The following is a 114,171-nucleotide window of genomic DNA, read 5'->3' on the forward strand; positions in this document are numbered from 1 at the left end:
CTGCGACCTCCCACGGAGACATCCACTGCTGCTGCGCGAGCTCGTCGTACACCTCGCCGGTGCGGTGTTGCAGGCCGGCATCGCGCTCGTAGGCGTCGCGATCGCGGTCGGCCTCGGTCGCGGCGCGGTTACGGGCACGCTCCGCGGCGAGGGCGACCGGAACGCGGAGAAGCACCTGCAGATCGGGCACCGGGAGCCCGAACCGTTCGAACTCGAGACGGCGGATCCACTCCACCGCCGGGCCGGTCGCGCCCTGGTTCCGGCGCGCCGCGGTGTACGCGGCGTTGGACGCGACGTACCGGTCGAGCAGCACGATGTCGTTGTCGGCGAGCAGCTTCCGCAGCTCGTCGGCAGCATCGCGTCGGTCGAGCGCCCACAGCAACGCCATCGCCTCGACGCTCGAGGCGGTGTCGCCGTGCTGCCCGCGCAACGCCTCCGCGCCCAGATCGGCGTGGATCGACTGCCCGTACCGCGGGAAGGCCAGCGTCGCGACCTTCCGTCCGGCCTCGCGCCAGGTCTCGACGAGACCGGCGGACAACGTCCGCTTGCCGGCCCCGTCGAGACCCTCGACGACGATCAGATCACCCATGTGCCCTGTGATTCCCGTCGAATCAACGGGATCAGTACCGGTAGTGCTCGGGCTTGTACGGGCCCTCGACGTCGACGCCGATGTACTCGGCCTGCTCCTTGGTCAGCTTCGTGATCTGTCCGCCGAGTGCCTCGACGTGGATCTTCGCGACCTTCTCGTCGAGGTGCTTGGGCAGGCGGTAGACCTCGTTGTCGTACTGGTCGGGCTTGGTCCACAGCTCGATCTGGGCGATCACCTGGTTGGCGAACGAGTTGCTCATCACGAAGGAGGGGTGGCCCGTGGCGTTGCCCAGGTTGAGCAGGCGGCCCTCCGACAGGACGATGATCGAATGGCCGTCGGCGAAGGTGAACTCGTCGACCTGCGGCTTGATGTTGATCCGCGTGACGTCGGCGGCCCGCTCGAGGCCGGCCATGTCGATCTCGTTGTCGAAGTGGCCGATGTTGCCGAGGATGGCCTGGTGCTTCATCGCCTTCATGTGCTCGAAGGTGATGATGTCCTTGTTGCCCGTGGCGGTGATGACGATGTCGGCCTGGCCGATGAAGTCCTCGACCGTCACGACGTCGTAGCCGTCCATCATGGCCTGCAGGGCGTTGATCGGGTCGACCTCGGTGACCGAGACGCGTGCGCCCTGGCCGCGCAGGGCCTCGGCGCAGCCCTTGCCGACGTCGCCGTAACCGCACACGAGCGCGGCCTTGCCGCCGATGAGGACGTCGGTGCCGCGGTTGATGCCGTCGAGCAGCGAGTGCCGGGTGCCGTACTTGTTGTCGAACTTGCTCTTGGTGACCGAGTCGTTGACGTTGATCGCGGGGAACGCGAGCTCGCCGGCCGCGGAGAGCTGGTACAGGCGCAGGACGCCCGTGGTGGTCTCCTCCGTGACGCCCTTGACGGACTCGGCGACGGTGGTCCACTTCTTCGAGTCGGCCGCGAGCGAGCGGCGCAGCAGCTCGAGGAAGACCTTGTACTCTGCGGAGTCCTGCTCTTCGTCGCTCGGCGGGACGACGCCGGCCTTCTCGAACTGGGCGCCCTTGAGCACGAGCATCGTGGCGTCGCCGCCGTCGTCGAGGATCATGTTGGCGGGTTCGCCGGGCCAGGTGAGCATCTGCTCGGCCGCCCACCAGTACTCTTCGAGGGTCTCGCCCTTCCAGGCGAACACCGGGACGCCCTTGGGCTCCTCGGGGGTGCCGTGCGGGCCGACGACGACGGCCGCGGCGGCGTGGTCCTGGGTGGAGAAGATGTTGCACGACGCCCAGCGCACCTGCGCGCCGAGGGAGACGAGCGTTTCGATGAGCACAGCGGTCTGGACCGTCATGTGCAGCGAGCCGGAGATCCGTGCGCCCTTCAGCGGCTGCACCTCCGCGTACTCGCGACGCAGCGCCATCAGGCCCGGCATCTCGTGTTCGGCGAGCCGGATCTCCTTGCGCCCGAACTCGGCGAGGGACAGATCGGCGACCTTGAAATCGAGACCGTTGACCCGGTCGGCTACGAGCGTGGTGTCAGACACGTGCAGATGCCTCTTCCTGTCGGCAGACGATGTTGGTTCCAGGCTATACAACCTGCGCAAGAAGAGGCCCGGCAGATCGTCCCCCGACGGGATCCGTCCGCCGCACCTTCCTGTACGACGCCCGGACGTCAACCGCGTATGGCGGCCCGTTCGACGAACGGCACGAGCAGATCGGCGAGGTCGGCGGCGACATCACGCCCCGAGGCCGGGGGCATCGAGACGAAGCTCAGCGCGACCCGCACGACAGCGCGCGCGAGGATCCCCGCGTCGGATTCGGACGCCGCGATCCAGCTGTGGTGGAAGGTCTCCGTGAGGCGACCCGCGCCCCGCTCGAGGATGGGGGCGGCGTCGGTGGTGATCAACCGCAGCAGGTCGGGTTTGGCCTCCCCGCTCAGCAGCGACTGCACCAGGGGGTCGGCGGCGGACGCCTCGAAGAAGAAGGTGAATCCGTCCACGAGCGCGGCCCGCGCGTCGCCGACGTGGGCGTACACCGAATCGGCCACCGCATCGACGAACTCGTCGACCAGACGCAGCGCATATCCCTGGGCGAGCCCCTGCCGGGAGGAGAACTCCTTGTACAGGGTCTGCCGGCTGATACCGGCGGCTCGGGCGACGTCGCTCATGGTGACGGCCGACCAGTCGCGTTCGTGTAGCAGCTCGCGCATGGCGTCGAGGATCGTCGAGCGCAGCAGCACCCGACTTGCCTCGTGGAAGGGAACCCGCGCGTTCGGCATGGTGGGAACGCTCTCACGCACGGATGTGCTCGTCAAAGCAAGACGGGTAGTGATCCCCCGTGCAGCGGTTCACCGGCGGACGATCTCGACCATCTCGAAGTCGGCCTTGGCGGCGCCGCAGTCCGGGCACGACCAGTCGTCGGGGATGTCCTCCCACCGGGTGCCGGGTCCGATGCCCTCGTCGGGCCACCCTTGGGCCTCGTCGTATTCGAATCCGCAGACGAGACAACGGAACAGACGGTAGTCGGCACTCACTGAGTGTACTCCTCGAAATCGGTCTTCTCCCGGACTCCGCAGTCGGGACACGGCCAGTCGTCGGGCACGTCGGACCACGGGGTGCCGGCCGGAAAGCCCTCACGGGGAACGCCGGCGGTCTCGTCGTACACGAACTCACAGACGGGACAGCGGTAGGACGCCACGATCACTCCCCTTCCGCAGTAGTGGGATCCGATGCTCCGTAGCGGGTCAGGATCTTCTCGCGTCGACGCGGTTCGATGTTGACGCGGGTGATGTCGCCGTCGTAGTGGTCGAGCACGCGGTGGTCCATGACCTTGCGCCACAGCGGCGGGATGTAGGCGAGGGTGATCATCGTCGCGTAACCCGCGGGCAGTTGCGGTGAGATCTCCATGCTGCGCAGGGTCTGGTAGCGCCGCGTGGGGTTGGCGTGATGGTCGCTGTGCCGCTGCAGGTGGTACAGGAAGATGTTCGTCACCAGGTGGTCACTGTTCCAGCTGTGCGCGGGCGAGCAGCGCTCGTAGCGCCCCTTCGCGGTCTTCTGCCGCAGCAGACCGTAGTGCTCGAGATAGTTCACGGCCTCGAGCAACGAGAACCCGAACACCGCCTGGATCACGAGATACGGCGCGATCGACAGACCGAAGACACCGAGGAGCACCGCGTACAGCGCGACGGAGATCGCCCACGCGTTGAGGACGTCGTTGTGCACGCTCCACACCGGCTTGTCGAGCCGTTCGAGGCGGGCCCGTTCGAGGCGCCACGCCGACCGCAGGCTGCCGACGACGCTGCGGGGCAGGAATCGCCAGAAGCTCTCCCCGAACCGGGCAGAGGCCGGATCCTCCGGGGTGGCGACCCGCACGTGGTGGCCGCGATTGTGCTCGATGTAGAAGTGCCCGTAGAACGACGGGGCGAGCGCCCACTTCGACAGTCGCCGTTCGAATTCGATCTTCTTGTGGCCGAGTTCGTGTGCCGTGTTGATACCGATGCCCGCGACCACGCCGACCGAGATCGCGAGTCCGATCTTCGACATCACGCCGAGCCCGCCGTCGATGCCGAGCCAGGACAGGTCGCCGGCCGACCAGAGGTAGCAGGCGAAGACCAGCGACGCGAACTGGAAGGGCAAGTAGAGGTAGGTGCAGTAGCGGTAGAAGCGGTCGTTCTCGAGTTGCTCGAACAACTCGTCGGGTGGGTTCTCGCCGTCGGGGCCGACGAACAGGTCGAGCAGCGGGACGAGGACGTAGACCAGCAGGGGGCCTATCCACCACAGGACCGGGGTGACGCTCTGCAGACCGAGTTCGTTACCGCCCCACACCAGGGCGGCGGCGACGAACAGCGCCGTCGGGGGCACCAGCCCCAGAAGCCACAGATGGCGTTTCCGGTCGCGCCACTGAAGGTCGGGTCGATCCACCGAATCCGCGGATGCCGTACTCATGTCGGGTCTCCTTCATCACCGTTGATGGCGCCGGGCACGCCACCGCACGGTGACGCACACCACTCATATCTTGACTCTAGGCCACTGTTCGTCCTAGGTCTAGACATATAGCCGATTTTGTAAATCTCACGAAGATGCATCCGGAAACGACGAAGGCGAGCCCGTGCGGGCTCGCCTTCGGTTCGATTCCGTCCCTACCGGGACTCTGCTTCAGGACTCGTCGGTCGCCGATCCCGGTATCTCCCCGAGCCGGGCCCGGAAGACCTGGGTGTCCGCGGCACAACCGTGGACGGTCGGATTCCGGTCGCACGCCGACAACCACGCCGAGTCGCCGGGCCTCAGCGTCACCGACTCGCCGTCGCACTCGACGCGGGCATCGCCTGCGGTGCACAGCAGGATCTGTGGTCCGTCGGCACCGACCCCGAGGGCGTCGCCCGCGCCGAGATCGATGCGGGACAACGCGAACTCCGGTGCCGGGGTGCGGTAGCGGCGTTCGATCGGACTCTGCCCCGACCCGGTCTCCGCCGAGGCCTCCGGCACGGCTTCGAGAATCGGCACCGAGGCCGCACCGAAGTCGAGCACCCGCAGCAGTTCGGGCACGTCCACGTGCTTCGGGGTGAGACCACCGCGCAGCACGTTGTCGGAGTTCGCCATGACCTCGACACCCATGCCGTGCAGGTAGGCGTGCAGATTTCCCGCGTCGAGGTACAGGCCCTCGCCCGGCTGCAGGGTGATGCGGTTGAGCAGCAGCGAGGCGAGCACTCCGGCGTCGCCGGGATAGAAGTCCGCCAGCTGCAGGGCCGTGCGTACCTCCGGAACGAAATCGCGTTCGCCGTCCCGTCCGGCCGCGAGATAGGTGACGCAACCGTCGAGCACACGCGGCAGCAACGCTGCGAGAGCGGGCGGGGGCAACGTGATCCAGGTGGTGAACAGCGCCCGCAGACCGCTCGAATCGGGTTGGCCCGCGAGCAGTCCCACATAGGGGTCGAGTTCCGGCACGGCCAGCGCCTCGAACAGCTCCACGGTCCGTTTCGGGTCACGGAAGCCGGCCAGGGCCTCGAACCGGGTCAGCGCCACCACGAGTTCGGGCTTGTGGCTGGCGTCCTTGTAGTTGCGGACGGGCGAGTCGATCGGGATGCCGAGTGCTTCCTCACGAGCGAAGCCCTCGGCCGCCTGGCCGGCGCTGGGATGCGCCTGCAGCGACAGCGGCTCCTCCGCCGCCAGTAGCTTGAGCAGGAAGGGCAGGCGGGGACCGAACGCCCCCACCGTGCGATCACCGAGGTGTCGCTGCGGATCGGCCGACAACACGTCGAGCAGCGAGTGCTCGTCGCCGTCCGGATCCACCAGCCTGGCGGGATCGGCCGGGTGCGCACCGAGCCACAACTCGGCCTCGGGATGATGGGACGGCACATTGCGGCCACGCAGGGTGGCGATCGCGGTCCGCGATCCCCAGGCGTACGAGCGCACCGCACCTTCGAGTCGGTGCACTATCTCCCCCCTGCCAATCCGAGATATGCGGCCGCCATCTCTGTGCGGACGGTCAACACTGCCACCTGTTCCAGCACGGTCGGAACCGTGCTCGATTCGAATTCTCCGATCACGGACATCAATTCCACATCCGGAAGTGCCGCCGTCCTGCGCTGCGCCGCCGAGCGGTCGGGGTCGGTGCTGAGCACGAACACCCGTGCCGGTGCGATCGGCGCCGGTCCGTCCAGTTCCTCGTCGTGGAAGAACGGGTCGTAGTTCTCACCGCTCGCGGTGACCACATTCGTGAGCCGGTCGCGCGCGACCAGCACGTCGCTCAGTGCCGCAGCGCCGGCGACCACACCCGCCTCCTGGAGCAGGGCCTCCGACGCGTGCCGTGCGAGCACCGTCGTCGCGGCGGAGTCTCCCGCGAACGCCACGCGACGCGACTGCATGCGCACCGCGAGCGACTTTGCGGGATTGTGGAAGACCTCGTTCGCCGGATGATTGCGCGCCGCTTCCTCGTCGGCCGTGTCGGCGACCTCGGCGAGCGGCGGGACACCGGTGATCCGGACGGCGCGCTGCAACACGCCGAGCACCGCACAGAACACCGCGACGTGCCGGGCGAGCACGTACCGGGTCTGGACCCGGACGCGCGGCGGCAACAACATCGCGCGACCGGCCGAGACCGCCCGCACCGGACCTTCGTCGGGGGCGTCGACGACGACCTCAGCGCTGCGACGCAGTCCGGCGTCGATGCTGCGCGCCAACTCTGGATCGCCGGCGTCGTTTCCCGAGACCACCACGACATCGAGCGCGCCGACCCACGGCGGTGTGGTCGGCGCGGAGATCAGCGGTACACCGGCCTGCCCACCGAACATCGCGACGACCAGTTCCGCGGCCGAGCGGGCGCGGGCGTCGGTGCCGACGAAGACCACACTGCGGGGGTGCATGTCGGTGAGCCGGCCGAGCAGACCTTCGTCGACCGCCGCGGCGACCGCGCGGATCTGGGCGCCGCCGAGGGCCGCGCTCCTGAGGATGCCGTCGACATCGGCGGCGAGAACACCGCCCGCATCGTCGAAGTCGAACAGCGGTGAGGGTGCCGTCACGACCGCATCACCTTCCTTCCGCCGCCGCGACCTCGGCGAGCCGGCTGACAGGGCCCGGTGGGGCCACCGACCCGAGATCGGTGCTCCGCCGAACCGACACCGGCACGACCTGTCCCGGCACTTCGATTATTCCCGTTGTCCCTCCGCCTACGCACGAACGACGGAAAGGATCTCCTTCACCAATGCCTCGACCTCACCGTCCGTGCGGGCCTCCACGTTGAGCCGCAGCAACGGCTCGGTGTTGGACGCACGCAGGTTGAACCATGCGTTGTCGGGCAGGTCGACGGTGACACCGTCGAGCCGGTCGATCGATACCGCGCGGTCCTCGAACGCCGCGACGACGGCCTCGGTGCGCTCGGCAGCATCGGCGACCGTCGAGTTGATCTCGCCCGACGCCGCGTACCGGTTGTAGGAGCTCATCAACTCGGAGAGCGGACCGTCCTGCGAGGCGAGTGCGGCGAGGACGTGCAGCGCCGCGAGCATGCCGGAGTCGGCACCCCAGAAGTCGCGGAAGTAGTAGTGCGCCGAGTGTTCCCCGCCGAAGACGGCACCGGTCTCGGCCATCTGCTGCTTGATGAACGAATGCCCGACCCGGGTGCGCACCGGCTTGCCGCCCTGCTCGGCGACGAGTTCGGGCACCACGCGCGAGGTGATGAGGTTGTGGATGATCGTCGAGCCGGGTTCCTTGGCGAGTTCGCGGGCGGCGACGAGCGCCGTGACCGCGGACGGGGTGACCGGCTCGCCGCGCTCGTCGACGACGAAGCAGCGGTCGGCGTCGCCGTCGAAGGCCAGGCCCACGTCGGCACCGGACTCGACGACCAGACGCTGGAGGTCGACGAGGTTGGCGGGGTCGAGGGGGTTGGCCTCGTGGTTCGGGAAGGTGCCGTCGAGTTCGAAGTACAGCGGCACGAGATCGACGGGCAGGGCACCGAAGACGGCGGGGACGGTGTGGCCTCCCATGCCGTTGCCGGCGTCGACCGCCACCTTCAGCGGACGCATCTCCGCGAGATCGACCAGGCCGCGGACGAACGAGGCGTAGTCCTCGAGGACGTCCTGCTCGGTGATGTTGCCGCGCTCGCCGTCGTAGGCGGGCACCCCCTCGACGAGGTCGGCGGAGATCTGCGCCAGACCGGTGTCCTGACCGACGGGCTTGGCACCGGCACGGCAGAGCTTGATGCCGTTGTACTTCGCGGGATTGTGGCTGGCCGTGAACATCGCGCCGGGTGCGTCGAGCAGGCCCGACGCGAAGTAGAGCTGGTCGGTGGATGCGAGGCCGATCAGCACCACGTCGAGTCCCTGGGCGGTGACCCCGTCGGCGAAGGCCTGCGAGAGCGAGGGGGACGAGGCGCGCATGTCGTGCCCGATCACCACACGGTCCGCGCTGCCCTCACTGCGCAACAGGCGTGCGAACGACGCTCCGACCTCGCGGACGAACTCTTCGTCGATCTGCTCTCCGACGACACCCCGTACGTCGTAGGCCTTGATGACTGCTGACACCGACTCGGCAGCTCTCGCCACTGTATTAGCTCCTGAACTCGACTCGTGCGATACCGTCCTCCGCGACATCGCACTCGCTCAGCCTAGTGCGAACGGCTCAGGACGTGGGATCGGGAAGAACACGCAGGTGACCGCGTCGGCCGGTGCGTGCGGTGGGAGGCACGACGGCCCGTTGGGGTTGCTCGGCGTCGTCGTCGCTCGCGTCGGAACGGGAACGCTCCCCCAGGCCGGCCTCGCGTACGGCCTCGGCGAGGGCGGTCAGATCGTCCTCGTCGGGGGTGGCCGACGAGAACGCTCCCTCGTATCGGACGAGTTCCCAGCCCTTGGGTGCCGTGATGCGCGAACCGTGCATCTCGCAGAGATCCCACGAGTGCGGTTCCGCGACGGTCGCCAGGGGACCGACAACGGCAGTGGAGTCCGAGTACACGTAGGTCAGCGTCGCAACAGCAGGGTTCTTGCACCCAGGCCGGCAGCATCGACGCAGTGTTCTCACGACTGGGAGCGTAGCGCGCCGGACGCGCCAGGACTATTCGGACACACCGAAAGGGTGGAGCGATTTTCGTGTCGTAGTGTCCATGGCATGGTCCGCGCACGACGTTCCCGCCCTGTGTCGTCCCGTGCCGTGGCACGCCGCGGCAGGGGAATCCGCGGTCCCCTGTTCCCGCAGAGCCTGCCGGCGTGGAAGACACGCGCAGAGAAATTCGACCTGCTCGTATTGGGGGCGTTCGCGCCGATCGACGCGCGCTGGCACGACCGCCTCACCAAACTCGACATCGCCGTCGACGAGGTCCCGAAGATCCGGGCACGCGACCCCGACTCGGTCAACTGGCCGGACGAGGTGGTTGCCGACGGGCCGGTGCCGCTGTCCCGGCTCGTGCCGGCGGGGATCGATCGACGAGGCGCTGCCACCCGGGCGCGGATCGTGTTGTTCCGCCGACCTCTCGAGGTGCGCGCGAAGGATCCGGACGATCTGACGGATCTGGTGCACGACGTCCTCGTGCACCAGGTGGCCACCTATCTCGGCGTCGAACCGGAAGTGGTGGATCCGACACTCGACGAGGACGACGAGGACTGAGAAACGTTCCGGATACATGACGAAGGCCGGGTTGCTCGTCCCCCACGGCCGCAACCCGGCCTTCGTCATCCGATTCGGTGTTTCACTCGGTCCCGCACTCCCCGTACCGGGCCGAACTCCTCGTCAGACTATTCCGCGCTTGAGGCGACGGCGTTCCCTCTCGGAGAGCCCGCCCCAGATACCGAACCGCTCGTCGTGAGCGAGAGCGTATTCGAGACACTCGTCCCGGACCTCACACCCCATGCAGATGCGCTTGGCCTCTCTGGTGGAGCCACCCTTCTCGGGGAAGAATGCCTCCGGATCGGTCTGCGCACAGAGCGCACGCTCCTGCCACTGCTCCTCGCCGTCCGCTGGGTCACCGAATCCCGAGATCAAACTCAGGACGGGCACCCCGACGTCCGGGTAGTCACAGACAGCCTCGACTGCAGTATCGCTTCGAGTGAGCTCGAAGCTGTCGCGCTCGCCGGCCATTGTCCCTCCTCACCTGCAGCGCCGAATCATGACCGGGGATCAACCCGCTGCCATCCTTCGAATACTCGTTCGAATGCGGGTTCACCGCAAGGGATCTCGAATTCGATTATCGAATGACATGTATGTGATTAGACACTTCGGGTGTGTCGCGGTCAAGCGGAGCGGCGTTGTTCACATATCATCGGCCGCTTTGCCGAAACGCGTTTCGGACGGTGCGCGACCGGGTAGGCGACGCACCGCTTAGGCTTGGGCCGTGAATGTGACTGTATTGGTCGGAGGTGTCGGTGGGGCGCGTTTTCTCTCAGGTTTGCGCCGGCTTCTCGATATTTCTCCGGGCGTGGAGCCGAATCCGGACGCGGCACACCGCATCACCGCGATCGTCAACGTCGGCGACGACGTGTGGATGCACGGCCTGAGGATCTGTCCGGATCTCGACACCTGCATGTACACCCTCGGCGGTGGGATCGACACCGAACGCGGCTGGGGCCGCGCCGGTGAGACCTGGAACGCCAAGGAGGAACTCGCCGCCTACGGGGCGATCCCCGACTGGTTCGGTCTCGGCGACCGCGACATCGCCACCCACCTCATCCGGACGCAGATGCTGCGGACCGGCTATCCGCTCTCCGCGATCACCGAAGCACTGTGCACGCGGTGGAAGCCGGGTGTGACCCTGCTGCCGGTCTCCGACGACCGCAGCGAGACCCACGTCGTCATCACCGATCCTGAGGACGGTGAACAGCGGGCCGTGCACTTCGAGGAATGGTGGGTCCGCCACCGCGCCCAGGTGCCCACCCACAGCTTCGCCCACATCGGCGCGGAAGAGGCAGAGCCCGCTCCCGGTGTGCTCGAGGCGATCGAGAACGCCGATGCCGTCGTTCTGGCCCCGTCGAACCCCGTCGTGAGCGTCGGAGCGATCCTCGCGATCCCCGGTATCCGTGGGGCGCTGCGCACCACGTCGGCGAAGGTCGTCGGCCTGTCCCCCGTCATCGACGGCAAGCCCCTGCGCGGCATGGCCGATGCGTGCCTGGACGTCATCGGAGTGGAGACCACCGCCGAGGCGGTCGGCCGGTACTACGGCGCCCGCTCGGGCACAGGCATTCTCGACGGCTGGCTCGTGCACTCGACCGACAACGCCGAGGTGCCAGGCGTCGAGGTCCGATCCGTTCCCCTGCTCATGACCGACACCGACGCGACGGCCGAGATGGCCCGCGCCGCCCTCGACCTCGCCGGAGTGACCCTGTGATGCCGGACGCCGTCGCCGACCCTGCAGTGCGCGACCACGCGCCGGGCGGCCCGATCGAGATCCTGCCCGTCGCCGGGCTTCCCGAATTCCGGCCCGGCGACGACCTGGCCGCAGCCGTCGCGCAGGCCGCACCGTGGCTGGCCGACGGGGACGTCCTCGTCGTCACCAGCAAAGTGGTCTCGAAGGTCGAGGGACGGATCGTGGCCGCGCCCACCGATCCCGACGCCCGCGACGCGCTCCGCCGGCGCCTGGTGAACCAGGAAGCGGTGCGCGTGCTGGCACGCAAGGGCCGCACCCTCATCACCGAGAACAAGCTCGGCATCGTGCAGGCAGCCTCCGGCATCGACGGATCCAATGTCGACAGCGCCGAACTCGCGCTGCTGCCCGAGAACCCCGATGCGAGCGCAGCGGCGCTCCGCGAACGGATCGGTGCGCTGCTCGGCGTCCGGGTCGCCGTGGTGGTCACCGACACCATGGGCCGCGCCTGGCGCAACGGCCAGACCGACGCCGCGATCGGCTCGTCCGGGCTTCCAGTCCTGCACGGCTACGCCGGCTCCCACGACTCGCAGGGCAACGAACTGCAGGTGACGTCCGTGGCGGTCGCCGACGAGATCGCCGCCGCAGGCGATCTGGTCAAGGGCAAGCTCGGCGGTGTGCCCGTCGCCGTGGTGCGCGGACTCGACCTGCCCGACGACGGATCCACCGCCCGCGCCCTGATCCGCAGCGGCGAGGACGACCTGTTCTGGCTCGGCACCGAGGAGGCTCTCGAACGCGGTCGGCGCGAGGCGCTGCTGCTGCGCCGGTCGGTGCGGCAGTTCGCCTCCGAGCCCGTCGATCCCGAGGATCTGCGCGAGGCGGTCGCCGAGGCCCTCACCGCACCCGCACCTCATCACACCCGTCCGGTCCGGTTCGTGTGGGTGCGCACCGAGCAGGTGCGCCGCCGGCTCCTCGACCGCATGCGCGACAGGTGGGCCGAGGATCTCCACGGCGACGGACTCGACCCGGTGGCCGTCGAACGCCGGATCTCCCGCGGCGCGATCCTCTACGACGCACCCGAGGTGATCGTCCCCTTCTGGGTGCCCGACGGCGCACACCACTATCCGGATGCCCGTCGCACCGCGGCCGAGGCGACGATGTTCACCGTCGCCGCCGGCGCCGCGGTGCAGGGCCTGCTCGTGTCCCTGGCCACCCGCGGGCTCGGCAGCTGCTGGATCGGTTCGACGATCTTCGCTCCCGAGGTGGTCCGCGAGGAACTCGGTCTTCCCGCCGAGTGGTCGCCGCTCGGGGCGGTCGCCGTCGGTTACCCGCTCACCGAACCGGAACCGCGCGAACCCGCGGACCCGGGCGACGCCCTCGTGGAGCTGTAGTCGTGTCGGCGCGTTCCCTGCACGCCTCGGCGATCGACCGGCTCACCGCCTGGCGCACCGACTCGGAAGACGCCGAATCGCTGCGGCACACGATGCTGGCGTTCCTCGATTCAGCGCCCGACGGGTGCCTGCGCGAACACGTGCCTGGCCACATCACGGCGTCGTCGATCGTGCTCGACGCCGACCACCGCAACGTGTTGCTCACCCTGCATCCGCGGGTGGGGCGGTGGATCCAGCTCGGCGGTCACTGCGAGCCGTCGGACGACACGGTCGTCGACGCGGCCCTGCGCGAGGCCACCGAGGAATCCGGCATCGCCGATCTGGTGATCGATCCGGAACTGCTGTCGGCGCACACGCATCCGATCACGTGCTCCCTCGGCGTGCCCACCCGTCACCTCGACCTGCGGTTCCTGGTGACCGCACCCGTCGGTGCCCGGCCGGTGCGCAGCGACGAATCCACCGACCTGCAGTGGTGGCCCGTCGACGCGCTTCCGCCGGAGGCCGAGCACGAGACCATCGCGCACATGGTCCGGCTCGCCGCGGCCCGACGGGCCTGAGACGACGCGGCCCGACGGGCCTGAGACGACCACGCTCGTCCCGGTGGGTTGCCGGGACGAGCGTGAGGTCGGAACCGGGCCGTGAGGTCAGAACCGGACAGGGCCGAGGTCGGGGTATTTCGGGGTGATGCCGTCGCCGGAGGATACTCCGCGCAGCCGCCGGCCCACCCAGGGGACGAGGAACTCGCGCATCCACGCGCGGTCCGCGGCGCGTTCCTGGGCCCGTGTGAGGACGGGTGCCTCGTCGAACTCCACCGGTCCGAGACCGTGTGCGACGCCCAGCAGATCGAGCACGCGGATCGCCATGTTGTGGTGGCCGGCCGCGGACATATGCAGCCGGTCGAAGTCCCACATGCGCAGATCGCGGTACTCGTCGAACCGCCAGAAGTCGACGATGGTCGCCCCGTGTCGATCGGCGATCGCCCGGACGAGTTCGTTGTACACGGCCCAGCGGCCGCGCAGCATCCCGAAGACCGGCGCCCAGCTGCCGTCGTAGGCCGTCCACATCAGGATGCGGGCGCCGGTCGCGGCGAGCTTGCCGATCGCCTCGTCGTATTCCGCCGCAAGCGTGTCGAGGTCGAGCTTCGGACGCATGAGGTCGTTGCCGCCGGCATAGATCGTCACGAGATCGGGACGCATCGCCACGGCGGTCTCGAGCTGCTCGTCGATGATCGGTCGCAGCAACCGGCCCCGGATGGCGAGGTTCGCGTACGCGAAGCTCTCCGAGTGCCGCGCCAGCTCACCGGCGACGAGATCGGCCCAACCGCGCAGCCCGTTGGCACGCGCCGGATCCGGGTCGCCGACTCCCTCGGTGAACGAATCACCGAGGGCCACGTATCTTTCGAAACCCACTTCGACCTCTCGACTCACACGTCGGTACTGAACCGGATACCGCCGTCGGGGATCTTCACTCCCGGCCACACCCGGGCACCGCGCAGCAGCTCGCATCGCGCACCGATATCGGCGCCGTCACCGATCACACCGTCGCGGATCAAGGCCCGCGGACCGACCCGTACACCGAAACCGATGATGCTCCGTTCGACCACCGCACCGGCCTCGACCCGCGCACCGTCGAAGATCACCGCGCCGTCCAGGCGGGCACCCGCACCGATCTCGGCGCCGCGGCCGACGACCGTGCCCCCGATGAGCAGGGCGCCCGGGGCCACGGAGGCACCCGGATGCACGAGCGACTCGCCGCGCTGCGGCGGGAGCGCCGGGGACGGAGCGATACCGCGGACCAGATCGGCCGAGCCGCGGACGAAATCCTCCGGGGTGCCCATGTCGCGCCAATAGGCCGCGTCGACGTGCCCGAACACCTTCTTGCCCTCGGTCAGCAGCGCCGGGAACACCTCGCGCTCCACCGACACCGGACGGCCTTCGGGGATCTGCTCGATGATCTCGCGGCGGAAGACGTAGCAACCGGCGTTGATCTGATCGGTCGGCGGATCCTGAGTCTTCTCGAGGAAGGCGGTCACCCGGCCGTCCTCGTCGGTCGGCACACAGCCGAAGGCACGCGGATCGCTCACCCGCACCAGGTGCAGGGTCACGTCCGCCTCGGTCCGCACGTGGGTGTCGAGCACCGCACCGAGATCGGTGCCACCGAGCACGTCGCCGTTGAAGACCATCACGTTGTCGGCGCGCAGCCTCGGCAGCACGTTGCGGATACCGCCGCCGGTGCCGAGCGGCTCGGTCTCGGTGACGTACTCGATCTCGAGACCGAAGTCGGAACCGTCGGCGAAGTGCTGCTCGAAGACCTCGGCCTTGAACGAGGTGCCGAGGACGACGTGTTTGATGCCTGCCTCACGGATCCGCGCGAGCAGATGGGTGAGGAAAGGCACCCCCGCGGTGGGCAGCATCGGCTTGGGTGCCGACAGCGTCAACGGGCGTAGCCGCGTGCCCTGTCCGCCGACCAGAATCACCGCATCGGTGTGCGGTGCCGACTCACTCGTCATCGTCTCCCCTGTTCACTGTCGTGCCGACCCGAATGTTCCGGTCGGTCCTCCCGTTCCGACGCTCCCGCACGGCCGCTGCGACCGCCACTCGCGATCGCACCGCGAGCCCGGCCCGCAGAGCCCACCGCAGCGGTGCCTGCCACCCGTGGGGGTGACGGTCCGCCTGGAAGCGGTAGGCACTCTCATGATGTGCCGGAAGCATCAGTTCGGGGTGCCGTCCGGCCGCGTGGCCCTTGGCGTGCGTGACCACCGCGGACGGCACGTACACGTTGAGCCAGCCCGCTCGTCCGAGCCGGTCGCCCAGGTCCACGTCCTCCATGTACATGAAGTACCGCGAATCGAAGCCGTCGATCGAATCGAAGGCCGCTCGCCGTAGCAGCAGGCACGATCCGGACAGCCAGCCCACGGGGCGTTCGCTGATCTCCTCGTTCTCCTGCCGGTAGCGACGCGTCCACGGATTGGCCGGCCAGACGGTGCCGAGCAGCGCGTGACCGGCACCGGAGGCGAGGGTGGGGACGGTGCGTGCCGAGGGGTAGACGCTTCCGTCGGGTTCGTGGATCAGCGGCCCGAGCGAGCCGGCTCGCGGCCAGCGACGCGCCGCCTCGAGCAGTTCGTCGATCGAACCGGGGTGCCACCGGACGTCCGGGTTCGCGACGATCACGAACTCCGCGGACGGGTCGATCTCGGCGACCGCGCGATTGATCGCCCCGCCGTATCCGATGTTTCCCCCGGTCCGGAGCAGTCGCACGTTCTCGTGTGCCGCCTCGGCGGCCTCGGGAGCACCGTCGATCGAACCGTTGTCGGCCAGGATCACCTGCGTCGGCAGAACGGTCGCGGAGGTGAGCGAGGTGAGAAAGTTCTCGAGGTGCTCACCGGGCGAATAGGTCACCGTCACCACGGCCAGCGTCGAATCCACGCCGGTCACCTTAGCGACCTCGACGGTGTGCGACACCTCACGGGCCGTTTCCTCACACGTCATCGCGCGGGCGGCACGGTTCCGCTACCGGCGATCGCCTCGTGCAGTGCCTCCCGCCACGGACGGAAGCGCGTCAGGCCGGCACCGATCCAGGCACTGTCGTCGAGCACCGAATAGGCCGGCCGCGGCGCGGGGCGGACGAACTCGTCGCTGCCACAGGGCTGCACCCGCTCCGGGTCGGCGCCGATCTCCTCGAAGACCGCCCGGGCGAGGTCGAACCACGTCGCTTCTCCGGCGTTCGTGGCATGCAGAATCCCACCGGGGATCCGGTCACCGTGCTCGGCGAGTTCGATCAGTCCGTCGGCCAGGTCGCGCGCGTAGGTGGGGCAACCGCGTTGGTCGTCGACGACGGGCAGGGTCTCCCGCTCGCCCTCGAGTCGCCGCATGGTCGCGACGAAGTCGTTGCCGTCGCCGGTGTACACCCAGGCGGTGCGCACGACGTGCGCGGTGGGCAGCACCTCCAGCACCGCCCGTTCACCGGCGAGTTTGGTGCGGCCGTAGGCCGTGCGCGGGCCGGTCGGCGCGTCCACGCAGTAGGGCTCGGTCGCGTCGCCGGCGAAGACGTAGTCGGTGGAGACATGGACGAGACGGGCACCTTTGTCGGCACAGACGGCGGCCAACACGCCCGGGCCCGTGCCGTTCACCACAGCGGCCCGGTCCTCGTCGGTCTCGGCCGCGTCGACGGCGGTGTACGCGGCGGCGTTGATCACGACGGATCCCGGTTCGACCGCGGCGGCCACGGCCTGCGGATCGGTGATGTCCACCTCGGACGATCCGACACCGCGGATCGGTATCCCCGCCGCGGTGCCGCGGTTCACGAGATGACGGCCGAGCTGGCCACGGGCTCCGGTGACGAGAACGCTACGCACTCGGAGAAGTCTGGCACGCCGGAGTGGTGCGCGCCGGGCGAGCGTCCCCACCAGTAGCCTTCAACCGAGAGCTACATCCACAGACCCCGTACCACCCACAGGAGGAGTACCAGGTGCCGCCAGAGCCGCGTCGCCGCACCGGCCGACGTCCCGCCCCCACGGGACGTCGCACCCGCGCGGGCGATCCGACAGCTGCCGACGGCAGGTACGGGTCGGATCCCGGTCCCCGGCAGTCCCGGCGTTCCGCGCGTCGCGAGCCGCCCTCACGCAGCCCCGGAGCACCGGCGGAGGCACGGGTGTACAGCGGAAGGCCGTGGCAGATCGCCGTCGCGATCGCGGCGTGCCTCGTGCTGGTCGTCACCGGTGCGGCGTGGCGCAGCGTCGACGCGCTGCAGTCGTCGCTGGCCTCGGTCCGCGGCCTGGCCCTCGGCGACGGCGAGGACGGCGCCGTCGACATCCTGCTGGTGGGCACGGACAGCCGCACCGACGCGCACGGCAATCCTCTCTCCCAGCGCGAGCTCGACGCGTTGCGCGCCGGCGAAGAAGTAGCGAACAACACCGACACGATCATCCTGATCCGCGTGCCGAACGACGGCCGGTCGGCCACTGCGATGTCGATCCCCCGCGACACCTACGTCGAGGTGCCCGAGATCGGGATGTCGAAGATCAACGCGGCCTACGGCGCCACGAAGGCGAACCGGCGCGCCGAGCTCGTCGAAGCGGACGCCGACGCGACCGAGGCCGAACTCGAGAAGGAATCGACCCAGGCAGGCCGGGAGGCGCTCATCGAGTCGGTCGCCGACCTGACGGGTGTGACGGTGGACCACTACGCCGAGGTCGGACTCCTCGGCTTCGTGCTGCTCACCGACGCCGTCGGCGGTGTCGAGGTGTGCCTGAACGCACCGGTCGACGAGCCGCTGTCGGGTGCCCGTTTCGATGCCGGTGAGCAGACCCTGCAGGGCTCGGACGCACTGAGCTTCGTCCGCCAGCGTCACGACCTGCCGCGCGGCGATCTCGACCGGATCGTGCGGCAGCAGGTGTTCATGGCGTCGCTGGCACAGAAGGTGCTCAGCGCCAAGACGTTGTCCAACCCGTCGAAGGTGAGTCAGCTGACCGCCGCAGTGCAGCGCTCGGTGGTGCTCGACTCCGATTGGGACATCATGGCGCTGGCGACCCAGCTGCAGGGCCTCGCCGGTGGCGACGTGACCTTCTCGACGATCCCGGTGCAGGACATCAACGCGATGACCGACTACGGCGAGTCGGTCGTGCAGGTCGATCCGGACGAGGTGCGCTCCTTCGTCGCCGAGTTGATCGGCCGCGAACCGGACGGCAGCGAGACCACCTCGACCCCGGTGCCCGCTCCCGACATCGACGCGTCGACCGTTACGGTCGACGTCGCGAACGCCGGATCCGTGTCCGGCCTGGCCTCCCAGGTCTCCACGGCTCTGTCCGAGGAGGGCTACGTCGAGGGCGAGGTGGGCAACTACACCGGTTCCGGTGTGGGCACGTCGACGGTCTTCGGTGCCGACGAGGACTCCGACGAGACCCGCGCGGTGGCCGCGGCGCTCGGTGGTCTCGCCACCGAGTCCGATCCCTCGCTCCCGGCCGGCACCGTGCGGGTCGTGCTCGCCGGCGACTACACCGGCCCCGGCTCGTCGTCGTACTCCGGTTCGTCCACCGCCGCATCCGCCTCCGACATCGGCGTGAGCCCGGCCGGTGGCACCGCCACCCCGGCTCCCGCCGCACCGCCCATCGATGCGGGCTCCGACGGCCCGCGCTGCGTGAACTGACACCTGTGTGAACCGACAGTCGCGCGAACAGAATCCGAGAAGAAGGACATCGTGACCACCCTGACCGACGCACTGCTCGACCCGATCCTCGCCGAAGATCCGGCGGGTCCGCGGATCACCTGGTACGACGACGCGACCGGCGCGCGGATCGAACTGTCGGCGCTCACCCTCGCCAACTGGGCTGCCAAGACGGCCAATATGATTCGCGACCAGTTCGGAGTCCTTCCGGGAGGTCGGGTGGCGGTGCTGCTTCCCGCCCACTGGCAGAGCGCCGCGGTCCTGCTGGGCGTGTGGTGGGCAGGGGCCGAGGTCGTCCTCGACGCCGACCCGGATGCCGATCTCGCTCTCGTCACCCCCGACCGGTTGGACGAGGTCGACACGGTTGCCGAGGTCGCGGCGTTGTCGCTCGACGCCTTCGGTGCCCCCGTGCGCGACCTGCCGCCAGGGATCACGGACTATGCGACGGACGTGCGGATGCACGGCGACCAGTTCCGATCCTCCGGTGCGGGCGACGCGGTGCTCGCCGGACGTTCGCAGTCGGACGTGCTCGCTGCCGCCACGGAGTCGGCGTCGGCGGCGGGTATCGGCAGCGGCGACCGCGTGTTGTCGTCCCGGTCCTGGTCGCAGCCCGACGCTCTCGTCGCCGGACTGCTCGCGGTGCTCGCGGCCCGGGCGTCGCTGGTACAGGTGAGCAATCCCGACCCGGAGGCCACCGAACGCCGCGTCGCGAGCGAGAAGATCACGGTTCGTCTGGACGGGTGATCCCGCGCGCCGCGCGGTAGCCGCCATCGGCGAGTCCCGCCTCGATCTCGAACCTGTTGCGGGACCCCGGGTTGCGGAGTTCCTCCCACAGATAACGCACCGCGAAGCCGATGCCGTAACGGGCCCACTGGTCCGCGTGCACGGATTCGTGGCGCAGCAGCGCCCGCGTCGGTGGCCTACGGGTGAGGAAGACACCGCCGACGGTGGTGCCGCCGCGCGCGAAGCCACCGCGCATACCGCTGCAGACGAACAAGCCGAACTCGTCGTCGAAGGACACCGAGCCGCCCCAGGCCCTGCCCCACACCGTCGCGAGCGCGGTGACGAACCGCACCGACGGGACCCCGCGCGACACCCGTATCGCCCTGGCACGCTTCCGGTCCCGTCCCGACACGGCTCGAGCCTACGCCGACTCGATCGGTCCGATCCTCTGCCGACTTCGTCGGCCTGATTCTCTGCCGACTTCGTCGGCCTAGTTCTCGGCCGGTCGTCTCGAACCGCCGATTCGACGACGAACGCCCCCGAGCCGCGGAAGGACTCGGGCGCGTTCCGGTCGACCGGGAGTACCGTCGGGCGGAGGACCGACCGTCACCCCGCCATCGCCGCGACCGGCGACACCCGGCTCGCGCGCTGGGCGGGGACGAGCGAGGCGACGACGCCCGCCACACCGCCCACCAGGACGATCGCCGCGAGCTGCCACCACGGCACCGAACCTGGTGCGATGTGGCCCGGGCCGATTACCGAGGCCGTGCCGGCCGCCCCGAGCAGCAGGCCGAGCACCACGCCGAGCAGCGACGCCACGCCGGCTATAATCGACGCCTCCCGCACGAGCAGACTCCGCACACCGGCCCGCGAGAGACCCACCGAGCGCAGCATCGCGGTCTCCCGTCGCCGCTCAAGCACGGACAACGCCATCGTGTTGCCCACGCCGATCAGGGCGATCACCACGGCCACGGACAGCAGCCCCCCGACGATCAGCAGCATCGTGTCGAGGATCTTCTCGAGCATCTGCCGCATCTGCACCGCACCGACCACCTCGCTGCCCGGAACCTCGGCCGCGGCGACCCGAGACAGGTCGTCGGAAACGGCGACGAGGTCCTCGTCCGACATTCCTCGATCGAGTTTCAGCCACACGGTGTCCGCCGTGACGGGGCCGGCGACGGCGGTCAGGTCGCTCCACTCGATCATGTCGGGCATCCCCGGCTCGGTCGTGGCGACGGTCAGCTCGCGGGTGCCCACCGGGCCGCCGACGGTGATGACGGCTCCGTCGTCCACGCCCACCGACCTCGCCAGAGAGCGTTCGAGCACGATCGTCCCGGCCTCGGGCAGGCGCACGTCGGTCCGGACGGTCGAGGCCATCGCCGCGGGATCGACGCCGAGGACCGACGCCTCCGTGCCGCCGATCGTGAGGTCGACCGCCGCGAGTTCGGCGCCGCTGCTCACCCGGTCGACCGCCGTCAGCCGCTCGGTCACCTCCGGTGCGAGCCCGTCGCGTTCGGGCGCGGTCACGGCCATGTCGACGGGGAACTGCTCGTCGATCACGTCCGGCGCCCCGGCCTCGAGCGTGCCGATCCCCACGACGAGGGTCGAGGTCAACGTCACGCCGATGAACAGCGCGGTGGCCGTCGACGCGGTGCGGCGCGGATTGCGCCGGGCGTTGCCGGCGGCGAGCACCGCGAGCGGGCCACCGGCACGGGCGAGCACGTCCCCCACCGCACCGACCGCGGCGGGCACGAGACGGCGGGAGGCGAGCACCACACCGACGAACAGCAGCAGTCCACCCGGGCACGCGACGAGCACGTTCACCATGACGACCCCGAGACCGAGCAGGGCCGTGCCCCCGACGATCGCCAGCGCGGCACAGATGCGGCGCACCCACGAATCGCGCACCGGTTCGGGGCGGGTCTCGAGGGGCTGCAGAGCCGCGAGCGCCCGCACGCGGGTCGCCGCCCGCGCGGCACCGTTCGCGGCGACCACCGTCATGCCCGTTCCCACGATCAGACCCGCGATCACCGTGGTGGCCGTCACCGAGACCGACGTGAGCGGGATCGGGGCGTCCACGGCCCGCGCCGCGGACACCACGGCCGCGGCGAGTCCGGACCCGCCGAGCACGCCGAGGACGGCCGCGACGAGGCCGACGACGAACGCCTCGCCGCGGACACTGCGGCGGACCTGGGTGGACGTCACGCCCACGCAGCGCATCAGGGCCAGTTCGCGGGTGCGCGCGGCGAGCAGGACGGAGAAGGTGTTGGCGATGACCAGGCCGGCCACGACCACCGAGATCGCCGCGAAGCACAACAGGACGTTGCGCAGCAGGGCGACGTCCCCGACGTAGTGGTCGGCGACCGCCGTGGCGCGATCGGCACCCGGCACGACGTCGACGCCCGACACCGGCGCGAGTGCCGCTCGCACGGCGTCGGCGTCACCGACTGCACGGACCTCCCAGTCCGTCGTGTCCCCGGACCACGACCGCACCTGCGCGGCGTCGCCGAAGACCGATCCCGGGCTCAGGGCGAGCGGTGATCCGTCGAGATCGACGACACCGACGACCTCCACGGTGGTCGGGGGGACGGAACCCGTCGGGCCGGCGACGGTGATCTCGTCACCGATCGCCCGGCCGGACGACGAGCCGACGGCGACCTCACCCGGGTTCGACGGCCAGCGTCCGTCCCCGAGCTGCTGCCACCGCAGGGCGCCCTCGGGTGCGATGCTCGTCGCGGTGCCGTTCGAGGACGACCCGTCGGCTCCGATCAGCCGGACGGGACCGCTGACGTCGAGCGCCGCCGCCTCGACGCCCGGTGTCGTGGCGACCAGCGTGAGCACCTCGTCGGGTGCGACGGTGGAGTCGGCGGGAAGAGCGACTGCCGCGACCCCCTCATACCGGGCCGCCATGGATTTCGAGACCGACGCACTCACCGTGTCGCCGAGCACGAGGGTGGTGACGACGAACGCGACCGCGACGAAGACCGCCAGCACGGACGCGACGTACCGCCCCCGATGGGCGCGGGCCTGGGCCAGGACGAGATGCCTCATCGGACCGGCACCACCGTTCGGGAGGTGCGCAGGTCGCGCATCGCATCGATCACCGAATCCGCTGTGGGTTGCGCGATCTCACCGGCGAGCCGGCCGTCGGCGAGCAGCACCACCCGATCGGAGTAGGAGGCCGCGACCGGATCGTGCGTCACCATCACCACGGTCTGACCGGTCTCCCGCACGCTCGACCGGAGCATCGAGAGCACCTCCCCGCCGGACTGCGAGTCGAGGTTTCCGGTGGGTTCGTCGGCGAAGATCACGTCGGGCTGCGGCAGGAGCGCCCGCGCGACGGCGACGCGTTGCTGCTGACCGCCGGACATCTCGTGGGGAAGGTGGTCGAGCCGGTCGGTCAGACCGAGCCGGCCGGTCACCTCGTCGAACCACTCGGGCGTCGGGCGCGAGCCGGCCAGCCGCATCGGCAGCAGGATGTTGTCGCGGGCGGTGAGCACGGGCAGCAGATTGAACGCTTGGAAGACGAATCCGATGCGGTCGCGGCGCAGTTCGGTGAGCACCGCATCGGGGGCGGTGCTGATCTCGACGTCGGCGCGGCGGCCGTCGCCGTGGAGGATCACGCGCCCGGAATCGACACCGTCGAGACCGGCGAGGGTGTGCATGAGTGTCGACTTGCCGGATCCGGACGGTCCCATGATCGCGGTGAAGCGTCCCCGCGCGAAGGCGACGGACACCCCGTCGAGGGCACGCACCTCGGCGTCGCCGCGCCCGTAGACGCGGGCGACCCCCTGAGCCGAACATGCCGGTACGAAAGAGCTGATCGAAGTCATGCTTCGACGCTAGAAACGATGCGGCGCACGCACATCGACCCGCGAGTCGATCTTCGCCGCCCCGGTGTCCTACCCCGGGAGGACCGGTCGTCTCCGGGATGGCACCACGGTCCTACTCCTCCGAGCCGAGCAGATCGTCGGGATGCACGAGACCGGCGCGGAAGGCGAACAGCACCGCCTGCACGCGGTCGCGCGATCCCGTCTTCGCCAGCACCCGGCCCACGTGGGTCTTGACGGTCGTCTCGGAGAGCACGAACCGCTCGGCGATCTCCCCGTTGGTCAGGCCGTGTGCCATCGCGACGAGCACCTCGAGTTCGCGTGGAGTCAGATCCTCGGGCACCGCGACCGGCACCGCGCGCCGCTCCGCACCGTCGAGCAACGGCGAGACATGGTGCAGCAGTGAGCGGGTGGCGCGCGGGGCCATCACGGCGTCACCGCGGTGCACCGTCCGTACCGCGGCCAGCAGGTCCTCGGGCGGCGCGTCCTTGAGCAGGAAGCCGCTCGCACCGGCGGCGATCGCCTGGACGATGTAGTCGTCGTTGTCGAAGGTTGTGAGCACCACGACCTTCGGCGCGTCGGCCGAGCGCAGCAACGACCGCGTCGCCGAGATCCCGTCGACCCGCGGCATCTGCACGTCCATCAGCACGACGTCGGCGCGGACCCGTTCGAGTTCGGCGACGGCGGCCTCGCCGTCGGACGCCTCGACGACGACCTCGATGTCCGGCTGCGATTCGAGCACCATGCGGAAACCGGCGCGCACGAGTTGCTGGTCGTCGACGAGCCCGATACGGATGGTCGTGTCGGATCGGGTGTCGCGGGCGGGTTCGGTCACGGACGCCACCCTAGGGGGAGACCGCCGGTGCGGGCAGTTCGGCACGGACCCGGTAGCCGCCACCGTCTCTCGGACCGGCCGCCGCGCGACCGCCGTGCAGCCGGGCCCGCTCCTCGATACCGGTCAGCCCCTGCCCACCCGGGCGGGCCTCGACGAGCGCCGCCGCTCCCCTGCCGTCGTCGACGATCTCGACGACGAGCGTGTCGGGCCGCCAGTCGAGACGGACGTGGGTGCGGGCGCGGGGACCCGCGTGCTTGAGGACATTGGTGAGCGATTCCTGCACGATCCGGTAAACCGACAGCCCCAGTCCCTCGGGCACCTCGCGGCTCTGCCCGTCGACCGAGAACTCGACCTCGACCCCGCTCGTGCGCATCTGCTCGACGAGCGCCGGCACGTCGCCGACGCCTGGTGTGGTGGTGAACTCGCGCGGCGTGTCCTCACGGAGCACCGACAGCAACCCGCGCATGTCGGTCAACGCGCGACGCCCGGTCTCGGCGATGGTGGTCAACGCCCCTGCGGCCGCCTCCGGGTTCGTCGCGGCGGCGTAGCGACCACCGTCGGCCTGCGCGATGATCGCCGTGAGCGAGTGCGCGACGATGTCGTGCATCTCCCGGGCGATGCGGGTGCGCTCCTGGGTGGCGGCCAGTTCGGCCTCCTTGAGGCGTTCGAGTTCGAGCAACCGGTTGCGCTCGGTGAGCGAATCCATCTCGCGCAAACGCAACCCGCGGACCCGGCCGAACGCCCACACACCAGCGAGGAAGACCGCGACGAAGGTGGCCGTCACGAACGCTTCGAGCGCGGTGCGGCCGTCGTAGCCGAAATAGAGCACTCCGGCGAGTGCGCCCCCAACCACCGCGACGGGCAGCGCGGTGTTGGCGGCCCACCGCGGAGCGTAGGCGGCGAGCGCGTACACCGCGATCGGTACCGCGATCGCCGCGATCGGCAGGACCTCCGGCAGGACGAGCAGGTGCGCGTAGGCGGCGAGCGCGACGAGCGAACCCGCCACCACCGGGCGGGTCCTGCGCCAGGCCAGCGGCAGCGTGAGCGCGAGGGTGACGAACAGACCCGCCACCGATCGCGCGTCCGCCACATGCAGGGCGACCCCGAACAGGGCGAGCACCGCGGCCAACGCCCCGTCGATCACTCCGGTGTGCCCGCGGGCCCACCGGTTCCAGCGTTCGAGCAGCGGGGTCGTCTGCACGGCGACGCTCCGTCAGCCGAGCAGCTTCTGCCGCAGCGCCTCGTCCTTCTCGAGCACCATCTGCTCGAGACCCGCCTGGAACTTCTCCATCTGCTCGCGCAGCGCCGGATCGGAGGCACCGAGGATGCGCGCGGCGAGCAGACCCGCGTTGCGGGCGCCGCCGATCGAGACGGTGGCGACGGGGACACCGGCGGGCATCTGCACGATCGACAGGAGCGAGTCCATACCGTCGAGGTACTTCAGCGGCACCGGAACGCCGATCACCGGCAGCGGGGTCGCCGAGGCGACCATGCCGGGTAGGTGGGCGGCGCCGCCGGCGCCCGCGATGATGACCTTGATCCCGCGGCCGGCGGCGTCCTTGGCGTAGTCGAGCATCCGCTGCGGCGTGCGGTGCGCCGAGACGACACCCACCTCGAAGCGGATCCCGAACTCGACCAGCGCCTCGGCCGCGGCCTGCATGGTCGGCCAGTCCGAGTCGCTGCCCATGATCAGGCCGACCTGTGCACCCTGTGCCACGTCACTCACCGATTTCTCCCGTGTGTTCGTTCCAACCGTCGGTCCACACCGCGTGCGAGAGCCAGTGCGCCGCGCGTTCCGCGCGTTCGCGCACGGCGGCGACGTACTCGGGATCGTCGATCGACCCGGACGGCGCGCCGAGCACGTTGACGTGGCCGATCTTGCGGTCCTTGCGCTCACCCTTGCCGTAGAGGTGCACGTGCACGTCGGGCATCCGGGCGAACAGGTGGTGCAGTCGCTCGTCCATGCTCATCGCCGGCGCCTCGGGCGCGCCGAGCACGTTCGCCATCACCGTCACCGGCGCGATCGGGCTCGTGTCGCCGAGCGGGTAGTCGAGCACGGCGCGCAGGTGCTGTTCGAACTGGCCGGTGCGGGCACCGTCCATGCCCCAGTGACCGGAGTTGTGCGGACGCATCGCCAGTTCGTTGACGATCAGCTCACCGGAGCGCGTCTCGAACAGCTCGACCGCCATGACACCGACGACGCCGAGCTCACCGGCGATGCGCAGCGCGAGCTGCTCGGCGGCGGTGGCGACGTCCTCGGGCAGGTTCGGGGCGGGTGCGATGACGACGGCGCACTGGCCGTCGCGCTGGACGGTCTCGACGACCGGCCACGACGCGCCCTGGCCGAACGGGGACCGCGCGACCATCGCCGACAGCTCGCGCGTCCACTCGACCTTCTCCTCGGCGAGGAGCGGGACACCGGCAGCGAGCTGGTCGGCGACGACCCGCTCGAGTTCGGCGTGGTCGTCGAGAATCCACACGCCACGGCCGTCGTAGCCACCGCGTGCGGCCTTGAGCACGTACGGATCGCCGAGCGCGTCGAGGGCGGCGCGGGCATCCTCGACGGAGGTGATCTCCGCGAACTTCGGCATCGGTGCGCCGAGCTCACCGAGCCGCTTGCGCATCGCGATCTTGTCCTGGGCGTAGATCAGGGCCTGCGGGGGCGGCAGCACCGCGACGCCTTCGCGCTGCAGGACCTCGAGATGTTCGGTCGGGACACCCTCGTGATCGAAGGTCAGCGCGTGCGCGCCGGTCGCGGCGCGGCGGAGGGCGTCGAGGTCGTCATGGCTGCCGAGCACCACATTCGGGCTGACCTGCGCGGCGGGTTCGTCGGCGCTCCCGGCGAGGACGCGGAGCGTCTGGCCGAGCGCGATCGCCGCCTGATGGGTCATCCGCGCGAGCTGTCCACCACCGATCATCGTGACGACCGGCATGCCCGTCGTCAGGGTGCGGGGCGTATCGGATCTGGGGGACGATTCAGGTCTGCCTGTCACGGCTGTCCATGGTGTCACAGCATGTCGTGACGTCGTTCCGCTGCTCCCCCGCCGAGCGTCGAGGGACCTTCCACCGGCCCGCCCAGCGGTGTGGGAATGCCGACATGTGCGGTCGGGTTTCGGAAATTCACCTCTTCGTTTCGTACACTTCTCCAAGTGACAATCGTCGATGAAGCGTTGAGCAGAGTTCCCCAGCCTTTCCGGGGGCTGTTGCTCCGGCATCGCGAATTGATCAAATTCGCCATCGTCGGCGGCACCACCTTCGTGATCGACTCGGCGATCTTCTACACGCTCAAGCTCACAGTTCTGTCCGAGAAGCCGGTGACCGCCAAGATCATCGCCGGTGTCGTCGCGGTGATCTGCTCGTACATCCTCAACCGCGAATGGTCTTTCCGTAATCGCGGCGGTCGCGAGCGCGCCCACGAGGCGTTCCTGTTCTTCTTCGTCAGCGGTATCGGCGTCGTGCTCTCGTTCATCCCGCTATGGATCTCGAGTTACGTCTTCGACCTGCGCGTACCCGAGGTGAGCCTCGCGACGGAGAACATCGCCGACTTCGTCAGCGCGTACATCATCGGCAACCTGCTGCAGATGATCTTCCGCTTCTACTGCTTCAAGAAGTTCGTCTTTCCGGAGGAGATGGTCCCGGACGCTCCCCTGGGCGAGCCCAGCGAGCAGCTCGACCGCTCCTGACGGGAAGAAGGTCTAGCGGGGTTCGCGCGTGCCGGTCGGCGTACAGGTGTCCCGATCGCGGGGCGCGCCGAGGAACAGCGCAAACAGTGCCGGCCGGCGTCGCTGCAGTTCGAGTCGACCGCCGTCGGCCTCCGCGAGGGCACGTGCGAGCGCCAGTCCCACCCCGGTCGACCCGCCCCCGGAGAAGCCGCGGTCGAAGACGTACGGCGCGACCTCGTCGCTGACACCCTCTCCCTCGTCGGCCACCTCGACACACACCGTGACGTCGCCGCGGGTCGCGACCTGCCGCACCGAGACCGTGCACGTGCCTCCTCCGTGCACGAGCGCGTTGTCGACCAGCACCGCCACCGCCTCACGCAACCGCGAACCGGTCACCGCCGCCCGCAACGACGGATCGCCGCGCAACACCAGCTCCCGTCCCGCCTCCTCGTAGGGACCGCGCCAGTCGGCGACGACACCGGTGAGTTCGCCGACCACCGAGACGTCGGTGCGCTGGTCGGCACTGCTGTCGCGGGACTGGCGCACGAGACCGTCGATCGCGGTGGTCAGCCGGTCCACCTGTGCCATGGCCGCCTCGGCCTCCTCCACCACGGCAGGATCCTCGTGGGTGGACAACTCGTCGAGCCGCAGCCGGATCGCGGTCATCCGGGAGCGGAGCTGATGCGAGACGTCGCCGACGAGCGCGTGCTCGCGCTGCAGGCGGTGCGAAATCTCGACGGCGGCCGAATCCAGCACGTCGGAGACGCGATCGAGTTCGGGGATACCGTGCCGCCGGACCACCGGGCGGAAGTCGCCCTCGGCGAGACGGGCCGCCCGGTTCGCCACGTCGCGCAGCGGGTCGGCGAGTCTTCGGGCGGTCGCCACCGCGACCAGCGCCCCGGCCGCGACGGACAGCAGCACCAGCAGGCTCACCGCGGCGAGCACCTGCTGCTGCAGAGTTCGCATGCTCTCCGAGGGCACCTCGATGAGCAGCGAGCCGGACGTCCCCATCGACAACGACTCGACGATCGACGCCCCGAGCACCGGCGTGCCGATGTCCAGCCGCGCCGCGACGTTCTCGGGTGTCGGGTAGACCACGACAGCCCGCCCGTCGGTGGGGACGAGCAGACGCAGGGAACTCGTGTCGAGACCACCGACGACGAATCCGTCGGTGCCCTCCTGGGCGATGATCTCGTCGGCCATGCGTTCGAGCCGGTTCTGCAGGTCGCGGCGGGCGGTGTCCTCGACGAACAGGAACGCCGTGTAGGCCAGCGGAATGCCGAGCAACAGCGCGACGAGCAGCACGGTCGCCAGGACGGCGTTGAGGATGCGGCTGCGCACGCCGGAGACGCTAGTCGGTGTTCAGCCGGAAACCGACACCGCGCACCGTGGCGATGCGACGTTCCCCGGCCGGCCCCTCGTCGCCGATCTTGCGGCGCAACCACGACATGTGCATGTCGAGCGTCTTCGAACCGCGCAGGTCGGCGTCGCCCCACACCTCCTCGAGGATCGCGTCGCGGGAGACGACCTGCCCCGCGTGCTCGAGCAGCACACGCAGGAGCTCGTACTCCTTGTTGGCGAGCGTCACCTCGGAGCCGTCCACGAGGACACGGCGCGCGGCACGTTCGAGCCGGATCCCGGCGACGTCCACGATGTCGTCGTTCTCCGGGCCGCCGCGCCGGCGCAACAGCGCGCGCACACGCGCCATGAGCTCAGCGAGACGGAACGGTTTGCCGACGTAGTCGTCGGCGCCGGCATCGAGACCGACGACGAAGTCGACCTCGTCGGTGCGGGCGGTGAGCATGAGCACGGCCAGATCGGAGCGGCTCGCCCGGATCTGGCGACACACTTCGAGTCCGTCCATCCCAGGTAGACCGAGGTCGAGGATGAGCAGTTCGAACCTGCCCGACAGTGCCTGTTCGAGCGCGGCCGGACCGTTGTCCTCGACGGTCACGTCGTACCCTTCGCGTCCCAGCGCGCGGGACAGCGGTGCAGCGATTGCGTCGTCGTCTTCGGCGAGTAGAACGGCAGTCACCACGCCAGCGTACGGATCGCGGGTCGCTTCGTCGGGATTACCGGCGGGTCGTGTCGGCGCACCTGCGACTCGTGTCGGCGCACCTGCGACTCGCGGTCACCACCCCTTGCGGTGCTCATGCCCGTGCTCGTCGCGCCGGTAGCGGGTGGTGTGACGGTCACCGGGGCGCTGGTTCTGCGCGTCGAAGGCCTGCCGGTAGAGCAGGGCGTGCACCTGCTGGACGTCAGGGATGTCGTCGAACTCGATGGGATCGTCGGCGGCGGACACCACGACGAGCGTGCCGGTCCGGAGCATCCGGTCGACGAGGCCGTGCCGGAACTGGACGTTGCTGATCCGGCCCATCGGGATGTCGATACCCGTGTGGGTGAGCACACCGGTGCGGACGAGGACGCGCCGGTCGGTGACGATGAAGTGCGTGGTGAGCCACCCGACGAAGGGAGGGACGCACCGCCAGCCGACGAGGCCGATCCACGCCGCGGCCACGGCGAGGCCACACCAGGTCGCGGCGGCACCGTCGAGCCGCGCCTGGACGAGTCCCACCAGGAAACCGGCGACCATCGTCGACACGAGGAAGGTGGCCGTCGGCAGTACGAGAGACTTCCAGTGCGGATGCCGGTGCAGCAGCAACTCTTCCTCGGGTGCGAGGGCGTCCTCCGGGTATCCCATACCGCCCACGATGGCATATGTCGGTCTTGTACCGATGCGAGCAGTCGCAGGGTGCTCAGACCGGTCGCAGATGTGTGATGTCGCCCGCAGCGACCGCCACGGACTCTTCCCCGCCGTCGGGGCGGATCACGATCCGTCCCTGGTCGTCGACGTCGGTCGCGACGCCGTGCAGTTCGGTGTCGCCGGGCAGGATCGCACGGACGCGCTGCCCGACCGTGCCGCATCGTTCGCGGTAGGCCGCGGCGAGTTCGGTGGTGTCCCATCCCGCCCGGGCCCACGCCCGGATCCGCTCGCCGAAGCCGGCGAGCAGCGCCTGCGCGAGCGGCGTGCGATCGAGTTCGGTGGCGTCCTCGAGCAGCAGCGAGGTGGCGGTGGGGACGGGCAGTTCGTCGCGTCCGAGGGTGGCGTTGATGCCGATGCCAGCGACGACCGTGGGCACCGGCGAGGTGGCCGCGACCTCCACGAGGATCCCGGCGAGCTTGCGTCCGTCGACGAGGACGTCGTTGGGCCACTTCAGTTGTGCCGCAACGCCGGTCACGGATCGCACAGCGTCGACGGCGGCGATGCCGCACAACAGCGGGAGCCAACCGAGGTTCTGCAGCGGGCACTCGGGCAGCCGCAGCAGGACCGACACGATGACCTGCGCGCCGGGCACACCGTTCCAGGTGCGGGAGTGGCGACCGCGGCCGCCGTGCTGGAACTCGGCGAGCAGCACGCGACGGTCGTCGCCGGTCGCGGCGACGGCGAGCAGATCCGCGTTCGTCGAGGCCGTGTCGGCGACGACGTCGAGACGTGTGTAGAAACCTTCGCGCTCGACGCCGACGAGGGCATCGCGCAACGCCGCCTCGTCGAGCGGTGTGCGGAGGGCGAGGAGATCGGTCGTGGGCCGGTCGGATGCCATGTACACAGCCTAAAGTGGGCCTTCGCCACCTACCCGCCGGTAGGTCCGGAGCGGTGGTCCGGCCTTCGGGACCTCGATGCAGCGGCCTTGTATGACGATCGCTAAGCTGACTGGCCATGACCACTGTCCAGGAGCCGTCCGCGCCCGAGGCGGCGAGTACGCCCGATATCCACACCACCGCCGGCAAGCTGGCCGACCTGCGCAACCGTCAAGCACAGGCCAAGGTCCCGGTCGGTGAGGCCGCAGTCGAGAAGGTTCACGCCAAGGGCAAGCTGACCGCTCGCGAGCGCATCCAGGCGCTCCTCGACGAAGGATCGTTCGTCGAACTCGACGCCCTCGCTCGCCACCGCAGCACCAACTTCGGCCTGGCCGACAACCGTCCGCTCGGCGACGGCGTCGTCACCGGCTACGGCACGATCGACGGCCGCGACGTCTGCGTTTTCTCGCAGGACGCCACCGTCTTCGGCGGCAGCCTCGGCGAGGTCTACGGCGAGAAGATCGTCAAAGTCATGGACCTGGCCCTCAAGACCGGCCGTCCGCTGATCGGCATCAACGAAGGCGCCGGCGCGCGCATCCAGGAAGGTGTCGTCTCCCTCGGTCTCTACGGTGAGATCTTCCACCGCAACGTGCAGGCCTCCGGTGTCATCCCGCAGATCTCGCTGATCATGGGCCCCGCGGCCGGTGGTCACGTCTACTCCCCCGCACTCACCGACTTCGTCGTGATGGTCGACCAGACCAGCCAGATGTTCGTCACCGGCCCAGACGTCATCAAGACCGTCACCGGCGAGGACGTCACGATGGAGGACCTCGGCGGCGCCCACACCCACATGGTCAAGTCGGGTGTCGCGCACTACGTCGCCGACGGCGAGCAGGACGCCCTGGACTACGTCAAGGACCTGCTGTCCTACCTGCCGAGCAACAACCAGGCCGCTGCACCGCGCCTCGCGCCGAGCGACCCGATCGAGGGTGCGATCGAGGACTCCCTCACCGCCGAGGACATCGAGCTCGACACGCTCATCCCGGATTCACCGAACCAGCCGTACGACATGCACGAGGTCATTCGTCGCCTGCTCGACGACGACGAGTTCCTCGAGGTCCAGGCCGAGCGCGCGAAGAACATCATCGTCGGCTTCGGGCGCGTCGACGGCCGCAGCGTCGGCATCGTCGCCAACCAGCCCACGCAGTTCGCCGGCTGCCTCGACATCGACGCGTCCGAGAAGGCCGCGCGCTTCGTCCGCACCTGCGACGCGTTCAACGTGCCGATCATCACGCTCGTCGACGTTCCCGGCTTCCTGCCCGGCACCGAGCAGGAGTACAACGGCATCATCCGCCGCGGCGCCAAGCTGCTCTACGCCTACGGCGAGGCGACCGTCGGCAAGATCACGGTCATCACCCGCAAGGCCTACGGCGGCGCGTACGACGTCATGGGTTCCAAGCACATGGGTGCCGACGTCAACCTCGCATGGCCCACCGCGCAGATCGCCGTCATGGGTGCCTCCGGCGCCGTCGGCTTCGTCTACCGCAAGCGCCTGCTCGAGGCCGCCAAGAACGGTCAGGACGTCGACGCGCTGCGCCTCGAGCTGCAGAACGAGTACGAAGACACCCTGGTGAACCCGTACGTCGCCGCCGAGCGCGGTTACGTCGATGCGGTGATCCCGCCGTCGCACACGCGCGGACAGATCGTCTCCGCGCTGCGCCTGCTCGAGCGGAAGATGGTTTCGCTCCCGCCGAAGAAGCATGGAAACATTCCGCTGTGACGCTCGGCGGCAGGACCGGGCGCAGCTCGGTCCTGCCGCGACCGTACGGCGTAGCACGTCGCCGACGACGTGCGATGAACCCGAGAGAGGGATCGACATGACAGCGACCCGGTGGGCATCCGATGCCTGTGTGGACGCGTACCCGGGGGGTGCCCTGTGACAGCGACGGCAGAGGACAAGATCATCACCGAGTTCGAGGTCGAAGAGCAGCCGCCCGCGGTCGAGGCCACGGCCGCCGACGACGCGACCGAAGCCACCCAGGAGAGCACCGCGGTCGCCGAAACCGCGGCTGCCATCCGCATCGTCAAGGGCAACCCCGCCGACGAGGAGATCGCGGCTCTCGTCGCCGTGCTCGCCGCTGCCGCTGCGTCGGCGGGCGACGAGGTGGTCGACACCCGGCCGCCCGAGACCTGGGGCGATCCGACGCGGACGCACCGGCAGTGGGCGCCGTTCTCGCCGTATTCGTACCCGAACCGCGGCTGACATGCCCCGGCTCGTTCTGGCCTCGGCTTCACCCGCCCGCCTCGCGGTTCTCCACGCGGCGGGCGTGAAGCCGTTGGTGCAGGTGTCGGAGGTCGACGAGGACGCGCTCATCGCGTCCCTCGGCCCCGGCACGCCGCCGGCGCAGGTGGTCACCGAGCTTGCCCGCGCCAAGGCCACCGACATCCTGCCCGTCCTGCGCGAGCAGAAGCTGCGCGACGCCGTCGTCATCGGCTGCGACTCGATGCTGCTGATCGACGGCGCTCTGCAGGGCAAGCCCGGCACCGTCGAGGCGGCCCGCGAGCGCTGGCGGGCGATGGCCGGCCGCAGCGGCGAGCTGCTCACCGGTCATGCCGTGCTCCGTCTCCGCGACGACGAGGTCGTCGCGGAGGCCGCCGACCACAGCGGCACCGTGGTGCACTTCGGCATCCCCACGGACGAGGAACTCGAGGCCTATCTCGACAGCGGTGAGCCGCTCGAGGTGGCCGGGGCCTTCACGCTCGACGGTCACGGGGGCTGGTTCGTCGAGGGCATCGAAGGCGATCCGTCGTCGGTGATCGGCATCGGGCTCCCGCTGGTGCGGCGTCTCCTCGCCGAGGTCGGCATCTCCGTCGCCCGGTTGTGGGCCGAGAACGCCGCGATCCCCGTCGAGGCGCTCGAGAACTGAGCCGTACCCGGCACTATCGGGCCGTGCCGCCGTACAAGGTCTTCTGCAACGAGCCCACCATCGCCTCGGCCTTGGTCTTCGCACGTTCGGCATCCACGCCGTGGAACATCTCGTCCACGGTCCCGCACCACAACTGCAACCACCGCTCGAACCGGGCGGGGGTCAGTCCGTGGTGTCCGTGCAGCGCCCGGTGCACCGGCACGAACGCTCCGCGATAGCGGGTGGTGCGGAAGAGGATCTGCTCCCAGAAGTCGCCGACCACCACCAGATGGTCGTCGAGTCCGATCACGGCGAGGACGTCGAAGGCCGGCGCGAGCACGGGATCGTCGAGGGCCCGTTCGTAGAACCGCCGGACCAGCAGGTCGATGTGCTCCCGCGATGCGAGCTCGACCGGGGCCGGCCGGTCGCCGTGGGTGTCACTGCGGGTCACGTCCCGTCACGGTACCGCCTAGAATCGACGGCGCACCTGCCACCACAGCCTCAGGAGCCCATGTGCCCGTCGCACCCGATAGCAACCCTTCGTTCGCGGTATACGCCGATCCCAACCGTCTCGTGTCGACGGAGTGGTTGTCCGCTCATCTCGGTCATCCCGAAGTGAAGGTCGTAGAGTCCGACGAGGACGTCCTGCTCTACGACGTGGGGCACATCCCCGGTGCGGTGAAGATCGACTGGCATCTCGATCTCAACGACCCCGTCACCCGCGACTACATCGACGGCGAGCAGTTCGCCGCGCTCATGGATCGCAAGGGCATCCGCCGCACCGACACCGTGATCATCTACGGCGACAAGTCCAACTGGTGGGCCGCCTACGCACTGTGGGTCTTCACCCTCTTCGGCCACGAGGACGTCCGCCTGCTCGACGGTGGGCGCGACGCGTGGATCTCCGAGAACCGCGACACCACCCTCGACATCCCCGCCGCCACGACGAGCGGTTACCCGGTCGTCGAGCGCAACGACGCCCGGATCCGCGCATTCAAGGACGATGTCCTCGCGCACCTGGGCAAGGGCCCGCTGGTCGACGTGCGGTCGCCGCAGGAGTACACCGGCGAGCGCACCCACATGCCCGACTACCCGGAGGAAGGCGCCCTGCGCGGTGGCCACATCCCCACCGCGGTGTCGATCCCGTGGGCGAAGGCAGCGGCGCCCGACGGCCGGTTCCGTGCGCGGCCCGAACTCGAGGAGATCTACGGCGACATCGACCAGGACGCCGACGTGATCGCCTACTGCCGGATCGGCGAGCGCTCGAGCCACACCTGGTTCGTCCTCACCTACCTGCTCGGATACTCGAACGTGCGCAACTACGACGGTTCGTGGACCGAGTGGGGCAACGCCGTCCGCGTGCCCATCGCCAAGGGCGACGAGCCCGGAGAAGCGCCGGCCGCATGAGCATTCCCGCCCCCCTCGCCGAGATCGTCGACGACTTCGCTGCCGTCGAAGGTCAGGACAAGCTGCAGTTGCTTCTCGAATTCAGCCGCGAGCTCCCGCCGCTTCCCGCCGAACTCGAGGAAGCGGCGATGGAGCCGGTGCCCGAGTGCCAGTCGCCGCTGTTCCTGTCCGTCGACGCATCCGACCGGTCGCAGGTGAAGCTCCACTTCAGCGCACCCGCCGAAGCCCCGACCACCCGCGGATTCGCATCGATCCTGCAGCAGGGACTCGACGGTCTCAGCGCACAGGAGATCCTCGACGTGCCCGACGACTTCTATGCCTCGCTCGGTCTCGCCGAGGCGGTCAGCCCGCTGCGGCTGCGAGGGATGAGCGCGATGCTCACGCGCATCAAGCGGCATCTCCGAACCTGACGCGGTCATGGAGTTCACCGAGCTCGCCGACTACCGGATCCCCCCGGGCGTTCTCACCGAATGGCTGCCGTGTGCGGCTGAGGACGACTGGCGCGAGGACCCTCGTCCCGCCTCGTACATCCACGAGGCGCATCTCAGGCGCACCTCGGGGGTCCGGTACGGCGGGGGCCGCGACTCCTGGCTCGGCACGGCCTTCGAGGTCCCCGGGCCCCTCGACACCGAGCGGTTCCGGCGGGCCCTGCAGCGCTGGATCGATCGGCACGAACCGCTGCGCAGCCACGCGCACCTCGACGAGGAGCAGAGCGGCGGCGGTCTGGTGCGGCGCACCGCTCCCCCCGGCCGGGTGTCGGTGCGACCCATCCGGCACGATCCCGCCGATCCCGACACCATCCACGAGCACCTGCTCGGTCTGTTCGACGACTACACGACCCCGCACTTGTGGCCGTCCTACGTCTTCGCGACGCTCGAGCGGACACCGGACGGGGATCCCGACAGCGCAGAAAGCGCGAAGGACACCGACGAGCGGTTCACAGTCTTCTTCGGCGCCGACCACTCCATCATCGACGGGTACTCGGTGGTGCTCGTGGCGCACGAGATCTCGGCGCTCTACGAGGAGGAGCGCACCGGTCGCGCCGCCGACCTGTTCCCGGTGGGCAGCTACATCGACTTCGGCGCCGCCGAACGCGACGAGTCCGCGCATCTCGACGACGACGACGAGGCCGTGCAGATCTGGCGGCGGACCCTCACCGAATGCGGCGGCGAACCGCCCGCCTTCCCCCTCCCGATCGGGGCTCGACCCGCGCACGCCACACCCCAGCAACGACTGTCGGAACGCTGGTTCGACGACGACGAGGCGAGCGCCTTCTCCGCATGCTGCCGACGCGCCGGGACGGGATTCTTCGCCGGCGTGCTGGCGTGCTTCGGCCGGGCGACGGCCGAACTCACCGGTGCGGATCGGTTCCGGACCGTCGCGCCCGCGCACACCCGCGCCGGGCCGATCTGGGCGGGTTCGCTCGGATGGTTCGTCGGCCTGCGTCCGATCGATCTGAAACTCACGGACACAACGGATTTCGATACCCTGGCGATGCGGGCCGGCGACGAACTGCACCGCACCCGCGCGAGCGCACGAGTGCCGTTCGCGCGGGTGGGCGAACTCCTCGGCGTGCCCATCCGTCCACGTTTCGTCGTCTCGTACATGGACGTGCGGTTCGTACCGATGGCCGCCCAGTGGCCCGAATGGAACGCTCAGGCGCTGCGCAGCCGCAGCTTCACCCACGACGTCTACGTCTGGATCAACCGCACGCCCGAGGGTGTGAACATGTCGGCGCGATTTCCAGACAATACGGTCGCGGACAAGAACGTCCCGAGCCTTCTGACGCGCACCCGCGAACTGATGCACGAGGTCGCGGTGGGTGGACCGTGGATCGCACGGCCGGAAACGGCGGCAGTCCCACCTACCGGTGAGTAGCATTGTGCGCTCGAACGGCCGCCGTAATGTATACGGGCATCCGGTTACATCGTCGATCCGAATGGCGCTTAGACTGCCCGTCGACGGAAATAACCTAACGATCGATCAACAGGAGGCTCCGTGCCCAGTCATGCCAGCGCGCAGATCACGAAGGTGCTCGTCGCGAATCGCGGCGAAATCGCTGTGCGGGTCATCCGAGCCGCCAAGGACGCAGGCTACGGCAGTGTCGCCGTCTACGCCGAACCGGACGCAGACGCACAGTTCGTGAAGCTCGCCGACGAGGCGTTCGCACTGGGCGGCAACACCTCGGCGGAGTCCTACCTGGTGTTCGACAAGATCCTCGACGCCGCGGCCAAGTCCGGCGCCGACGCCATCCACCCCGGCTACGGCTTCCTCTCCGAGAACGCCGACTTCGCCCAGGCCGTGATCGACGCCGGCCTCATCTGGATCGGCCCCTCGCCGCAGTCCATCCGCGACCTCGGCGACAAGGTCACCGCCCGCCACATCGCCGAGCGCGCCAAGGCTCCGATGGCGGCCGGCACCAAGGACCCGGTCAAGAACGCCGACGAGGTCGTCGAGTTCGCGAAGAAGTACGGCGTGCCGGTCGCGATCAAAGCCGCCTTCGGCGGTGGTGGACGCGGCATGAAGGTCGCGCAGACCATCGAGGAGATCCCCGAACTGTTCGAGTCGGCCACCCGTGAGGCCGTCGCCGCCTTCGGTCGCGGCGAGTGCTTCGTCGAGCAGTACCTCGACAAGGCCCGCCACGTCGAGGCCCAGGTCATCGCCGACCAGCACGGCAACGTCATCGTCGCCGGCACTCGCGACTGCTCGCTGCAGCGCCGCTTCCAGAAGCTCGTCGAGGAGGCCCCCGCGCCGTTCCTGACCGACGAGCAGCGCAAGCGCATCCACGACTCCGCCAAGGCCATCTGCCGCGAGGCCGGTTACTACGGCGCCGGCACGGTCGAGTACCTCGTGCAGGGCGACACCGTTTCCTTCCTCGAGGTCAACACCCGCCTGCAGGTCGAGCACCCGGTCACCGAGGAGACCGCCGGCATCGACCTCGTGCGTCAGCAGTTCCGCATCGCCAACGGCGAGAAGCTCGAGCTCACCGAGGACCCGACCCCGCGCGGCCACTCCTTCGAGTTCCGCATCAACGGGGAGGACGCCGGTCGCGGCTTCCTCCCCGCTCCCGGCCCGATCACCGTCTACAAGGAGCCCACGGGCCCCGGCGTGCGTGTCGACTCGGGTGTCGTCGCCGGCGACGTCATCGGCGGCCAGTTCGACTCGATGCTCGCCAAGCTGATCGTCACCGGTGAGACCCGCGAGCAGGCGCTGCAGCGTGCTGCCCGCGCGCTGGCCGAGTTCGAGGTCGAGGGCCTGGCCACGGTCATCCCGTTCCACCGCCACATCGTCGAGAACCCGGCGTTCGTGGGCGACGGCGAGAAGTTCGACGTCTACACCAAGTGGATCGAGAACGAGTGGGACAACACCATCGAGCCGTACACCGGTGGTGCCCCGATCGAGGACGAGGACGAGGCCCTGCCGCGGCAGAACGTCGTCGTCGAGGTCGGCGGACGCCGCGTCGAGGTGTCGCTGCCCGGGCAGTTCTCGCTCGGCGGTAACGGCGGCGGCGCCGGCGTGATCCGCAAGAAGCCGAAGCCCCGCAAGCGCGGTGGCGGCGGCGCCGGCAAGGCGTCGGGCGACGCGGTGACCGCACCCATGCAGGGCACCGTCGTCAAGGTCGCGGTTGCCGAGGGCCAGGAGGTCGCCGAGGGCGAGCTCATCGCCGTGCTCGAGGCCATGAAGATGGAGAACCCGGTCAACGCCCACAAGGCGGGCGTCGTCACCGGCCTCGCGGTCGAGCCGGGTGCCGCGGTCACCCAGGGCACCGTGCTCACCGAGATCAAGTAGGACCCCGCCCGAGCAACGCTCGAGCAGTACGGCCGACGGTCCCCCGCATCGCTCACGATGCGGGGGACCTCGCCGTATCGGGCCCCCGTGACCGGCTCATGCGCGCGAAAAACCACTAGCCTGGAGTCATGGCCGACCGCCCCGACATCCGCATCGGCACCGCCGAGCGTGAAGAAGCCGTAGCGCTGCTCGGCGAGCACTTCGCCGCGGGCCGTCTCAGCCTGGCGGAATTCGACGAGCGGGTCGCACTCGCCACGCAGGCCACGGTGCGTGGCGACCTGATCCCCTTGTTCGCCGACCTGCCCTCGGCGCCGGCCGCGATGGCCACCACCGGGCCACGCGATCTGGCGGAACAGCTGCTCACGTTGGTTCCGTTCATCCTGGTCGCGCTGCTCGTGATCGTCGTCTTCCGGCACCCGATCGCGCTGCTCATCGCCTTCGGTGTGCTGTTCGTCGCGGGTCGCCGGGCCTACCGGCTCCTCGGCGAGGGCCGCGGGCCGTCCTGACCTCGCGGTACCCGGCCGCGTCCTTCTGCTGTTGCAGAGATCCTGTAGCGGATATCACAGCTCTTCGAGAGGTGCCCGTGGCTGTTGCCGGTCCGACGGCACAGGTTAGTGTGGCCGGCATGCCCGAACACCCCGACGTCCGGATCGGCAACGCAGAACGCAGTGAGGCTCTCGACCTGCTCGGCGAGCACTTCGCGCTCGGCCGGCTGACGCTGTCGGAGTTCGACGAACGCAGCGCGATGGCGTCGGCGGCCGGGACGCGCGGTGATCTCGACGTGCTGTTCACCGACCTGCCCGCCCACCTCACCGATAGCTCGGCCACGACCCGGGACGATCTTCCGGTGATCATCCCGAAGAGGGATCCCGAGCGGTGGCGCGAGGTCGTGATGGGCCTGACGCCGCTGGTCGCGCTCGTGCTGTTCTTCACCTTCGACACGTGGTTGTTCTTCCTGCTGATCCCCGCCGTGGGCATCGTCCTGTTCGCCGGTCGCGATCGGGACGGGCACAGCACCGACGACGCCGACACCCACCGTGGTGAGAAGAAGAACGCCTGAACCGTGCCGTCCACGCTCCTCCGGCACCGCGCTCTGCCCCTGATCCTCGCGGGCGTCGTCATCACCGCGATGCTGCTCTCTCCCGGCGGTACCGTGCCGAGCGGTCCTCCCCATGCCGACAAGGTCACGCACGCGTTGATGTTCGTGGCCCTCGCGCTGTGTTCCCGCTACGCACGGATCTCCCCCGTCGTCACCGTGGTGTGGCTGGGTCTCTACGGCGTGCTGACGGAGATCCTCCAGGCCACCGTCGCGGTCCGGCGCTCCGGGTCGTTCTGGGACTGGTGCGCCGACCTTGCCGGTGTCGCGATCGGTCTCGCCGTCGCGGCGGTCGTCGGCTCACGTTCTCGCACGCGGTCGAAACCGTAAGCATCAACCCGTGATTCGTCACAAACCCTGATGCTGGTAGCCTCCTCTGCGCCGACAGTCCGACGGGGGATCGGACAGGCTGTTCACGGGGGAACGAATGTCGCAGGAACAGGTCGCGGACGCACTACCGACGGTGCTCCCGCCGTATCTCTATCTACCGTGCGCGGACGCGGTCCCGGATCCGGCCGATGCCACCGTCGACTATCGGTATCTCAGCGACGGCCGCATCGCGCTGCTCGCCTACACGGCGCTCGACCGTCTCCACTCCTGTTGCGGCGCCGGGCAACCGTGGCTGGTGCTGCCCACGCACATGCTCCCGCGACTGCGGGAGGCACAGCCGTGGGATTCGCTGCTGCTCGACGTCCCGATACCCGAAGCGGAACGTCGGCACCCGGCCTCCGGAGACGCGAGATGAGCCTGTACGTCGATCCCGACGAACTCGATCGGGCCGCAGGCATCTACACGGGTGCGGCCACCGACACCGCGGATCTCGTCGACACCTGCCCCACGAGTGTGGACGCGGGTCTCGCGACCGGTCCGCTCACCGGCATGCTGGCGCAGATCGTCACCGACCTCGCCGGCATGGTCGAGGTGCTCGGCGGAACGGGTGGCCTGCTGACGACCACAGCGCAGACGTACCGGGAAGCCGACGACGAGGCCGCCGCCGCGCTCGTCCGGACCTGGTCGGAGTGACCGTGCCGATCGACACCTTCATCGCCGGCAACCCCACCGATATCCGACGGGTCGAGGACTGGATCCGCACGACGCTGGGCACCACGATCGGGAACGTCGCCGACGCCGCGGCCCGGGCGCGCCGCATCGCCGACGACGCTTGGGAGGGCGACGCTTCCGAGACCTATCTCGGCAGGTCGAGCGAGCACGTCCACGCCATCGACGATTTCCACGCGCGGACATCGAAGACCGCCGATGTCTTCGCGGGCCTGGCGGGCGAACTGTCGCGCGCCCTGTCCGACATGGCCGACATCCGCGCTCGTGCCTTGGCCGCGGGATTGCCGGTCGTATGCAACACGATCGGTAATCCTCCCCCGGGTGACGACGAAGCCGCTTTCCGGAGGACCTCGGCATATCAAGAAGCGAGTGACGCCGCCGAGGCGGTGCACGCTCGCTGGTCCGTCGCAGTCGCAACCGCCACGAACACCTGGACCGGACACCCGTGGTCCGCGTCCTTCCTCGTGAGCACCGCGCTCGACTACGTCGACAAGAACCTGCAAGGCAGGATCGCGGACCTCCTCACCATGCAGCAGCACCTCCAGACCGAGGCGATCCGTGAGATGGAGCGATTTCTCTCGCTTTCGCCGGACACACCCTACGACGAGTTACGACGTCTGTTCGGTTCTGCGCGGGAACCACTCGACGATCTGGTGGCGACCACCGGACGCCTCGACGACATGGCATCGATGTCCCGGACCGCCGGCCGGGCCGCGGGGACCATAGGTCTCGTCGCCGGTGTCGGGCTCGACTATTTCGCGGGTGGTGAGTCCCTCGAACAGGCCGTGGTATCCAACGGCCTCGGTCTCGGAGCATCGATAGCCGCCGGTTCCGCGGCAGGTGCGATGGTCGGGTCGATCGTTCCGGGCGCCGGCACGGCGTTCGGAGCGGTGGTCGGCGCAGCAGCAGGGACGGTCACCGGAATCTTCACCTCCGGCGCGGTCGACAATCTCTACGAGTCGAGCACGAAATCGATCGGTGGATCCTTCAGCGCTGGCCTGGCCGAAGTCGGAAGTGCTGCAAGCGCAACCAAAGAACTCGCCGGTGCCTCCATCGGAGGATTGGCCAGGCTGGGACGAGGAGCATTCGATGCCATCTTCTGACGACCACGGTCTCCGCACCTACGGCGACTCGCGTGCCCCTTTCGTCGTTCTCGGGACCGGAATCGTCGGTCTCGTCTTCCTGCTGCTCGTCCCGGCAGTGTTGATCGAGCAGGCAGCACAGGGGGCTCCCCTCGAACTGCCCAGGGGCTGGCCTGTGATCCTGGCGCTGAGCGCCACGATCCTCATGTATCCGGTGCTCGGCTTCCTCATGTACAGCCCTCGCACGAAGGCGGACCACATCACGGCGGACACCGGATCCACGGCACCGGCGCTGGTTCTGCGGCAGTCGTCCTGGGTGTTCCGGATCGCTTTCGTCCAGATCGGAGCGTTCACGCTCATGCTCCTCGGGCTCATCTGGCTGACGGGCGAGCCCGACGAACAGCGGCTGGACATCAACGTCGTCCTGGCCGTCCTCGCCTGCGCGTGGCAGGTCGGCTACTGCTTCCTCATCGTCCGACACAAACTACGCCCCGGTTACATCACACTCTCCGCCGAGGGAATCCGCTTCAGCGATCACGCCACGGACACCTGGATCCCCTGGGAGGCAACGGCGTCCGGAGTACTGGCCGATCCCCTCTATGTCGTCGTGCCGGCCCTACCGGCGCGTGGCGCCACCACGAGTTCGCGGGTTCCACTGCCGTGGCGGATCATCGACGACCGCAAGGACGGCGACCTACGTCCCTCATCCCGGCGCCGCCCCGGGCACACTGCCCGCATCGACCGGCGCCGGTTCGAGATCGCTCCCGAACTCCTCGACGCCGTGCTCGACCACTATCTCCGCGACCCCGACGCCCGTGCCGAACTCGCCGATCCCGACGCTGTCGCACGCCGAGTCGACGAGCTGCGCTCCTACGCACCCGGACCGCGGTGGCGACGCTACGGTCCGGTCCCCGTGCCGACCCTGAGCACGCCGGCGCCGAGGTGACGGTCAGGCGGTCACGTTCGAATCGACGAGCCGGATCCGCAGGGACTGCAGGGTGTCGTCGTCGAGACCGAGTCCGGCAGCGAAGTACTGCTCGATGGTTCCGTAGCGCGACAGCGCCTCCTCGATCGCCACCTCGAGGTACTCGCGACGCACACCGAGCAGGGGTGTGATCAGTTCCGGATCGCCGCCGAGCGATGCGAACCGGGCGAAGAAGTCGTCGAAATACGGGAGCAGTTCGTCGTTCGTGCGCAGGTAGTCGGCGAAGACGGCTTCCTGGTCGGCGCCGGCGAACAGGAGCAGCGAGGCCGCCGCCCAGCCGGTGCGGTCCTTGCCGGCACTGCAGTGCACGAGCCCTGGAACGTCTCCGTGGGCGACGGTGCTCGCCAGGGTCCGGTACGACGCCACGGCACTCGGCAACGTGACGAACTCGCGGTAGCTCTGCCGCAGGTACTCGACAGCACGACCGTCCCCGAGTGTCTGCGCCACCAGCTCCGGGTTGGATACGAGTTCCGGCAGCGCGGCCGCGATCGATCCGCTCTGCCGGTCGGCGAGGACGTCGAGCCCGAGGTGCCGGGCACCGTCGGGGACACGATCGGGACGGCGCTGCTGTTCCTCGAGCGTGCGCAGGTCGAAAACCGTCGCGATGCTCAGGGCCTCGAGGGTCTCGACGTCGGTGTCGGTCAGGCGGCTGAGGTCCGTGGAGCGGAAGACCACCCCGGTGCGGACCACGCCGCCGAACGAACTCCGGCAACCGCCGATGTCCCTCAGGTTGACCAGCGACGGAATCGCGAAGGATTCGCCGCCGGTTACGGTCTCGTCCAGTGCATCGGCCATATCCGACAAGCTACCGTCGTCCGGCCGCGAACAGGGGGACCCGCCCCGTCATTCGTACTGCGAGGTCACCCTGTCGAGTGCGGCGACGGTCTCGTCGAGCTCGTGGGTGGTGACGACGAGCGGTGGCCGGAAGCGGATGCCACGCGTGCCCGTCCCGATCACGAGGACGTGCTCGTCGCGGTACAGCCGTCTCAGCACCTCGTCGCGGATCTCCGGAGTCGGGAGATCGACCGCGCACATCAGTCCGCGTCCCCGCGGCTCGGTGACGACCGGTCGTCGCGCGGCGATCTGCTGCAACCCCGACAGCAGGTGCGCTCCGCTCAACCGGGCGCGGTCAATCAGCCGGTCGTGCTCGACGACCTCGAGGATGCGACGGGCCCGCACCATGTCGGTGAGATTGCCGCCCCACGTCGAGTTGATCCGCGAACTCACGGCGAACACGTTGTCGGGCACCTCGTCGATACGTTCGCCGGCCATGATCCCGCACACCTGAGTCTTCTTGCCGAAGGCGACGATGTCGGGGGTGACGCCGAGCTGCTGGTAGGCCCATGCGGTGCCGGTCGTGCCGGCGCCGGTCTGCACCTCGTCGAAGATCAGCAGGGCGTCGTTCTCCCGGCACAGCTGCGCGATCGCCCGGAAGAACTCGGGACGGAAGTGGTGGTCGCCGCCTTCCCCCTGGATCGGTTCGGCGATGAAGCATGCGATGTCGTGGGCGCGTTCGGCGAAGGCTCGTCGGGCCTGCTCGAGGGCCTTCTCCTCGGTCGCGGCGACATCACGGCCCTCGACAAGATAGGGCGCGTCGATCCGCGGCCAGTCGAACTTGGGGAACCGATCGGTCTTGACCGGATCGGTGTTGGTCAGCGACAGGGTGTACCCGGTGCGGCCGTGGAAGGCCCCGGTCAGGTGCAGCACCGAACCGCCCGGGTGGGCGGACAGACCGCGGGACTCGTTGAGGCGGCTCTTCCAGTCGAACGCCACCTTGAGCGCGTTCTCCACGGCGAGCCCGCCGCCGTCGACGAAGAACAGGTGCGGGAGCGCCGGGTCGCCGAGGACGCGCACGAAGGTCTCGACGAAGCGTGCCATGGGCACGGTGTAGATGTCGGAGTTGCTGGGCTTGTTCGCCGCGACGGCGCCGAGTTCGTGCGCTGCCTCCGGATCGGTCAGCGCGGGATGGTTCATCCCGAGCGTGGACGACGCGAAGAACCCGAACATGTCGAGATAGGTCGTTCCGTCCCGGGCGTCGACGAGGCGGACTCCGCGGGAGCGGTCGAGATCGAGGACGAGGTCGAAACCGTCGGCGAGCATGTGCCGGCCGAGGATGCTGTGTACCCGGTCGGGGGCGAGGTTCTCGGCACCGTCCGGGTTTCGGAATGCAGCGCTCATGACCCCACCGTACGCGAGACCCAACGGGACAAACCCGGTATCACAGCAACATTTACGGCGCAGAGGCCTATCGTTCGTAAAATGTTTGCAGAACGACGGTGCTGCGGGTGGCGACATCGGCGGTCGCCCGGATCTCCTGCAGCAACCGCTCGAGAGCGCGAGGAGACTCGACACGCACGAGGAGGATGTAGCTTTCGTCGCCTGCCACCGAATGACACGATTCGATCGCGGAGATGTGCCGGAGGCGGGCCGGCGCGTCGTCGGGTTGCGACGGATCGAGAGGGGTGATCGCCACGAACGCCGACAGCATCAGCCCGAGCGCTTCGGGATCGACGCGCGCACTGTATCCGCGGATCACGCTGCGCGCTTCGAGCCGGCGCACCCGCGACTGCACGGCCGAGACGGACAGCCCTGCCTTCTCGGCGAGCGCCGCGAGTGTCGCGCGACCGTCGGCGACCAGTTCGCGCAGCAACATCCGATCGATGTCGTCCAGCGACTCCTTCGACGAGTCGTTTCTCGAGGATTCGGGCACCAGCGCAGGGTATCCGAGCAGCAAAGGAGCTCACCGATGAATGCGACCACCGATCTCGCCGACCGCGCGGCGACCGCGCTGAGGCAGTGCGGCGCCGACGCCGTGCCCGACAGCGCCCTGCCCGCCGGCGTGACACTCGCGGTGACCAGCCCGATCGACGGCAGCGTGCTCGGGCACGTACCCGTCCACTCGGCCACCGAGGTCGATGCGACGATCACCGCGGCGGCACGGGCCTTCGAACAGTGGCGCGACGTCCCCGCTCCGGTGCGCGGCCGCGTGGTGCGACGGCTCGGGGAACTTCTCGTCGAACACAAGTCGCATCTCGCCGAACTCGTCACCCTCGAGGCCGGGAAGATCCCGTCGGAGGCCGCGGGCGAGGTGCAGGAGATGATCGACGTCTGCGAGTTCGCCGTCGGTCTGTCGCGGCAGCTCTACGGGCGGACGATGCCGTCCGAGCGCCCCGGGCACCGGCTCATGGAGATCTGGCATCCGCTCGGCGTGGTGGGCGTGATCTCCGCGTTCAACTTCCCCGTGGCCGTGTGGTCGTGGAACACCGCGATCGCGCTGGTGTGCGGCGATTCGGTGGTGTGGAAGCCGTCGGAGACCACCCCGCTCACCGCGCTCGCCTGCGACGCGCTGCTGCGCCGCGCCGCCGCCGACGTCGGCGCCCCCGGCGGTCTCCATCACCTGCTCCTCGGCGACCACAGGGTGGGTGAGGCGCTCGTCGACGATCCCCGTATCGCCCTGGTGAGTGCGACCGGCTCCACCCGGATGGGGCGGATCGTCGGGCCGCGGGTCGCGGCGAGGTTCGGTCGCTGCCTGCTCGAACTCGGCGGCAACAACGCGGCGATCGTCGCTCCGTCCGCCGATCAGGACCTCGCCGTCCGGGGCGTCGTGTTCGCCGCAGCCGGCACGGCGGGCCAGCGCTGCACCAGCCTGCGCCGGCTGATCGTGCACCGATCGATCGCCGACGAGTTCGTCGAGCGCATCGCGAAGGCGTACTCGCGTCTGCGGGTGGGGAATCCGCTGGACGAGGGTGTCCTCGTGGGTCCGCTCATCTCCGAACGGTCCTACGAGGCGATGACCGCGGCGCTCGACCGCGCGCAGACCGACGGGGGCACGCTCGTCGTCGGCGGCGAACGGGTGGAGGTCACCGGTGGTGGCGTGTACGTCTCCCCCGCACTGGTCCGGATGCCGGCGCAGACCGAGGTGGTGCGCGAGGAGACCTTCGCCCCGATCCTGTACGTCCTCGACTACGACGACCTCGACGAGGCGATCGCCTTGCACAACGGTGTACCACAGGGCCTGTCGTCGGCGATATTCACGCTCGACCAGCGCGAGGCCGAATTGTTCCTCGCCCGATCCGACTGCGGCATCGCGAATGTCAATATCGGCACCTCGGGGGCCGAGATCGGCGGCGCCTTCGGCGGGGAGAAGCACACCGGTGGCGGGCGCGAATCCGGATCGGATGCGTGGAAGGCATACATGCGGCGGGCGACGAACACCGTCAACTACTCGACGGAGCTGCCCCTCGCCCAGGGTGTCGAATTCGGCTGATCCCGAACTCGGGGGTCCGGGCGGCTGGCTAATGGTTGCGCAGTGCGTCGATCAGTTCGTCCTTCTTCATGTCGGAGTAACCGGTCATGCCCAGTTCCTTCGCACGCTTCTTCAGGTCGTCGACCGTCCAGTCGTCGTAGGAGCCGGACTTGCCACCCTTCTTCCCGACCTGCGACTTACCCTCGTTCGCAGCCGCGTTGGAGATCCGGGCCGCCTTCTCCTTGGAGGCACCGTCCTCGCGCAGGTCCTCGTACATCTTCTCGTTCTTGATCGACGGATTCGGCATCGTCTTCTCCTTTCCGTGTCCTGCGGAAGGGGTACCCGACGACACTTCACCCAATCAGAGGATCTGTGGCCTGTGACACATCCTGTGGTAGACCTGGGGCGTGTATCCAGGGAACCTGCTCGACGAACTCCGCGGGCAGCTGCCCGCCGGCGCACTGATCATCGATCCCGACATCCTCGCCGGCTACCGGCAGGACCGGGCGCAGGACCCGGACGCCGCGGTTCCCCTCGCGCTCGTACGGGCCACATCCACCGCGGACGTGCAGGCGACACTGCGGTGGGCGAACGCCCACCGGGTGCCGGTAGTGCCCCGCGGTGCCGGCACGAGTCTGTCCGGCGGGTCCGGCGGGCTCGCCGACGGGATCGTGCTCAGCACCGAGAAGATGCGGGCGATCACCGTCGACACCGCGACCCGCACCGCCGTCGTCCAGCCCGGTCTGCTCAACGTCGAGGTGAAGCAGGCCGCGGCCGAACACGGACTCTGGTATCCACCGGATCCGTCGTCGTTCGAGATCTGCACGATCGGCGGCAACGCGGCCACCAATGCCGGTGGGCTGTGCTGCGTGAAGTACGGGGTGACGACCGACTACGTGCTCGGACTCGAGGTGGTCCTCGCCGACGGTACCGCGGTGCGGCTCGGTGGTCCGCGGGTCAAGGACGTCGCGGGCCTGTCGCTGACGAAGCTGTTCGTCGGCAGCGAGGGCACTCTCGGGGTCATCACCGAGGTGACCTTGCGCCTCGTCCCACCGCCGCCACCGGCGTCCACGATGGTCGCGACCTTCGCCACCGTGCAGGCCGCCGCCGACGCGGTCGTCGCGATCACCGCGGTCCTGCGACCGGCGATGCTCGAATTCATGGACAGGGCGTCGATCGGGGCGGTGGAGGACATGCTGCGCATGGGACTCGACCGCACCGCCGAGGCCATGCTCATCGCACGCTCCGACGCACCCGGCAACGCGTCCGCGGAGGAGATCGAGATCATGGTGCGGGCCTGCCGCGAGGCCGGCGCCGACGACGTCTTCGCGACCGACGACCCCGAGGAGGGTGAGGCGTTCACCGTCGCCCGCCGCATGGCGATCCCGGCCGTCGAGCGCACCGGCAGCCTGTTGCTCGAGGACGTCGGGGTGCCGATCCCCGCACTGCCGGAACTGGTGAGCAGAATCGCCGATCTCGCAACCCGACACGACGTCACCGTCGCCGTGATCGCCCACGCCGGGGACGGCAACACCCACCCGCTGATCGTCTACGACCCCGCCGACGAGGACATGACGGCGCGGGCGCAGACGGTCTTCGGGAAGATCATGGATCTCGCGATCGAACTCGGCGGCACCATCACCGGTGAACACGGTGTCGGCCGGCTCAAGAAGGCCTGGCTACCCGATCAGGTGGGACCGGACGTGATGGCGTTGACCGAGCGGATCAAAGCCGCGCTCGACCCGAACGCGATCCTGAATCCCGGCGTGGTGATCTGATGACCCACACCACATCGGCTGCGGTCATAATCGTCGCGTGAACACCCGTGTGCCCCCGTCAACGACCGCCCTGCCGCTGCGCGAGACCAAGTACCGCGAGCTCGAACAGTATCCCGAGTTCGGCTCCGTCACGGCCTGGCTCCGCGACGTCGTGTCGTCGATCGTGCCCAACGCCCGCATGAGCGAATGCGAGTACTGGTCCGTCGTGTGTCTTCCCGCCGGCGAGCCGGACGACCCGCGGAAGCCGCTGGTGTCGGTGCACGCCGGCAACATGGCGGTCGCAGGGATGTTCCTCGACCTCTCCGACGGGCAGCGGAGCCTCGCCGGCTACGTCCGTGTGTCGGGGGCCGAGCTGGAGAAGGCGTCGGGTTCGACCCGCGAGCAGCTCGCGGCGGACTCCCCCGGCCTCTCCTTCATCGACGAGGGCTCCGTGGTGTCCGTGGTGTGGAGCGACGAACCCGCCGCGCGGGAGCAGTTCGAGGCGCTGCCGTGGCGGGCCCCGGCGCGGGCGCTCGTGACGGAACTGATGCGCGGCGGCCGCAACTCCTGGGCCGACGATCACTGCCGGCAGATCGCCCGGTTCGCGTACGACGACTGAGCGGGTTCACGTGCGGCGACTGAGTGGGTTCACGTGCGGCGACTGAGTGTGTCGGTCGGCGGGTAGACGATGGGATGGTGACCGACATCCTCGATCGTTTCTCCGCGCCGACCCGGGCGTGGTTCGCCGGGGCGTTCGAGTCCCCGACCCCGGCCCAGCTCGGCGCGTGGGATTCGATCTCCTCGGGAGCCCACACGCTCGTCGTCGCCCCCACCGGCTCGGGCAAGACCCTGTCGGCGTTCCTGTGGTCGCTCGACCGGCTCTCGTCCACCCCGGCCGACGAGCACGCCGCGCGCGAGCACCGCACCCGCGTGCTGTACGTCTCGCCGCTCAAGGCCCTCGCCGTCGACGTCGAGCGCAACCTGCGGTCTCCGCTCGTCGGCATCACCCAGACCGCGAAACGGCTCGGTCTGACGCCACCCGACATCACCGTCGGTGTGCGTTCCGGCGACACCTCCCAGGCCGATCGTCGCGCCATGGCGCGCACGCCACCGGACATCCTCATCACGACGCCCGAGTCGCTCTTCCTCATGCTCACCTCGTCCGCGCGGGAGAACCTCGTCGGTGTCGAGACGGTGATCGTCGACGAGGTCCACGCGGTGGCGGGGACGAAACGCGGGGCGCATCTCGCGCTGTCGCTCGAGCGTCTCGACCAGCTCCTGCGCGCGCCGGCCCAACGCATCGGGTTGTCGGCCACCGTGCGACCGCACGAGGAGGTCGGCCGGTTCCTCGCCGGTTCCGCCCCCATCCGGATCGTCGCGCCGCCCTCGGCGAAGACGTGGGATCTCGCGGTGCGCGTACCGGTCGAGGACATGACCGAACTCGGGGTTTCCGAGCCCGACGAGGAATCGTTCTCACCCACACCGCAGGCCGGGTCGATCTGGCCGCACGTCGAGGAGCAGATCGTCGATCTCATCACCGAGCACCGGTCGACGATCGTGTTCGCCAATTCCCGGCGACTGTCCGAACGTCTCACCGCCCGGCTCAACGAGATCCAGGCCGAACGCCTCGGCGAGCAGGTGGACCGCGAGGGCGCACCGCCTTCGCAGCTCGGATCGCCCACCGAGACCACCGCCGGCGCTGCACCCGTGCTCGCTCGCGCCCACCACGGGTCGGTGAGCAAGGACCAGCGCGCTCTGATCGAGGACGATCTCAAGTCGGGCCGGTTGCGGTGCGTGGTGGCGACGTCGAGTCTCGAACTCGGCATCGACATGGGTGCGGTCGATCTCGTGATCCAGGTCGAGGCTCCGCCCTCGGTGGCCAGCGGTCTGCAGCGCGTCGGTCGCGCCGGGCACCAGGTGGGCGAGACCTCACGCGGCGTGCTGTTCCCCAAGCACCGCACCGATCTCGTGCACTGCGCGGTGACCGTCGAGCGGATGGTCGAGGGACACATCGAGGCGCTGCAGGTCCCGGCGAATCCACTGGACGTGCTCGCCCAGCAGACGGTCGCGGCCACGGCCCTCGAACCCGTCGACGTCGACGACTGGTTCGACACGGTGCGGCGCAGCGGATCGTTCGCGACGCTCTCCCGCGGCGTCTACGAATCCGTCCTCGACCTGCTCGCCGGCCGCTATCCGTCCGACGAGTTCGCCGAGCTCCGTCCCCGGGTGGTATGGGACCGCACGGCCGGCACCCTCATCGGCAGGCCCGGCGCCCAACGGCTCGCCGTCACCTCCGGCGGCACGATCCCCGACCGCGGCCTGTTCACCGTGTACATGGTCGGCGAGAAGAACACGCGGGTGGGCGAACTCGACGAGGAGATGGTCTACGAGTCGCGAGTGGGTGACGTCTTCGCGCTCGGTGCCACCAGCTGGCGGATCGAGGAGATCACCTTCGACCGGGTGCTGGTCTCCCCCGCCTACGGCCGGCCCGGCCGGTTGCCCTTCTGGCACGGCGACAGTCAGGGTCGACCCGCCGAACTCGGTGCCGCGCTCGGCGCATTCCTGCGCGAGATGGGCCACGCCTCGCCGGAGGACGCCGAGACCCGCTGCCGCAAAGGTGGTCTCGACGACTACGCCACCGGAAATCTCATCCGTCTGCTCGACGAGCAGCGCACCGCCACCGGTCACCTGCCCACCGACCGAACACTCGTCGTCGAACGGTTCCGCGACGAACTCGGCGACTGGCGGCTGGTGCTGCACTCGCCGTTCGGGTTGCGAGTGCACGCACCGTGGGCGCTCGCGGTGGGCGCGCGGCTGCTCGAACGCTACGGCATCGAATCGCACCCCACCCCGTCCGACGACGGCATCATCGTCCGACTGCCCGACACCGACGACGCCCCGCCCGGCTCGGAGATCTTCGTCTTCGACACCGAGGAGATCGACGACATCGTCACCGAACAGGTCGGCGGCTCCGCGTTGTTCGCGTCCCGCTTCCGGGAGTGCGCGGCGCGGGCCCTGCTCCTGCCCCGCCGCAACCCGGGCAAGCGCGCCCCGCTGTGGCAGCAGCGCCAACGATCGGCGCAACTGCTCGACGTCGCTCGCCGCTTTCCCGACTTCCCGATCCTGCTCGAGACGGTGCGCGAGTGCCTGCAGGACGTCTACGACCTGCCTGCTCTGCGCGACCTGCTCGGCAGCATCGCCCAGCGCAAGATCCGGCTGGTGGAGGTCGAGACCCCCACGGCCTCACCGTTCGCGACGTTGCTGCTGTTCTCCTATGTGGGTGAGTTCCTGTACGAGGGCGACAGCCCGCTCGCCGAACGTCGGGCCGCGGCACTGTCGCTCGACTCGACGCTGCTCGCCGAACTTCTCGGCCGGGTCGAGCTGCGCGAACTGCTCGACGCCGACGTCATCACCGAGGCCGAGCACGAACTGCAACGCCTGACCCCGCAGCGACGCGCACGCGACGCCGAGGGCGTCGCCGATCTGCTGCGTCTGCTCGGTCCGCTCACCGAGGCCGAGCTGCGCGAGCGCACCACCGACGACCCGACGTCCTGGATCGAGGATCTCGAAGCGCAACGCCGCGCGTTGCGTGTCTCGTACGCGGGTGAGCACCGATGGGCGGCGGTCGAGGACGCCTCACGCCTGCGCGACGCGCTGGGCGTGCCCCTGCCGATCGGGGTCCCGACGGTGTTCGTCGAACCGGTCCCCGACCCGCTCGGCGATCTGATCGCCCGGCACGCCCGCACCCACGGCCCGTTCACCACCGCGCAGGCCGCCGCCCGGTTCGGACTGGGCACGGCGGTCGTCGAATCCGTCCTCGGCCGGCTCGCGTCCGAGAAGCGCGTCACGGCAGGCGAATTCCGCCCGGGTGCGAGCGGATCGGAATGGTGCGACACGGAGGTGCTCCGAAGGCTGCGGCGCCGGTCGCTCGCCGCCGCCCGGCAGGACGTCGAACCCGTCAGCACCACGACCCTCGGACGATTCCTGCCCGACTGGCACCACCTCGGCACCGGCCCGGGCACGAGTGCGCTCTACGGCATCGACGGTGTCCTCACCGTCGTCGAACAACTCGCCGGGGTACCGGTGCCCGCGAGCGCCCTCGAACCGCTGATCCTCGCTCCCCGCGTGCGCGACTACACCCCGACGATGCTCGACGAACTCACCACGACCGGTGAGGTCCTGTGGTCGGGTGCCGGGTCCATCTCCGGGAAGGACGGCTGGGTGGCACTGCATCCGGCCGATCTGGCCCCGGCGAGCCTCGCTCCGGTCGACGACATCGAGCTGGGGCCGGTGCACCGGGCGATCCTCGAGTCGCTCTCGGCCGGCGGCGCGTACTTCTTCCGGCAACTCGTCGACGCCGTCACCGTCCTCCACACCACGGCGAGCGACACGACGGTCGCCGACGCCCTGTGGGAGCTGGTGTGGAGCGGGCATATCGCGGGCGACACCCTCGCCCCGCTGCGCGCCCTGATCGGCGACACCTCCCGTGCCAAGCCCGCCCACCGCACCCCGCGCCGGGCGCCGCGCGCCCGGATGTACCGGGCCCGGCCCACGCTGCCGAGCCGCACCGGGCCACCGACCGTGAGCGGGCGCTGGTCGATGCTGCCCGAACGCGAGACCGACGCGACGGTCCGCGCACACACCACCGCCGAGCTGCTGCTCGAGCGGTACGGCGTGGTCACCCGCGGTGTCGTCGTCGGCGAGGGTGTGCCCGGCGGATTCGCGACGATGTACAAGGTGCTCAGCCGGTTCGAGGAGACGGGCCGGTGCCGCCGCGGTTACTTCGTCGATTCGCTGGGCGGAGCGCAGTTCTCGACACCGTCGGTCGTCGACCGTCTCCGGTCGTTCTCGGATTCGATCGAGGGCCGGCACTCGGAGACCGCGGCCGTCACCCTCGCGGCGTGCGATCCGGCCAACCCGTACGGTGCGGCACTGCCGTGGCCGAAGTCGTCGGCCGACGACGACGCGCCGCGGCACCGGCCGGGCCGCAAGGCCGGTGGACTCGTGGTGCTCGTCGACGGGGCGCTCGTGCTGTTCGTCGAACGCGGCGGACGCACGCTGCTCACCTTCGACGACGATCCGGGCCGGTTGCGCAGCGCATGCGCGTCGCTCGCTGCGAGCGTCAAACGCGGTGGTGTCGACAAGATCGTCGTCGAGAAGGTCGACGGTGAGACGATCCATGGGCACGAGTTCGCCGGATATCTTGCCGAAGCGGGATTCTCGGCGACCCCGCGCGGCTACCGGCTGAGGTTCTGACGTGCCCGAGGGAGACACCGTGTTCCGCGCCGCGTACCGCCTCCGAACGGCACTGGAGGGAAAGGTGCTCACAGAGACGGACTTCCGTGTTCCGCGTTTCGCCACGGCCGATTTCACCGGGTGCACGGTCGACGAAGTGGTCTCGCGGGGCAAGCACCTACTCGTCCGCGTCGCCGACGTCTCGATCCATTCGCACCTGAAGATGGAAGGCGAATGGCACGTCTATCCGCGCGGAACACGGTGGCGCAAGCCCGGATACAAGGCGCGCATCGTGCTCGGCACCGAGGACGTGCAGGCGGTGGGTTTCGAACTCGGCATCGTCGAGGTGCTCGCCCGTGACCGGGAGGACGACGCCGTGGGCCATCTCGGGCCGGATCTGCTCGGTCCCGATTGGGATCCCGAGCGTGCGGCGGCGAATCTCGTGCGCGACCCGGACCGTCCGATCGGGGTGGCCCTGCTCGATCAGCGCATCATGGCCGGCGTCGGGAACGTGTACCGCTCCGAATTGTGCTTCCTGCGGGGCGTCGATCCGTGGACCCCGGTCGCGCAGGCCGGGGATCCCGCTGCGTGGGTCGACCTCACGCATCGGTTGCTGGTCGCGAACCGCGACCGGACGACCCGTATCACCACCGGCGACCGTCGTCCGGGCCGCAATCTGTGGGTCTACGGGCGTCGCGGGAAGCCGTGCAGACGCTGCCATACCCCGATCCGGTTCGGCGAGATCGGCACCGCGACCGATCCCGAGCGGGTGGTCTACCGGTGCCCGCGATGTCAGCCGCGCCCGGAAGGATCCCCGCCCTGATCGCCCTGTATACACGCCGCCCTGCCGACGTCCTCGACGAGCGCGACGCAGTGCCGGACGAGGGTGTCTCGCGACACGGCGAGGTCGCCTTCGAGGTACCTCATGAACAGGCTGGTGAGGGCGCCGACGGCACCCACGGCCACCATGTGGCGCTGTCCCTCGTCGCCACCCGGGGGGTAGTTGGTCGCGGACCAGCGCGACGCAGGCCGGGGCGAGTTCGATACCGCGCCGACTGATTGTGGGTTCGCGCAGCGGGGCGAGGAGGAGCACGCGTCCCTTCGCGGGGTCGTCAACCATGAGCTCGACGAACGCCCGCACCGCGGCCTCGGCCCGGCCGAGGGTGGGGGCGGACAGTACCGCCTCGGTCAGCGCGTCGCGGGCGCGGTCGGCGACGTGGTCGTAGACCTCGCGGACGAAGGTGTCGCGGTCGGTGAAGCTCTCGTAGAAGTACCGTTCGGTGAGTTCGGCGGCCCGGCACACGGCCCTGACGTTCGCTGCCGCGCCGTCGGGCGGTCCGAGCAGGTCGACGCCCACCGCGAGGAGGCGTTCCCTGCGCAGCCGACGGCGTTCGTCGATGCCGACGCCCGCCCAGCTGCGGCGCGTGGTGTCCACCTTGTCGCTTCCCGTCGTTGACTGCATGCCCGACGGACCCCTGACAACATGCGTAGTCAGGGGTCCGTCGGGCCGGACACCGCCGAGTCGTCGCACCACGCGGCACCGCGCCCTGCGCGGCCGGAACCACCGGAACCCCTGGGCCCCGATTCGTTGACCTGGCGATACTTCGGCGGCCGGCGCGGCATGCTCTTCGGCCGTGGGCGGGGTCGATGCAGAACATGCATCCCGGACTCGGCGCCGGGGTCGAGGAGCACTCGAAGTTCTTCGACGAACGGGGGGAACGGCTCTACCGATCGCTGTACCCGATCTACGGCGTCGTCTTCGACGGTCCCCGCGCCCCGGAGACCGCAGCGAAGGTGCGCGGCTACCACAACACCATCAAGGGGATCGACAAGAAGGGCCGCAGGTACCACACACTCGACCCCGACACCTTCTACTGGGCGCACGCGACCTTCTTCTACAGCCTCGTCGTCTCCATCGAGTGGTTCGACGGCCCGCTCACCCTCGAACAGAAGCACCGCCTGTTCGACGAGCACGTGCAGTGGTACCGGCTGTACGGCATGCCGATGCACTCGGTCCCCGCATCCTGGGAGGACTTCCTCGAGTACTGGGACCGCGGTGCCGCACCGTGCTCGAGGACAACAAGGCCACCCGAGACGTACTCGACCTGTCGAATCTCGACCGTCCGCCCTTCCTGCGGTGGTTCCCCGAAGAGGTGTGGAAGTTGATCCGCCCGCTGGTGACGGCCGGTTTCCTGTGGCTCACCGTCGGGTTGTACGACCCGCCGGTGCGCGAGCTGCTCGGCTACCGATGGAGCCGACCGGAGGCGGCACCGCACGCTCTCGTCGGTCGCGCCATCGGACTCGGCACGAAACTCGTTCCGTGGCGATACCGCTACCACCCGCGGATGCACTACAGCCCGAAGGTGACGGATCGCCACCGTCCCACTTCTGTTTCACCCTGACGCACCCTTCCGGTAGCGGCGTCGACGAGGGCGTTCTGTGTCACGCTAGCGAGGTGTCCACGCCCTCGTACCTGTCGTCCGGACGGCGCCGCCCTCTGTCCCCGGAGTCGGCGGCCTCCCGCATCAGCGCCTACGTCTACGGCAACATCCTGGTGCTGGCCGCGCTCGTCCCCATCACGACCTCGCCCGAGTACATCGGGATCGCGATCGTGATCGGCACCGCACTCTCGACGTTCATCGCCCATGTCTTCGCGGAGTCGGTCGCTCAGTCCGTTCGTTCGGGTGCTCAACTCACGCGCAGCGAACGCATCGAGGAACTCCGCGACTCCGTTCCCATCCTGTCGTCGGCGGTATTGCCCTGTCTCGTGCTCGCCACGGCCTGGGTCGGCTGGCTCGAGCCCCGGACGGCCCACATCCTCGCCGAGGTCGCCGTGCTGATCCGTATCGGCTCGACCGTATTCGTCGTGCGCCGGTTACAGAATCGCAGCCCGACCCACCGGACCGTGGCGGCCGCGGTGGGGGTGGCTCTGATCGCGACGGTCGTGGTCGTCGTGAAGGTCGTGCTCACGCACTGACCGCCGCGAAGGCGGTGTCACGCACCGACCGCCGCGAAGGCGGTGCTCACGCACCGACACCCGTCACGAACCGCCCGCGGCTACGTGATGGGCACCGGTTCGAGGATCTCCGGCCGGGCCTCCGGGGCCGCTGCCCGGAGCGCGTCCGCGGATTCGTCGTCGGGTCGGTTCTGCGACTCGATCTCCGCCTCGACGCGCGCCCGGTAGGTCGCGACCTCCCGGTCGATCGTCGCGTCGTCCCAGCCGAGGACCGGAGCGACCAGCCGGGCCGTCTGCTCCGCACAGTGCAGCCCGCGGTGCGGGTATTCGATCGAGATCCGGGTCCGGCGCGCCAGGAGGTCCTCGAGATGTAGGGCTCCTTCGGCCGCAGCGCCGTAGACCATCTCGACCTGCAGGTACTGGGGGGCATCGGTCAGCGGTTCGAGCAACTCGGGCCGGCCCTTCGCGAGGCTCAGCACGTCCTCGACGAGGGAGCCGTAGCGGTCGAGCAGATGCTTGACGCGGTAGGGATGCAGACCGTACTGCTCGGCGAGATGCATGGTCTGGTTGACCAGCGCGAAGTACCCGTCGGCCCCGACGAGGGGCACCTTCTCGGTGATCGACGACGCGATCCGGGCCGGAATGTCCTCGGCCGCGAGATCGACGGCGTCCTCGGCCATGACGCGGTAGGTCGTGTACTTGCCACCGGCGATCGCCACGAGCCCCGGCGCCACCCGCGCGACGGCGTGTTCACGCGAGAGCTTGGACGTCTCGTCGCTCTCCCCCGCCAGCAGCGGGCGCAGACCAGCGTAGACACCGTCGATGTCGTCGTGGGTGAGCGGGACGACGAGTACGCGGTTGACGTGGTCGAGGATGTAGTCGATGTCGGCCTTCGTCGCTGCCGGGTGCGCCAGGTCGAGATTCCAGTCGGTGTCGGTGGTGCCGATGATCCAGTGGTTGCCCCACGGGATGACGAACAGCACCGACTTCTCGGTACGCAGGATGATCGCCGAATCGCTGACGATCCGGTCGCGGGGCACGACGATGTGCACGCCCTTCGACGCGCGGACCCGGAATCGGCCGCGCTGCCGCGACAACGACTGGATCTCGTCGGTCCACACACCGGTTGCGTTGATCACCGCGTGCGCCCGCACCTCGGTGACCGAACCGTCCTCGCTGTCGCGCACCCGCACACCCGACACGCGGTCGGCCTCGCGCAGGAAACCGACGACCTGCGTCGACGTACGCACCACCGCACCGTAGTGCGCGGCCGTCCGCGCGACGGTCATGGTGTGCCGGGCGTCGTCGACGACCGTGTCGTAGTAGCGGATTCCGCCGACGAGCGAATTGCGCTTGAGACCGGGAACCATCCGCAGGGCGCCCGAGCGGGTCAGGTGCTTCTGCGCCGGAACGGACTTCGCGCCGCCGAGACGGTCGTAGAGGAAGATACCCGCCGCGACGTAGGGCCGCTCCCACACCCGATGGGTGAGCGGGAAGAGGAACTTCAACGGCCTGACCAGGTGCGGGGCCAGGGTCGTCAATGCGAGTTCGCGCTCGCGCAAGGCTTCTCGCACCAGACCGAATTCGAGCTGTTCGAGATAGCGCAGGCCGCCGTGGAACATCTTCGACGACCGGCTCGACGTGCCGGACGCGAAGTCGCGGGCCTCGACGAGAGCGACTCGCAGGCCCCGGGTTGCGGCGTCGAGCGCTGCTCCCGCCCCGACGACACCACCGCCGATGACGACGACGTCGAACTGTTCGGTGGCGAGACGACGCCAGGCGTCGGCGCGCTGTTGCGGTCCGAGGAGTTGCACACCCGATTGGTTGGTCACCGCACCTGCTCCCGTGAGTCGTCGACGTATCCCGATCAAGGGTAGTAGCTTCGGACCCGCAGCGCGCAGCGGAAGCGTTGCCGAACCGAGCCGTCCCCTTCACCCGAGGATCACCTGTGAACCAGTTCATCGCGGCGATCGACCAGGGCACCACGTCCAGCCGGTGCATCATCTTCGACCACGACGGGCGCATCGTCTCGCTCGCGCAGAAGGAACACCGCCAGTTCCTCCCGCGGTCGGGATGGGTCGAACACGACCCGGAAGAGCTGTGGCTCAACACCCGTGAAGTGGGCGCCGCAGCACTCGCCAAAGCGGATCTGCGACGCAACGACGTCGCGGCGATCGGCCTGACGAACCAGCGCGAGACCACGGTGGTGTGGGACCGCACCACCGGAAAACCGGTGTACAACGCGATCGTCTGGCAGGACACCCGCACCGACAGGCTCGTCGAGGAGCTTGCCGGCGACGCCGGGCCCGACCGCTACCGCGAGATCACCGGACTACCGCTGTCGACCTATTTCGCCGGACCGAAGGTGCGGTGGATCCTCGACAACGTCGACGGTGCCCGAGAGCGCGCCGAGGCCGGCGACCTCGCGTTCGGCACCATCGACAGCTGGATCCTGTGGAATCTCACCGGTGGTGTCGGCGACGAGGGTCAGCCCCCCGGACTGCACATCACCGATGTGACCAACGCCTCCCGGACGCTGCTGATGAATCTCGGGACACAGCAGTGGGATCCGGCGATCTGTGCCGAACTCGGCATCCCGGAGTCGATGCTGCCGGAGATCCGCAGTTCGTCGGAGGTGTACGGGCACGCCCGCGAGCGCGGACCGCTCGCCGGGGTCCCGGTCGCCGGCATCCTCGGCGACCAGCAGGCCGCGACCTTCGGCCAGGGCTGCCTGTCCCCCGGCGAGGCGAAGAACACCTACGGCACCGGCAACTTCCTGCTGCTCAACACCGGCACGACCCCGGTGCGCAGCGAGCACGGCTTGATCACCACCGTCTGTTATCGCATAGGTGACGCCCCCGCGGTCTACGCCCTCGAAGGTTCGGTGGCCGTGACCGGTTCGCTCGTGCAGTGGCTGCGCGACAATCTCGGGTTGATCCGGTCCGCCGACGAGATCGAAGCGCTCGCCACGAGCGTCCCCGACAACGGCGGGGCGTATTTCGTGCCGGCCTTCTCGGGATTGTTCGCGCCGCGCTGGCGACCCGACGCCCGCGGCGTCATCGCCGGCCTGACGCGCTTCGTCGAGAAGGGCCACCTCGCGCGGGCGGCGCTCGAGGCGACGGCCTACCAGACGCGGGAGGTCATCGAGGCGATGAACGCCGACTCCGGGGTCGACCTGCGCACCCTCAAGGTCGACGGCGGCATGGTCGCCAACGATCTGCTCATGCAATTCCAGTCGGACATCCTCGGTGTGCCGGTGGTACGACCCACCGTTTCCGAGACCACCGCACTCGGCGCCGCCTACGCGGCCGGTCTCGCCGTCGGCTTCTGGGAGGACGAGGAGGACATCCGCCGCAACTGGACCGCGGACCGCACGTGGGAGCCGGCGATGCCGGTCGACGAACGCGAGCGCCTGTTCGGCGAATGGAACAAGGCGGTCGAACGCACCTACGACTGGGCCTGAGCAGGGCGGGATCGCCGCGAATCCCGCCCCGTCCGGTGCCTAGTCCAGATCGTCGTGGCGCATCAGCTGGCGGGCGGCCTCGGTGACCGATCCGCTCAGCGACGGGTAGACCGAGAAGGTCTGCGCGAGGTCGTTGACCGACAGGTTGTTCTGCACCGCCAACGCTATGGGAAGGATGAGCTCGGACGCGGTCGGGGCGACGACCACACCGCCGATGACCACACCGGTCGCGGGGCGGCAGAAGATCTTCACGAAACCGCGCCGCAGGCCGGACATCTTGGCGCGCGGGTTGGTGTTGAGCGGGAGCATGACTGTGCGGGCGGGCACCTCGCCCTTGTCGATCGTCGCCTGACTGACACCGACGGCGGCGATCTCGGGACGCGTGAACACTGCGGCCGCAACGGTTTTCAGCTTGATGGGGCTCACGCCTTCGCCGAGCGCGTGGTAGATCGCGATGCGGCCCTGCATGGCCGCGACCGACGCGAGCGGCAGCAGTCCGGTGCAGTCGCCCGCGGCGTAGATGCCGGGGACGGCGGTACGGGAGACGCGGTCGACGGGAAGGTAACCGCCCCGGTCGAGTTCGAGCCCGACCTTGTCGAGACCGAGATCCCGGGTGTTGGGCACCGAGCCGACGGTCATCAGCACATGGCTGCCCTCGACGATGCGGCCGTCGGCGAGGAGCACGCGGACGCCGTCCTCGGTGCGTTCGACCCGGTCGGCGCGGGCGTGCTTGACGAGGGTCACACCGCGCTCGGTGAGGACGTCCTCGAGCACGAGAGCCGCGTCCTCGTCCTCGTGCGGCAGGATCCGGTCGCGGCTCGACACGACGGTGACCTGCACGCCGACCTCGGTGTAGGCGGAGACGAACTCGGCGCCGGTGACACCCGAACCGACGACGACGAGGTGCTCGGGAAGCTTCTCGAGGTCGTAGAGCTGACGCCAGGTGAGGATCCGCTCACCGTCCGACTCCGCGCCCGGCAGGACACGCGGGCTCGCGCCGGTGGCGATCAGCACGACGTCGGCGCCGAGCACCTTCTCCTCGCCGGTCAGCAGCTTGGCGCGCACCTGATGGGCGGCCATGCCGGGCTGCGCGTCGACGAGTTCGCCGTAACCGGAGAACAGCTTCACCCCGGCGGCCTCGAGCTTGGTGCGGATGTCGGAGGACTGCGCGCGGGCGAGGCTCTTCACACGGCCGTGCACCTGCGGCAACGACACCTCGGCACGGTCGAGTTCGATGCCCAGGTCGGCGGCGCGGCGCATGTCGGTGCGCACGCCGGTCGAGGCGATGAAGGTCTTGGAGGGGACGCAGTCGAAGAGCACGCAGGCGCCACCGATCCCGTCCGAATCGATCAGTGACACCGTCGCGCCGTACTGGGATGCCACCAGCGCCGCCTCGTATCCTGCGGGGCCGCCGCCGATGATGACGATCCGGGTCATTGTTCTCCTCTGTATCGATTCCGAAGGGTGCCGGGTCGGGCTGCACGTGAGCGCCTGGTGGGCACACACGTGGTCTCAACGCTATGCCAATGCCCCCACCTCGCGCACAGGGACCGGCGGACCCGGCACGCAACGGCCCCCCGATAACTCCTCGTCCGTCCCTGCGCCGCCCCTCCGACGACTCCGGTGGACGACGGGTTAGCCTTATCCTCGTGCCGATCTACGCCGCCTACGGGTCCAACATGCATCCGGAGCAGATGCTGACGCGCTGCCCGCATTCGCCGATGGCGGGAACCGGGTGGTTGCACGGTTGGCGACTGACCTTCGCCGGCGCCGACATCGGCTGGGAGGGCGCCCTCGCGACGGTCGTCGAGGATTCGGACGCGAAGGTGTTCGTCGTGCTCTACGACGTGCCGGAGGACGACGAACGCAGCCTCGACCGCTGGGAGGGAGCCGAACTCGGTTTCCACCGCAAGATCCGCGTGCGCGTCGACACGGCCGACGGTCCGGTCCTCGCGTGGCTGTACGTCGTCGACGGATACGAGGGCGGCCTGCCGTCGGCACGCTATCTGGGCGTGATGGCCGACGCGGCCGAGATCGCCGGGGCCCCCGCCGAATACGTTCGGGATCTGCGTACCCGCAACAGTCGCAATGTGGGTCCGGGGCGTCCCGACGGCTTCTAGACGCCGGCCTTCCTACCCTCCGGGATAGAAGGGCACCGGTCGCCGGACGCTCACCGTCACCGGGTCGCCCGCCTGCAGACCGTGCAGGGTGGTGCACAGGGCACGGACGGCGATTCCCATCCCCTCGACTCGCACTTCGCTGTGTGCGCCGCCGAATGCCGTGTCGCGCACAGTGAACGATCCGGCAGCAGGGCACTTCGTCGGCGCTGCCCCGACTTCGATCTGTTCCGGTCGCAGCAGGACGCGACCCACGCCGTGTCCGGGTGAGACGAGCTGAACCTTCCCGAGCGGGGTCTGCGCGCAGTCGCCGAACGCCTCGGCCTCGAGTACGATCGCCTCCCCCACGAACTCGCCCACCGCGACGGATGCCGGCCTCCCGTAGACCTCCTCGGGCGAGCCCACCTGGGCGATCCGGCCGTCGAGCATCACTGCCAGCCTGTCGGCCATGGCCAAGGCCTCCGTCTGGTCGTGGGTCACGAGCACCGCCGCGACCGACTGTTCGCGCAGCAGCGTACGGACATCCGCGCGCAGACTCGCGCGCAGACCGGCGTCGAGCGCGCTGAACGGCTCGTCGAGCAGGACCACGGACGGTCGCGGTGCCAGTGCACGAGCCAGAGCGATCCGCTGCTGTTGCCCGCCGGAGAGCGCGCTCGGCTTACGGTGCCCGACTCGCGGAAGACCGACGAGATCCAGTAGTTCCTCGACCCGGCGTCGATGTTCCTCCCGCGCACCTCCGCGCCACGGCCGGTTCGCTCGCCCCAGACCGTAGCCGATGTTGCGCGCCACGTTCAGATGCGGGAACAACGCGCCTTCCTGCGGCACGAGGCCCACCCCGCGACGTTCGGGTGGCACGTCGGTCACGGTCACGTCGTCTACGGAGACCCGTCCCGACGCTGCGGGATGCAGCCCAGCCGCCACTCGCAACAGCGTGGTCTTGCCGCCACCCGACGGTCCGAGGACGGCGAGCAGGTCGCCGCGCGGCACGTCGAGGGTCACATCGGTGACGACTTCGGCGGCGCCGTATCGCGCGGATACATTCTCGATGGTCAGACCGGTCACTCTTCGCCTCCACTTTCCGCGTCGACCCGGCCGCGCAACAGACGTCCCAGCACGAGCGACGGCAGTGCCGCGATGAGGACGAGGATCACCGCATAGGGTGCTGCCGAGCCGTACGCGAGGGTTTCGGTATGTCGCCACATCCCAGTCGCGAGCGTGTCGTGCCCGATGGGGACGAGCAGCAGCGTCGCAGGCAGTTCCTTGGCGATGGTCAGGAATGCCAATGCCGCACCGGCGACCACGCCGGGTGCGGCGATCGGGATCGTCACCCGCAGTCCGGTGAGCAATCGTCCGGAACCGAGAGTTGCGGACGCATCTTCGAGACCCCGGGGGATCGCGGCGACCGCCGCATGGATCGACCCCACCGCGAGAGGGAGGAACAGGACCGCGTAGGCGATCACCAGCATCGGGGTCTGCTGGTACCACTGCGGGAGCAGTCGGATGCCGAAGAACACGAGCGCCAGACCGACGGTGATGCCGGGCAGCGCGAAGCCGATGTAGGCGGCGCTCTCGGTGAAGCGGGACAATCGGGAGTGCGACCGTGCGGCGTAGATGCCCACCGGAAGTGCGAGCACCGTGGTCAGCAACGCACCGAGCGCGGACACCCACAGAGTGTAGGTGGTGGCGGTCCAGATACCGGACCAGTCGACCGCGATCTGCTGTGACCTCCACAACCAGCGGGCCAGGCCCGCGACCGGAACTCCCACGCTCACGACGAGCAGAGCGGCGAGGAAGCCGATCGCCGGCCATCGCCGTGAGCCGAGCATCACGGGTTCGGCCGTGCGCGCGGTACCGGATCCGATCCGCGCGGTGGCGCCGCGGCGCGCGCTCCGTTCGGCGACGGTCAGCACCACGGCGATCGCGACCAGCACGAGGCCGAAGACAGCGGCGGGCGTGCGATCGAGAAGTCCCCGGTAACTTCCGTAGATCGCCAGGGTGAACGCTTCGTAGCGCATCAATGCGACGGCGCCGAAGTCGCTGAGCGTGTAGAGCGCGACGAGCAGTCCGCCCGCCGCCGCGGTCGGCCAAACCTGCCGCAAGGTGACGGTGAGGATGGCGGTCAGCCGGGACCGGCCGAGAGTGCGGGCCACTTCCTCGAGCCCCGGGTCGGCCGAGGCGAGTGCCGCCGCCACAGGCAGATAGACGTAAGGAAAGGACGCGCAGGTCAGGACGAGCGCAGCACCGACGAAACCTTCGAGCGCGGGGAACTGGGCGATCCAGACGAAGCCCGACACGTACGAGGGGATCGCCAAGGGCAGACTCAGGGCCAACGCGAACCAGCGACGGCCGGGGAGATCCGTGCGGGTCGTCAACCATGCTGCGGCGAGCCCCAGGATCAGGCAGGCCACCGTGACCGTCACGGCGAGCGCGCCGCTGCGCCACACCAGTTCGAGAGTGCGTGGCCGGAACACGAGCGAGAAGACCCGCTCGGGGCCGTCCGCGAACGCGCGCATCACCAGGTGCACGACGGGTGCGAGCGCGAACACGGCGACACCCAGCGCAGCCGTGGCCAGGATCGGCCGGCCGCGTCGGGTGCCGTCGCGCGGGGTAACGAGGGTGATCAGATGAATTCCAGTTCCTGCAGGAGCGCCTGTGTCTCGGCCAAGGACGCCAGTTCGGCCAATTCGATGTCGGAGGTCCCGATCTCGGAGAGCGGACGCAGGTCGGTCTGGGTTTCGGTCCCCTCGACGACCGGATACTCCGCGGTCTCGTCGGCGAAATAGGTCTGCGACTCGGGCGAGAGCAACGCTGCCACGAACTGCTCGGCCTGCTCGCGCTGGTCGGTAGTGGCGAGCACCGCGGCGCCGGCGATGTTCACCAGGGCACCGGGATCGCCCGCGTCGAAGAAGTGGAGCTGCACGGCAAGGTTGTCGGCGCCCTTCTCGTCCGCGAGCCCGTACCAGTAGTAGTGATTGGTGAGGCCGAGGGTCACCTGGCCGGTGTCGACGCCCTCCATGAGAGGTCCGTTGCCTTCGAAGGCGACCGGTTCGTTGGCCTTGAACGCCTCGAGCCATTCGCGGGCACCGTCCTCGCCCCGGGAGACACGGAGTCCGGTCACGAACGACTGGAACGACGCATTGGTCGGCGCGAAGCCCACCTGGCCCTTCCACTTCGGGTCGAGGAGCCCGTCGATCCCGCTCGGCAGGTCCTGCGGCTGCACCTTGTCGTCGTTGTAGACCAGGACGCGAGCCCGTGCAGAGGTGGCGACCCAGGTGCCGTCCTCCGCGCGGTAGTTCTCGGGCACCTGATTCGTCACACTCGCGGGCAGCTGCTCGAGCAGACCCGAACGGTCGAGCAGACCGAGCGCGCCGGCATCCTGGCTGAAGACCACATCGGCGGGCGATGCGGCACCTTCTTCGACGAGCTTGCCCGTGATCTCCGGCGTGCCGCCGTAGACGACGTCGATCGGGAAACCGAGAGTGCCTTCGAGTTGTTCGACGAGCGGGCCCACCAGGTTCTCGCTACGCCCGGAATAGAGCGTGAGCGCCTCCCCGTTCGAAGCGTCCGGGGTGGTGTCGCCCGAGCCGCTGTCGCTGCACGCGGCGAGAACGGCGACGAGCGTGGCTGCCGTCAGCCCTGCGCCGATCCGGTGTCGAAGGGACATCGATTCCTCCTGGTATGGGTGAGCTCACACATCCTACCGTTCAGGTAAGCCTGAGCTTATTTCGGGCTGCGTCACGCAGCGCCGAGAACCAGATTCGTCATCACCCGCACACCCACGGCCAGCGCCCGCTCGTCGAGATCGAAGGTGGGCTGGTGGATGTCGAGTTCGGGCCCGACCCCCGGCCACACCCCGAGCCGCCCCATGGCGCCGGGGACGTGTTCGAGATACCACGAGAAGTCTTCTCCCCCACCGGATTGTGGGGTGTCCGCGAGGGCGTCGGGGCCGGTCGCGCGGATCGCGTCCTCGAACATGCGCGCCGACACCTCGTCGTTGACCACCGGCGGCACGCCGCGGCGATAGTTCAGTTCGTAGCTGACACCGGTGGGCGCGAGCAGACCGTGCACGATCTCGCGGACCATCGGTTCGAGCAGCTGCCAGGTGTCGTGGTCGCCGGTGCGGACGGTGCCCGCGAGCATGCCGGTGCGCGGGATCGCGTTCGGTGCCTTGCCGGCGCTGACCGCACCCCACACCATGACGGTGCCGGTGCGCGGATCGATGCGACGGCTGAGCATGCCGGGAAGACCCGTGATGACGGCACCGAGGCCGTAGACGAGATCGCCGGTCAGGTGCGGCCGGGAGGTGTGCCCACCGGGTGAGTCGAGGACGAGTTCGACAGTGTCGGCCGCCGAGGTGATCGCCCCGACCCGCATACCGACCTTGCCCGCCTCGAGACGCGGGTCGCAGTGCAAGGCGAAGATCCGCGCGACCCCGTCGAGTCCGCCCGCCGCGACGACGTCGAGCGCCCCGCCCGGCATGACCTCCTCCGCGGGCTGGAAGACCAGCCGGACACCGATCGGCAATTCGGGCATCGAGGCCAGCGCCAGACCTGCACCGAGCACGACGGTGGTGTGGGCGTCGTGCCCACACACGTGCGAGACACCGGGGACGGTGGATTCGAACGGCAGGCCGGTGGCCTCCTGCATCGGCAGGGCGTCCATGTCTGCACGCAGGGCGATGCGCGGTCCGCCGGTCGGACCGAGATCGCAGATCAGGCCGGTGCCGCGAGGCAGGACCTTCGGCTCCAGTCCGGCCGCGCGCAGGTGCTTCGCGACGAACTCGGTGGTGGCGTACTCCTGCCGGGCGAGCTCGGGATTCGCATGGATGTGACGGCGCCAGAGCGAGAGGTCCTCGGTGTGGCGGTCCAACCACTTCTCGACGTAGGGGTTCATCGACGGCCGACCTGTTCGAGGAGCCGTGCCCGGTGGACCGGATCGGTCGCCGCGCGTACGGCGGTCGCTGCGAGCGCACGCGCTCCGTCGAGTACTGCCCGATCGGCGGACTCGGTGACACACGCGGCCGCGAATGCAGCCTGATGTGTCACCGCGCCACCGGAGTCGAGTCCGATGACCGGATGGATTCCCGGCACCACGTTCGTCACGTTTCCCATGTCGGTACTGCCCAGGGGGCGCGCTCCTTCCTCCTCGACGGGCAGCGGTCGGCGCCCGAGATCGATGATCTCCTCACGATATGCCTGCACCAGCCACGGATCGGGAGTGAGTTCGGTATAGGTCGGCGAGACCGTCCGGATCCGGTGGTTGCATCCGGTGGCCAGCGCCCCGGCGGCGAAGCAGTTGCGTGCGCGGTCGACGAGGTCGTCGAGGAGTTCGCTCGTCCCGGCCCGCAGGTAGTACAGCAGTTCGGTGTGGCTGGGCACGATGTTCGGTGCCGTCCCGCCCTGCGCGACGATGCCGTGGATCTGTTGCCCGGGATGCAGGTGCTGCCGCAGCAGTCCGACCGCGACCTGGGCGACGGTCGCAGCGTCGGCAGCGTTGAGCCCGTATTCGGGGGCCGCGGAGGCGTGCGCCTCGCGGCCGTCGTACTCGACGGCGATGTCGGCGAGGGCGAGCGACGTCGCCCCGGTGATGTCGAACGGGCCGGGATGCACCATCATCGCCGCACCGACGCCGTCGAAGACGCCGCGTTCGAGCATGAGGACCTTGCCGCCGCCGGTTTCCTCCGCGGGGGTTCCGACGACGCGGACGGTCACGTCGAGTTCGTCGGCGAGCGCAGCGAGACCGATCCCGGCGCCCACGGCCGACGCCGCGATGATGTTGTGGCCGCACGCGTGCCCGATGCCCGGCAGTGCGTCGTACTCGGCGCAGAACGCGAGGACGAGTTCGCCGCTGCCGAACCGCGCATCGAAGGCGGTGGGCAGGTCGGCGATGCCGGTGGTGACCTCGAAATCGTGGTCGCGCAGCACCTCGACGATCTTCGCGGCGCTCCGGTGTTCCTCGAACGCGAGTTCCGGTTCGGCGTGGATGGAATGCGACAGGCCGACGAGGGTGTCGGAAGCAGCCTCGATCGCCGTGGCGTAGTCGGTCGTCACGGGGTCCAGTCTGTCATGCTCACCGCGTACCGATCGATCGGCGCGTACGACCGGTTCGTCGACTTCGCGGCGGGGCGATCAGCCGAACCGGAAGTTCGACGCGTCGGTCCGGATCTCCAGTGCCGAGATCAGCGGCGCGTGCAGACCGCGCTTGATGCCCGACAGATTCGGCCCGCGGGTGGCGGTGAGCGCCGCTGCACGCTCGACCGCCGTTGAGAGCACGGCGTCACCGGTGACGGCCTGCTCGGCGATGCCCGCGGCCACGGCGTCCTCACCGCCGTAGCGACGGCCGGTGGTGATGGCCTCGACCGCCGTCTGGATCGGCAGGCGGGAACGGATCAGCGCGGACATCCCGACGGTGAACGGCATGTTCAGCTGCACCTCGGGCAGACACCAGTAGCCGCGGTCGCCGCGCATCACCCGGAAGTCGTGCACGAGCGCGAGCATCGCGCCGGCACCGAAGGCGTGCCCCTGCACGGCCGCGACCGTCGCCGCCGGGAAGGTGAGCAGCCGCACATAGAGGGCGTGGACGGAGTCCAGATAGCCCGGCAGATCCGGCAGGTTCGCGCCGACCCAGTCGATGTCGAGTCCGTTGCTCCAGAACTTTCCGGTCGCCGCGGTCACGAGGGCGGCGGGTCCGTCGTGCGCTTCCACCTCGTCGAGGAGGGAGTGGATCGCGGCGAGACGATCGGGGTGGAACCGGTTCTCGGAGACCTCCGCGTCACGGTCACCGAGATGCAGGACGAAGACGTCGCCGTCACGTTCGAGGTAAGGCATGCGCGTCAGCATACCGCGCCTACTTACCCACGAGTAACAAGCTGTGAGCGATTAGGGTCCGATGCCATGGGAGAACCCGATCACGTCTTCGACCCCACCGCGGCCGCCGACGCCGCAGCCGCCGCTCTCGCCGAACGGACGGGGGTCGCCGAACACTCCGTCGCCGTCGTCCTCGGGTCCGGCTGGCGGGCCGCAGTCGAGAGTTTCGGCATCCCCGTCGCCACGATCCCGATGAGCGAGCTGCCCGGCTTCGCACCGCCGACGGCGGCAGGGCATGCCGGTAACATCCACTCCGTGCGCGCCGGTGACAACGCCGTCCTCGTCCTCGCCGGCCGCATCCACGCCTACGAGGGGCACGACCTCGCCCGCGTCGTCCATCCCGTGCGCACGGCAGTCGCAGCGGGTGCCCGCACCGTCGTCCTCACCAATGCGGCGGGCGGCATCGATCCCGAGTTCTCCGTGGGACAACCGGTTCTCATCTCGGACCACCTCAATCTCACCGGTCGCTCGCCGCTGGTGGGTGCCCAGTTCGTCGACCTCGTCGACGCCTACTCGCCGGATCTTCGTGCACTCGCCTGCGAGATCGATCCGTCGCTGCGCGAAGGGGTCTACGCCGGTCTGCCCGGGCCGCACTACGAGACCCCGGCGGAGATCCGGATGCTGCGCACCCTCGGCGCCGACCTCGTCGGCATGTCCACGGTCCACGAGACCATCGCGGCGCGCGCGGCCGGAGCGCGCGTGCTCGCGGTCTCGCTGGTGACCAACGCCGCGGCCGGCATCACCGGCGCTCCCCTCGACCACACCGAGGTACTGGCCGCGGGTCGTGCGGCCGCGACCCGGATGGGCGATCTTCTGCGCGATCTGGCGGCCCGGCTGTGACGCTGCGATTCGGCACCGCGGGGTTGCGCGGCCCGGTCGGCGACGGACCGGACTGCATGAACGTACCCGTCGTCGTCCGCACCACCGCCGGACTCGCGGCATGGCTCGAGGCGAACGGGCAGGGCGACGGTACCGTCGTCGTCGGCCGCGACGCCCGTACGGGCTCAGCGGAATTCCACACCGCCGCGGCAGAGGTTCTCGCCGCGGCCGGCTTCGAGGTCGTCGCCTTCGGAGAGCCGCTCCCCACCCCGGTGACCGCCTTCGCGGTACGGGCGCTGGGCGCCGTTGCGGGCGTGCAGATCACGGCATCGCACAATCCCGCCGCCGACAACGGGTACAAGGTCTATCTCGCCGACGGAGCGCAACTGGCCGCACCCGCCGATCGGGAGATCGAAACGGCGATCGACGCCGTCGGTTCCGCCGCGGACGTGCCCCGGATGCCGGTCGCGCCGTCGGGTGACGACCTCGTCGACCGCTATCTCGCCCGGGTCGCGTCGCTCCCCCGCTCACCGCACCGAGGCATGCGCATCGCCCTGACGGCACTGCACGGTGTCGGCGGCGAGACGGCAGTCGCGGCCCTGCGTTCCGCGGGATTCGACGACATCCACGTCGTGGCGTCCCAGTTCGCACCCGACCCGGCGTTTCCCACCGTCGCCTTCCCCAACCCCGAGGAACCGGGCGCAACAGAGGCTCTGCTCGCGCTGGCGGCCGAGGTCGACGCCGACATCGCCCTGGCGCTCGATCCCGATGCCGATCGTTGCGCCGTCGGTGTCCCGGGCCCGCGGGGATGGACGATGCTGCGCGGCGACGAGACCGGGGTCCTGCTCGGCGACCGGATCCTCGCGTCGTCACCGCCCGGCTCACTGGTCGCGACCACCATTGTCTCGTCGACCATGCTGGGGCGACTCGCGACCGCACGCGGCGCGCGATATGCGCAGACGCTCACGGGTTTCAAGTGGCTCGCCCGCGCCGGTGACGGCCTCGTCTACGCGTACGAGGAGGCGATCGGGCACTGCGTCGATCCGGACGCTGTGCGCGACAAGGACGGCATCGCGACCGCCGTAATGGTCGCCGACTACGCGGCCGATTTGAAGCAGGCCGGCCGGACACTGCTCGACGCACTCGACGACCTGCATCGCGAACTCGGTGTCCACGTCGGCGATCAGGTGTCGATCCGCGTCGACGACCTGCAGCGCATCGGCACCGTGATGACGCGACTGCGTGCGGAGCCGCCGACGACCCTCGCGGGTCTGGAGGTGACCGCGACCGATCTCGCCGAGAGCCCGGGACCGATGCACACCGACGCTCTCGTCTTCGAGAGTCGCGAGGACGTCGCGGGCGGGCCGAGGGTGCGCGTGGTGGTGCGCCCCTCGGGCACCGAACCGAAGCTCAAGGTCTACCTGGAGGTGGTCACGGAGCGGGACCGCCCGGCGGCGGAAGCGATACTCGACGCCCTGCGCGGATGGGCGGCCTCGCTCGGTGACGAGAACCCCTGACCCGGCCGGATCCGGCCGGGCCAGGACCCGATTCGATCAGACCTGCTGCTGCAATCAAACCTGCTGCGGCACACCGTAAGTGACGACGGTGTTCCGGTCGGCGGTGACAGCCTTCAGGTACGGACGGATCATCACCGGCCCGATGGCTCCCGAGACCGAGCCGTGCACGCCGGCGATCCGGATGGTCGTCGAGCTGCCGTCGAACTCGAAGCCCTCGACGATCGGGACGGACGTGATGCCGCCCGGCTCGAGCGGGATCTCGATCTCCTGGGACGGGATGATGTCGCCGCTGAGCGAACCACCCGCCTCCAGGCCGAGATCGAGCGAGGCACCACCTTCGTTGTCGAGCGAGAGGCCGATGGCCGCACCGTTGTCCACACCCCAGGACAGGCTCGGAGTGATGACGGTGACCGTCGCCCCCGGCAGCGCGACCGGGTAGCCGACCTGGAAACCGACCTCCACCGCCGTCCCGACGAAGTTCGCCGCATTCGGACCGGTGATCCGAACGGTAGCAATCTCGTCGTGGAAGAACTCGACACTCAGCGGTGAGCTGTCGAGCGGCGGCACCGACTGTGTCGAGGTGTCGGCCTGGATCACTTAGATCGCGTGCCCTCCGTCCAACGGGAGGATACGCGAGTTGTCGACAGCAGCCGCAGCCGTGCCGTGACTCGTCACTGCGGCGAGGACGGCGACCGCGCCCACCGAAGCCGCTCTGACACTTCCACGAATCAGATTGCGGGAGAAGATTCTTGCCATTCCGCCGACCCCATCTCCGGCTGTACCTACGCAGTGGACTTCACACGGAGCACACCGAGCGTAAGAAGAAATCGAGACCTGCGGGTTGTTTTTCGATAACGAGATGACTGCGGTCGGGTGTCACATCCGTATCGTCAGTCACACGAGTAACACACGACGCGCGGTTTATCGCGGCCCGAACTGCCTGTCCCCCGCATCGCCGAGACCCGGCACGATGTACTTGTTCTCGTTGAGACCTTCATCGACCGACGCCGTGACCAACCGGACCGGATGACCCGAGGCAGCAAGGGCCTCGACGCCCTGCGGCGCCGCGACCACACAGATCGCGGTGATATCCGTGGCACCGCGCTGGGCGAGGATGTCGAGGGTGTGCACCATCGACCCCCCGGTCGCGAGCATCGGGTCGAGCACGAAGACGGGAAGACCCGACAGGTCCTCCGGCAACGACTCCAGATAGGGCACCGGCTCGAAGGTCTTCTCGTCACGAGCGAGACCGACGAAACCGACCTGCGCCTGGGGAATCAGGGCGTGGGCCTGTTCGACCATGCCGAGGCCGGCGCGAAGAACCGGGACGAGCAGCGGAGGCTGCTGCAACCGTACCCCCGTCGTCACCGCGACCGGCGTCTTGACGTCGAACGTCTCGGTGGGCGCATCGCGCACCGCCTCGTAGACGAGCATCTGGGTGAGCCGCCTCAACGCGTGCCGGAAGGCAGCGTTGTCGCTGCGTTCGTCGCGAAGGATGGTCAGGAGCGAAGCAGCGAGCGGATGGTCGACGACGAGCGAATCCATGTCCGAAGGATAGAACGACGGAACCGATCGGCAGTCGGGTGCGTCGAACCAGGCAGGGACGGAACCCTCCGAAGGTGCCGAATCCCACATCAACGACGCGAGAGGCGACGAGGTGACCGAGAACTCCGGTAGGGACGCGATACGGATCGACACGAGTGCCGTCGGGAGGTTCGGCGACGACGCCGTCGAACTCGCCGCGCGCCTGCACGAGGCCGCCGAACGGACACGGCACGGCGACCCCTCGGCGCTGAGCGCCGCACTGGGTCCGATCGGGGCACCCGTGCTCGCCGCTCTCACCGCGACCCACTCCGCGCACGTGCGCGATCTCGGCCGGCTCGGCGACCTGCTCGGCGGAATGGGAGACGCCGCGAAGGCCTCCGCGGCCGCCTACGAGCACACCACCGACGACACCGCCGCACGACTCGACTCCGTCGTGGAGTCACTGTGATCGGAGGGGATCTGCTCGTCGCTCCGCTGACCGGCCTGCTCGACGCGTTCGGCACCGCGCTGCCACCCGGCGTCGATCCGGGTGAGATGGTGCGCATCGGTGCGCAGTGGGCCGAGGAGGTACATGCGACCGGGCGCGACGCTGTCGCCGAGCTCGCCTGGGCCTGGGGTGGCCCGGCCGCCTCGCAGGCGATCGCGAGTGCCGAGCAGGTCCTCGCCGACGTCCTCGCGGCGGCCGATCGTGGGTCGGCACTGGCCGGGATCGCGCTCGAGGCGACCGTCACGGTGGTCACCGGTGCGGCCGAGATCGCTCGCCTCGTCGACTCGTTCGTCACCTTCGCCGAGCAGGCCGCACCCGCGACGTCGCTTCCACAGGGGCAGCTCGCGCTCCTCGCAGTGGCGATCGACCACCTCGTCGCCGGGCTGGACGTGCTGACACAGGTGACCGGAACGCTCGCGGAGCTGACCGATCGGGCGTCCGCACTCCTTCCACCCGAGCCCTCCGCTCCCCCGATCGACTCCGGCCACCATCCCGGCCCCGACCCGGCCGGCGACGAGCCACGTTCGCTCCACACCTTCGGTGGAGGGCTCTCGACGGGCGTGGAGGTGCGGCTTCCGGACGGCAGCGTCAGCCTGGCACCGAACGAGACCGCTGCGGCAGCGGTGCGTCACGCCCTCGCCCAGCAGGGCACCCCGTACGTGTGGGGCGGCACGAGTCCCGGCTCCGGCCTCGACTGCAGCGGACTGACGCAGTACGCCTACGCGCAGGCCGGGGTCGAACTGCCGCGGTTGGCCCAGGAACAGGACGTCGGCACACGGGTGGATCCTGCGGCCGCCCTGCCCGGAGACCTCGTCGTGTGGGACGGGCACGTGGCGATGGTGGTGGGCAACGGCCTCATGGTCGAGGCGGGCGACCCCGTCTCCGTGACGCCGATGCGCACCAGCAACGGTGGAATGGCCTTCCACGGTGTCTACCGCCCGACCGCCGGCTGATTCCGGAGAATCTCCGCACCGGGAGGGAACCGGCCGGGCTCGCGCTGCGTCCAACCCGATATGGACAGCACGACGACGGAACCGATCACGGCCACCGCCCACAACCGGGCCGGGACGATCTCGGTGCGCACGACGGACGGTGGACTACCCGTGGACCTTCGCATCGACCCCCGCGAGTTGCGTTACGGAGCACGGCAACTGGCCGATCAGATCCTCGCCCTGAACCGGCAGGCCGCTCTCGAGGCCGCGGTGGTCCGCGGCGAACGCCTCGCCGCCGAAGGTGTCCCCCGCGAGATCCTCGACCGGATGCGGCTGCCGTCCCGCGCCGACCTGGCGGACGGACCGACCGATCGTCGTGGAAGTCTCGTTCGATGAGCGAACCGATGGTGGAGGCGATCGTCGACCGAGCCCACGTCCGGCTCGATGCGCTCGAACGCACGGTGGAGAGGCTCGGCGCGGTCCGGGGCACCGCGAGCAGTCCCGACGGACGCGTGACCGCCCGTGTGGACGGTTCGGGAGCGCTCGAAGGACTCGAGCTGGCCGAGCCGATCGGCGGCACCGACCCCCGCGAACTGGCCGCGGTGATTCTCGCGACCGTGCACGACGCCGCACGGCAGGCCGCTGCCGCGCGCGTCTCCGCGATGGACGAGCTCCGCGCGGCCCTCGACGCGAGCGACACCGGTCCGGTCGCCGTCGGTCACCACCCGGTCACCGTCGGCGACCGTCCGGTAACGCGATGAAACCGATAGCGAGCCGCCCCCGGCTATATTCTCGGCGCCGACATGGCTAGGCTTCGCGCCATGGCTGGAGACATCGTCCCGATCGAGCTCGGTCTCACCGACGGCAACCTCGTGACGCTCTGGGCGCCGCGCTGGCGCGAAGGCGACGACGAGTGGGAGGCATTCCTCGGCCACGGCGACGATCTGTACGCCTTCCCGTCGGTCCCCGAGCTCGTCGCGTTCGTGCGTTCGGGTGCCGACAACGACCTCGTCGAGCACGAGGCGTGGCCGATCGTGTCCAAGCTTGCGGCCTCGGAGTTCGAACCCGACGAACCGCACACCTACGACCTCGTCGGCGTCCCCGAACTCGTGGCCGACGATCCGGATCCCGTGTCGGTGTCCGAGCTGCAGGACACCTTCGACATCGTGAGCATCCTCGGCGACGTCTGCGATCTCGACGTCGTGACGAAGTTCTTCGAACGCGAGGAGATCGACCTCCTGTTGCAGCACGGTGTCTCGGCCTTCCGCACGCGTGAGGGCCTCGACCTGTGGAATCGCGTCGGGACCGCGGTCGCGCAGGATTGGGACGGCGTGATCGACGCGCTCGACGCCGTGATCTCCACTCCCGACGTCGATGCTGCCGTGGTCGCCGAGATCGAATCCGAGCTCGTCGCGGTCGACGAGAACGAGGTCGAGGCCGACGACACGGTCGAGGACGTCGACGCCGACGACGAGTACGAGTTCATCGACACCGATGACGAGGACGACGGCTACGAGTTCTGGGCCCGGGTCGGCATCGATCCCGTCCGGATCATCACGACCGACGGCACCTGGTACTCGCTGCGGTGCTACGTGAACGACGACGCCGTCTTCCTCGGCCACGACGGCACGATCGACGTCTTCCCGTCCGAGCGCGCGCTGGCCCGCCACCTCGCCGACAACCACGACCACGACCTCGCGACGCTCGAGCCGTACACGGAGATCCAGCTCGCCGCCGTCGACGGATCGCTCGACGTGACGGTCACCGACGACAACGTCTATGTGCTCACCGGGATCGCCGACGACATCGCTCAGGGTGTTGCGGCCGTCGACCCCGACCAGCTCGAACTCGCGGTCGAGTTGTTCGTCGACGCAGCGAACTTCGCGGACGACGACTCGACGGAGGCCGCGCTCGCCGCGTCCACGGAACTCGGCTGGTTCGTCAACCACGTGATCGAACCCGACTCGGGACGCACGGCACCCAAGCCGCCGTTCGACACCGAATCCCTCGCCTGGCGCGAGCTCGAGCGCGAGTTCGAAGCGCGACTGCGTCGGCACTGACGCGCGTCGCGTCGGGTCGGCACTGACGGCAGCTCCACTTGGGCACTCCGGCGCGCGAAGTGGTCACAAGAGCGCGTTGTAACGCGCTCCGATGACCATTTCCCGCCCCGCGCACCCATAGAGGTATCTGCGGGTCGCGGTCTCTACCCGACGAGGACGGCGTATCCAGGCTTGATGACGTCGTCGATCAGTTCCAGTCGCTGGTCGAACGGGAGGAAGGCCGACTTCATCGCGTTGATCGTGAACCGTTCGAGGTCGACCCAGCTGTAGTCGAAGGTCTCGACGAGCCGCACCATCTCCTGCGTCATCGTGGTGTCGCTCATCAACCGGTTGTCGGTGTTGACGGTGACGCGGAAGCGCAGGCGGGCCAGCAGGTCGAAGGGATGCTCGGCGAGCGTGCGCACCGCGCCGGTCTGCACGTTCGACGACGGGCACAGTTCGAGGGGGATGCGCTTGTCGCGGATGTAGTTCGCGAGCCGGCCCAGAGTGGCGGTTCCGTCGTCGTGCACTTCGATGTCGTCGACGATGCGCACACCGTGGCCGAGTCTGTCGGTGCCGCAGAAGGCGACCGCTTCGTGGATGGACGGGAGCCCGAACGCCTCACCGGCGTGGATCGTGAAGTGCGCGTTGGCCGCGCGGGTGTACTCGAAGGCGTCGAGATGACGGCTGGGCGGGTTGCCCGCTTCGGCGCCGGCGATGTCGAATCCCGCCACGCCGCGGTCCCGGAAGCGCACGGCGAGTTCGGCGATCTCCAACGAGCGTGCAGCGTGCCGCATCGCAGTGAGCAGGCAGCGCACCCGGATGCGACGACCACCGGCGGCCACCTCCGATTCCCCGGCTCGGAAGCCTTCGAGGACGCGCTCGACGACCTCGTCCAGAGACAGTCCCTTCTCCAGGTGCTGCTCGGGCGCGAACCGCACCTCGGCGTACACCACGCCGTCGTCGGCGAGGTCGAGGACGCACTCGCGTGCGACGCGTTCGAGTCCTTCTGCCGTCTGCATCACGGCGACGGTGTGCTCGAAGGTCTCGAGATAGCGCTCGAGCGACCCACTGTCGGCGGATTCGCGGAACCAGCGGGCGAGATCCGCTTCGGTGTCCGCGGGCAACGACCACCCGCACGCGTCCGCGAGTTCGAGGACCGTCCGGGGACGGAGTCCGCCGTCCAGGTGATCGTGTAGGACCACTTTGGGTGCGGTGCGAACGAGTTCGGGAGTCAGACGGCCGTTCATGATCGGGACGGTAGTCGGCGGCGGCCGGTTCCGCTCGGTCTCCGGCCACCGAGCCCCTACGCCCGGATCCGTTCGATCACGAGCGGCTGCCGAACGGGGGCCGTGTCGGAGATTCGGACACCGCCGCGGAGGGCGGCGAGCGCGTCGGGGATACGTCCCGGAGTGTCGGTGTGCAGCGTCGCGATCGGCTGCCCCGCGCGGACGCGATCACCGAGGACCGCGTGCAGTTCGATACCGGCCCCGGGCTGCACGTCCTGACCCTGCCGTTCGCGACCGGCTCCGAGCCGCCAGGCGGCGATACCGACCTTGTACGCGTCGAGTTCGGAGACCACCCCGTCCGCGTCGGCGTGGAAGGTCTCGGTGTGGGTCGCGACCGGCAACGGCGCCGCGGGGTCGCCGCCCTGGGCGGCGATCATCGCGTTCCACCGGTCCATTGCGGTGCCGTCGCGCAGTCGGTCGGCGGGATCGACATCGTCGACACCGGCGGCGGCGAGCATCTCGCGGGCCAGGGCCAGGGTCAGCTCGACGACGTCGTCGGGTCCGCCGCCGGCGAGCACCTCGACGGCCTCCCGGACCTCGAGCGCGTTGCCCGCCGTGCGCCCGAGCGGGCTGTCCATGCGGGTGAGCAGGGCCGTCGTGGGCAGCCCTTCGTCGGTGCCGAGTTCGACCATGGTGCGCGCCAGCTCGCGGGCCTCGCCGAGTTCCTTCATGAAGGCGCCGCTGCCGACCTTCACATCGAGGACGAGGGCTCCGGTGCCCTCGGCGATCTTCTTGCTCATGATCGAGCTGGCGATGAGCGGGATCGACTCGACGGTCCCGGTGACGTCGCGCAGCGCGTAGAGCTTGCGGTCGGCGGGGGCGAGATCGGCACTCGCCGCGCACACGACCGCACCGACGGCCGGGTCGCTGAGGATCTCGGCAATCTCCGCGGTGGTCAGATCGGCCTTCCAGCCGGGGATCGCCTCGAGCTTGTCCAGGGTGCCGCCGGTGTGACCGAGACCGCGGCCCGACAATTGCGGGACGGCGACGCCGCAGGCCGCGACGAGCGGTGCGAGCGGCAGTGTGATCTTGTCCCCCACACCGCCTGTCGAGTGTTTGTCGACGGTGCGCAGGCCGAGAGCGGAGAAATCGAGACGACGACCGGAGTCGATCATGGCGGTGGTCCAGCGTGCCGTCTCGACCCGGCTCATGCCGCGAAACCAGACTGCCATCGCCAGGGCCGACATCTGGGCGTCGGAGACGATCTCGTGGGTGAACGCCTCGATGACCCAGTCGATCTCGGCGCCGGAGAGCTCGTGTCCGTCGCGCTTGCGGCGGATGACGGTGACGATGTCAGGCACGGCGGTCCTCGTTCTCCCGCACGGCCGCCAGATCGTCGGGGCCGAACGCGTCGGGGAGGAGCTCGCAGAGGCGACGCGGGCCGCCCTGGGCGTCGACCTCGAGATCGGGACCGCCGTGTTCGAGGAGCACCTGCCGGCACCGGCCGCACGGGGTCAGGACGTGGCCTCGGGAGTCGCAGACGGCGACGGCCCGCAGACGCCCTCCACCCTGGGCGAACAAGTTACCGACGAGTACACATTCGGCACACAGTCCCAGTCCGTGTGAGACATTTTCCACATTGCACCCGAGGACCATCCGACCGTCGACGGTGAGGCCGGCAGCCCCCACCGGGAACCCGGAGTAGGGGGCGTAGGCTCGACCCATCACCTCATGTGCTTTGGCGCGCAACATTTTCCAGTCGATGTCCGGCATGGTTCCCCATCCTGTCACGGTGGCGTGGACGACGGTAGGCGACCCCCACTGCGCCAGATCACAGTTGGAAAGGCAAACCTAACTTCGCTTTTGGGGCCTGTACGAATGGCGCAGGAGATTGGTTCCCGAGTTTGGGATGGGTCTAGAGTCGATCCAAGTCGGTTCAGGTTCACGTCGGGCCCGTACTGCGGAATCCCCCACAGGTAGGAGCAGCTCGACGCGTCCACCATTGACGTTGGAGGCACAGCACTCGATGAGCAGCACGACTGAAGCCGCCCCCGCAAAGGCGGGGCGCACACGGTCGCTTTACCGGGGAGACCCCGGCATGTGGTCCTGGGTATTGCACCGGATCACGGGCGTGGCGACATTCTTCTTCCTTTTCGTCCACGTCCTCGACACCGCACTCGTCCGGGTCAACCCCGAGACCTACGACGCGGTGATCGATACGTACAAGAACCCGATCGTCGGCCTCATGGAGCTCGGCCTGGTCGCGATGGTCCTGTACCACGCACTCAACGGCCTGCGGGTCATGCTCGTGGACTTCTGGTCGAAGGGCCCGAAGTACCAGCGCGTGATGCTCTGGACGATCCTCGCGATCTGGTTCGTGGTGATGATCCCCGCGGCCGTTCGCATCCTCTTCAACACGTTTGCGGGGCACTGACATGACCGAAGCGAAGACTCTGGGTAAGGAATACGACCGGCCCGCAGGCCTCGACAACCCGCGCACGCCGCGGCGTGCCGCGAAGAACAACTTCGAGCTCTACGCCTGGTTGTTCATGCGCCTGTCCGGCCTGGCCCTGATCATCCTGGTCCTCGGTCACCTCTTCATCATGCTGATGCTCGATGACGGCGTGCACCGCATCAACTTCGCGTTCGTCGCAGGCCGCTGGTCCAGCCCGTTCTGGCAGTTCTGGGACCTGTCGATGCTGTGGCTCGCACAGCTCCACGGCGGTAACGGTCTGCGCACCGTCATCGCGGACTACGCACGTAAGGACTCCACCCGGTTCTGGCTCAACACGATCCTCGTCGTGTCGATGATCCTGATCATGGGCCTGGGCACCTACGTGATCTTCACCTTCGACCCGAACATCACGGCGAGCTAGGGGAGCCGAACCTTCATGCAGGAACATCGTTACGACGTAGTCATCGTCGGCGCCGGCGGCGCCGGCATGCGTGCGGCCATCGAAGCCGGCCCGCGTGCGCGCACCGCAGTGCTCACGAAGCTCTACCCCACCCGCAGCCACACCGGCGCCGCTCAGGGTGGCATGTGCGCCGCCCTCGCGAACGTCGAAGAGGACAACTGGGAGTGGCACACCTTCGACACCGTCAAGGGTGGCGACTACCTGGTCGACCAGGACGCTGCGGAGATCATGGCCAAGGAGGCCATCGACGCCGTTCTCGACCTCGAGAAGATGGGTCTTCCGTTCAACCGGACGCCCGAGGGCAAGATCGACCAGCGTCGCTTCGGTGGTCACACCCGCGACCACGGTAAGGCCCCGGTCCGTCGCGCGTGCTACGCCGCCGACCGCACCGGCCACATGATTCTGCAGACGCTGTACCAGAACTGCGTCAAGCACGACGTCGAGTTCTTCAACGAGTTCTACGCACTCGACATCACCCTCACCGAGACCGAGAACGGTCCCGTCGCGACGGGTGTCATCGCGTACGAGCTCGCGACCGGCGAGATCCACGTCTTCCACGCCAAGGCCATCGTCTTCGCGACGGGCGGCTCGGGCCGTATGTACAAGACGACGTCGAACGCCCACACCCTCACAGGTGACGGCCTCGGCATCATCTTCCGCAAGGGCCTGCCGCTCGAGGACATGGAGTTCCACCAGTTCCATCCGACGGGCCTGGCCGGTCTCGGCATCCTCATCTCGGAGGCCGTGCGTGGCGAGGGCGGCATCCTCCGCAATGCCGACGGCGAGCGGTTCATGGAGCGCTACGCCCCCACCATCAAGGACCTCGCGCCCCGCGACATCGTCGCCCGCTCGATGGTGCTCGAGGTGCTCGAGGGTCGCGGCGCCGGACCGAACAAGGATTACGTCTACATCGACGTGACCCACCTCGGCGAGGACGTCCTCGAGGAGAAGCTCCCCGACATCACCGAGTTCTCCCGCACCTACCTCGGTGTCGACCCCGTCACCGAGCTCGTGCCCGTGTTCCCGACCTGCCACTACGTCATGGGCGGTATCCCGACCAACGTCGACGGCGAGGTCCTCCGCGACAACGAGAACGTCGTGCCCGGCCTGTACGCGGCCGGCGAGTGCGCGTGCGTGTCCGTCCACGGCGCCAACCGTCTCGGCACCAACTCGCTGCTCGACATCAACGTCTTCGGTCGTCGCGCCGGCATCGCCGCCGCGGAGTACGCCAACAGCACGAAGCACGTCGAGATGCCCGAGCAGCCGACGAAGTACGTCGACGACTGGCTCGATCTGATCCTGCACCAGGGCGGCAAGGAGCGGGTGGCCGACATCCGCACCGAGCTGCAGCAGACGATGGACAACAACGCGTCGGTGTTCCGCACCGAGGAGACGTTGACGCAGGCGCTCAACGACATCCACGAGCTGAAGAAGCGCTACAAGGAGATCACGGTCCACGACAAGGGCAAGCGCTACAACAGCGACCTGCTCGAGGCGCTGGAGCTCGGCTTCCTCCTCGAGATGGCCGAGGTCACCGTCGTCGGCGCGCTGAACCGCAAGGAATCGCGTGGCGGACACGCCCGCGAGGACTACCCGAAGCGCGACGACGAGAACTTCCTCAAGCACACCATGGCGTACAAGGTGGGCGAGGAACTGATCTCCGACATTCGCCTGGACTACAAGCCGGTGGTCCAGACCCGGTACGAGCCCATGGAGCGTAAGTACTGATGACAACCATCGAGAAGACCGACACGGGCGCGTCGACACTGCCACCCGTGCCCGAGGGCGCGACGATGGTCACCCTCAAGATCGCCCGGTTCAACCCGGAGGACGACAAGGGTCAGCACTGGGATTCGTTCCAGGTGCCGGCGCTGCCGTCCGACCGTCTGCTCAACCTGTTGGGCTACGTCAAGGGTTACCTCGACGGCACGCTCACTTTCCGTCGCAGCTGCGCCCACGGCGTGTGCGGCTCGGACGCGATGCGTGTCAACGGCGTCAACCGTCTCGCCTGCAAGATCCTCATGAAGGACATGCTGGACAAGAACGGCAAGGACGTCACGATCACGATCGAGCCGATCCGTGGCCTTCCGGTCGAGAAGGACCTCGTCGTCGACATGGAGCCCTTCTTCGACGCCTACCGCGCCGTGAAGCCGTTCCTCATCGCCTCCGGCAACGAGCCGACCCGCGAGCGTATCCAGTCGCAGGCCGACCGTGCCCGGTTCGACGACACCACCAAGTGCATCCTGTGCGCGTGCTGCACCACCTCGTGCCCGGTGTACTGGAGCGACGGCAGCTACTTCGGTCCCGCCGCGATCGTCAACGCGCACCGGTTCATCTTCGATTCGCGTGACGAGGGTGCCTCCGAGCGGCTGGACATCCTCAACGACAAGGAAGGCGTGTGGCGCTGCCGCACCACCTTCAACTGCACCGACGCGTGCCCCCGTGGCATCCAGGTGACGAAGGCGATCCAGGAGGTCAAGCGCGCGCTCATGTTCGCTCGCTGATCACCTCGCACGACAGCAGGTCCGTCCCTTCGGGGACGGGCCTGCTGTCGTCGGTGCCCACTCCGCTGTGCCCACTCCGCTGCGCCCACTCCGCTGCGCCCACTCCGCTGTGCCCACTCCCCTGTGCTCCGTTGCCGGTGGCCGAACCGATGCGGATCAGCGTCCGCGTGCGAACAGGAAGCCCGCGACCCACCCGACCGCGAAGATGATGACGAGCACCAGCCACAGCGGTGCCTGCAGCGAGATCCAGAAGAGGTCGATGCTCGTACTGTTGCGGTTCTGGAGAACGAACAGCGCAGCGAGCAGGACCAGGACGGCCGCGAGCGCTCTGCGCGGAGTCACCCGGAACGCGCGTTGGGGCGCGGCGGATCGCGTCTGTTTTGCCACGCCTCCATCGTCGCCCGTCCGCGGCACGATCGGCACCCCCGAACCGAGTTTTCACCCCGGGAGTTCGCTCATTTCCTCCGGAAGCGCAGCCCGGCGAGGAGTCCACCGACCAGGCCCGCACCGAGGATTGCGGCGCCGCGGCGCGCGTCGAGACCCTCGTGCACCTCGAGGCGAGGCGTGATGACCGCCCCTGTGGGCGCGGGATGGTGTGCGAGTGCGAGGCTCGCTCGGGACGTCGCTGCGAACGCGGTGCAGAAGAGCACCAGGCGGGCCGTGAGGTTACCGAACACGAGGATGCCGAGGATCGGGCCGAAGGCGACGCCCGCCGGGCCGTTGAGCACACGTTCGAGGTAGATCGAACCCGTCTGCTTGAGCAGTTCGAAACCGATCCCGGCGATCGCACCCGCGACGAGCGCGCTGCGGAACGGAACGGGTTCGCGGGGCAGGCGAGCGATCACCCAGGTGAACACCAGACCGGTGGCGGCAGTGGCCGCCACCAGAGCCAGAATTCGCAGACCCACGCCGATGCCGACGAGATTCTCCATGTTGAGCAGCTCGACGATCCTGCGCGCGATCGGCCCGCTGCTCAGCGCCGAGAGCCCCAACGACACGGTCATCGCGAGTCCGAGACTGAGAAGTGCGCCCCCGTCGCGCAACTTCACTACGAGGAAGTTGCCCTTGTCGCGCGGGTGCTCCCACATGGCGGTGAGGGCTTCGCGAAGATTCGTGATCCAGCCCAGACCGGCATACGAGGCGGTGAGCAGGCCGATGAGGCCGACCGCGCCGCGGGATTCGATCGCCGAGTCGATCAGGCTCTGCACGGTGCCGCCGAGCTGACCGGGAATGTTCTCGGAGATGATCTGCCGGATCTGGTCGAGCAGTTCGGGTCGCCCGGCGAGCACGAAACCGGCCAGCGAGAACACGACCATGATGATCGGGACGATCGCCAGCACCGTGAAGTAGGTCAGACCGGCCGCGTAGTAGTCGCCCTTGTTCTCCTGGTACCGAACCCCGGCCCGGAGGATGCGGTCGAGCACGGGATGGGCCGCGCGTTGACGTTCGAGAAATCCCGGCTTCTCGTCGGGTTCGCCGGCCATCCGGGTGCTCCTTCGTCTAGGTCCGCGGCAGGAAACCCACCTTGTCATAGACCTGCGCCAAGGTGCGGGATGCGACCTCGCGAGCGCGGTCCGCGCCGCCCGCGAGAATGCGGTTCAGTTCGGCCGGGTCGGCCAGGTACTCGTCGACCTTGGTGCGGATCGGGGTGACGAACTCGGTGAGGACCTCTGCGGTGTCGGCCTTCAGATCGCCGTAACCCTTGCCCTCGTAGCCGGCGACGAGTTCGTCGATGCTGCGACCCGACAGCGCCGACTGGATGGTGAGCAGGTTCGACACTCCGGGCTTGTTCTCGCGGTCGAAACGGATCTCCCGCTCGTTGTCGGTCACCGCGGAGCGGATCTTCTTCGCCGACACCTTCGGATCGTCGAGGAGATTGATCAGGCCCGCGTCGGTCGTCGCCGACTTGCTCATCTTCGACGTCGGATCCTGCAGGTCGTAGATCTTCGCGGTCTCCTTCACGATCGTCGGCTCGGGGACGACGAAGGTCTTGCCGAAGCGGGAGTTGAAGCGCTGCGCGAGATCTCGCGTGAGTTCGAGGTGCTGACGCTGGTCCTCCCCCACCGGCACGTGGCTCGCGCGGTAGAGCAGGATGTCGGCGGCCATGAGGATCGGATAGGTGAACAGGCCGACGCCGGCGTGCTCGGTGCCCTGCTTGGCCGACTTGTCCTTGAACTGCGTCATCCGGCTGGCCTCACCGAAACCGGTGATGCAGCTCAGGACCCAGGCGAGCTCGGCGTGCTCGGGCACCTGGCTCTGCACGAACAGCACGGACTTCTCCGGATCGATACCGATCGCGAGCAACTGCGCCACGGAGACGAGCACTCGCTTGCGCAGCAGCTTCGGCTCGTGCGGAACGGTGATCGCGTGCAGATCGGGGATGAAGTAGAAGGCGTCGTTCTCGTCCTGCGCCGGAACCCACTGCGCCAGCGCCCCGAGGAAGTTCCCGAGGTGGAACGAATCCGAGGTGGGCTGGATGCCGGACAGCACACGGGGGCGGGCCTTCGGCTTCGTGGCGTTCTGTTCTGCAGTGCTCGACATGCCGTCGATGATTCCACGCAGGCCACGCCGCGCTGCGACCGAGGTGGGCACTTCTGCGCCGATCCGCAGAAGCGGTCAGCGATCGAAGGTCACGGTCACCGGTGCATGGTCGGACCAGCGCTGGTCGTAGCTCGCTGCGCGTTCGACGCGGGCCTCGCTCGCGCGGGCCGCCAGGCCCGGGGTCACGAGGTGGTAGTCGATGCGCCAGCCTGCGTCGGTGTCGAATGCCTTGCCGCGGTACGACCACCACGAATAGGGGCCCGCGACGTCGCCGTGGAGGTCGCGCACCACGTCGCGCCAGCCGGTCTCGAGGAGGTCGCCGACCCACGCGCGCTCCTCGGGCAGGAAGCCGGACTTCTTGACGTTGCCCTTCCAGTTCTTGATGTCCCGCTCGGTAGGGGCGATGTTCCAGTCGCCGCACACCACCATGTCGCGACCTGCGGCCGTCACCGCGGCGTACCGTTCGGCGAGGTAGGTCGCGAAGCTCTTCATGAAGTGTTCCTTCTCGTCCTGCTTCGGCGTCTGTGCTTCACCGGTCGGCAGGTAGAGGCTTCCCACCGTCACGTCGCCGAAGTCGGCCTCGATGTAGCGGCCGGCCGAGGCGAACTCGTCGACGTCGAATCCGACGCGGACGGCGTCCGCCGGGACACGCGAGAGGATCGCCACCCCGGCGCGGCCCTTGGCCGAGGACTCCGCGCCGACACAGTGCCATCCGGCCTCCAGCGCCGGGGCGATCGCGGCGTGGAACTGCTTCTCGGTGGCCCGCACCTCCTGCAGGCACACGATGTCGGCGGCCGACGAGGCGAGCCAGTCGACGAGACCCTTGGCTGCGGCTGCGCGCACGCCGTTGACGTTCACGGTGGTGATCACGAGAGGCACCGGGTCACCGTAGCCGACGCCGGCGATGCCACTGCTCCACCGTGGAAGGAGCCTGCCGTGAGAGTGGCTCACCCCACGACCGCGAGTTCCACAAGACGGAACACATTCACCATTTTCTCTCATTCAGCGGAACGTCCCGAGAGTATTAAAGATGGTTCGGTAATTGAGTGAGCGTAGATCATAACGAGAGCCTGGTGTGGTCGAGGAAGCCGTGACACACGGTCGTAGCTCGACCCGATCCGGGTCAGCCCTGCCTCGGTCGCCACACGAACCTCGTCGAGAGTATCGGGGCACAGGTTGGCCAGTTCGGTCGATTTCATGTTGCCCCAGACTTGTTCGATGGGATTGAGCTCGGGCGCATACGCCGGGAGACGTTCGACGTGGAGCCAGTCGCGCTGGGTCGCCAGCCACGCGGTCATCGCCCGGGACCGGTGGGCCATCAGTCCGTCCCAGAGCACGATGAGCTTCTCGCCGGCGAAGTGGCCACGCAGTTCGGTGAGGAACTCGATGAGTTTGTCGGTGTTGTAGGCACCGTCGGTCATGGAGAACACAAACGCACTGCGACTGCGGTCGGGCCGATAGGCCAGGACTCCGGCCATCGACAGGCGTTTCCAGGAGAACCGGTGATGCAGAACGGGTGTGTCGCCTTTCGGCGCCCAGGTTGCGCGGACCACCGGGAGCAGCGAGACGCCGCTTTCGTCCTGGAAGCAGATCCATGCACCTCGGCGCCGCGCTATTTTTTTATCCGCGGCCACTCATCTCTCGCGCCAGGCGACGATGGCGTCCTCGTCGCGTTCGACCGCGCGCCGTGCGGGCCGCCGCCGGCTCCAGCCGAGCCGGGTCCGCAGGATCGTCCAGGTCTGGGTGGGTCCGTAGGTCACGCGTCGAGCGCCACGTTGCTTGGCTTTCCGGTAGTTGGGCTCCTCGCCGGAACCAGTCTTCTTCCCTGCCATTCGTCAATGATCAAGCAGCGCGGTGTGAATCAAGTGCAACGACACACCCTATTACCGAAATATCTCTAGGTGAAGTCGGTGACCCACTTCCGGTTCGGCACCACGGCGGTGAAGTCACGATCGACCAGGTCAGGCGCCCGATCTGCCTTCCGGCCGCCGGGGATCGTAGTACGATCCCGGCGCCCACGAGTCACACCGGACAGGCCCTCGTCGCGCATCAACCGATCCACCGTGTGCTTGCCGACCTCGTGGCCCTGGTTGCGCAGGTGCACGGTCATCTTGCGGCGCCCGTACAGCCCCTCCGCGGCGCCGACGGTGCCGAGCAATGCATTCGTGACATGCGCGTCGGCGACGGTCCGTTCCGACGGCGGAGCGGTTTTCCAGTTCCGGTACGTGCGTGGGGCGACCTTGACGGGCCGCTGCCGCCCAACCGGTCCGGTCCTTGCCCGTCGTGCAGTGGATGAGCGCCGGCCGTACCTCGGGGTCGGCGAGCGCGGTGTACAGATGCCGGTATGCGGCCAGTGCGCTGTCGGATCCGACTATGTCGCGGTAACTTTCGGCGAGTAGCTGTTCCGCCCGTCCGTCGGGGCGTCGGCGAGCACGTCGACCACCACGTGAGCGGTGCCCTCGGGAAGTCGGTCCGGCTGCGCCGCCCGCTCCATCTCCGTGCGCAGGTCGAACACGGTGTGCACGCCGAGCGCAGCGACGCGGCGACACCGACGTCGCTGAGGCGGTTGAGTTCGACCGAGCGGTACAGGGCACCCCGACGAACGTGGCTGCCGTCGGAGACCGGCCATCCACCGATGTCGCGGAGATTCGGCAGGCCGTCTATCACGATGAGTTCGCCGGCGGCGCGTTTCACGTTGCGTCTCGCAATCTGTCGGGATCGGTCGTGGGGAAGCCGGGACCGCGGCTTCCCCCACGACGGTCAGTGGGCGAAGTGCGTCTTCGCCGGTCGATCGGTGTTCTTGCCTCGCAGCTCCCCGGTCACGCTGTCGAGGGCGTCCGCCAGCTTGGCTGCCAGGTCGCGACTGAAGCCTTCGCGTAGCACGATCCGCAGAACCGCGACGTCCTCGGCATCCGCGGGCATCGTGTAGGCCGGGACCTGGAATCCGCGGGCGCGCAGTTCGTGTGAGACGTCGAAGACGGTGAATCCCGGGTCGTCGACGATTTCGAAAGACAGAACGGGAATGGCGGTGCCGTCGGTGATGACATGCATGTTGTCGATCTTGGAGATCCGTTCGGAGGGCATCAGTGCGGTGTCGCGCAGGGACTCCATGATCGCGGTGTAGCCGGCGACACCGAGTCGGATGAAGTTGTAGTACTGGCCGACGACCTGGTTTCCGGGGCGCGAGAAGTTGAGGGTGAACGTCGGCATGTCTCCGCCGAGGTAGTTGACCCGGAACACCAGGTCCTCGGGCAGGTGCTCCTTCGAGCGCCAGACGACGAATCCGATGCCCGGGTAGGTCATGCCGTACTTGTGGCCGCTGACGTTGATCGACACCACACGGGGAATCCGGAAGTCCCACTGCAGTTCCGGGTGCAGGAACGGAACCACGAAGCCACCACTCGCCGCGTCCACGTGCACCGGGACGTCGGGCCCGCCTGCGGCGGCGATCTCGTCCAGCGCCTCGGCGATCTCGGCGACGGGTTCGAGCTCCCCGGTGAAGGTGGTGCCGAGGATCGCGACGACACCGATGGTGTTCTCGTCGACTGCATCCCGGACCTGTTCCGGGGTGATGACGTAGCGCCCCTTCTCCATGGGCAGGTACTTCGGTTCGACGTCGAAGTAGCGGCAGAACTTCTCCCACACGACCTGTACGTTGCTGCCGAGGATGAGGTTCGGACGGGTGGCGTCCTCTCCCGCCTCCTGACGCTTCTGCCGCCACTGCCACTTCAGGGCCAGACCTGCGAGCATCACCGCCTCGGACGATCCCACGGTCGACACACCGGTTGCCGACGCGGGATCGGCGGTGAGGTTCTCCGCGTGGAACAGGTCGGCCACCATGTTCACGCAGCGGGTCTCGATCTCCGCGGTGGCCGGGTACTCGTCCTTGTCGATCATGTTCTTGTCGAAGGTCTCGGCCATCAGACGATCGGCCTGCGGGTCCATCCAGGTGGTGACGAACGTGGCCAGGTTCAGCCGTGAACTGCCGTCGAGCATCAGCTCGTCGTGAATGAACCGGTAGGCCGCCTCGGGGTCGGTTTCGGACTTCGGAAGGCGGAGCGCGGGGACCGGGTCGGTCCCGAGCCGTCCGGTGTATGCCGGGGCGAGAGTCTCCGCGGGGGCCGAGTTGCGTTCTGACATCTGTTCCTCCACCGGGTCGAACGGACGATCCTTGGCGTGTACGGGTCGAGCGGGGGGTGGCCGGTTCGGGGTGGATCAGACCTCGATCGGGGGGTAGAGGCGTTCCATCGTGTAGCGGCGGTTGCGTCGCACGGACACGGCGCTGGCCGTGAGCGTGACGAGGAGGATGCCGGTGAGTACCGCGATCGCGATCCGCAGCCTGGAGTCGACGTGACCGGCGACGGTGGGCTGCCGGAGCCCGTTCACCGTGTAGGTCATCGGGTCGAACGGGTGGATGCACTGGAATGGTTTCGCGGTGGTCGGCACCGGATAGATGCCGCCGGCCCGGATTCCTTCACCCGGGGCACCATCCGGTACCACGGGGAATCCCCAGCGCAGCTGTTCTGTGACCAGGTAGCGGACGGTGACGGACGGCCGTACTTCTTCGAGTTCGTTCACGCACGCGATCGACGACTGCGCGAACACCGTCGTCTGCTTGTCGTTGCCGAGGACGGTCAACGAACCGGCATTGAGTCGCATCCGGCCGCACAGTGCCATCAGCAGTGCGGTTCGGACTGCACCGGCCTGGGCGGCGATGACGCTGACCCCGCCGAGGTCGATGTCGAGGTCGAGTGGGCCGAACACGTGCCCCCACGGCCCGTGCAGTTCGATGCTGCGGGCTGATACCAGGGTTCCTGCGGTGTTCGTGACGATTGGCGGCGGTGGCTGCCAACTCTCGGACTGCATGTCGACCAACTCGACCTCCGGATTCGGGTACAACGCACTGACCGATTCCGGCCACGTCACCCGGAATCGGATGTCTGTTAACGTGCGCTACTGGAGAAGGTTCTTGACCACGTTGCCGTTCTTGACGATGACGGAGAGGTGTTTCGCGGGGTCGGCCAGCAAGCTGAGATCTTCGAGTGGATTGCCGTCGACCAGCAGGACGTCCGCCCACGCGCCCTCGGCGATCACCCCGAACGGGGCCTGCCGGTACGGATCTCGCTCGCCGGCGAGCCGGAACAATTCGGCGTTGCCCGAGGTGAGCATCCGGAGGGCGTCGGCGTTGCTGTAGTGATCGCCGAGGCGTGCTGCCATCTCACTCTGCCGGTGCGCAAGCTGAGGTTCGAGCAGGAGATCAGTGCCCCATGCGGTCTTGACGCCGTGCTTGCGCGCCCACTCGTATACGTTGTCGTTCCCGAGCAGATCTCCTTGTCCTTGTCGGCTCGGTTCGGATCCGGGTAGTGGTGATCTCCCAACGCGAACGGCTGCATCGACAGCCAGACATCCTTCTCCGCCAGCAGGGCGATGGTCTCCTCGTCGGCGAGGTGGCCATGCTCGATCGACTTCACCCCTGCCGCGACCGCCCGGCGGATGCCCGTGACGTTGTAGACGTGCGTGGCGACGTAGGTTCCGTAGTCGGTGGCGGCGTGCACAGCCGCACGAAGTTCGGGATCGGTGAACTGGACGGTGTAGAGCGGGTCGTACATGGACGCGGCACCACCGCCGACCATCACCTTGATCTGGGATGCGCCCTTCTTGAGCTGCTCACGGACGGCGGCGAGGACGCGATCCGGCCCGTCAGCCACCCGCATGAACCCGATTTCCTCTGCGCGACTTTGATTTCCGCCGAGCGCTGTCGGACACTCGTAGACGAATCCGAAGTCGCCGTGCCCGCCGGTCTAGGAGATCGCGGCCTGCGACGGATAGATGCGAGGTCCCTCGAAGAGTCCGCGGTCGATCACCGACTTGATACTCCCGGTGTCGCCGGCCATGTCGCGCACCGCGGTGAATCCGCGGTGCAGCATGTTCTTGGCTTCGGCGAGACCGTTGAGTGCGATGTGGGATTCGGTTCCCGCCACCATGTCGACGTAGGAGTTGGCATTTCCGACCAGATGCACGTGGGCGTCACTCATGCCCGGCATCAGGACACGATTTCCACCGTCGATGACGATGGTTTCCCGGCTCGGATCTTCGCCGACAGGGGAGCTGGACACCCCCGCGATGGTCGCCCCGTCGATCAGGACGTCACCGGTGACGAGTGACGGCGACACGCCGTCGTATACACGAACGTTACGGAACAGCAAACGAGTACCAGCGTCCGATTTGGGTGGCATGGGCCGACCGTAACACCGAGGAAGCCGTCCTGCTCGCCACGGCGCGGGCAACCCGTTCCGTGTCGACCCGAGGGGCGCGATTCGTCGAATCACACGAGGTTGTCGTGTCGACAAATGGACCGAGTGTCGTGCTGAAAGTATCTGGGATTCTAACTATCATGCGGCGCATGTTGATTCACCGGACACTGCGAATGCAGTCCTGGGGCTTCGTGATCGGCTCCGCCCTCTTCGCGCTCGGTTCGGCGCCGTATCTGTCTGCTGTCTTCGGGGGTCATGCTCGCGAACGTCTTCTTCTTCGCGGGATCCTGGTTCTTCACCGCAGCCGCGTTCCTACAGCTAACGTTGAGTCAACCGGCCACCGTCGTCGACGCCGGCCGTCCCGCGGTCCGCGCGCTGTGGCTGGCTGCCGCAGTCCAGCTACTCGGGACGATCCTGTTCAACATCAGCACCGGCTCCGCACTCCACGCCCACACCGTGAAAGGGGAGATGCACCTGGTCTGGAATCCGAACGCGGAAGGCTCCATCGCCTTCCTCGTTTCAAGCGCCCTCGCCGTACTCATTCTGTTCAGAGCCGGAACCTACTGGGCACCGAAGTCGAGGGACTGGCAGAGCGTCTGGCTCAACACCCTCGGTTCGATCGCGTTCGGCATCTCCGCAGTCGGAGCATTCGTCCTGCACCACGGGACCTCGCTCGACCCCAACTTGGCCAACGTGGGCACGTTCGTCGGCGCAGTGTGCTTCCTCCTGGCGTCTGCAGTCTTCCTCGGTCGCAGGAAATCGGCGCCGGAGCCGCTCCCGGTGTCGTGATTCCGCGGTGTCCATCCCGCTTCCGCCGCGACAGTGTTCGCCGAGCGATCATCGAGGCGACCGCAGACGTGCCCGGCAAGTACCCGTTCGAGACAACCAATCAGGCCGCACACGCGGCCTGAACCGCTCAACCCCACGAGTCAACTGAAGTGGGGGAAGTCCCTTATCCACGGTGCGATCCATGAATGCCCATACAGCTAAGCGGGGAAAGTGCATGCGCAACGCCTACAAGGTGCTTCGTCGTGACCTCACGCGTATCCGTCGGGCTCCGAAGTCGTGGGCGATCATCATCGGACTGCTGGTGCTGCCCTCGCTCTACGCCTGGGTCAACATCATCGCGTTCTGGGATCCGTATGGGAACGCGGACCACATCAAGGTCGCCGTCGTCAACCAGGACGAGGGAGCCAGTACCGAGCTGACCGGTGAAGTGAACGTCGGCGAGCAGGTGGTGGCCCAGCTCAAGTCGAACGACCAGCTCGGCTGGCAGTTCATGGATGAGGACGCGGCCATGGAATCGGTCAGGTCCGGCGAGAGCTACGCCGCGATCGTCATGCCCCCCGATTTCAGCAAGAACCTCCTCACCATCGTCACCGGCGACTTCGTCCGGCCGGAACTCGAGTACTACACCAACGAGAAGGCCAACGCGATCGCCCCGAAGATCACCGAGGTCGGTGCGTCCACGCTCGACACGCAGATCAACTCGAACTTCGTCTCCACCGTCGCACAGACCATCGCCAAGGAAGCCGAGCAGGCCGGGGTCGATGCGGGAGACTGGCTGGTCGATTCGCGCAGCCAGACGCTGACCGCGTTGGACCAGGCCCTCGCGACGGTCCAGGCCACCCGCACGACCCTGACCGAGTTGAACGGCACGCTCGAGCCCGGGGCGGCGGCGCTCACCGATGCCAGGCGAGCCCTGGAGCGGGTGGACGCGGCCATCGGGGACGTCACCGCAGCGGTCTCCGACGCGCAGGGCCTCGTCAACGAGGTCCAGGGCGACCTGGTCAAGTTCTCCGACACCCTGACCGGCGCCTACGTCTCCGGCACGGCGAACCTCACGGGCGCCACCACCCGCCTCAACGAGAGCGTCGGGCAGGTCGCGGTCGGCGCCGACGCGGCCCGGTCGGCTCTCAGCACAGCTCAGCGTGATGTGCAGGCGGTGATCACCGCAAATCAGGCGCTACTCGCCACCATGCTTCCTCTCGTCGCCGCCACCCCTGACGGGCTGCCGCTCAAGAACCAGCTGAACCAGGTGATCGGCGCGCTCGAAGCGCAGACGGTCCGCGATCAGGAGCTCCTGGCGACCCTGGAGGCCGCGCAGGCTGGTGTGTCCACGGTGGCCGATCAGACGGCCGCCGCGTCGGAGGCCATGGCCGCCGCCCAGCGTTCCTCCGGCGCGCTGCAGAGTGTGTTGTCGGGGACCTTCCCGGGGCTCAACCAGTCCATGTCGTCGCTGTCCGCGACCGTCGGGGCGTTCTCCTCGGCGCTCGATTCGCAGCGTGTGCTCGTGGGCGAGGCCGTTGGCATGCTCACCGAACTGGAATCGGTCATGGATGAGACCGGCACCGCAGTGTCGTCGCTGGACGGGAACCTCGCGGACGTGCAATCGGATCTCATCGCCCTGCAGACCGACCTCAGTGCGATCAGTGCCACGGACCTCCTCAACCAGGTGAGCACACTGACCTCGCTCGACCCGGACACGATCGCCGAATTCATGGCGGGGCCCGTGGTGGTCCACGAGAACGACCTGTTCCCGGTGCCGGCCTACGGCTCGTCGATGGCGCCCCTGTTCACCAACCTGTCGCTGTGGATCGCCGGGTTCGTGTTGATGGTGCTGTTCAAGCTCGAGGTCGACGACGAGGATGTCGAGGGCCTGACGGTGCGGCAGGCGTACTTCGGGCGCTGGCTGCTGTTCGCGGTGATGAACGTCATCCAGGCGCTGCTGGTGAGCATCGGCAATGTGGTGATCGGCGTCCAGACGGTCAACCCCGTCGTGTTCGTCGCCACGGCGGTGTTCATCGGCCTCGTCTACATGTCCATCATCTATGCGCTCTCGGTGTCCTTCGGCTACATCGGTAAGGGCATAGCCGTGTTGCTGGTGATCATGCAGATTCCCGGCGCCTCGGGAATCTATCCGATCGAGATGATGCCGGACTTCTTCCGGGCGTTGTTCCCGTTCTTCCCGTTCACGTACGGGATCGACGCGCTGCGCGAGACCATCGGCGGCTTTTACGGCTTGCACTACCTCCGGTGCATGGCCGTACTCGTACTCTTCGCCGCGCTGGCCTTCATCCTCGGGCTGTTCCTCCGCCAGCGGCTGGGCAACTTCGCTCGATTGTTCAACAGCAAGTTGGCCGATACCGGTCTGTTCCTGAGCGAGGACGTGCAGATCCTCGGCTCCCGTCACAGGCTCACCCAGTTGGTGCAGGCCCTGACCGATCGGGACAAGTTCCGGGAGGACAACGCCCGCAAGCGTCGTTGGCTGGACACCAACCACAAGGCCGCGCAGCGCGCCGCACTGTTCGCCGGCGTGATCGGGTCCGTGGTTCTCTTCGTGATCGGGTCCGTCTTCCCCGATGAGAAGGCCACAGTCCTCGGGCTGTGGGGGCTCCTGTGCCTTCTCGTTATGGGTTCGATCGTGGTGGTCGAGTACATCAACCAGAACGTCCTGTACGGCGCAGAGGTCAGCGATCTTCCAGACGATGCGTTGAAGCGAGCTCTGGCACAGGAAGATATCGCGATCAGGTCGGACGCCCGACTCGACCAGCTTGAGAAGCAGGGACAGAACGCGTGAACAACATCATCACCCTGATCCGTCATGACTTCCGTCAGGCCACCAGCAACGTGGTCGCGGCGGTGGTGCTCGTCGGCGTCATACTGATCCCCTCCTTCTTCGCGTGGTTCAACGTGTTGTCGAGCTGGGACCCGTTCGACAACGTCAACAACCTCGAGGTCGCGGTCGCCAGCGCCGACGAGGGTTTCGAGAGCGACCTGTTCCCGATGCGCGTGAACGTGGGCGACCAGGTGGTCTCGCAGCTGCGCGCCAACAGCGACATCGACTGGCAGTTCGTCTCGGAGGAAGAAGCGATCGAGGGCACCAAGTCCGAGGAGTACTACGCAGCGATCGTGCTGCCGAAGGACTTCAGCCAGAAGATGCTGACCTTCATCGCCCCCGGCGCCTCGCCGGTGGAGATCGACCTCTACGTCAACGAGAAGAAGAACGCACTCTCCTCGCTGATCACCGGCGAGGCCGCGACGGAGGTATCGACGCAGATCAACACCAGCTTTACCAAGACCCTCAACGAGGTCGGCCTGGCGCTGGTGTCGTCATTGGCCACCTATCTCGAGGGCTCCGAGACGCAGCAGACTCTGGACCGGCTGCAGGCTTCGGTGGGCGGGATCTCCACCCAGCTGAATTCGGCAGCCGGCACTGCCGACATCTTCGCAGTGGTGCTCTCGTCTGCCGACAGTCTGCTCTCCAGCGCCGGTTCGCTCGCCACCGCATCGTCCGATGCCGTGCGGGACACCTCCGGAGCGATCGGACAGGGTGCCGGTGCCGTCACCTCCGCCCGGGACGTCCTCGCATCGACGTCCGAGCGACTCTCGCAGGCCTTCAGCGCCAGCGCCGGAAGCTTCGAGGCTCTTCGTGCCGAGGTCGACCGGATCTTGGGCAACTCGCCGTCGCCGCAGTCCGTGGCGACGCTGTCGCAGGCCTCCTGGATAGTCGGGCAGCAGGCCGAGTCGTACGCCCAGCTTCGTGATCGGTTGCGGGACCAGGCATCGGCGGCAGGTCTGGACCCTGTGACCCGGGACGCTGTGAATCTTCTCGCCGATCGAGTCGCTGGCATCGTCGACCGTCAGGAGGCTCTCGAGCAGCGCCTCGACGCGGCGGCGGCCGGTCCCCAGTCGACGGGTGACGTTGCCGCGGCGCGCAGCGCAATCCTGCGGGACGTGGATGCCGTACAGGCAGCGATCGTCGGGGCGCGGGACCAGTACACCAACAGCCTGCGGCCGAAGCTCGACCGACTCGCAGGCGACCTCTCCAGAGTGGAGGGGAACTTCGCGGGTATCGGTCAGGATCTGCGAGCAGCGGAGCAGTCGCTGTCCGCCGGGGCGGGTTCGCTGAGTGCCGGCCTCTCCGACGCGGAGACCGCGGTCCGGCTGCTCGCGAGCGATCTCCGTGGGACCTCGGATATCTTTGCCGATCTCGAGGCGGCCCTCGCGCGTGCCGAGAACACCGGTGACCTCAGCAAGGTGACCGAGATCATCGGCTCGAACCCGGCGACGTTCGCCTCCCAGCTCGCCTCTCCGGTGAACCTCAAGGAAATCCCGGTGTTCAAGGTCGACAACTTCGGTTCGCAGATGGCGCCGCTGTACACGGTCCTCGGGCTCTGGGTGGGTTCGCTGCTGCTCGCGGTGCTCATCCGCACCGAGGTCTCGCGCGAGTCGCTTCCACCGCTCGATAAGCCGCTCAAGCCGTGGCAGGAGTATTTCGGCCACTACGCGATCTTCGGCGGGATGGCTCTTCTGCAGAGCACGATCCTCTTCGTGGGCCTCATCGGCTTCGTCGGGGTTCGTCCGGCGCACCCGTTCCTGTTGATCCTCGCCGGGTGGGTGATGTCGTTCGTCTTCTCGCTCATCACGTACACGCTTGTGCTTGCATTTGGCGAGGCGGGTAAGGCAATAGGGGTGCTCCTGCTGGTCGTGCAGATCTCCGCGGGTGGGGGTGCGTATCCGTTGGCGGTCCTGCCGGAGTGGTTCCAGAACATCAGCCCGTTCGTCCCGGTCTCCCATGCCACGACAGCGGTGCGCGCGGCTATCGCGGGAATTTACGATGCCGACTACTGGAAGGCGCTAGGCTTCCTGTTGCTGTTCACTCTGCCGGTCCTGCTGATCGGTTTGGTCTTGCGCCTGGCGGTGAAGAATTTCAACGATGATCTGAATTCGTCGTTGGAGGGGACCAAGCTCCTGAGCGTGTGAGCGCTCAGCACCCGACTACTGCTTCAGGAGATCAGCCACCTCATCAGAGATGGCTACTGCACGGTTAAAGATGGTTCGGTAATTGAGTGAGCGTAGATCATAACGAGAGCCTGGTGTGGTCGAGGAAGCCGTGACACAGGTCGTAGCTCGACCCGATCCGGGTCAGCCCTGCCTCGGTCGCCACACGAACCTCGTCGAGAGTATCGGGGCACAGGTTGGCCAGTTCGGTGGATTTCATGTTGCCCCAGACTTGTTCGATGGGATTGAGCTCGGGCGCATACGCCGGGAGACGTTCGACGTGGAGCCAGTCGCGCTGGGTCGCCAGCCACGCGGTCATCGCCCGGGACCGGTGGGCCATCAGTCCGTCCCAGAGCACGATGAGCTTCTCGCCGGCGAAGTGGCCACGCAGTTCGGTGAGGAACTCGATGAGTTTGTCGGTGTTGTAGGCACCGTCGGTCATGGAGAACACAAACGCACTGCGACTGCGGTCGGGCCGATAGGCCAGGACTCCGGCCATCGACAGGCGTTTCCAGGAGAACCGGTGATGCAGAACGGGTGTGTCGCCTTTCGGCGCCCAGGTTGCGCGGACCACCGGGAGCAGCGAGACGCCGCTTTCGTCCTGGAAGCAGATCCATGCACCTCGGCGCCGCGCTATTTTTTTATCCGCGGCCACTCATCTCTCGCGCCAGGCGACGATGGCGTCCTCGTCGCGTTCGACCGCGCGCCGTGCGGGCCGCCGCCGGCTCCAGCCGAGCCGGGTCCGCAGGATCGTCCAGGTCTGGGTGGGTCCGTAGGTCACGCCGGTGAGCCGCTCGATGACGATCGCGACCCGTCCCAGGGTCCACACCCCGGTGGCGAAGCCATGAGCTTGGGGTCCTTTGAGCAATTCCTCTCGGATCACTTCGATCTGGGTGTCGTCGAGGCGGGGCCGGCGTCCAGCTCGCCTGGGCCCTTCGAGTGCGTCACTGCCCCCGTCGGCCCATTGCCGATACCAGCGTGAGGCGGTCTGCTGGGTCACCTCCAGTTCGACCGCGACATCGATCTGTCGTCGTCCTGCGGCGAACATCTCCGCGGCGCGCATTCGCCGGTCACGCAACGCCTCGAAATCGCGTCGAGCGCCACGTTGCTTGGCTTTCCGGTAGTTGGGCTCCTCGCCGGAACCAGTCTTCTTCCCTGCCATTCGTCAATGATCAAGCAGCGCGGTGTGAATCAAGTGCAACGACACACCCTATTACCGAAATATCTCTACTGGGAAACACTCATGTGTTCCATTCTGCGGATTGCTCGGACTGTTCTGTGGGCCTGGAGTGACTCGCATGACACAGGCATCGACGGTCGCCGGAGCCGACGGCGGCGTGCGGAGCGTCGCCCGCGCGTTCGATCTGCTCAACGCATTCGACGCCGAGCACCCGATCCGGACGCTGCGCGAACTCGTCGGGATCACCGGGCTCCCCAAGTCGACGGTGGTGGACTGGCCGCTCTCGGATCGACCACCGAGATCACCGTCCGGGTCCGCCGTGCAGGCGAGATCGTGTGGGAGGGCACGGCGCTCTCCCGGATCGACACTCCCCTCGAGTGGGAATGGCTGCGCGCCGGGGGTCTGTTCGGCCACCTGCTGACCGAGCAGACGGAGCGGCAGCGCGCAACGCACCGCGATCCGGTGGGCGCGCACCGGTAGACGAGTGGATCGACGGGGCCGTCCTCCGAGGAGGACGTCCCCGTCGTCATGTCCGGTCCGCCGGAGCGACACGGGCGACGGTGCGCGCCCGCACGATCAGATGACGGAGCGGCGGGACGGAACCCTCCGCTCGACCGTTTCTCCGACCACCGTCGAGCTCGGCGCGCCGCACCCGGTACCGCTCGCGCAGCACCGCGGCGCGCAGGGCGGCGGTGACACCCGGGAAGCGACCCCGACGGCCCACCCCGACGGTGCCGAGGAGCAGGACGGCAGCCGGCAGGACTATCCAGGTGTACAGGACGGCGGCGGAGGCGATCGCCTCGGCGACGGCGTCCTCGTCGAGTGCCGCCCACACGATTCCCGCAGCGACCACGACGTAGAGGGTGCCACCCAACGCCGCGGCCAGGACCGCGCCGACGTATCGGCGGAGCAACCAGCAGCGGACCGTCCACAGCACGAGGACGACGGCCGTGAACATCGTGATCGCGGACGTGACCACCACGAAGACCATGTCCGAGGAATCCAGGAAGGGCCCGGAGCCCGACTCGTCGTCGAACACCACGATCATGAGGAGCCCCGTCACCACCGTGACGACGGCCAGGACCGCGAGTTCGACGGCGAGCGCCGCGAAGGGGTGGCCGGCGACCCGCGGGTCGCCCGGTCGCAGCCTCGCCGCCGTGGCGAGCAGTTCACGTCGGCGCAGCAGCGACGCCTCCCGGCGCAGACGACGGCGGGCACCGACGCCGCGTTGGGTCGCGAGGAACAGGTCCTGGCTGAGTACCACGATCACGAAGACCGCCGGGAACAGCAGCAGCGCCGCCAGATCCACGGAGTGCGGGAGACCGTCGAGCAGCGCTGCGACGAAGGTCATCGTCGCTCCGACACCGAACACCGACCCGCACAGTTCGAGGTGCTCGAGGCGCAACGCCTCGGTCGATCGGGACGAACCCTCGGCGGCGATGACCGGTCCGAGCGACCACGCGATGAGATTGAGCGCGATGACGAGGGCGGCGAGCACCCCGAGGACGGCGGCGGCCTCACCCATCGTGAGGGTGGTGAGCACGCCGCTGCGCACCGGCGTGGACCGGTCGTAGGCCAGTTCGTCGGTGCGGCGGGCGATCGCGTGGATCAGATTCGGCGCGAGCGCGACGGGCAGGTAGGCCAGCGCCGAGCCGAACATCAGCGCCCACACCCGGGTCCAGAAGCGCCGGCGGGCATGCGCCCCGCCGCGACCTTCGGAGTCGGTGGCAGTGGTGGTCACGGCCGTCCTCCTCCCGGGCACTACGGCGGTGATGCGACTGACAGTGGTACACGGAACGGTAGCCCGTGCCGGGAGTGCTCAGGAACACGACACGGGACGCCCGGTGCGGGCGTCCCGTGTTCGTGCTGCCGAGAAACGAGCCGAAGGTCAGGCGCGAGCCTTCTGCAGGTTCTCGTCGAGTGCGCCGAGGAACTCCTCGGTGGTCAGCCAGCCCTGCTCCGGGCCGACGAGCAGTGCGAGGTCCTTGGTCATCTGACCGGCTTCGACGGTCTTGATGACGACGTCCTCGAGCTGCTGCGCGAACTCGATGACCTCGGGGGTGTTGTCCAGCTTGCCGCGGTGCTCGAGGCCACGGGTCCAGGCGAAGATCGACGCGATCGGGTTCGTCGACGTCGGCTTGCCCTGCTGGTGCTGACGGTAGTGCCGGGTGACGGTGCCGTGTGCGGCCTCCGCCTCGACGGTCTTGCCATCCGGGGTCATCAGGACGGAGGTCATCAGCCCCAGCGAGCCGTAGCCCTGCGCGACGGTGTCGGACTGGACGTCGCCGTCGTAGTTCTTGCAGGCCCAGACGTAGCCGCCCTCCCACTTGAGGGACGATGCGACCATGTCGTCGATGAGGCGGTGCTCGTAGGTGAGACCGGCGGCGTCGAACTCCGCCTTGAACTCTTCCTCGTAGATCCGCTGGAACTCGTCCTTGAACATGCCGTCGTAGGCCTTCAGGATCGTGTTCTTGGTCGACAGGTAGACCGGGTAGTTGCGCTGCAGGCCGTACGAGAGCGAGGCGCGCGCGAAGTCCTGGATGGACTTCTTGTAGTTGTACATACCCATCACGACGCCGCCGTCCTCGGGGATCTGGCAGACCTCGTGCTGGATCGGCTCGCTGCCGTCCTCGGGCGTGAAGGTGATGGTGACGGTGCCCGGGCGGTCGACCTTGAAGTCGGTGGCGCGGTACTGATCGCCGAACGCGTGACGGCCGACGATGACGGGCTTGGTCCAGCCCGGCACCAGACGCGGCACGTTCGAGATGATGATGGGCGCGCGGAAGATGGTGCCGCCGAGGATGTTACGGATGGTGCCGTTGGGCGACCGCCACATCTTCTTCAGGCCGAACTCCTCGACACGCGCTTCGTCGGGGGTGATGGTGGCGCACTTGACGCCGACGTTGTGCTTCTTGATGGCGTTCGCCGCATCGACCGTCACCTGGTCGTCGGTGGCGTCGCGGTTCTCCACGCCGAGGTCGTAGTACTCGAGATCCACGTCCAGGTACGGGTGGATCAGCTTGTCCTTGATGAACTGCCAGATGATGCGGGTCATCTCGTCGCCGTCGAGTTCGACGACCTTACCTTCAACCTTGATCTTGGACATATGCGTTTCGTGTCCTCCTAGGACGTTTCTGTAGGTCCCCAATCGACCGCACTTTGTGGGTGCGGTCGCCGTCGGCTCGCGAGCAGCGAGCATGGCCGTGTCCACGTCCTGAACCGCGGCCAAACATGACAAGCGTACTGCTATTGCCGACGACCGCAAAGCGCCTCGTCCCACCCTCACGCCCTACCGACCGGTAACTTTCCTGCTGGTCAGGGATGTTCAGAGGGTGCATAAAGACCCTGCAACGGAGAGTCGCTAGACTGCCGGGAAAGTCATGAGTGCCAGCGTCAAGCCCCGGCTTGCTGGCCGGCAACCCTCCGACCGGGGTGGGGTGCTCCGGGTGATGACACGGTCGGTGGAACCCCACCGACAAGCCTGTTGTCGGGAGGACTGAGATGATGATGTGCTGTCGCACCCAAGTCACGATCACACCTCCCATCACCGCCGGAAGGACACGATGACCGACATCCGCAGCCGGCGCTGCCGGCCCACCGCGAGCCTCGAGGCGGTCATCTCTTGACGGCGGGCACCGAGCGGCGTCGCGTCGAACTGCCCCCGGCAGACGGACGCCTCGACACCATCGACATCGGCGATCTCGCGCTCGAGAGCGGCGAGACGCTGCCGAACGTCACCGTCGCCGTGCAGAGGTGGGGCGAACTGTCCCCCGCCCGCGACAACGTGGTGCTCGTCGAACACGCCCTCACCGGCGACTCGCACGTCACCGGCCCCGCCGGACCGGACCATCCGTCCCCCGGCTGGTGGTCGGGCATGGTCGGCCCCGGTGCTCCGATCGACACCGACCGCTGGTGCGTGGTTTCGACGAACATTCTCGGCGGGTGCCGCGGCACCACCGGCCCCGGCAGCACCGCACCCGACGGCAAGGCCTGGGGATCCCGCTTCCCGCTGATCACCGTACGCGACCAGGTGGCGGCCGAGGTGGCGCTGCTCGACAGGCTCGGCATCGACGTCCTCGCCGCCGTGACCGGCGGATCGATGGGTGGCATGCGCACCCTCGAGTGGATCATCGCGTACCCGGAGCGGGTGCGAGCGTCGCTCGTCCTCGCCACCGGTGCCCGCGCGACCGCCGACCAGATCGGCACCCAGACCGCGCAGATGGCTGCCATCACGGCCGACCCCGACTGGCAGGGCGGCGACTACTACGGCACGGGGCGGCGTCCCGAAGCCGGACTCGCCATCGCCCGGACCATCGCGCACCTCACCTACCGGACCGAACTCGAACTCGACACGCGCTTCGGGAATCTACCCCAGGACGACGAGGACCCGTGGCGCGGCGGCCGGTACGCCGTGCAGAGCTATCTCGAGCACCAGGCGCGCAAGCTCGTCGCGCGTTTCGATCCCGGTACCTACGTGGTGTTGTCCGACGTGATGAACCGGCACGACGTCGGGCGCGGACGCGGCGGCGTCGAGGCCGCACTCGCGTCCACCCCGGTCCCGACGATCGTCGCCGGCGTCGACTCCGACCGCCTGTACCCGCTGCGCCTGCAGCAGGAGATCGCCGATCTGCTCCCGGGATCGGGCGACCTGCGTGTGCTCGTCTCCCGCGACGGACACGACGGATTCCTCACCGAGGCCGACGAGGTCGCGAAGCTCCTCGTCGAACTGATGAAGCTCGCCGAGGGCTAGTCGGTTCCCAGCGGGTCGATCGACGCGGCGAGCGCCACCACGATTCCGCCGACGACCATCATCGAGGCGACGTCGAACGCCTTGCCGCGTACCGCGAGGACACCGACCTTGTCCTCGTCGAGAGCCCAGCGGAACAGGCCGGCGAGGATGGTGGCGCCGCCGAAGACGAACGCTCCGCGTCGCCACCGATCGGCGATCACCAAGATCACCGCTGCCGCGATCACCAGAGTGACCGCGAGCAGCGGCAGGTTCAGACGCGTGAATCGCATAGCCTGAGCCATCTCGTCTCCCGGGGTCGTCGACCCGCTTATCGGGTCGCGAGCAGCTCGGCCCGCTCCACGACGTTGGTCAGCAGGAAGGCGCGGGTGAGCGGTCCGACGCCACCGGGGTTCGGGGACACGAAGCCCGCGACCTCGCGCACGTCCGCGGCGACGTCGCCGCGCAGTCCGTCCTCGGTGCGGGAGACACCCACGTCCAGCACAGCGGCGCCGGGCTTGACCATGTCCGCCGTCACCAGCCCGGGAACACCTGCGGCGGCGACGATGATGTCGGCGCGACGCACCTCTGCAGCGAGATCACGAGTGCCGGTGTGGCAGAGGGTGACCGTCGCGTTCTCCGAACGACGGGTCAGCAGCAGACCGATCGGGCGGCCGACGGTGACGCCACGACCGACCACCACCACGTGCGCGCCGGCGATCTCCACGTCGTAGCGGCGCAGCAGGTGGATGATGCCGCGCGGCGTGCAGGGCAGCGGAGCCTCCTTGCCGAGCACGAGCCGGCCGAGGTTGACCGGGTGCAATCCGTCGGCGTCCTTGCCCGGATCCATGCGCTCGAGCGCCGCGTTCTCGTCGAGATGCTTCGGCAGCGGGAGCTGGACTATGTAGCCGGTGCAGGCAGGGTCGGCGTTGAGCTCGTCGATCGCCTCGAACAGCTGTTCCTGGGTGATGTCGGCGGGCAGATCCTTGCGGATCGACGTGATGCCGACCTTCGCGCAGTCGTTGTGCTTACCGCGCACATAGGCCGCGGATCCCGGATCGTCGCCGACGAGGATCGTGCCGAGACCGGGCGTGACGCCCTTGGCCTTCAGCGCATCCACGCGGACCTTCAGGTCCTCGAAGATTTCGTCGCGGGTTGCTTTGCCGTCCAGGATCGTCGCAGTCACGTCGTTCATTCTTCCAGGCGCCCGTCCGGCGTCGAATCGCGGCCGGTACCGGAAACCGTCCGCGCGCCGGGAGGCAGGCAGTCCCGGGATAGTTCCGCGAAGGCTTCGGCGAGGTGCCGCTCGTACTGCTCGGGGTCGGGCATGCAAGAGTCCGAGGCCAGAAAGGACAAGGTGAGAACCTCGCCGAGCGAGGTCACGGAGTGGACGAGACCGTAGTTCCGGTTGAGCATCGGAGTACCGATCGCCTCGACGGCGGGACTGCCACCGAATCGGAGGCCCTCGACCGGCCCGCGCGGCACATTCGTCACGGTGGTGTTGGCCAGCGGCACCACGTCTCCCGTGGGCCCCACCCGCCCGCGGTGCGCTCTCCGGAACGTCATCGCCAGGTCGAACGCGGGCGATGCATCCACCGCCGCAACGGAGGCAGCCGACTCCGGACGCCGGATGCGCTGTTTCTCGAGAGCAGCCGACTCGTGGACTCGGCGGAGTCGCTCGCGCGGATCAGCCCGATCGAGGTGCAGGTCGACATACATGAGCGTGACCTTGTTCTCCGACTCCGCTCCCGCTCCGTCCCGGAGGGATCCCGGAACGATCGCCGCCGGTGAATCGGTGGGAATTTCCTCGTAGGACGCGAGGTAGGCGCGTAGTCCGCCCGAGACGACCGTCAGGATCACGTCGTTCACCGAGGTATCCGTGGCGCGCGCGACGGCACGCACCTCCGGCAACGGCATACGGACGACGCCGAGCTGCCAGGCGCTGCCGGCGTCGGTGTCGAAGCGGGTGCGGGGACGCTGCGGCCGGGGGGCGGTGTTCTCCCCCGATGCGGTGAGACCACCCAGTGCTCGTCGAGCGCGACGTGCTGCGACCAGAGCCGGGAGCATCCTCGCGTACCGGAAGGGCAGCGAGACCGCCGCGCGGACCGGTCCCGGCACGGCGACGACGCGTCCTCCCGCCGAAGGGGCGGCAGCCGGATCGTCGAGCAGTGCACGAGCGATCTCGACGGCTCCGAGCCCGTCGGTCACCGAGTGGTGCAGGAGCAACGCGACGATGGTGGCGCCGTCGGGGAGGTCCTCGACACCGCGGATGTCGGTCAGGACGTGCACTTCCCACGGCGGTGCGGACAGATCGAGGCAGCGTTCCTTCATCGACGCGAGCAGCCGATGCAACCCGCTGCGTGAGGTCGGTCCGATCGTCTCGTACCGGACGTGACGGTCCGGATCGACGCCGGTCTCGACCCAGTACGGGAAGTCGAGGTTCGCCGGCACGCGGTGCAGGCGTCGGGTGAGCGCCGGTGTGCGGTGCAGGCGCTCCCCGATCCAGGTGACGGCGTCCTCACGGGTGCGGATGGGGGCCTCGCCTCCCCGGGCGTCGAACACGTAGAAGCTCACCATGGTCGACGGCGGAGCCTCGGGGTCCGTGTCCTCCACGAAGACGTGGAGCGCGTCCCGCGCGGCCAGTCGGATTCCGCGTCGGCGTGTCATCGTGATGGTTCTCTCCCGGGTCGCCCGCTGCTCGTGCCTCTCGATTGAACCAGTTACCGCTCGGGGCCACACCCGGTCGACGATTCGCGTACACGAGCGCGGAGCGGTGTAATTCGGCCATGGCGCACCGAGTCGGATCGACGACCGGCAGTACACGAGGCCGGGCCGTGCGTCGCGTCCTGTTCTCGTTCGCAGGCGGCCTCGGCCATCTCGCACCGATGCTCCCGATCGCCGACGTCCTGCGCGGGGCCGGCCACCGTCTCGGCGTGTGCGGGGAGGCGGACGTCCTCCCAGGCACCGAAGGCTTCGACGCACACTTCCCCGAGGGGGAGACGACATCTCCTTCCGGTCGGTCCACGGGCACGCTCGCTCCTCCCGACCTCGACCACGAGTACTCGGTGATCGGCACCCACTTCGCCGGTGTGCTCGCGGCGCGACGATTCGACCTGGTCCGCGAGGTCGTCGACCGCTGGCATCCGGATCTGGTGATCTGCGACGAGATGGACTTCGGTGCGATGACGGCGGCCGAGCACGCCGCCGTTCCCCGCGTGGTGGTCGCCGTCATCGCGTCCGGAGCACTCACCCGGATCGACCGCATCCGTGAGCCACTGGGACGACTACGGGCCGCCCACGACCTCCCTTCCGATCACGAGTGCTCTTTCCTGACACAGGATTTGGTCATCTCACCGTTCCCACCGTCGTTCCGTGATCCTGATGTCCCGTTGCCTCCCACAGCCGTCTCGACAGGGCCGGGCCCGTCGCTCGCATCCCGCGAACACCCTGCGATCGACTGGCTTCGAAGCGGCGAGAAGCCCCACCGCGTGTACGTCACGCTGGGTACCGTCTTCAACACCGAGTCCGGTGATCTCATCGTCCGTCTCCTCCGGGGGCTGCACCGACTACCTGCGCGTGCTCGTCACCGTCGGCCGGGACATCGACCCGGCCACCCTGCCGTCACCGGGCGGCAACGTCCGCATCGAGCGGTTCGTGCCCCAGTCGGCCGTGCTCCCGCACGTCGATGTCGTCGTAAACCACGGCGGATCGGGCAGCGTCATCGGTGCGCTCACCCACGGCGTTCCGGTCGTCGCGCTTCCGATGGGCGCGGACCAGGAACTCAACGCCCGACGGCTGGTCGCGCTGGGCGCAGGGACCACGGTCGATCCCGTCACCGTAACCTCGGCGGAGATCGGAGGGATCACCCTCGACGCGCTGTCCTCGCGCTCTCTCCGCCGTGGGGCCGAGCAATTGCGCGACGAGATCTCACGATTGCCTCCCCCGGCATCCGTGCTCGCGCTGCTCGAGGATCGGATGTTCCGGTCCCGGCTGCGCTGAACCTCTCCGCTCACACGACGGAATAGCCGTTCGGCAACGCCATCCGACCGGTCAATGCCCGCAGCACGGTCGTGCCGTCGCCGAGTGCCAGAGCGATTCTCGCCGCCAACAGGGCGGACTGCTCGAGAACCTCGGCGGGAGGTTCGTAGGGAACATCCGCGGCGGCGGCGATGTCGAGACCGTGGACGGCGAGTTCGAAGGTGCGTGTCGGGAGGTAGGAATGCAGCCGGATCCCCGATCCTCCGATCACCCGGATCAGACGATCCTCCCCGGTACCGAGCCGATCGATCACCGCAGCCGACAGGGCACCGATCGTCGCCACCGGGTCGTCACCGAGGTCGGCACCGGCACGCCGTCCACGTTCGACGATGTCCTCCGCGCCGAGGACCGAGGTCAGTTCCTTGACGTGGACGTAGTACTGCTCCGCGCTCGCGAGGTCCTCGGTGTCGGCAGGACTGTCGAGATAGGTCATGACGGTCGTCAACGAGCGTGAGGTGTGTCCGATCAGTGCTCGGAGGTCCCACTCACCCAGGCCCGGACCGTCCCAGCGGCCCTCCGGCACGGCACGGACCAACTCCGCGAAGCTGCGTACCGCCGAGACATACGTCGCTACCGGCGATTCCATGACATCTCCCGCGGCCGACCGGATCGAACCCGACACGGGAATGAAAGCACGCGTCTCCCGGCTACACCGTCGGTGTGCGCACGCGGGTCGGCACGGATCGCTCGCGCAACGTGAATCCCAGCTTCTCGTAGAGCCGGATGGCGGTCATGTCAGAGACCGAGGCCGGTGCCGTGGACACCGTACTCGTCGATGACCGCGAGCTCGTCGTCGGTGAGCGGCGGGAAGCTCAGTGTCTCGACGTTGTGGTCGAGCTGCCAGGTCGAGCTCGCGCCGACGAGCGCCGAGGTCGCGGCGGGCTGCCGGAGCACCCACTGCAGTGCCAGCTGGGCCAGCGACTGCCCACGCGACCGGGCGAGCGTGTCGAGTTCAGTGACGCGCTGCCGGTAGGTCTCGTCGATCACGTCCGGAGACAGGAACGCACTGTTTACCGCTCGCGCACCGTCCGGGATGGTCTCGAGATACTTGTCCGTCAGAAGTCCCTGTGCGAGCGGCGAATACACGACGAGTCCGAAGCCGTCCTGCTCGGCCGCGTCGAGCAGACCGTTCTGCTCGATGCTGCGGTCGAAGATCGAGTAGCGCGGCTGGTGGACGAGCCGTGGGACACCGGCTTCCCGCAGAAGTGTCGCGGCCTCATGCGCACGATCCGGTTGGTAGTTCGAGATGCCGACGTAGAGCGCCTTCCCCTACTCGACGGCGGAGACGAGTGCCCCGACGGTCTCCTCGAGCGGGGCCGTCAGGTCGGGACTGTGACTGTAGAAGATGTCGACGTAGTCGGTGCCGAGGTCACGCAGGCTGTGCTCGAGCGAGCCCAGCAGCGACTTGCGCGACCCTCCCTTCTGGTAGGGACCGGGACCGATCGGGTTGCCGGCCTTCGTCGACAGGATGATTTCGTCCCGGTAGGGCGCGAGGTCCCTGCCGAGGATCCGGCCGAAGTTTTTCTGCGCGGCGCGGTGCGGCGGACCGTACCGGTCGGCGTTGTCGAAGTGGGTGATTCCGAGGTCGAAGGCGTGGAGGATGATCTCCCGCTGTGCCTCGAAGGGGTAGTCGGTGCCGAATTTCTGCCACAGCCCGAACGAGAAGGCCGGCAGGTCGAGCCCGGACCGCCCCGAGCGCCGGTAGGGAATCGTCTCGTAACGGTTCTCGGATGCGGTGTACGGGGTTTCGACGGTGCCGTGCGACATCGGGCGGGGTTCGCCTTTCGGTTCCAGCGGAAATTCGGGTCCACGACACTCGATCACGGGCACTTCCGGACTGTCACCGGTTCCGCTCAGACTGCGCACAATGCACCATCACCGGTGTTCGGATGTGACAGGCACATCCGAACACCGGAGCGCGCACTACTTGTCACAGGCGATGCCCTCGTTGTCCCCATCGAGGTATGGCGCGTATCGGGGGTTCCCCGCGCAGAATCGGGGCGGCACCTGCTGCTATGGCCTCGGAGCAGTTCTTGTACGACACCGCAGACTCGAGCGAGGACGGCGTGGTAGGCGTACGAACGCGTCGAATACCCCAGTCCTGGGAGCCCAGCAAGCAATAACCGTGGCTGCGTGCATACCGTTGACCGTGAGCGAAACGACCCACCCGCGTGGTCTTGCATCCGCGTCTGCTTTCAGCGGTACGGGGCACGCCCCCTGCCTCCGCTCCACTCTCTCCTAGCGTAGGGTCAAGCGGCTCCTCAGAGAGCCGCTGAAGACCGAAGAAAGCAAAACGGAGATCTACTGAGGGAGCAGAGATGCCGACCGCAGAGGAGATCGACGCAGCCCGCACGGAGCGGGGTGGACGGACGAAAGAAGCACTCGCTCAGTGGGGCGTACCGTGGCCTCCCCAAAAGGGATGGAGGCAAGCACTGATCAAGGGTCGTACGCTCGGAGGCAGCACCGAGCACCAGAGCGGGTGACCACGGTCAGACCAAGCCCCACTCGCGTTCGATCCGGGCGATCTCCGCCGCGAGTTCGAGGCCGTCCGAATGGCTGTAGGCGTAGTACACACCGACGTTGATGACTGTGACCCAGTCCAAGGACGGGTTTAGATGAGGCCGCAGGCTAGCGAACCACTGCATCGCTTGGAGGTTCGGCAGATCTGGGACCACGTGGTCAATCGACTCTTGGTATTCCCGCTGACGCAGCTCCTCGGCTGCCTTTTCCAGTCCGTCGCGCCACTGGGAAATCAATCTCCTCCGGTACTCCTGGTCGGCCTGCTTGCCCTCTTCGGCCAAGCGTTCCAATTCTTGATTGTGCTGCGTCTCCGATAGTGCGACTGCGTTGGAGTGCTCCACCTCCAAACGTCTACTCTCGGTCCGCCACAGGATCAGCGGAGACAGCAGCGACGTCGCAGAGCCTGCCAGAGCACCGACTGCCGTACCGATGACGCCGGCCCACACGGGATCAACCATGAGTTGATGATCTAGTACGGTGCAGACACTGCAGCACGGGGGACTAGCCGTTACAGATGCCCCTTCACCCACGGGCGCTTCCGGACTGTGACCGGTTCCGCACAATGCGTCTTCGGTAATGGGTGGCCTATCCCGCGGACTTCCACCGATACTCGCCATCCGAACCGACACCGCAGACCATCGGCGTGCCCTTGACAGTTGCACCGAGCGCACCAGGTGATGAGCAGTAGGAACCAGGATGTACGGTTCCACTCGACTGCTGGTCCTGAGACGGCGGGGTGTATGCGGGGGCCGGAGGCGGCGTGTACTGCGTCGCCGGCGGCGGGGTGTACTCGGATGTCGGAGGCGGGGTGTACGCAGGAGTCTGAGGTTGATTTCGAGGCGTCCAGGGCGCGCCGCACAATGCATCTCCCTCGGAGCCCATCATCTCGCGCCAGGCCGCATCACTACACGAGTACTCGAGGGAAAGGGTCGTCGTTGTGGCCGGTGCTGCCTCGGTCGTCGGCACATCTGACACGGTTGTTTCCACAGGAGAGGAAACGGTGCTCGGAACGACGGAAGTCGACGTGGTGGTCGTAGGTGCAGCCGAGGTCGTCGTGGTCGGAGCCACCGAACTGCTCGTCGTGGACACCACCGAGGAGGTTTCCGTCTTCGGTTCCTCGTCACCGACAGCGGCGCCGAGCGCCACGAGTCCGACGAGGCCGGCGCCGAGCGCCCACGGCCACTTGCGCCGCTTCGACCCACCTGCAGCAGGGGGATTGCCGCCCTGGCCGACAGCCCCGAACACCTGAGTGGGGTCGCCGCTGCCCCTGGGTCTGGTCTGGTTCGTCCACTGCTGACCGTCCCAGTAGCGATCGATGGACGGGTCGTAGGGGTCGGGATGCCAACCGGCAGGAGGATTCATGCTCGATCCGTTCTGAGGAATACGTTCCGCAGAACGTCGCCGGTACCGATCGGTGTGTTACACCGCCAATTCGGAAAACTCACCGAGGCAGGTGGGTGGGCGGGGCGTGCGAGCCGGGCCACACAGTGCCGACTTGTTAACCTGCATCGTGTTCAGAGTGATGTTCCACGAGCCGCGCATTCCCCCCAACACCGGCAATGCCATACGCATGGTCGCCGCGACCGGCGCGGAACTGCACCTGGTGGAACCCCTCGGTTTCGACCTGTCCGAGCCGAAGCTGCGCCGCGCAGGCCTGGACTACCACGATCTCGCGTCGGTCACCGTGCACAGCAGCCTCGAGGCGGCGTGGGCGGCGCTGGTCCCCGAGCGGGTGCTCGCGTTCACCGCGCACGGCACGTCGAGTTATGCGGAGATCGAGTACCGGGCCGGCGACGTGCTGCTGTTCGGACCCGAACCGACAGGGCTGTCGCCAGAGGTGCTCGCCGACCCGCACATCACCGAGCAGATCCGTATCCCCATGCTGCCCGGGCGGCGTTCGCTGAATCTGTCGAACGCCGCAGCCGTCGCCTGCTACGAGGCGTGGCGGCAGCACGGTTTCCCCGGAGGGGTTTAGGCGCCGCTCTCCACCGGACGACCCGAGCGGGCCCATCCGTCGGTGCCACCCGCGACGGACACGGCGTCGACACCGCGACCGGCGAGATACTGCGCGGCCTGCAGGCTGCGGCCACCCACGGCGCAGACGACGTAGACGGTGCCCTCGGTGGGGATCTCGTCGATCCGCGCGACGAACTCGCTGAGCGGGATGTTCGTGACGCCGGGTACGCGCACCTGGGCGTATTCGTCGCGTTCACGCACGTCGATGACGGTCGCCCCGTCGGTGAGCGCGGATTCGAGTGCGGCCAGGTCGACCTCACGCATCGCTGTCGGTCCTCTCGGTATCGGGCGTCCCGGTGGTTCCGGACGAACGTCCCCGTCGGGTGATGAGCCGGATGACCAGGTAGAGGACACCTGCACACACGAACAGGAACGCCACCCACGGTAGCGCGGCGCCGATACCGACCACCGCTGCCCCCAGCGCGGCCCACAGGCTGTTCCATCCTGCGACCAGCCCGTCCCAGAAACTGTCCTGTTCGGAGGGAAGGCGGTCGGTGGTGATGTCGACGGTGAGCGTGGACAGTTCGATCCGGTCGCCCAGCTGCCGTCGCTGCGCCTCGAGGCTGTCGAGTTCGGCCTGTCGTTCGGCCAGCGCGGTCTCTGCAGCGATCAGCGCCTCGACGTCGGCCGACGACTCGAGCAGTGCCCGCAGGC

General features: G+C 68.4%; 113 protein-coding genes, 10 pseudogenes and 1 riboswitch (2 of these 124 only partly in view). Of the genes and pseudogenes, 50 read left to right on the top strand and 73 right to left on the bottom strand.

Annotated elements, in window-relative coordinates; translation table 11 throughout:
* The 10 genes from KXC42_RS16340 to KXC42_RS16385 all read right to left on the bottom strand — a co-directional run.
* A protein-coding gene (locus KXC42_RS16340) for a dTMP kinase (protein ID WP_006550215.1) crosses the window boundary here: on the bottom strand, positions 1–589 show its 5' portion. The gene continues 77 nt to the left of window position 1, outside the view; only the first 589 of its 666 coding nucleotides appear in the window; it begins with the start codon at positions 587–589; its stop codon lies off the left edge, out of view.
* 31 nt (positions 590–620) lie between these two features.
* Positions 621–2,090, bottom strand: a complete 1,470-nt coding sequence (gene ahcY / locus KXC42_RS16345) for an adenosylhomocysteinase (RefSeq protein ID WP_006550214.1) — start codon at positions 2,088–2,090, stop codon at positions 621–623.
* A gap of 128 nt (positions 2,091–2,218) precedes the next feature.
* Entirely contained in the window at positions 2,219–2,824 is a 606-nt protein-coding gene (locus tag KXC42_RS16350) for a TetR/AcrR family transcriptional regulator (RefSeq protein ID WP_039584805.1), read from the bottom strand.
* Positions 2,825–2,893: 69 nt separating this feature from the next.
* Positions 2,894–3,079 (bottom strand): rubredoxin, encoded by a 186-nt coding sequence (locus tag KXC42_RS16355; RefSeq protein ID WP_039584806.1) that lies wholly within the window; start codon positions 3,077–3,079, stop codon positions 2,894–2,896.
* Positions 3,076–3,243: a rubredoxin gene (locus tag KXC42_RS16360; RefSeq protein ID WP_006550211.1), complete on the bottom strand. Its 168-nt coding sequence runs from the start codon at positions 3,241–3,243 to the stop codon at positions 3,076–3,078. The genes KXC42_RS16355 and KXC42_RS16360 overlap by 4 nt, the downstream gene beginning before the upstream one ends.
* Positions 3,244–3,245: 2 nt before the next feature.
* Complete coding sequence (locus tag KXC42_RS16365; RefSeq protein ID WP_064853131.1) at positions 3,246–4,490, bottom strand: alkane 1-monooxygenase; 1,245 nt, start codon at positions 4,488–4,490, stop codon at positions 3,246–3,248.
* Between the two features lie 210 nt (positions 4,491–4,700).
* Positions 4,701–5,978, bottom strand: a complete 1,278-nt coding sequence (manA, locus tag KXC42_RS16370; protein WP_006550209.1) for a mannose-6-phosphate isomerase, class I — start codon at positions 5,976–5,978, stop codon at positions 4,701–4,703.
* Positions 5,978–7,063: a hypothetical protein gene (locus KXC42_RS16375; RefSeq protein ID WP_033097092.1), complete on the bottom strand. Its 1,086-nt coding sequence runs from the start codon at positions 7,061–7,063 to the stop codon at positions 5,978–5,980. The genes manA and KXC42_RS16375 overlap by 1 nt, the downstream gene beginning before the upstream one ends.
* Before the next feature lie 147 nt (positions 7,064–7,210).
* On the bottom strand, positions 7,211–8,581 hold the full coding sequence (locus KXC42_RS16380) for a phosphomannomutase/phosphoglucomutase (protein ID WP_019288507.1): 1,371 nt from the start codon (positions 8,579–8,581) through the stop codon (positions 7,211–7,213).
* 76 nt (positions 8,582–8,657) lie between these two features.
* Positions 8,658–9,053, bottom strand: coding sequence for a DUF3499 domain-containing protein (locus KXC42_RS16385; RefSeq protein ID WP_170318468.1), 396 nt, complete (start codon positions 9,051–9,053; stop codon positions 8,658–8,660).
* An 87-nt stretch (positions 9,054–9,140) separates the two neighbouring features.
* On the opposite strand from KXC42_RS16385, the gene KXC42_RS16390 reads away from it, so the two are divergent.
* On the top strand, positions 9,141–9,635 hold the full coding sequence (locus KXC42_RS16390) for a metallopeptidase family protein (RefSeq protein ID WP_033097091.1): 495 nt from the start codon (positions 9,141–9,143) through the stop codon (positions 9,633–9,635).
* A gap of 123 nt (positions 9,636–9,758) precedes the next feature.
* Here the strand turns inward: KXC42_RS16390 and KXC42_RS16395 are convergent, their stop codons facing one another.
* On the bottom strand, positions 9,759–10,025 hold the full coding sequence (locus KXC42_RS16395; protein WP_167414258.1) for a WhiB family transcriptional regulator: 267 nt from the start codon (positions 10,023–10,025) through the stop codon (positions 9,759–9,761).
* A 334-nt stretch (positions 10,026–10,359) separates the two neighbouring features.
* On the opposite strand from KXC42_RS16395, the gene cofD reads away from it, so the two are divergent.
* From cofD to KXC42_RS16410, 3 genes are read left to right on the top strand one after another with little or no spacing between them, the layout of a single operon-like run.
* Positions 10,360–11,349, top strand: coding sequence for a 2-phospho-L-lactate transferase (gene cofD / locus KXC42_RS16400; RefSeq protein ID WP_072740421.1), 990 nt, complete (start codon positions 10,360–10,362; stop codon positions 11,347–11,349).
* Positions 11,349–12,716 carry a coenzyme F420-0:L-glutamate ligase gene (locus KXC42_RS16405; protein WP_033097202.1) on the top strand — a complete coding sequence of 456 codons (1,368 nt, stop codon included), beginning with the start codon at positions 11,349–11,351 and terminating at the stop codon, positions 12,714–12,716. Before cofD ends, KXC42_RS16405 begins: the two co-directional genes overlap by 1 nt.
* 2 nt (positions 12,717–12,718) lie before the next feature.
* A complete protein-coding gene (locus KXC42_RS16410) occupies positions 12,719–13,273 on the top strand; it encodes an NUDIX hydrolase (RefSeq protein WP_006550201.1) in 555 nt (184 codons plus the stop codon).
* Between the two features lie 87 nt (positions 13,274–13,360).
* Here KXC42_RS16410 and KXC42_RS16415 read toward each other — a convergent pair whose 3' ends face one another.
* Genes KXC42_RS16415 through rfbD form a run of 4 tightly spaced genes read right to left on the bottom strand, consistent with a single transcriptional unit; the run spans position 13,361 to position 17,070 of the window.
* Positions 13,361–14,125 (bottom strand): SGNH/GDSL hydrolase family protein, encoded by a 765-nt coding sequence (locus tag KXC42_RS16415; RefSeq protein ID WP_033097090.1) that lies wholly within the window; start codon positions 14,123–14,125, stop codon positions 13,361–13,363.
* A 14-nt stretch (positions 14,126–14,139) separates the two neighbouring features.
* The gene (locus KXC42_RS16420; protein ID WP_006550199.1) at positions 14,140–15,225 is read right to left on the bottom strand and encodes a sugar phosphate nucleotidyltransferase; all 1,086 of its coding nucleotides are present in this window, start codon (positions 15,223–15,225) and stop codon (positions 14,140–14,142) included.
* On the bottom strand, positions 15,215–16,141 hold the full coding sequence (locus tag KXC42_RS16425) for a glycosyltransferase family 2 protein (RefSeq protein WP_051121505.1): 927 nt from the start codon (positions 16,139–16,141) through the stop codon (positions 15,215–15,217). The genes KXC42_RS16420 and KXC42_RS16425 overlap by 11 nt, the downstream gene beginning before the upstream one ends.
* Positions 16,142–16,200: 59 nt before the next feature.
* Positions 16,201–17,070 (bottom strand): dTDP-4-dehydrorhamnose reductase, encoded by an 870-nt coding sequence (gene rfbD, locus KXC42_RS16430; protein ID WP_219129286.1) that lies wholly within the window; start codon positions 17,068–17,070, stop codon positions 16,201–16,203.
* A 296-nt stretch (positions 17,071–17,366) separates the two neighbouring features.
* On the opposite strand from rfbD, the gene KXC42_RS16435 reads away from it, so the two are divergent.
* Both KXC42_RS16435 and KXC42_RS16440 read left to right on the top strand, forming a co-directional pair.
* Entirely contained in the window at positions 17,367–18,860 is a 1,494-nt protein-coding gene (locus KXC42_RS16435) for an LCP family protein (protein WP_006550196.1), read from the top strand.
* A gap of 51 nt (positions 18,861–18,911) precedes the next feature.
* Positions 18,912–19,622: a TIGR03089 family protein gene (locus tag KXC42_RS16440; protein ID WP_006550195.1), complete on the top strand. Its 711-nt coding sequence runs from the start codon at positions 18,912–18,914 to the stop codon at positions 19,620–19,622.
* Here KXC42_RS16440 and KXC42_RS16445 read toward each other — a convergent pair.
* The 7 genes from KXC42_RS16445 to KXC42_RS16475 form a co-directional block, all read right to left on the bottom strand.
* The gene (locus KXC42_RS16445; RefSeq protein WP_230826279.1) at positions 19,600–20,013 is read right to left on the bottom strand and encodes a hypothetical protein; all 414 of its coding nucleotides are present in this window, start codon (positions 20,011–20,013) and stop codon (positions 19,600–19,602) included. The two genes, KXC42_RS16440 and KXC42_RS16445, sit on opposite strands and share 23 nt — an antisense overlap.
* A gap of 194 nt (positions 20,014–20,207) precedes the next feature.
* Positions 20,208–22,652 carry an FtsX-like permease family protein gene (locus KXC42_RS16450; protein ID WP_219129287.1) on the bottom strand — a complete coding sequence of 815 codons (2,445 nt, stop codon included), beginning with the start codon at positions 22,650–22,652 and terminating at the stop codon, positions 20,208–20,210.
* Positions 22,649–23,434, bottom strand: a complete 786-nt coding sequence (locus KXC42_RS16455) for an ABC transporter ATP-binding protein (protein ID WP_019288512.1) — start codon at positions 23,432–23,434, stop codon at positions 22,649–22,651. The genes KXC42_RS16450 and KXC42_RS16455 overlap by 4 nt, the downstream gene beginning before the upstream one ends.
* Positions 23,435–23,546: 112 nt before the next feature.
* A complete protein-coding gene (locus KXC42_RS16460; protein WP_019288513.1) occupies positions 23,547–24,275 on the bottom strand; it encodes a response regulator transcription factor in 729 nt (242 codons plus the stop codon).
* Position 24,276: 1 nt separating this feature from the next.
* Entirely contained in the window at positions 24,277–25,467 is a 1,191-nt protein-coding gene (locus tag KXC42_RS16465; protein WP_219129288.1) for a sensor histidine kinase, read from the bottom strand.
* Positions 25,468–25,479: 12 nt separating this feature from the next.
* Positions 25,480–25,992, bottom strand: a complete 513-nt coding sequence (gene purE / locus KXC42_RS16470) for a 5-(carboxyamino)imidazole ribonucleotide mutase (RefSeq protein ID WP_019288515.1) — start codon at positions 25,990–25,992, stop codon at positions 25,480–25,482.
* The gene (locus KXC42_RS16475; protein WP_033097087.1) at positions 25,985–27,259 is read right to left on the bottom strand and encodes a 5-(carboxyamino)imidazole ribonucleotide synthase; all 1,275 of its coding nucleotides are present in this window, start codon (positions 27,257–27,259) and stop codon (positions 25,985–25,987) included. Before KXC42_RS16475 ends, purE begins: the two co-directional genes overlap by 8 nt.
* A gap of 156 nt (positions 27,260–27,415) precedes the next feature.
* Between KXC42_RS16475 and KXC42_RS16480 the strand changes: the two genes are divergently transcribed.
* Positions 27,416–27,949, top strand: a complete 534-nt coding sequence (locus KXC42_RS16480) for a GtrA family protein (RefSeq protein WP_024101520.1) — start codon at positions 27,416–27,418, stop codon at positions 27,947–27,949.
* Between the two features lie 12 nt (positions 27,950–27,961).
* Here KXC42_RS16480 and KXC42_RS16485 read toward each other — a convergent pair whose 3' ends face one another.
* The 4 genes from KXC42_RS16485 to KXC42_RS16500 form a co-directional block, all read right to left on the bottom strand.
* On the bottom strand, positions 27,962–29,269 hold the full coding sequence (locus tag KXC42_RS16485; RefSeq protein ID WP_064853126.1) for a HAMP domain-containing sensor histidine kinase: 1,308 nt from the start codon (positions 29,267–29,269) through the stop codon (positions 27,962–27,964).
* Positions 29,270–29,279: 10 nt separating this feature from the next.
* Complete coding sequence (locus tag KXC42_RS16490) at positions 29,280–29,963, bottom strand: response regulator transcription factor (RefSeq protein ID WP_024101522.1); 684 nt, start codon at positions 29,961–29,963, stop codon at positions 29,280–29,282.
* A gap of 96 nt (positions 29,964–30,059) precedes the next feature.
* Positions 30,060–30,629 carry a PH domain-containing protein gene (locus tag KXC42_RS16495; protein ID WP_039584821.1) on the bottom strand — a complete coding sequence of 190 codons (570 nt, stop codon included), beginning with the start codon at positions 30,627–30,629 and terminating at the stop codon, positions 30,060–30,062.
* A gap of 55 nt (positions 30,630–30,684) precedes the next feature.
* Positions 30,685–31,530 carry a biotin--[acetyl-CoA-carboxylase] ligase gene (locus KXC42_RS16500; RefSeq protein WP_019288519.1) on the bottom strand — a complete coding sequence of 282 codons (846 nt, stop codon included), beginning with the start codon at positions 31,528–31,530 and terminating at the stop codon, positions 30,685–30,687.
* A gap of 116 nt (positions 31,531–31,646) precedes the next feature.
* Between KXC42_RS16500 and KXC42_RS16505 the strand changes: the two genes are divergently transcribed.
* From KXC42_RS16505 to KXC42_RS16515, 3 genes are all read left to right on the top strand, one after another.
* Positions 31,647–33,287 carry an acyl-CoA carboxylase subunit beta gene (locus KXC42_RS16505; protein WP_019288520.1) on the top strand — a complete coding sequence of 547 codons (1,641 nt, stop codon included), beginning with the start codon at positions 31,647–31,649 and terminating at the stop codon, positions 33,285–33,287.
* 156 nt (positions 33,288–33,443) lie between these two features.
* On the top strand, positions 33,444–33,770 hold the full coding sequence (locus tag KXC42_RS16510) for an acyl-CoA carboxylase subunit epsilon (RefSeq protein WP_219129289.1): 327 nt from the start codon (positions 33,444–33,446) through the stop codon (positions 33,768–33,770).
* Position 33,771: 1 nt separating this feature from the next.
* Complete coding sequence (locus KXC42_RS16515; protein WP_006550180.1) at positions 33,772–34,434, top strand: nucleoside triphosphate pyrophosphatase; 663 nt, start codon at positions 33,772–33,774, stop codon at positions 34,432–34,434.
* 13 nt (positions 34,435–34,447) lie between these two features.
* On the opposite strand, the gene KXC42_RS16520 is transcribed toward KXC42_RS16515, so the two are convergent.
* Complete coding sequence (locus KXC42_RS16520; protein ID WP_019288521.1) at positions 34,448–34,864, bottom strand: group III truncated hemoglobin; 417 nt, start codon at positions 34,862–34,864, stop codon at positions 34,448–34,450.
* Positions 34,865–34,926: 62 nt separating this feature from the next.
* On the opposite strand from KXC42_RS16520, the gene KXC42_RS16525 reads away from it, so the two are divergent.
* The 11 genes from KXC42_RS16525 (at position 34,927) to KXC42_RS16575 (ending at position 43,792) form a co-directional block, all read left to right on the top strand.
* A complete protein-coding gene (locus KXC42_RS16525) occupies positions 34,927–35,820 on the top strand; it encodes a sulfurtransferase (protein WP_024101525.1) in 894 nt (297 codons plus the stop codon).
* Entirely contained in the window at positions 35,817–36,230 is a 414-nt protein-coding gene (locus KXC42_RS16530; protein ID WP_006550177.1) for a SufE family protein, read from the top strand. Before KXC42_RS16525 ends, KXC42_RS16530 begins: the two co-directional genes overlap by 4 nt.
* A 7-nt stretch (positions 36,231–36,237) precedes the next feature.
* Positions 36,238–37,698: a condensation domain-containing protein gene (locus tag KXC42_RS16535; protein ID WP_064853124.1), complete on the top strand. Its 1,461-nt coding sequence runs from the start codon at positions 36,238–36,240 to the stop codon at positions 37,696–37,698.
* 120 nt (positions 37,699–37,818) lie between these two features.
* The gene (locus tag KXC42_RS16540; RefSeq protein WP_219129290.1) at positions 37,819–39,609 is read left to right on the top strand and encodes an acetyl/propionyl/methylcrotonyl-CoA carboxylase subunit alpha; all 1,791 of its coding nucleotides are present in this window, start codon (positions 37,819–37,821) and stop codon (positions 39,607–39,609) included.
* Positions 39,610–39,737: 128 nt separating this feature from the next.
* Positions 39,738–40,115: a DUF1707 domain-containing protein gene (locus tag KXC42_RS16545; RefSeq protein ID WP_006550174.1), complete on the top strand. Its 378-nt coding sequence runs from the start codon at positions 39,738–39,740 to the stop codon at positions 40,113–40,115.
* A gap of 119 nt (positions 40,116–40,234) precedes the next feature.
* Positions 40,235–40,669, top strand: coding sequence for a DUF1707 domain-containing protein (locus tag KXC42_RS16550; protein WP_039584911.1), 435 nt, complete (start codon positions 40,235–40,237; stop codon positions 40,667–40,669).
* A 3-nt stretch (positions 40,670–40,672) separates the two neighbouring features.
* Entirely contained in the window at positions 40,673–41,035 is a 363-nt protein-coding gene (locus KXC42_RS16555) for a VanZ family protein (RefSeq protein ID WP_064853122.1), read from the top strand.
* Between the two features lie 97 nt (positions 41,036–41,132).
* On the top strand, positions 41,133–41,450 hold the full coding sequence (locus KXC42_RS16560; RefSeq protein ID WP_006550171.1) for an SAV_915 family protein: 318 nt from the start codon (positions 41,133–41,135) through the stop codon (positions 41,448–41,450).
* Complete coding sequence (locus KXC42_RS16565; RefSeq protein WP_006550170.1) at positions 41,447–41,728, top strand: hypothetical protein; 282 nt, start codon at positions 41,447–41,449, stop codon at positions 41,726–41,728. Before KXC42_RS16560 ends, KXC42_RS16565 begins: the two co-directional genes overlap by 4 nt.
* Complete coding sequence (locus KXC42_RS16570; protein WP_006550169.1) at positions 41,725–42,867, top strand: hypothetical protein; 1,143 nt, start codon at positions 41,725–41,727, stop codon at positions 42,865–42,867. The genes KXC42_RS16565 and KXC42_RS16570 overlap by 4 nt, the downstream gene beginning before the upstream one ends.
* Entirely contained in the window at positions 42,854–43,792 is a 939-nt protein-coding gene (locus KXC42_RS16575; protein WP_006550167.1) for a hypothetical protein, read from the top strand. The genes KXC42_RS16570 and KXC42_RS16575 overlap by 14 nt, the downstream gene beginning before the upstream one ends.
* 3 nt (positions 43,793–43,795) lie before the next feature.
* On the opposite strand, the gene KXC42_RS16580 is transcribed toward KXC42_RS16575, so the two are convergent.
* The 3 genes from KXC42_RS16580 to KXC42_RS16590 all read right to left on the bottom strand — a co-directional run bounded on the left by KXC42_RS16580 (position 43,796) and on the right by KXC42_RS16590 (position 46,541).
* Positions 43,796–44,626, bottom strand: coding sequence for a tyrosine-protein phosphatase (locus KXC42_RS16580; protein WP_219129291.1), 831 nt, complete (start codon positions 44,624–44,626; stop codon positions 43,796–43,798).
* 48 nt (positions 44,627–44,674) lie between these two features.
* Entirely contained in the window at positions 44,675–46,009 is a 1,335-nt protein-coding gene (lat, locus tag KXC42_RS16585) for an L-lysine 6-transaminase (protein WP_219129292.1), read from the bottom strand.
* A gap of 67 nt (positions 46,010–46,076) precedes the next feature.
* On the bottom strand, positions 46,077–46,541 hold the full coding sequence (locus tag KXC42_RS16590; RefSeq protein WP_016934244.1) for an Lrp/AsnC family transcriptional regulator: 465 nt from the start codon (positions 46,539–46,541) through the stop codon (positions 46,077–46,079).
* A 36-nt stretch (positions 46,542–46,577) separates the two neighbouring features.
* On the opposite strand from KXC42_RS16590, the gene KXC42_RS16595 reads away from it, so the two are divergent.
* The gene (locus KXC42_RS16595) at positions 46,578–48,098 is read left to right on the top strand and encodes an aldehyde dehydrogenase family protein (protein ID WP_219129293.1); all 1,521 of its coding nucleotides are present in this window, start codon (positions 46,578–46,580) and stop codon (positions 48,096–48,098) included.
* Positions 48,099–48,126: 28 nt separating this feature from the next.
* On the opposite strand, the gene KXC42_RS16600 is transcribed toward KXC42_RS16595, so the two are convergent.
* A complete protein-coding gene (locus tag KXC42_RS16600) occupies positions 48,127–48,384 on the bottom strand; it encodes a Rho termination factor N-terminal domain-containing protein (RefSeq protein ID WP_006550162.1) in 258 nt (85 codons plus the stop codon).
* A gap of 100 nt (positions 48,385–48,484) precedes the next feature.
* Here KXC42_RS16600 and KXC42_RS16605 point away from each other — a divergent pair, with 100 nt between their 5' ends.
* From KXC42_RS16605 to KXC42_RS16620, 4 genes are all read left to right on the top strand, one after another.
* Positions 48,485–49,855, top strand: coding sequence for an FAD-binding oxidoreductase (locus tag KXC42_RS16605; protein WP_219129294.1), 1,371 nt, complete (start codon positions 48,485–48,487; stop codon positions 49,853–49,855).
* A gap of 37 nt (positions 49,856–49,892) precedes the next feature.
* Complete coding sequence (locus KXC42_RS16610) at positions 49,893–50,453, top strand: hypothetical protein (protein ID WP_006550159.1); 561 nt, start codon at positions 49,893–49,895, stop codon at positions 50,451–50,453.
* 74 nt (positions 50,454–50,527) lie between these two features.
* Positions 50,528–55,090 (top strand): ATP-dependent helicase, encoded by a 4,563-nt coding sequence (locus tag KXC42_RS16615; protein WP_219129295.1) that lies wholly within the window; start codon positions 50,528–50,530, stop codon positions 55,088–55,090.
* Position 55,091: 1 nt separating this feature from the next.
* Positions 55,092–55,892: a DNA-formamidopyrimidine glycosylase family protein gene (locus KXC42_RS16620; RefSeq protein ID WP_219129296.1), complete on the top strand. Its 801-nt coding sequence runs from the start codon at positions 55,092–55,094 to the stop codon at positions 55,890–55,892.
* Here the strand turns inward: KXC42_RS16620 and KXC42_RS27385 are convergent.
* Positions 55,862–56,504: pseudogene (locus KXC42_RS27385) on the bottom strand (TetR/AcrR family transcriptional regulator). The gene KXC42_RS16620 and the pseudogene KXC42_RS27385 overlap by 31 nt on opposite strands.
* 186 nt (positions 56,505–56,690) lie before the next feature.
* Here KXC42_RS27385 and KXC42_RS16630 point away from each other — a divergent pair.
* A pseudogene (locus tag KXC42_RS16630) lies at positions 56,691–57,414 on the top strand (oxygenase MpaB family protein); the annotation flags it as partial.
* Between the two features lie 110 nt (positions 57,415–57,524).
* Complete coding sequence (locus tag KXC42_RS16635) at positions 57,525–58,046, top strand: hypothetical protein (protein ID WP_006550155.1); 522 nt, start codon at positions 57,525–57,527, stop codon at positions 58,044–58,046.
* Positions 58,047–58,126: 80 nt separating this feature from the next.
* On the opposite strand, the gene glpD is transcribed toward KXC42_RS16635, so the two are convergent.
* On the bottom strand, positions 58,127–59,857 hold the full coding sequence (gene glpD / locus KXC42_RS16640) for a glycerol-3-phosphate dehydrogenase (protein WP_019288535.1): 1,731 nt from the start codon (positions 59,855–59,857) through the stop codon (positions 58,127–58,129).
* A 116-nt stretch (positions 59,858–59,973) separates the two neighbouring features.
* Here glpD and glpK point away from each other — a divergent pair, with 116 nt between their 5' ends.
* Positions 59,974–61,488, top strand: coding sequence for a glycerol kinase GlpK (gene glpK / locus KXC42_RS16645; protein WP_006550153.1), 1,515 nt, complete (start codon positions 59,974–59,976; stop codon positions 61,486–61,488).
* Between the two features lie 39 nt (positions 61,489–61,527).
* On the opposite strand, the gene KXC42_RS16650 is transcribed toward glpK, so the two are convergent.
* Positions 61,528–62,925, bottom strand: a complete 1,398-nt coding sequence (locus tag KXC42_RS16650) for an NAD(P)H-quinone dehydrogenase (protein ID WP_064853114.1) — start codon at positions 62,923–62,925, stop codon at positions 61,528–61,530.
* Positions 62,926–63,137: 212 nt separating this feature from the next.
* Between KXC42_RS16650 and KXC42_RS16655 the strand changes: the two genes are divergently transcribed.
* Positions 63,138–63,608, top strand: a complete 471-nt coding sequence (locus tag KXC42_RS16655) for a gamma-glutamylcyclotransferase (RefSeq protein ID WP_006550151.1) — start codon at positions 63,138–63,140, stop codon at positions 63,606–63,608.
* A gap of 12 nt (positions 63,609–63,620) precedes the next feature.
* Here KXC42_RS16655 and KXC42_RS16660 read toward each other — a convergent pair whose 3' ends face one another.
* The 6 genes from KXC42_RS16660 to KXC42_RS16685 all read right to left on the bottom strand — a co-directional run bounded on the left by KXC42_RS16660 (position 63,621) and on the right by KXC42_RS16685 (position 70,432).
* On the bottom strand, positions 63,621–64,667 hold the full coding sequence (locus KXC42_RS16660) for an ABC transporter ATP-binding protein (protein WP_064060885.1): 1,047 nt from the start codon (positions 64,665–64,667) through the stop codon (positions 63,621–63,623).
* Positions 64,664–66,118, bottom strand: a complete 1,455-nt coding sequence (locus tag KXC42_RS16665; protein ID WP_219130501.1) for an iron ABC transporter permease — start codon at positions 66,116–66,118, stop codon at positions 64,664–64,666. Before KXC42_RS16665 ends, KXC42_RS16660 begins: the two co-directional genes overlap by 4 nt.
* Positions 66,119–66,225: 107 nt before the next feature.
* Positions 66,226–67,269 carry an iron ABC transporter substrate-binding protein gene (locus tag KXC42_RS16670; protein WP_006550148.1) on the bottom strand — a complete coding sequence of 348 codons (1,044 nt, stop codon included), beginning with the start codon at positions 67,267–67,269 and terminating at the stop codon, positions 66,226–66,228.
* Between the two features lie 71 nt (positions 67,270–67,340).
* Positions 67,341–68,498 carry a M20 family metallopeptidase gene (locus KXC42_RS16675; RefSeq protein ID WP_006550147.1) on the bottom strand — a complete coding sequence of 386 codons (1,158 nt, stop codon included), beginning with the start codon at positions 68,496–68,498 and terminating at the stop codon, positions 67,341–67,343.
* Positions 68,495–69,655 (bottom strand): M20 family metallopeptidase, encoded by a 1,161-nt coding sequence (locus KXC42_RS16680; protein ID WP_219129298.1) that lies wholly within the window; start codon positions 69,653–69,655, stop codon positions 68,495–68,497. The genes KXC42_RS16675 and KXC42_RS16680 overlap by 4 nt, the downstream gene beginning before the upstream one ends.
* Positions 69,656–69,733: 78 nt before the next feature.
* On the bottom strand, positions 69,734–70,432 hold the full coding sequence (locus KXC42_RS16685; protein ID WP_024101548.1) for an enoyl-CoA hydratase/isomerase family protein: 699 nt from the start codon (positions 70,430–70,432) through the stop codon (positions 69,734–69,736).
* Positions 70,433–70,498: 66 nt separating this feature from the next.
* Between KXC42_RS16685 and KXC42_RS16690 the strand changes: the two genes are divergently transcribed.
* Positions 70,499–71,311: a purine-nucleoside phosphorylase gene (locus tag KXC42_RS16690; RefSeq protein WP_006550143.1), complete on the top strand. Its 813-nt coding sequence runs from the start codon at positions 70,499–70,501 to the stop codon at positions 71,309–71,311.
* Complete coding sequence (locus tag KXC42_RS16695; RefSeq protein WP_052227243.1) at positions 71,308–72,807, top strand: phospho-sugar mutase; 1,500 nt, start codon at positions 71,308–71,310, stop codon at positions 72,805–72,807. Before KXC42_RS16690 ends, KXC42_RS16695 begins: the two co-directional genes overlap by 4 nt.
* A gap of 54 nt (positions 72,808–72,861) precedes the next feature.
* Here the strand turns inward: KXC42_RS16695 and KXC42_RS16700 are convergent.
* Together KXC42_RS16700 and upp are read right to left on the bottom strand one after the other, a co-directional pair.
* Positions 72,862–73,509, bottom strand: a pseudogene (locus KXC42_RS16700) (MspA family porin).
* Positions 73,510–73,728: 219 nt separating this feature from the next.
* On the bottom strand, positions 73,729–74,352 hold the full coding sequence (upp, locus tag KXC42_RS16705) for a uracil phosphoribosyltransferase (RefSeq protein ID WP_024101551.1): 624 nt from the start codon (positions 74,350–74,352) through the stop codon (positions 73,729–73,731).
* A 112-nt stretch (positions 74,353–74,464) separates the two neighbouring features.
* On the opposite strand from upp, the gene KXC42_RS16710 reads away from it, so the two are divergent.
* From KXC42_RS16710 to KXC42_RS16730, 5 genes are read left to right on the top strand one after another with little or no spacing between them, the layout of a single operon-like run.
* Positions 74,465–74,800, top strand: a complete 336-nt coding sequence (locus KXC42_RS16710; RefSeq protein ID WP_019288542.1) for a type VII secretion target — start codon at positions 74,465–74,467, stop codon at positions 74,798–74,800.
* Positions 74,797–75,792 carry a C40 family peptidase gene (locus tag KXC42_RS16715; protein WP_024101553.1) on the top strand — a complete coding sequence of 332 codons (996 nt, stop codon included), beginning with the start codon at positions 74,797–74,799 and terminating at the stop codon, positions 75,790–75,792. The genes KXC42_RS16710 and KXC42_RS16715 overlap by 4 nt, the downstream gene beginning before the upstream one ends.
* A 60-nt stretch (positions 75,793–75,852) precedes the next feature.
* Positions 75,853–76,167: a hypothetical protein gene (locus KXC42_RS16720; RefSeq protein WP_006550134.1), complete on the top strand. Its 315-nt coding sequence runs from the start codon at positions 75,853–75,855 to the stop codon at positions 76,165–76,167.
* Positions 76,164–76,532: a YbaB/EbfC family nucleoid-associated protein gene (locus tag KXC42_RS16725; RefSeq protein ID WP_219129299.1), complete on the top strand. Its 369-nt coding sequence runs from the start codon at positions 76,164–76,166 to the stop codon at positions 76,530–76,532. The genes KXC42_RS16720 and KXC42_RS16725 overlap by 4 nt, the downstream gene beginning before the upstream one ends.
* A 60-nt stretch (positions 76,533–76,592) precedes the next feature.
* Positions 76,593–77,831, top strand: a complete 1,239-nt coding sequence (locus tag KXC42_RS16730; protein ID WP_019288544.1) for a hypothetical protein — start codon at positions 76,593–76,595, stop codon at positions 77,829–77,831.
* Positions 77,832–77,974: 143 nt separating this feature from the next.
* Here KXC42_RS16730 and KXC42_RS16735 read toward each other — a convergent pair whose 3' ends face one another.
* From KXC42_RS16735 to KXC42_RS16745, 3 genes are read right to left on the bottom strand one after another with little or no spacing between them, the layout of a single operon-like run.
* A complete protein-coding gene (locus tag KXC42_RS16735) occupies positions 77,975–79,060 on the bottom strand; it encodes an adenosine deaminase (RefSeq protein ID WP_006550131.1) in 1,086 nt (361 codons plus the stop codon).
* Positions 79,061–79,116: 56 nt separating this feature from the next.
* Complete coding sequence (locus KXC42_RS16740; RefSeq protein ID WP_024101555.1) at positions 79,117–80,400, bottom strand: thymidine phosphorylase; 1,284 nt, start codon at positions 80,398–80,400, stop codon at positions 79,117–79,119.
* Entirely contained in the window at positions 80,393–80,812 is a 420-nt protein-coding gene (locus tag KXC42_RS16745; protein ID WP_006550129.1) for a cytidine deaminase, read from the bottom strand. The genes KXC42_RS16740 and KXC42_RS16745 overlap by 8 nt, the downstream gene beginning before the upstream one ends.
* Positions 80,813–81,065: 253 nt before the next feature.
* On the opposite strand from KXC42_RS16745, the gene sdhC reads away from it, so the two are divergent.
* The 4 genes from sdhC to KXC42_RS16765 are packed head-to-tail and all read left to right on the top strand — an operon-like array spanning position 81,066 to position 84,458.
* Positions 81,066–81,473 carry a succinate dehydrogenase, cytochrome b556 subunit gene (gene sdhC, locus KXC42_RS16750; protein WP_071935442.1) on the top strand — a complete coding sequence of 136 codons (408 nt, stop codon included), beginning with the start codon at positions 81,066–81,068 and terminating at the stop codon, positions 81,471–81,473.
* 1 nt (position 81,474) lies between these two features.
* Positions 81,475–81,915, top strand: coding sequence for a succinate dehydrogenase hydrophobic membrane anchor subunit (locus KXC42_RS16755; RefSeq protein WP_006550127.1), 441 nt, complete (start codon positions 81,475–81,477; stop codon positions 81,913–81,915).
* Positions 81,916–81,930: 15 nt separating this feature from the next.
* A complete protein-coding gene (gene sdhA, locus KXC42_RS16760; RefSeq protein WP_006550126.1) occupies positions 81,931–83,682 on the top strand; it encodes a succinate dehydrogenase flavoprotein subunit in 1,752 nt (583 codons plus the stop codon).
* On the top strand, positions 83,682–84,458 hold the full coding sequence (locus KXC42_RS16765) for a succinate dehydrogenase iron-sulfur subunit (protein WP_006550125.1): 777 nt from the start codon (positions 83,682–83,684) through the stop codon (positions 84,456–84,458). The genes sdhA and KXC42_RS16765 overlap by 1 nt, the downstream gene beginning before the upstream one ends.
* A 156-nt stretch (positions 84,459–84,614) precedes the next feature.
* On the opposite strand, the gene KXC42_RS16770 is transcribed toward KXC42_RS16765, so the two are convergent.
* The 14 genes and pseudogenes from KXC42_RS16770 to KXC42_RS16835 form a co-directional block, all read right to left on the bottom strand.
* Entirely contained in the window at positions 84,615–84,845 is a 231-nt protein-coding gene (locus KXC42_RS16770; RefSeq protein ID WP_231414000.1) for a LapA family protein, read from the bottom strand.
* A gap of 68 nt (positions 84,846–84,913) precedes the next feature.
* Entirely contained in the window at positions 84,914–85,942 is a 1,029-nt protein-coding gene (locus tag KXC42_RS16775) for a YhjD/YihY/BrkB family envelope integrity protein (protein WP_039584843.1), read from the bottom strand.
* Positions 85,943–85,958: 16 nt separating this feature from the next.
* Positions 85,959–86,999: a tryptophan--tRNA ligase gene (gene trpS / locus KXC42_RS16780; RefSeq protein WP_219129300.1), complete on the bottom strand. Its 1,041-nt coding sequence runs from the start codon at positions 86,997–86,999 to the stop codon at positions 85,959–85,961.
* A 75-nt stretch (positions 87,000–87,074) separates the two neighbouring features.
* Positions 87,075–87,878, bottom strand: a complete 804-nt coding sequence (locus KXC42_RS16785) for an exodeoxyribonuclease III (RefSeq protein ID WP_019288552.1) — start codon at positions 87,876–87,878, stop codon at positions 87,075–87,077.
* 119 nt (positions 87,879–87,997) lie between these two features.
* Positions 87,998–88,633 (bottom strand): IS630 family transposase, encoded by a 636-nt coding sequence (locus KXC42_RS16790; RefSeq protein ID WP_200358354.1) that lies wholly within the window; start codon positions 88,631–88,633, stop codon positions 87,998–88,000.
* Positions 88,634–88,831, bottom strand: a complete 198-nt coding sequence (locus KXC42_RS16795; protein ID WP_200358356.1) for a winged helix-turn-helix domain-containing protein — start codon at positions 88,829–88,831, stop codon at positions 88,634–88,636. It lies immediately after the preceding gene.
* A 65-nt stretch (positions 88,832–88,896) separates the two neighbouring features.
* Positions 88,897–89,157: an IS3 family transposase gene (locus KXC42_RS16800; protein WP_219129301.1), complete on the bottom strand. Its 261-nt coding sequence runs from the start codon at positions 89,155–89,157 to the stop codon at positions 88,897–88,899.
* Between the two features lie 151 nt (positions 89,158–89,308).
* Positions 89,309–89,632 (bottom strand): annotated as a pseudogene (locus KXC42_RS27780) (hypothetical protein); the annotation flags it as partial.
* A pseudogene (locus KXC42_RS27785) lies at positions 89,598–89,693 on the bottom strand (protein-tyrosine-phosphatase); the annotation flags it as partial. The pseudogenes KXC42_RS27785 and KXC42_RS27780, both read right to left, overlap by 35 nt.
* A gap of 66 nt (positions 89,694–89,759) precedes the next feature.
* Positions 89,760–91,139, bottom strand: coding sequence for a glutamate decarboxylase (locus KXC42_RS16810; protein ID WP_219129302.1), 1,380 nt, complete (start codon positions 91,137–91,139; stop codon positions 89,760–89,762).
* Positions 91,140–91,214: 75 nt separating this feature from the next.
* A pseudogene (locus KXC42_RS16815) lies at positions 91,215–91,469 on the bottom strand (hypothetical protein); the annotation flags it as partial.
* Positions 91,470–91,952: 483 nt separating this feature from the next.
* A complete protein-coding gene (locus KXC42_RS16825; protein ID WP_219129303.1) occupies positions 91,953–92,093 on the bottom strand; it encodes a hypothetical protein in 141 nt (46 codons plus the stop codon).
* Positions 92,090–92,713, bottom strand: a complete 624-nt coding sequence (locus KXC42_RS16830; RefSeq protein ID WP_219129304.1) for an amidohydrolase family protein — start codon at positions 92,711–92,713, stop codon at positions 92,090–92,092. The genes KXC42_RS16825 and KXC42_RS16830 overlap by 4 nt, the downstream gene beginning before the upstream one ends.
* 87 nt (positions 92,714–92,800) lie before the next feature.
* Entirely contained in the window at positions 92,801–93,235 is a 435-nt protein-coding gene (locus KXC42_RS16835; protein ID WP_219129305.1) for a hypothetical protein, read from the bottom strand.
* 167 nt (positions 93,236–93,402) lie between these two features.
* Between KXC42_RS16835 and KXC42_RS16840 the strand changes: the two are divergent.
* From KXC42_RS16840 to KXC42_RS16850, 3 genes and pseudogenes are all read left to right on the top strand, one after another.
* Positions 93,403–94,042, top strand: a pseudogene (locus KXC42_RS16840) (hypothetical protein).
* Positions 94,043–94,256: 214 nt separating this feature from the next.
* Entirely contained in the window at positions 94,257–96,833 is a 2,577-nt protein-coding gene (locus tag KXC42_RS16845; protein WP_039584846.1) for a YhgE/Pip domain-containing protein, read from the top strand.
* Complete coding sequence (locus KXC42_RS16850; RefSeq protein WP_039584847.1) at positions 96,830–99,019, top strand: YhgE/Pip domain-containing protein; 2,190 nt, start codon at positions 96,830–96,832, stop codon at positions 99,017–99,019. The genes KXC42_RS16845 and KXC42_RS16850 overlap by 4 nt, the downstream gene beginning before the upstream one ends.
* Before the next feature lie 97 nt (positions 99,020–99,116).
* Here the strand turns inward: KXC42_RS16850 and KXC42_RS16855 are convergent, their stop codons facing one another.
* Both KXC42_RS16855 and KXC42_RS16860 read right to left on the bottom strand, forming a co-directional pair.
* On the bottom strand, positions 99,117–99,692 hold the full coding sequence (locus KXC42_RS16855; protein WP_197483277.1) for an IS630 family transposase: 576 nt from the start codon (positions 99,690–99,692) through the stop codon (positions 99,117–99,119).
* Complete coding sequence (locus KXC42_RS16860) at positions 99,693–100,199, bottom strand: winged helix-turn-helix domain-containing protein (RefSeq protein ID WP_200358362.1); 507 nt, start codon at positions 100,197–100,199, stop codon at positions 99,693–99,695.
* A gap of 136 nt (positions 100,200–100,335) precedes the next feature.
* On the opposite strand from KXC42_RS16860, the pseudogene KXC42_RS16865 reads away from it, so the two are divergent.
* Together KXC42_RS16865 and KXC42_RS16870 are read left to right on the top strand one after the other, a co-directional pair.
* Positions 100,336–100,437 (top strand): annotated as a pseudogene (locus KXC42_RS16865) (IclR family transcriptional regulator); the annotation flags it as partial.
* Positions 100,438–100,550: 113 nt separating this feature from the next.
* Positions 100,551–100,697: a hypothetical protein gene (locus KXC42_RS16870; protein WP_174556231.1), complete on the top strand. Its 147-nt coding sequence runs from the start codon at positions 100,551–100,553 to the stop codon at positions 100,695–100,697.
* A gap of 46 nt (positions 100,698–100,743) precedes the next feature.
* On the opposite strand, the gene KXC42_RS16875 is transcribed toward KXC42_RS16870, so the two are convergent.
* Both KXC42_RS16875 and KXC42_RS16880 read right to left on the bottom strand, forming a co-directional pair.
* Positions 100,744–101,958: a hypothetical protein gene (locus tag KXC42_RS16875; protein ID WP_219129306.1), complete on the bottom strand. Its 1,215-nt coding sequence runs from the start codon at positions 101,956–101,958 to the stop codon at positions 100,744–100,746.
* A 147-nt stretch (positions 101,959–102,105) separates the two neighbouring features.
* Positions 102,106–103,323, bottom strand: a complete 1,218-nt coding sequence (locus KXC42_RS16880) for an NADP-dependent isocitrate dehydrogenase (protein ID WP_039584849.1) — start codon at positions 103,321–103,323, stop codon at positions 102,106–102,108.
* Positions 103,324–103,593: 270 nt separating this feature from the next.
* Positions 103,594–103,705: riboswitch (SAM riboswitch) on the top strand.
* Between the two features lie 134 nt (positions 103,706–103,839).
* Between KXC42_RS16880 and KXC42_RS16885 the strand changes: the two genes are divergently transcribed.
* Positions 103,840–104,967 carry a homoserine O-acetyltransferase gene (locus KXC42_RS16885; RefSeq protein WP_024101561.1) on the top strand — a complete coding sequence of 376 codons (1,128 nt, stop codon included), beginning with the start codon at positions 103,840–103,842 and terminating at the stop codon, positions 104,965–104,967.
* Here KXC42_RS16885 and KXC42_RS16890 read toward each other — a convergent pair.
* Genes KXC42_RS16890 through KXC42_RS16900 form a run of 3 tightly spaced genes read right to left on the bottom strand, consistent with a single transcriptional unit; the run spans position 104,964 to position 107,610 of the window.
* On the bottom strand, positions 104,964–105,248 hold the full coding sequence (locus KXC42_RS16890) for a DUF3017 domain-containing protein (protein WP_033097065.1): 285 nt from the start codon (positions 105,246–105,248) through the stop codon (positions 104,964–104,966). The genes KXC42_RS16885 and KXC42_RS16890 overlap by 4 nt on opposite strands.
* Before the next feature lie 26 nt (positions 105,249–105,274).
* Positions 105,275–106,129, bottom strand: coding sequence for a bifunctional methylenetetrahydrofolate dehydrogenase/methenyltetrahydrofolate cyclohydrolase (locus tag KXC42_RS16895; protein ID WP_006550113.1), 855 nt, complete (start codon positions 106,127–106,129; stop codon positions 105,275–105,277).
* A 5-nt stretch (positions 106,130–106,134) separates the two neighbouring features.
* Positions 106,135–107,610, bottom strand: a complete 1,476-nt coding sequence (locus KXC42_RS16900; RefSeq protein WP_219129307.1) for a wax ester/triacylglycerol synthase domain-containing protein — start codon at positions 107,608–107,610, stop codon at positions 106,135–106,137.
* 861 nt (positions 107,611–108,471) lie between these two features.
* On the opposite strand from KXC42_RS16900, the gene KXC42_RS27395 reads away from it, so the two are divergent.
* Complete coding sequence (locus tag KXC42_RS27395; RefSeq protein ID WP_257605835.1) at positions 108,472–108,942, top strand: glycosyltransferase; 471 nt, start codon at positions 108,472–108,474, stop codon at positions 108,940–108,942.
* Positions 108,943–108,952: 10 nt separating this feature from the next.
* Here KXC42_RS27395 and KXC42_RS16910 read toward each other — a convergent pair whose 3' ends face one another.
* The 4 genes and pseudogenes from KXC42_RS16910 to KXC42_RS16925 all read right to left on the bottom strand — a co-directional run bounded on the left by KXC42_RS16910 (position 108,953) and on the right by KXC42_RS16925 (position 111,959).
* Positions 108,953–109,567: a maleylpyruvate isomerase N-terminal domain-containing protein gene (locus KXC42_RS16910; protein WP_217579607.1), complete on the bottom strand. Its 615-nt coding sequence runs from the start codon at positions 109,565–109,567 to the stop codon at positions 108,953–108,955.
* 149 nt (positions 109,568–109,716) lie between these two features.
* Positions 109,717–110,748, bottom strand: a pseudogene (locus KXC42_RS16915) (aldo/keto reductase).
* Positions 110,749–110,904: 156 nt separating this feature from the next.
* On the bottom strand, positions 110,905–110,988 hold the full coding sequence (locus tag KXC42_RS27790; RefSeq protein WP_228045153.1) for an excalibur calcium-binding domain-containing protein: 84 nt from the start codon (positions 110,986–110,988) through the stop codon (positions 110,905–110,907).
* 482 nt (positions 110,989–111,470) lie between these two features.
* A complete protein-coding gene (locus tag KXC42_RS16925; RefSeq protein WP_219129308.1) occupies positions 111,471–111,959 on the bottom strand; it encodes a hypothetical protein in 489 nt (162 codons plus the stop codon).
* A 542-nt stretch (positions 111,960–112,501) separates the two neighbouring features.
* Here KXC42_RS16925 and KXC42_RS27405 point away from each other — a divergent pair.
* Positions 112,502–112,750 carry a hypothetical protein gene (locus KXC42_RS27405; protein ID WP_230810953.1) on the top strand — a complete coding sequence of 83 codons (249 nt, stop codon included), beginning with the start codon at positions 112,502–112,504 and terminating at the stop codon, positions 112,748–112,750.
* A gap of 14 nt (positions 112,751–112,764) precedes the next feature.
* On the opposite strand, the pseudogene KXC42_RS27795 reads toward KXC42_RS27405, so the two are convergent.
* Positions 112,765–112,863: pseudogene (locus KXC42_RS27795) on the bottom strand (DUF2510 domain-containing protein); the annotation flags it as partial.
* Positions 112,864–113,011: 148 nt separating this feature from the next.
* Here KXC42_RS27795 and KXC42_RS16935 point away from each other — a divergent pair.
* The gene (locus KXC42_RS16935; protein WP_024101568.1) at positions 113,012–113,476 is read left to right on the top strand and encodes a tRNA (cytidine(34)-2'-O)-methyltransferase; all 465 of its coding nucleotides are present in this window, start codon (positions 113,012–113,014) and stop codon (positions 113,474–113,476) included.
* Here the strand turns inward: KXC42_RS16935 and KXC42_RS16940 are convergent.
* Entirely contained in the window at positions 113,473–113,781 is a 309-nt protein-coding gene (locus KXC42_RS16940) for a rhodanese-like domain-containing protein (protein ID WP_016692855.1), read from the bottom strand. The genes KXC42_RS16935 and KXC42_RS16940 overlap by 4 nt on opposite strands.
* Positions 113,774–114,171, bottom strand: partial view of a DUF4349 domain-containing protein gene (locus KXC42_RS16945; protein ID WP_006550104.1) — the 3' end only. It continues 457 nt past the right edge of the window; 398 of the gene's 855 nt are visible here — the last part of the coding sequence; its start codon lies beyond the right edge, outside the window — the gene reads right to left on this strand; it ends in the stop codon at positions 113,774–113,776. The genes KXC42_RS16940 and KXC42_RS16945 overlap by 8 nt, the downstream gene beginning before the upstream one ends.

Origin of the sequence: Rhodococcus sp. LW-XY12 (assembly GCF_019317345.1) — a bacterium.
GTDB lineage: Bacteria > Actinomycetota > Actinomycetes > Mycobacteriales > Mycobacteriaceae > Rhodococcus > Rhodococcus pyridinivorans.

Excerpts from the sequence above, each read along its gene's own strand:
- KXC42_RS16350 (WP_039584805.1), bottom strand. The coding sequence starts at position 2,824 with ATGCCGAACGCGCGGGTTCCCTTCCACGAGGCAAGTCGGGTGCTGCTG.
- KXC42_RS16365 (WP_064853131.1), bottom strand. The coding sequence starts at position 4,490 with ATGAGTACGGCATCCGCGGATTCGGTGGATCGACCCGACCTTCAGTGG.
- KXC42_RS16390 (WP_033097091.1), top strand. The coding sequence starts at position 9,141 with ATGGTCCGCGCACGACGTTCCCGCCCTGTGTCGTCCCGTGCCGTGGCA.
- KXC42_RS16405 (WP_033097202.1), top strand. The coding sequence starts at position 11,349 with ATGCCGGACGCCGTCGCCGACCCTGCAGTGCGCGACCACGCGCCGGGC.
- KXC42_RS16420 (WP_006550199.1), bottom strand. The coding sequence starts at position 15,225 with ATGACGAGTGAGTCGGCACCGCACACCGATGCGGTGATTCTGGTCGGC.
- KXC42_RS16450 (WP_219129287.1), bottom strand. The coding sequence starts at position 22,652 with ATGAGGCATCTCGTCCTGGCCCAGGCCCGCGCCCATCGGGGGCGGTAC.
- KXC42_RS16455 (WP_019288512.1), bottom strand. The coding sequence starts at position 23,434 with ATGACTTCGATCAGCTCTTTCGTACCGGCATGTTCGGCTCAGGGGGTC.
- KXC42_RS16495 (WP_039584821.1), bottom strand. The coding sequence starts at position 30,629 with ATGGGATACCCGGAGGACGCCCTCGCACCCGAGGAAGAGTTGCTGCTG.
- KXC42_RS16500 (WP_019288519.1), bottom strand. The coding sequence starts at position 31,530 with ATGGCATCCGACCGGCCCACGACCGATCTCCTCGCCCTCCGCACACCG.
- KXC42_RS16505 (WP_019288520.1), top strand. The coding sequence starts at position 31,647 with ATGACCACTGTCCAGGAGCCGTCCGCGCCCGAGGCGGCGAGTACGCCC.
- KXC42_RS16515 (WP_006550180.1), top strand. The coding sequence starts at position 33,772 with ATGCCCCGGCTCGTTCTGGCCTCGGCTTCACCCGCCCGCCTCGCGGTT.
- KXC42_RS16530 (WP_006550177.1), top strand. The coding sequence starts at position 35,817 with ATGAGCATTCCCGCCCCCCTCGCCGAGATCGTCGACGACTTCGCTGCC.
- KXC42_RS16535 (WP_064853124.1), top strand. The coding sequence starts at position 36,238 with ATGGAGTTCACCGAGCTCGCCGACTACCGGATCCCCCCGGGCGTTCTC.
- KXC42_RS16545 (WP_006550174.1), top strand. The coding sequence starts at position 39,738 with ATGGCCGACCGCCCCGACATCCGCATCGGCACCGCCGAGCGTGAAGAA.
- KXC42_RS16550 (WP_039584911.1), top strand. The coding sequence starts at position 40,235 with ATGCCCGAACACCCCGACGTCCGGATCGGCAACGCAGAACGCAGTGAG.
- KXC42_RS16560 (WP_006550171.1), top strand. The coding sequence starts at position 41,133 with ATGTCGCAGGAACAGGTCGCGGACGCACTACCGACGGTGCTCCCGCCG.
- KXC42_RS16565 (WP_006550170.1), top strand. The coding sequence starts at position 41,447 with ATGAGCCTGTACGTCGATCCCGACGAACTCGATCGGGCCGCAGGCATC.
- KXC42_RS16575 (WP_006550167.1), top strand. The coding sequence starts at position 42,854 with ATGCCATCTTCTGACGACCACGGTCTCCGCACCTACGGCGACTCGCGT.
- KXC42_RS16580 (WP_219129291.1), bottom strand. The coding sequence starts at position 44,626 with ATGGCCGATGCACTGGACGAGACCGTAACCGGCGGCGAATCCTTCGCG.
- lat (WP_219129292.1), bottom strand. The coding sequence starts at position 46,009 with ATGAGCGCTGCATTCCGAAACCCGGACGGTGCCGAGAACCTCGCCCCC.
- KXC42_RS16595 (WP_219129293.1), top strand. The coding sequence starts at position 46,578 with ATGAATGCGACCACCGATCTCGCCGACCGCGCGGCGACCGCGCTGAGG.
- KXC42_RS16600 (WP_006550162.1), bottom strand. The coding sequence starts at position 48,384 with ATGCCGAATCCGTCGATCAAGAACGAGAAGATGTACGAGGACCTGCGC.
- KXC42_RS16615 (WP_219129295.1), top strand. The coding sequence starts at position 50,528 with ATGGTGACCGACATCCTCGATCGTTTCTCCGCGCCGACCCGGGCGTGG.
- KXC42_RS16650 (WP_064853114.1), bottom strand. The coding sequence starts at position 62,925 with ATGACCCGGATCGTCATCATCGGCGGCGGCCCCGCAGGATACGAGGCG.
- KXC42_RS16665 (WP_219130501.1), bottom strand. The coding sequence starts at position 66,118 with ATGCGCGCGTTCGCGGACGGCCCCGAGCGGGTCTTCTCGCTCGTGTTC.
- KXC42_RS16670 (WP_006550148.1), bottom strand. The coding sequence starts at position 67,269 with ATGTCCCTTCGACACCGGATCGGCGCAGGGCTGACGGCAGCCACGCTC.
- KXC42_RS16675 (WP_006550147.1), bottom strand. The coding sequence starts at position 68,498 with ATGAACCCCTACGTCGAGAAGTGGTTGGACCGCCACACCGAGGACCTC.
- KXC42_RS16685 (WP_024101548.1), bottom strand. The coding sequence starts at position 70,432 with ATGCCTTACCTCGAACGTGACGGCGACGTCTTCGTCCTGCATCTCGGT.
- KXC42_RS16690 (WP_006550143.1), top strand. The coding sequence starts at position 70,499 with ATGGGAGAACCCGATCACGTCTTCGACCCCACCGCGGCCGCCGACGCC.
- upp (WP_024101551.1), bottom strand. The coding sequence starts at position 74,352 with ATGGATTCGCTCGTCGTCGACCATCCGCTCGCTGCTTCGCTCCTGACC.
- KXC42_RS16720 (WP_006550134.1), top strand. The coding sequence starts at position 75,853 with ATGGACAGCACGACGACGGAACCGATCACGGCCACCGCCCACAACCGG.
- KXC42_RS16725 (WP_219129299.1), top strand. The coding sequence starts at position 76,164 with ATGAGCGAACCGATGGTGGAGGCGATCGTCGACCGAGCCCACGTCCGG.
- KXC42_RS16730 (WP_019288544.1), top strand. The coding sequence starts at position 76,593 with ATGGCTGGAGACATCGTCCCGATCGAGCTCGGTCTCACCGACGGCAAC.
- KXC42_RS16735 (WP_006550131.1), bottom strand. The coding sequence starts at position 79,060 with ATGAACGGCCGTCTGACTCCCGAACTCGTTCGCACCGCACCCAAAGTG.
- KXC42_RS16745 (WP_006550129.1), bottom strand. The coding sequence starts at position 80,812 with ATGCCGGACATCGACTGGAAAATGTTGCGCGCCAAAGCACATGAGGTG.
- sdhC (WP_071935442.1), top strand. The coding sequence starts at position 81,066 with ATGAGCAGCACGACTGAAGCCGCCCCCGCAAAGGCGGGGCGCACACGG.
- KXC42_RS16755 (WP_006550127.1), top strand. The coding sequence starts at position 81,475 with ATGACCGAAGCGAAGACTCTGGGTAAGGAATACGACCGGCCCGCAGGC.
- sdhA (WP_006550126.1), top strand. The coding sequence starts at position 81,931 with ATGCAGGAACATCGTTACGACGTAGTCATCGTCGGCGCCGGCGGCGCC.
- KXC42_RS16765 (WP_006550125.1), top strand. The coding sequence starts at position 83,682 with ATGACAACCATCGAGAAGACCGACACGGGCGCGTCGACACTGCCACCC.
- KXC42_RS16775 (WP_039584843.1), bottom strand. The coding sequence starts at position 85,942 with ATGGCCGGCGAACCCGACGAGAAGCCGGGATTTCTCGAACGTCAACGC.
- trpS (WP_219129300.1), bottom strand. The coding sequence starts at position 86,999 with ATGTCGAGCACTGCAGAACAGAACGCCACGAAGCCGAAGGCCCGCCCC.
- KXC42_RS16795 (WP_200358356.1), bottom strand. The coding sequence starts at position 88,831 with ATGGCAGGGAAGAAGACTGGTTCCGGCGAGGAGCCCAACTACCGGAAA.
- KXC42_RS16810 (WP_219129302.1), bottom strand. The coding sequence starts at position 91,139 with ATGTCAGAACGCAACTCGGCCCCCGCGGAGACTCTCGCCCCGGCATAC.
- KXC42_RS16830 (WP_219129304.1), bottom strand. The coding sequence starts at position 92,713 with ATGCGGGTGGCTGACGGGCCGGATCGCGTCCTCGCCGCCGTCCGTGAG.
- KXC42_RS16835 (WP_219129305.1), bottom strand. The coding sequence starts at position 93,235 with ATGCCACCCAAATCGGACGCTGGTACTCGTTTGCTGTTCCGTAACGTT.
- KXC42_RS16845 (WP_039584846.1), top strand. The coding sequence starts at position 94,257 with ATGCGCAACGCCTACAAGGTGCTTCGTCGTGACCTCACGCGTATCCGT.
- KXC42_RS16860 (WP_200358362.1), bottom strand. The coding sequence starts at position 100,199 with ATGGCAGGGAAGAAGACTGGTTCCGGCGAGGAGCCCAACTACCGGAAA.
- KXC42_RS16880 (WP_039584849.1), bottom strand. The coding sequence starts at position 103,323 with ATGTCCAAGATCAAGGTTGAAGGTAAGGTCGTCGAACTCGACGGCGAC.
- KXC42_RS16890 (WP_033097065.1), bottom strand. The coding sequence starts at position 105,248 with ATGGCTCAGGCTATGCGATTCACGCGTCTGAACCTGCCGCTGCTCGCG.
- KXC42_RS16900 (WP_219129307.1), bottom strand. The coding sequence starts at position 107,610 with ATGACACGCCGACGCGGAATCCGACTGGCCGCGCGGGACGCGCTCCAC.
- KXC42_RS16910 (WP_217579607.1), bottom strand. The coding sequence starts at position 109,567 with ATGGAATCGCCGGTAGCGACGTATGTCTCGGCGGTACGCAGCTTCGCG.
- KXC42_RS16925 (WP_219129308.1), bottom strand. The coding sequence starts at position 111,959 with ATGGTTGATCCCGTGTGGGCCGGCGTCATCGGTACGGCAGTCGGTGCT.
- KXC42_RS16940 (WP_016692855.1), bottom strand. The coding sequence starts at position 113,781 with ATGCGTGAGGTCGACCTGGCCGCACTCGAATCCGCGCTCACCGACGGG.